Source organism: Pseudomonas sp. P1_F7, from assembly GCF_056405655.1.
The window spans coordinates 1-111,547 of the sequence record NZ_JBFUBR010000016.1 but is presented as its reverse complement, the minus strand read 5'-3'; the positions used below and the strand labels follow the sequence as shown (position 1 = coordinate 111,547).

The following is a 111,547-nucleotide window of genomic DNA, read 5'->3' as shown; positions in this document are numbered from 1 at the left end:
CTGGGAGCAGTGAAGTAATGATGCACACTCTTTTGATTGTTTTCATTGCTGTGTTGTGGTGAGTATCGAAGAGTCATCGATATGGCTAGAGCGAAAAGTTGTACTTTAAAAACGTTTACTTGTTAATGAGCGCTGCCGAAAAGTGGTGATTTCAGTTTGTCGTATAGTTTAGAGAGTGTGTCGAATATAGTTTTGTGAGGGTAGATTTTGCGAATTGTCTCCTTGTCTTTTTCACTTGGTTTGAAATTTCCAGGGTGTGACCAGTTGTTTAGGGTAAGTTTGCTATCGATGTCGTAATGCATGACTGATAAGGGGTCGTAATCGCCATAGGTGTAGTATGTGGAGCGAGGTAACGGCAGGACCTGTGAATCAACTAGATCACGCTCCCAGTCGAATTCTTCTTTATACCACGCGTAGACTTTTTCCAGATCCCAAGGGATATCTGCATCGGGATGCTGATGTTCATGATGGAGGCCGAGTGCGTGACCAAATTCATGTAATACGGTGGTTTCAAAAACATCATCCTCTAAAGCTGTTCCTATTTTCATAGTGGGTTCGTCAGGGGGGCAGGTCAGTGCATCTGTACCTAAAAAGGAGTAAGAGCCGATGGTTTGGTTTGGCTCGATTTTTATGCGAATGTCACCCACTGCTCCGGAAATCAATTCGAATTTTAAATTGACATGCGCTAACCATTTGTTCGTAATGTTCTTTACTGTGTTTATGGTTTTCTGGTTCTCGTCGTACATGGCTATTTTCAGGGTGCGCCCAGGCTCCCAGAAAGTAGTATGCATGGCAACGCTTCTCTTGGCGCGTCCGGAAGTATTGGATTTGACATTATCACTTCGTTCATTGATCGCGGCCTCGTAAGAGGCGACTGGATCAATGCTTCTAACAATGCTGCAAGCTCCATTTTTCATAGGGGTGGCGTCCATGTCTTTTGTCGGTTGTGGTTTTTTGAAAAGGGGGGTGTTGGTTTTATTTGTTTGCGCATTATTGGAGTAGTAAAGATTTTGGATATATTTTTCGCATCAGTCGCCGATCATTCTGGCTGAGGCTGGTGTTCTTCTCTACGCTCCAATTGCCCGTGGTCAGTTCATTCGGGATTTGATAGTGCATTATTGATTTTTTGTCATAGGGCGTTGTGCGGGTAGTGAGAGTTTCCAGTGTTTTGAATAAGTTGTGATCGACTTCTTCTTTCGACCAGTTATATCTTGTGAGGTAATAGTGGTAGACGAACGGCCTGTTCCATGGAATGTCGGCTTTGGGGTGCTGGTGTTCATGTTCCATTCCCAATGCATGGCCAAACTCATGCAAAACGGTGCTTTCGAACGCCGGGTGTGTTAGCTCCGTGCCGATGTTCATTGTGTTCTCGCCTGGACCTCGCAGTGTTGCATCGGTACCGATTGCTGAATAGTTCAAGGGGGCTTCCATGCTGATTCTGATATCCCCCACGGCATCGTCTGCGAACTCCAGCGTCAAATTGATAGAGGGTTGCCATTGTTTGATGGCTGCTATGGCCGCCTGACGGTGTGCGTTGGAAGGGTGGGGCAAGAAAAGCAATCTTGAGCGTTCGATGACTTGCCCAGAATTTACTGTGAGATACGACGCCGCGTTTTTTTCTGTTTCCTATAGAGTCGGTATTGTCGTTGCCAGGGTTTTCACTGATGGCCGCTTCGTAAGAGGCGTGTATATCAAAACTATTGATAACTTTGCATGGTTCTGAATATGGCATTATCGCTCTCCTTCTCGATGTTTTAATCTGGTCAATAGATTGGTTTCGAGTTGGAGATTATTTAAATTAAAGTTGCACTGTAAAGTTGCTGGTTGTTAGATGTTGTTGCCGATGGGCGGCCTGTACTGCGTTGCACGGTACAGGCCTTGTCAGTGTCAGTTGCGGCGAGTTATGAAGTTGCGAATACGTTCTGCCGCTTCAAGACATTCGGATAGTGGGGCAACCAGTGCCATGCGTACTCGACCCGCGCCTGGATTTAAACCATCAACATCGCGGGACAGGTAAGAGCCCGGTACCACGGTCACGTGCTCCTGTTCGAACAGGTCGCGGCAGAACGCTGCGTCGTCACCGGCCACATTCGGCCACAGGTAGAAGCTGCCATCCGGCCGCTGTACGTCCATGACCGGGCTGAGGATTTCCAGCACCGCGTCAAATTTCTCGCGATATAGCGCACGGTTGGCGCGAACGTGCACTTCGTCATTCCACGCAGCAACGCTGGCCAGCTGGGTTTGAACCGGCATTGCGCAGCCGTGGTAGGTACGGTAGAGCAGGAAGCCCTTGAGGATGTCGGCGTCACCGGCGACAAAACCTGAACGCAGGCCTGGCAGGTTCGAACGCTTGGACAGGCTGTGGAACACCACGCAACGCTTGAAGTCCTTGCGACCCAGTTCCGCGCAAGCGCTGAGCAGGCCAGGCGGCGGGGTTTGCTCGTCGAAGTACAGCTCGCTGTAGCACTCATCGGCGGCAATCACGAAGTCGTATTCATCGGCCAGGGCGATCAGCTTCTTCAGGGTTTCCACCGGAATCAATGCACCGGTCGGGTTGCCTGGCGAGCACAGGAACAGGATCTGGCAGCGCGTCCAGATTTCCGGCGACACGGCGTCGAAATCCGGGTTGAAGCCGTTTTCGTCCAGGCACGGTAGGTAATGCGGCTTGGCCCCGGCGAGGAACGCCGCGCCTTCGTATATCTGATAGAACGGGTTCGGGCTGACCACCAGCGCGTCATCGCCACGGTTGACCACGGTCTGGGTGAAGGCGAACAGCGCCTCGCGGGTACCGTTGACCGGCAGCACGTTGCGCGCCGGGTCGATCCAGCCCTTGGGGACATCGAAGCGCCGCTCGCACCATGCCGCGATGGCTTCGCGCAGCTCCGGGATGCCGAGGGTGGTCGGGTATACGGCCATTTTTTCCAGATTGCTGGCCAGGGCCTCGGCGACGAAGCTAGGCGAACGGTGTTTCGGCTCGCCGATGGACAGCGCGATCGGACGCTTGTCCGGGTTCGGCGTCACGCTGCCGAGCAGGGCGCGGAGTTTCTCGAACGGGTAGGGCTGGAGCTGGGACAGAGCGTTGTTCATCGGGGGCCTCTTTCAATGTGGAAGCGAGCCTGCTCGCTCCCACAGGGGGAAATGTGTGATTCAGATGCTGATGCGCGACAGTTTGATATCGGGTTCCTGGTTGACGCTCAGTTGTTCGACGATCGCATCCTGCAGGCGGCTGCACAGTAGTGGGTCGGACAGCGGCTGATTGTTGGCGTCGGTGATGAAGAACACGTCTTCCACGCGCTCGCCGAGGGTGGCGATCTTGGCGTTCTGCAGTGACAGGTCGAACTCCAGGAAAATCGTGCCAATCCGCGCCAGCAGGCCCGGGCGGTCGGGCGCCGTGAGTTCCAGCACCGTCACTTGACGCTGGGCATCGTTGTGGATCGTCACCTGTGGCGCAAAGGCGAAATGCTTGAGTTGACGCGGCACCCGGCGCTGGATGATGGTCGGGTAGTCATCCGGGTTGCGCAGGGCTTCGGTCAGGCCGTCGCGGATTTGCTTGATCCGCGCCGGGTTGTCGCCAATCGAGTCGCCGTCGGTATCGAGCACGATATAGGTGTCGAGGGTGAACTGGCTGCTGGAGGTAATGACCCGGGCGTCGTGAATGTTCAGGTTGAGCTGGTCCATCGCAGCCACGGTCACGGCAAAGAAGTCATGCTGGTCGGGGGCGTAGATGAAGATCTGTGTACCGCCTTCGAACTCGCGCTGGGTGGTTTCCTTGATCAGCACCAGTGGCCCGCCATCAGTCGGTTGCTGGAGGATCGCGTCGCTATGCCAGGCCACATCGCCGGCGGTGTGACGCAGGAAATAGTCATCACCCAACTGCGCCCACAGTTGCTCGACGTCGTCCGGGTCGGTGCCGCCGCGCACCAGGATATCCAGGGCGGCGCTCTGGGTCTGGCGGATCTGCTCTTCGCGGTCCACCGGGTTCTCAAGGCCACGACGCAGGGCGCGCTTGGTCTCGGTGTAGAGCTGGCGCAGCAGGCTGGCGCGCCAGGAGTTCCACAGGGTCGGGTTGGTGGCGTTGATGTCGGCGACGGTCAGCACATACAGATAGTTGAGGCGGGTTTCGTCGCCGACGATCTGTGCGAAATCGTGGATCACCTGCGGGTCGGACAGGTCCTTGCGCTGGGCTGTGGTCGACATCACCAGGTGGTTTTGCACCAGCCACACGATCAAGCGGCTGTCCCACACTGGCAGCTGATGGCGCTGGCAAAACGCCTCGGCGTCGACCGCGCCGATGTCTGAGTGGTCGCCATGCCGGCCTTTGCCGATGTCGTGGTACAGGCCGGCCATGTAAATCAGCTCGGGTTTGGGCAGCTTGCCCATGAGCTTGCTGGCCAGCGGGAATTTTTCCGACACCTGGGTGTACTGCAACTTACGCAGGTGCTTGATCAGGTTCAGGGTATGGGCATCGACCGTATAGATGTGAAAAAGGTCATGTTGCATCTGCCCGACGATAAAACCGAATTCGGGCAGATAACGCCCAAGGATGCCATAACGGTTCATTCGCCGCAGATTGCGGTGGATGCCGATCTTGCACTTGAACAGCTCGATAAACAGGCTGGTGTTACGAATATCGTTGCGGAAGTCGTCGTCGATCAGGTGACGGTTTTCCCGCAGCAGACGAATGGTGTCGGCGCGCACGCCCTTGATTTCCGGCTGCTGGGCCATCAGCACGAAGATTTCCAGCATGGCGAACGGTGTGCGCCGGAACACGTTGTCGTTGCGTGCTTCGATGTAGCCGTCATGCAACTGGAAGCGCGAGTTGATCGGCTGCGGTGGGGCTTCGTCTTCCGGTGCGAGGATCACTTCCTCGAAGTGCTGGATGATCAGGTCGCTGAGCTGGGCGATGCTCATCACCACCCGGTAATACTGCTGCATGAAATTTTCGATGGCTTGCTTGGCGTCGTCGCCTTTGAAGCCCAGCAGCCCGGCAATGGTGCGCTGGTGATCGAACAGCAGGCGGTCTTCGGAGCGGCCAGCCAGCATGTGCAGGGCATAGCGAACCTTCCACAGGAACTCCTGGGAGGAGGCGAGCAGGGCGTTTTCGCTCTCGACCAGAAAGCCTTCGCCAGCCAGTGCCCGCAGGTTCAGGGTGCCGTACTCGCGACGGGCCACCCACAGAATCGTCTGGATATCCCGCAGGCCGCCGGGTGAGCCTTTGACGTTGGGTTCCAGGTTGTATTCGGTGTCGTTGTACTTGTGGTGGCGGGCCTTTTGTTCGGCGCGCTTGGCCAGGAAGAAGTCCTTGCTCGGCCACATGTGCCCGGTGCTGGTGACGTCCAGCATGCGCTGGCGCAGATGCTCGGGGCCGGCGATGGTACGGCTTTCCATCAGGTTGGTGACGACCGTCAGGTCGGCGCGGGCCTCGACGGCGCATTCGTCGACCGAGCGAACGCTCTGACCGACCTCCAGGCCGATGTCCCACAACAGCGTCAGAAAACGCTCGATGGAGTCGCGGAAAACCTCGTGGTCGGCACTGTCCAGCAGGATCAGCAAGTCGATATCGGAATAAGGGTGCAATTCACCGCGGCCGTAGCCACCGACCGCGACCAGCGCAATGTCGGCGTCCTCGCTCCAGCTGAACTGCTCCCAGGCCTTTTGCAGGATGTTGTCGACGAACCAGGCGCGGTCCTCGATCAGCCGGCGAATGTCGCGGCCGCTGCGAAAGCGTGCATCGAGCACTTCGCGGGCCTGGCGGATCGCCTTCTTGAAGGCCGCGATCGGGCTTGCCTTCAGGGCCAGTTCAGCCTGGAACTGGCCACGGTCGAAGAGTTCGGGATCCACCTGCGGCATCGATTGGCTTTCCATTCTATAAGCGATGTACGGTAACGGGATCAGGCCGAAGCGCGAGGGATGGTGTCATCGCTGCGCAGGGTGAAGATCTCGTAACCGGTTTCGGTCACCAAAAGGGTGTGTTCCCACTGTGCCGAGAGCTTGCGGTCCTTGGTGATCGCGGTCCAGCCATCGCCCAGTACCTTGGTGTCGGCACGGCCCTGGTTGATCATCGGCTCGATGGTGAAGGTCATGCCGGCCTTGAGCTCCATGCCGGTGCCAGCGCGGCCGTAGTGCAGGATCTGCGGCTCTTCGTGGAACACCTTGCCGATACCGTGGCCGCAGAACTCGCGTACCACCGAGAATCCATTCTTTTCAGCGTGCTTCTGGATGATTTCGCCGATGTCGCCCAGGCGGCAGCCGGGTTTGACGATTTCAATCGCCTTGTACATGCATTCCTGGGTCACCTGGGACAGGCGCTCGGCCCAGACCGGCACGCTGCCGACGTGGAACATGCGGCTGGTGTCGCCGTGGTAGCCGTCCTTGATGACGGTGACGTCGATGTTCAGGGTGTCGCCATCTTTCAGCGGCTTGTCGTTCGGGATGCCGTGGCAGACCACGTGATTGATCGACGTGCAGATCGACTTCGGATAGCCCTTGTAGTTGAGCGGGGCAGGGATGGCTTTCTGCTCGTTGACGATGTAGTCATGGCAGATCTGGTTCAGTTGATCGGTGGTAACGCCCGGCTTGACATATTCGGCAATCATTTCCAGCACATCAGCGGCCAGTTTGCCGGCGATACGCATTTTGGCGATATCCTCGGGGGTTTTGAGGGTGACGGTCATACAGGCTCTCTTTGCGCCAGGCGGCGCTTTCTAAACGGAAAGGGCATTGCGCGATCGAACTTCGCGGCCCTGAAAAATGCGATTCTACCAGACGATCAGCGCAAATCTGCGCCTGTGTGCATCGCTTCTCTCTATAGAATGGTGCATTCTTGGCGGATTCCAAGGGATGGAGCAAAGTGCTCGCCAGGATTTCAGAATCCGGGTTCCGTTTTGCCCTGCCTTGTGGTATAAAATGCGCCGCTTTCCGGGGATGTCCCGAAAAGCCTAAATCCACACACGTGTCGACACGATGACCTGGGTGCCTTCAGCTGATGCTGCTGGTTGGTCATTGGGATACGTGGAGGCCAAACCCGACTTATTAAGGAACTATCATGTCCCAAGTCAACATGCGCGATATGCTGAAGGCCGGTGTGCACTTCGGTCACCAGACCCGTTACTGGAACCCGAAAATGGGTAAGTACATTTTCGGCGCGCGTAACAAGATCCACATCATCAACCTTGAAAAAACCCTGCCAATGTTCAACGAAGCTTTGACTTTCGTAGAGCGTCTGGCCCAGGGCAAAAACAAGATTCTGTTCGTCGGCACCAAGCGTTCCGCTGGCAAGATCGTTGCTGAAGAAGCAGCACGTTGCGGTTCGCCGTACGTCGATCACCGCTGGTTGGGCGGCATGCTGACCAACTTCAAAACCATCCGTGCTTCCATCAAGCGTCTGCGTGACCTTGAAGTTCAAGCCGAAGACGGTACTTTCGCCAAGCTGACCAAGAAAGAAGCGCTGATGCGCACTCGTGACCTGGAAAAGCTGGATCGTTCCCTGGGTGGTATCAAGGACATGGGCGGTCTGCCAGACGCTCTGTTCGTTATCGACGTTGATCACGAGCGCATCGCGATCACCGAAGCCAACAAGCTGGGCATCCCGGTTATCGGCGTAGTCGATACCAACAGCAGCCCGGAAGGCGTTGACTACATCATCCCAGGCAACGATGACGCAATCCGCGCTATCCAGCTGTACATGGGTTCGATGGCTGACGCTGTAATCCGCGGTCGCAACAATGTTGCCGGCGGCACCGAAGTGTTCGTTGAAGAAGCTCCGGTAGCAGCAGCTGAGTAATTGACGCCTTGGCGTTGACTCAGTAAGCAAAAAGGGGGCTTGGCCCCCTTTTTGCCACCTCGAAAACCATTTGTCGGCGCCCACCGCTCTAACTGTAACGTGCGGCAGCTAACAAGGGTGGTTCGGGAAGAATTGATCGCCCGTTCGATCGGGTGGAATGGTTGAAAACCTATCCAAGAGGATTTTGAAATGGCAGAGATTACTGCAGCGTTGGTCAAAGAACTGCGCGAGCGTACTGGCGAAGGCATGATGGACTGCAAAAAGGCCTTGACCAAGGCTGGCGGCGACATCGAGAAAGCCATTGATGACATGCGTGCTTCGGGCGCCATCAAGGCTGCCAAGAAAGCCGGCAACGTTGCCGCTGAAGGCGCAATCGCCATCAAGGCTGACGACAAGGCAGCCGTGCTGCTGGAAGTCAACTCGCAGACCGACTTCCTGGCCCTGCAAGATGATTTCAAGAACTTCGTTGCTGCCAGCGTAGAAAAAGCCTTTGACGAAAAACTGACCGACGCAGCTCCGCTGATCGCCGCTCAGGAAACGGCTCGTGAAGCCCTGGTGGCCAAAGTTGGCGAGAACGTCAACATTCGTCGCCTGGTACGCGTAGAGGGTGACGTTGTCGGCACCTACCTGCACGGTAACAAGATCGGTGTTGCTGTTGTCCTCAAGGGCGGCGATGTTCAGCTGGCCAAAGAGATCGCCATGCACGTGGCGGCAAGCAACCCTGAGTTCCTGCTGCCATCGCAGGTTTCGCCAGAAGCCATCGAGCGCGAGAAGGGCGTTTTCCTGACCCTGAACGAAGACAAGATGAAAGGCAAGCCAGCTGAAATCGTCGAGAAGATGATCGCCGGCCGCATCACCAAGTTCCTGGCTGAAGCCAGTCTGGTCGAGCAAGCTTTCGTCATGAATCCGGAAGTCACCGTAGGTGCCCTGGCCAAGAAAGCCGGTGCTGAAATCGTTTCCTTCACTTACTTCAAGGTAGGCGAAGGCATCGAGAAGCCAGTGGACAACTTCGCAGAAGAAGTTGCTGCCCAGCTGGCTGCCGCCAAGCAATAAGACGGTTTTTTAACTGTCGCCCAGAAGAGGCTGCCCGCTCACGCGCGCAGCCTCTTTTCAGATGGGGCACCAATTTTTAATTGGTTTCCTTTTGGAACTGGCTTACAAAGCCATGTTCCGATGGCGCTGAAGCAGCGCCAAGCTAGAGTGAGCGCCAGCTGTAAACAGCTCGCAAAGAATTTTTAAAATACGCCGCAGGAGAGATTCGCAATGGCTCAGCAGGGCAGTGGTTATCAGGCTCGCTATAAACGCATTCTACTCAAGCTTAGCGGCGAGGCCCTGATGGGCTCGGAAGAGTTCGGGATCGACCCGAAAGTTCTGGATCGCATGGCATTGGAAGTTGGCCAGCTGGTCGGCATCGGTGTTCAGGTCGGTCTGGTTATCGGTGGCGGCAACCTGTTCCGCGGTGAAGCGCTGAGCAAGGCTGGCATGGACCGGGTCACCGGCGACCACATGGGCATGCTGGCCACTGTGATGAACGCCCTGGCCATGCGCGACGCCCTTGAGCGCGCCAACATCTCGGCCATCGTGATGTCCGCTATTTCCATGGTTGGCGTGACCGATCACTACGATCGCCGTAAGGCCATGCGTCACTTGAACTCCAAGGACGTGGTGATTTTCGCGGCCGGTACCGGCAACCCGTTCTTTACGACGGATTCGGCTGCCTGCCTGCGTGCAATCGAAATCGATGCCGATGTCGTGCTCAAGGCAACCAAGGTCGATGGCGTCTACACCGCTGACCCGTTCAAAGACCCGCATGCCGAGAAGTTCGATCATCTGACCTACGATGAAGTGCTGGATCGCAAGCTGGGTGTGATGGATCTGACGGCCATTTGCCTGTGCCGCGACCACAAGATGCCGCTACGCGTATTTAACATGAACAAGCCCGGCGCCCTGCTGAACATCGTGCATGGTGGCGCTGAAGGAACCCTGATCGAGGAAGGCGAACAATGATCAACGAAATCAAGAAAGACGCTCAAGAGCGCATGCAGAAGTCCGTGGAATCGCTGGCGCACAACTTTGGCCGCATTCGTACCGGCCAGGCGCACCCGAGCATCCTGGAGGGCGTGATGGTGCCGTACTACGGCTCCGACACCCCGATCAAGCAAGTGGCCAACATCACCGTCAAGGACGCCCGTACCCTGCAAGTCGTTGCTTTCGAGCGCAATATGCTGGGTGCCGTCGACAAGGCGATCGGTAGCGCGGGTCTGAACCTGAACCCGACCAACCTCGGCGAGCTGCTGCTGATCTCCATGCCTGCACTGACCGAAGAAACCCGTAAGGGCTTCACCAAGCAGGCGCGTGACGTCGCTGAAGATGCCCGTGTTGCTGTGCGTAACATCCGTCGTGATGCCAACAGCCAGCTCAAGGATCTGGTCAAGGAAAAAGAGATCAGTGAAGACGAAGAGCGTCGTGCGACTGGCGAGATCGATGATCTGACCAAGAAGTTCGTGGCTAAAATCGACGCGGATCTGGCACAGAAAGAAAAAGACCTGATGGCCGTATAAGGGTCGCGTTTTCATGGAAAAGACCAAGCAGACAGCACCGTTCGCGGTGCCGCGCCATGTCGCGATTATCATGGATGGTAACAATCGTTGGGCGAAAAAACGCTTTATGCCGGGTGTCGCCGGGCATAAAGCGGGCGTGGATGCGGTACGTGCGGTCATTGAGGTTTGTGCCGAGGCCAAGGTCGAAGTGTTGACCTTGTTCGCCTTTTCCAGCGAGAACTGGCAGCGTCCGGCCGATGAGGTCAGCGCCTTGATGGAGCTGTTCTTCAGGGCGTTGCGTCGTGAGGCCAAACGCCTCAACGACAACAACATCAGCCTGCGCATCATTGGTGACCGCTCGCGTTTTCACCCCGAGCTGCAGGCTGCCATGCGTGAAGCCGAAGCCATGACGGCTGGCGCCAATCGTTTTATCCTGCAGATCGCCGCCAATTACGGCGGTCAGTGGGATATCGCGCAAGCTGCGCAACGACTGGCGCGAGAAGTTCAGGCCGGGCACTTGCGTCCGGAAGACATTACGCCTGATCTGCTGCAAACCTGCCTGGTCACGGGCGACCTGCCGTTGCCGGACCTGTGTATCCGTACCGGAGGCGAGCGCCGCATCAGCAACTTCCTGCTCTGGCAACTGGCCTATGCCGAGTTGTATTTTTCCGACCTGTTCTGGCCGGACTTCAAACACGATGCCATGCGCAATGCGCTGGCCGATTTCGCTTCCCGCCAGCGCCGCTTCGGTAAAACGAGCGAGCAGGTCGAGGCTGGAGCCCGGGTTTAATGCTTAAACAACGAATCATCACCGCACTGATCCTGCTGCCGATTGCCCTGTGCGGGTTTTTCCTGCTTGAAGGTTCCGGTTTTGCACTGTTCATCGGTCTGGTCGTAACCCTTGGTGCCTGGGAATGGGCGCGTCTGGCGGGTTTCGCCGGTCAAGCGTTTCGCGTCGGCTATGCCGCTGTGGTCGCTTTGATGCTGTTCGTCATGTACATCCTGCCCGGCCTCGCGCCTTGGGTGTTGGGCGCTTCGGTGCTGTGGTGGGCGGTGGCGACGTATCTGGTGTTGACCTATCCGCGTTCGAGCGAGCATTGGTCCAATGCGGCGACCAAGTTGGTAATCGGCCTGTTGATTCTCCTGCCGGCCTGGCAAGGTCTGGTGCAGATCAAGCAATACCCGCTGGGTAACTGGCTGATCATGGCGGTGATGGTGTTGGTCTGGGGTGCCGATATTGGTGCCTACTTCTCCGGTCGTGCTTTCGGTAAGCGCAAGCTCGCACCGCAGGTCAGTCCGGGCAAAAGCTGGGAAGGCGTGTACGGTGGTCTGGTGCTGAGTCTGGTGATTACCGCAATGGTTGGTCTGGTGCGCGACTGGACGGTGGCCGAGCTGCTCAAAGGGCTGATCGGTGCCGCGCTGATCGTGTTCGTTTCGGTGGTGGGCGATCTCACTGAAAGCATGTTCAAGCGTCAATCCGGAATCAAGGACAGCAGCAATCTGCTTCCGGGTCATGGTGGCGTGCTGGATCGTATCGACAGCCTGACGGCAGCGATTCCGGTGTTTGCCGTGCTGTTGTGGATGGCGGCCCCATGAGCCGCCCGCAACAGATTACCGTTTTGGGTGCGACCGGCTCGATTGGCCTGAGTACGCTCGATGTCATCGCTCGCCATCCTGACCGTTATCAGGTCTTTGCCCTGAGTGGCTTCACCCGCTTGAGTGAATTGCTGGCGCTCTGCGTGCGCCATGTCCCGCGATTTGCTGTGGTGCCCGAGGTCGCTGGTGCTCGCACCCTGCAGGATGAATTGCGCGCGGCAGGTCTTTCGACCCGTGTTCTGGTGGGGGAGGAAGGTTTGTGTCGGGTCGCTTCCGATCCGCAAGTCGATACGGTCATGGCGGCCATCGTCGGTGCAGCGGGATTGCGCCCGACACTGGCGGCGGTCGAGGCTGGCAAGAAGATCCTCTTGGCCAACAAAGAAGCGCTGGTCATGTCCGGCGCGCTGTTCATGCAGGCGGTGCGCAAGAGCGGTTCGGTGTTGCTGCCGATCGATAGCGAGCACAACGCGATTTTTCAGTGCATGCCGCTGGATTATGCCCGTGGCCTTGAGGCGGTCGGTGTACGTCGGATTTTGCTGACGGCTTCCGGCGGTCCGTTCCGGCAGACGCCAATAGCTGAACTGGAGCATGTTTCTCCCGATCAGGCGTGTGCTCACCCGAACTGGTCCATGGGGCGAAAAATCTCTGTTGACTCGGCCAGCATGATGAACAAGGGGCTTGAGTTGATCGAGGCCTGCTGGCTGTTCGATGCCAAGCCGTCCCAGGTCGAGGTGGTGATTCACCCGCAAAGTGTGATCCATTCGCTGGTCGACTATGTCGATGGTTCTGTCCTGGCGCAATTGGGTAATCCGGACATGCGCACGCCCATCGCCAATGCCCTGGCCTGGCCTGAGCGGATTGACTCGGGTGTGGCACCGCTGGATCTGTTTACCATTGCACGGCTGGATTTCCAGGCGCCCGATGAAGAGCGTTTCCCTTGCCTGCGTCTGGCCCGTCAGGCGGCCGAGGCGGGTAATAGCGCGCCGGCAATGCTCAATGCGGCGAATGAAGTGGCAGTGGCGGCATTTCTCGACGAACGGGTTCGTTACCCGGAAATCGCGAGTATCATCGAGGAAGTACTGAATCTGGAGCCCGTAGTGGCAGTGGATGATCTCGATGCAGTGTTCACGGCAGACGCGAAGGCGCGATTGCTGGCCGGACAATGGTTGAGCCGTCACGGGCGGTAAATGCTGCGGATAGTCGACCCAGGCAGCAGCGGATAGGAATGCGGAGAAAGTAGATGAGCGCGCTCTATATGATTGTCGGCACCCTGGTCGCTCTGGGTGTGCTGGTTACCTTCCACGAGTTCGGCCATTTTTGGGTCGCGCGTCGCTGTGGGGTCAAAGTGCTGCGCTTCTCCGTAGGCTTCGGCATGCCTTTGCTGCGCTGGCACGACAAGCAAGGCACCGAATTTGTCGTTGCCGCCATCCCGTTAGGCGGCTACGTGAAAATGCTCGACGAGCGCGAAGGTGAAGTGCCGCTCGATCAGCTTGATCAAACCTTCAATCGCAAATCCGTTCGTCAGCGCATTGCCATCGTAGCGGCGGGGCCGATTGCCAACTTCCTGCTGGCATTGGTGTTCTTCTGGGCATTGGCAATGCTTGGCAGCGAGCAGGTGCGTCCGGTCATTGGGGCGGTCGAGTCCGGCAGTATCGCGGCCAAGGCGGGTTTGAGTCCGGGCCAGGAAATCGTGGCCATTGATGGTGAGGCGACTTCCGGCTGGGCAGAGGTGAATCTGCAATTGGTTCGTCGCCTGGGCGAAAGCGGTTCGTTGCAGATATTGGTTCGCGAGCAAGGCTCCACGACCGATTCTCCTCGTGAACTTGCGCTGGACAAATGGCTCAAAGGGGCTGACGAGCCCGACCCTATCCATTCGTTGGGGATTCGCCCGTGGCGTCCGGCATTGCCGCCGGTCCTGGCTGAGCTCGATCCAAAGGGGCCGGCTCAGGCTGCCGGCCTGAAGACCGGAGACCGGCTGCTGGCACTCGATGGTCGTACGCTGGATGACTGGCAGCAAGTCGTCGATACCGTGCGTATGCATCCTGGTACCAAAATCATGCTGCGGGTTGAGCGTGACGGTGCTCAAATCGACGTTCCGGTGACGCTTGCCGCTCGCGGCGAGAGCAAGTCACCCAGCGGTTACCTGGGGGCAGGGGTGAAGGCTGTCGATTGGCCACCAGAGATGATCCGCGAGGTGAGCTACGGGCCATTGGCAGCGATTGGCGAGGGGGCTCGACGCACCTGGACCATGAGCGTGCTGACCCTCGATTCACTGAAGAAAATGTTGTTCGGTGAGCTCTCGGTAAAAAACTTGAGTGGACCGATAACCATTGCTAAAGTGGCGGGCGCTTCGGCCCAGTCGGGTGTTGCTGATTTCCTGAATTTCCTTGCTTATCTGAGTATTAGCTTGGGCGTTCTGAATTTGTTGCCCATTCCGGTACTGGATGGGGGGCATCTGTTGTTTTATCTGATCGAGTGGGCGCGTGGTCGTCCCTTGTCGGATCGGGTGCAAGGTTGGGGGATACAGATCGGTATCAGTTTGGTGATCGGGGTGATGTTGCTTGCTCTGGTCAATGATCTGGGACGACTGTAACGCTTCGCTGAATTGCGAATCTGCCGCATTTTGCGGCAGTTTGTTTATTGCCAGTTGGAATAAGAAAGGACTTCATGAAACGTCTGCTGCTAACTGCGGTTCTCACCGTATTGATGATCGCCGAAGTTCACGCCGAGTCCTTCACTATCTCTGATATTCGCGTCAATGGCCTCCAGCGGGTCTCCGCGGGTAGCGTCTTTGGTGCTTTGCCGTTGAACGTCGGTGAACAGGCGGATGATCGCCGCCTGGTGGAATCCACTCGTGCGTTGTTCAAAACCGGTTTCTTTCAAGATATCCAGCTGGGCCGTGATGGCAACGTCCTGGTCATCACTGTAGTCGAGCGCCCGTCGGTCGCCAGTATCGAGATCGAAGGTAACAAGGCGATCTCTACCGAAGACCTGATGAAAGGCCTCAAGCAATCCGGTCTGGCCGAAGGCGAGATCTTCCAGCGTGCCACCCTTGAAGGTGTGCGTAACGAGCTGCAACGCCAGTACGTCGCTCAGGGTCGCTACTCGGCTACCGTCGACACCGAAGTGGTGCCGCAGCCGCGTAACCGCGTTGGCCTGAAGGTCAACATCAACGAAGGTACCGTTGCAGCTATCCAGCACATCAACGTGGTGGGCAACACGGTTTTCCCCGATGAAGACCTGATCGACCTGTTCGAACTCAAGACCACCAACTGGTTGTCGTTCTTCAAGAACGACGACAAGTACGCCCGTGAAAAACTGTCCGGTGACCTGGAGCGTCTGCGTTCCTACTACCTGGACCGTGGCTATATCAACATGGATATTGCTTCGACCCAGGTATCCATTACGCCGGACAAGAAACACGTCTACATCACCGTCAACGTCAACGAAGGCGAGAAATACACCGTTCGTGATGTCAAGCTCAGCGGCGACCTGAAAGTCCCTGAAGATCAGGTCAAGTCCCTGCTGCTGGTGCAAAAAGGCCAGGTGTTCTCGCGCAAGCTGATGACCACCACCTCCGAACTGATCACCCGTCGTCTGGGTAACGAAGGTTATACCTTCGCCAACGTCAATGGCGTGCCTCAACCGCACGATGAAGATCACACCGTAGACATCCTGTTCGCGGTCGATCCGGGCAAGCGTGCTTACGTAAACCGCATCAACTTCCGTGGCAACACCAAGTCCGAAGACGAAGTGCTGCGTCGTGAAATGCGTCAGATGGAAGGCGGCTGGGCTTCGACCTACCTGATCGACCAATCCAAGACCCGTCTGGAACGTCTGGGCTTCTTCAAGGAAGTCAACGTTGAGACCCCGGCCGTACCGGGTGTCGATGACCAGGTGGACGTCAACTACAGCGTTGAAGAGCAAGCCTCCGGTTCGATTACCGCCAGCGTCGGTTTCGCCCAGAGTGCCGGTCTGATCCTCGGTGGTTCGATCACCCAGAACAACTTCCTGGGTACCGGTAACAAGGTCAGCATCGGTTTGACCAAAAGCCAATACCAGACGCGTTACAACTTTGGTTTTGTCGACCCCTACTGGACGGCTGATGGGGTGAGCCTGGGTTACAACGCCTTCTACCGCACCACCGACTACAACGACCTCGACGTCGATGTAGCGAGCTATGCCGTGGACAGCATGGGTGCTGGCGTGAGCGTCGGCTACCCGATCAGCGAGACTTCGCGTCTGACCTTCGGCCTGACTGCGCAACAGGACAAGATCAAGACCGGTCAATACACCGTCGACGAGATTTTCGACTTCGTTAACCGTGAAGGCGATCAGTACCTGAACTTCAAGGCTTCGGCCGGCTGGTCCGAATCCACCCTGAACAAGGGCGTATTGGCGACCCGTGGTCATTCTCAAAGCTTGACGGCGGAAGTCACCGTACCGGGTAGCGACCTGTCGTTCTTCAAGCTCGATTACCGTGGCCAGTTGTTCCAGCCACTGAGCGAAAACTACACCATGCGCCTGCACACCGAATTGGGTTATGGCGACGGTTACGGTTCGACCGATGGCTTGCCATTCTATGAAAACTACTATGCTGGTGGTTTCAACTCGGTTCGTGGCTTCAAGGACAGTACATTGGGGCCGCGTAGTACTCCGAGCCGCGGCGCACTCAGTACTGGCAACCCGGGTACTCTTGCTGACCCGGATCAGGATCCACTGCCGTTCGGTGGTAACGTCCTGATTCAAGGTGGTGCAGAGATTCTGTTCCCGCTGCCGTTCGTCAAGGATCAACGATCCCTGCGTACCTCGGTATTCTGGGATGTGGGTAACGTATTCGACTCCAAGTGCGAGCAGACGACCAATACCAACCCTGCGTCGAAGTCCAATACGCAGTGTAACGATGTCAGTCTGAGCAACCTGGCCAGTTCCGTCGGTGTAGGTGTGACATGGGTCACCGCGCTGGGTCCTCTGAGCTTTGCGTTGGCCATGCCAGTAAAAGAGCCGGATAACGCTGAAACCCAGGTGTTCCAATTCTCTCTTGGCCAGACGTTCTAAGCGTCTGTCCCAAAATAACGACAATGGATTTTGTAGGAGTACATCGTGCGTAAGTTGACTCAATTGGTTCTCCTGGCCAGCGTACTGGTCGCTGGTCCGGCATTTGCTGACATGAAAATTGCTGTTCTGAACTATCAGATGGCTCTGCTGGAGTCCGATGCGGCCAAGAAATACGCCGTGGACGCTGAGAAGAAGTTCGGTCCTCAACTGACCAAGCTCAAGACGCTGGAAAGCAGCGCCAAGGGCATTCAGGACCGTCTGATGGCCGGTGGCGACAAAATGCAACAGGGCGAGCGCGAGCGTCTGGAGCTTGAATTCAAGCAAAAGGCCCGTGACTTCCAGTTTCAGTCCAAGGAGCTGAATGAAGCCAAAGCCGTTGCCGACCGTGAAATGCTGAAGCAGCTCAAGCCGAAACTGGACAGCGCTGTGGAAGAAGTCATCAAGAAAGGTGCTTTTGACCTGGTGTTCGAGCGTGGCGCAGTGATTGATGTCAAGCCTCAGTACGACATCACTCGCCAGGTTATCGAGCGCATGAATCAGCTGAAGTAATCCATGACCGTGACCATTAAGCTCGGCCAGCTGGCCGAGTTCCTCGGCGCCACGCTACGTGGCGACCCCGAGAAAGCAATTACTGGGCTAGCCACCTTGCAGGAGGCTGGCCCAGCTCAGTTGAGCTTTCTTGCAAACCCCCAATACCGTAAGTACCTGGCAGGCAGTCAGGCTGCTGCCCTGTTGCTGAAGGCCGCTGACGCAGAAGGTCACTCCGGGGATGTGCTTGTGGTGCCGGATCCGTACGCGGCCTACGCACGTGTTTCCCACCTGTTCGATCCAAAGCCCAAGGCCGCTGCCGGCATACATCCCACTGCGGTGATCGCGGCGGATGCGGTAGTCGATCCTGCGGCGAGTATCGGTGCTTTTGTGGTGATCGAAAGCGGTGCGCAGGTTGCGGCCGGTACGACTGTCGGTGCGCATTGCTTCATCGGCGCTCGCAGCGTGGTGGGTGAGGGTGGCTGGCTTGCACCGCGTGTGACCTTGTATCACGACGTTCGCGTCGGCAAGCGGGTCGTCATTCAGTCCGGAGCGGTGCTCGGTGGCGAAGGCTTCGGTTTTGCCAATGAAAAAGGCATCTGGCAGAAAATCGCCCAGATCGGTGGTGTGCTGATCGGCGATGATGTTGAAGTCGGCGTGAACACGGCTATTGATCGCGGTGCGTTGGCCGATACCATCATCGGCAACGGCGTGAAGCTCGATAACCAGATTCAGATTGCCCACAACGTTCAGGTCGGTGATCACACCGCCATGGCGGCGTGCGTCGGGATCTCCGGCAGCACAAAGATCGGCAAGCACTGCATGCTCGCCGGTGGTGTAGGCCTGGTAGGGCATATCGAAATTTGCGACAACGTTTTCCTCACCGGGATGACCATGGTGACCCACTCGATTACCGAGCCAGGCGCCTATTCTTCCGGTACGGCCATGCAGCCGGCAGCCGAGTGGCGCAAAAGCGCGGCACGCATTCGCCAGCTCGATGACATCGCGCGGCGTCTGCGTCAGCTGGAAAAGCAAGTAGGGGAAGTGACCCCTGACGGTAATGCTTCATCAGATGGCTGATACCATTTCCATATCAAGTGTGCACAGCCGCTAGACTGCCTCCTTGATTTGCTAGCGGAACGTGCGTCAGTCGCGCGCTCCCAATCTTTACATAGGCTTCCCCCCGAAATGATGGACATCAACGAGATTCGCGAATACCTGCCTCACCGTTACCCGTTCCTGCTGGTGGACCGGGTAGTGGAGCTGGATGTTGAAGGCAAGCGCATTCGCGCCTACAAGAATGTCAGCATCAACGAACCGTTCTTCAATGGTCACTTCCCTGCGCATCCAATCATGCCGGGTGTATTGATCATCGAAGCCATGGCTCAGGCTGCCGGGATCCTTGGTTTCAAAATGCTCGACGTGAAACCGGCTGACGGCACTCTTTATTACTTCGTCGGTTCCGACAAGCTGCGCTTCCGCCAGCCCGTTCTGCCAGGCGATCAGTTGATTCTTGAAGCCAAGTTCATCAGCTGCAAGCGTCAGATCTGGAAATTCGAATGCCAGGCTTCGGTCGATGGCAAGCCGGTCTGCTCCGCTGAAATCATCTGTGCGGAACGCAAGCTATGAGTTTGATTGACCCTCGTGCAATCATCGATCCGACAGCCGTTCTGGCTGACGGCGTCGAGGTCGGCCCGTGGTCGATCGTCGGCGCAGGTGTGGAAATCGGCGAGGGGACAGTCATCGGGCCGCACGTGATCCTCAAGGGACCGACCCGTATTGGTAAGCACAATCGCATCTACCAGTTTTCCTCGGTGGGCGAAGACACACCTGATCTGAAGTACAAGGGCGAGGAAACCCGCCTGGTGATTGGTGATCACAACGTCATCCGTGAAGGCGTGACGATTCACCGTGGCACCATCCAGGACCGTTCGGAAACGACCCTGGGCGATCACAACCTGATCATGGCCTATGCCCACATCGGCCACGACAGCGTTATCGGCAACCACTGCATTCTGGTCAACAACACCGCACTGGCGGGCCATGTGCATGTGGAAGACTGGGCGATCCTCTCCGGTTTTACCCTGGTCCACCAGTATTGCCACATTGGCGCCCACAGCTTCTCTGGCATGGGCACGGCAATCGGCAAGGATGTTCCTGCGTATGTCACGGTGTTCGGTAACCCTGCCGAAGCCCGTAGCATGAACTTCGAGGGCATGCGCCGTCGGGGCTTCAGCGAAGATGCGATCCACGCGCTGCGCCGTGCCTACAAGGTGGTTTACCGCCAGGGCCTGACCGTGGAGCAGGCGCTCGCCGAACTGGCCGAGTCGTCGGACCAGTATCCGGAAGTGGCGGTGTTCCGTGACTCCATTCAGTCTTCGACTCGCGGCATCACACGCTAACCATGGCCAATCTGCGTATTGCGCTGGTAGCGGGTGAGGCTTCCGGTGACATTCTGGGTGCGGGCCTCATGCGCGCGCTCAAGGCTCGTCATCCGGCGGTCGAGTTCATCGGTGTCGGTGGTCCGTTGATGCAGGCTGAAGGCCTGACCTCGTATTTCCCGATGGAACGTCTGTCCGTCATGGGCCTGGTGGAAGTGCTGGGCCGGTTACGCGAGCTGCTGGCACGGCGCAAGAAGCTGGTCGCCGACCTGATCGACGCGAAACCCGATGTGTTCATCGGTATTGACGCGCCGGACTTCAACCTCAATATCGAACTCAAGCTGCGTCAAGCCGGGATCAAGACCGTGCATTACGTCAGCCCGTCGGTGTGGGCCTGGCGACAGAAACGCGTGCTGAAGATTCGCGAAGGCTGCGACCTGATGCTCACGCTGTTCCCGTTCGAAGCCAGATTCTACGAAGAGAAGGGCGTGCCGGTGCGGTTCGTCGGCCATACCCTGGCCGATGCCATTCCACTCCAGGCCGATCGCACCGCAGCGCGGGCCGAACTTGGTTTGCCTGACGGGCCGCTGGTGGCGTTGATGCCCGGCAGCCGTGGTGGTGAAGTTGGCCGGCTTGGTGCTTTGTTTCTCGACACAGCGCAGCGCCTACGGGCAATGCGACCGGGTGTGCGATTTGTCATGCCTTGCGCCAGTCCTCAGCGCCGGACCCAGATCGAAGCATTACTGGCCGGTCGCGATTTGCCACTGACCTTGCTCGATGGCAAATCCCATCTGGCCCTGGCAGCGTGCGATGCGGTGTTGATTGCCTCCGGCACTGCAACGCTTGAAGCACTGCTGTACAAACGGCCGATGGTGGTCGCCTATCGCCTGGCGCCGCTGACGTTCTGGATTCTCAAGCGCATGGTGAAAAGCCCCTACATTTCGTTGCCGAACTTGTTGGCCCAGCGTCTGTTGGTGCCCGAGTTGTTGCAGGACGATGCCACGGTCGAAGCGCTGGCCCAGACCTTGTCGCCGCTGATCGAGGGTGGGGAAGAGCAGACCCGCGGTTTTGACGAGATTCACCGGACCCTGCGTCTGGATGCCTCCAACCAGGCTGCGGACGCAGTGCTGAACCTGATCGGCCAAGTAAAGTGAGTAAAACGAACATGCAGATGGGGCTGGATTTCACCTTGGTCGCTGAGATCGAAGAGTTGGTTGCCGGTGTCGATGAAGTCGGTCGTGGCCCGCTCTGTGGCGCGGTGGTGACGGCGGCAGTGATCCTTGATCCGAACCGCCCGATCCTCGGCCTGAACGACTCGAAGAAACTCACCGAAGCCCGCCGCGAAAAGCTCTACGACGAAATCTGCGAAAAAGCCCTGAGCTGGTGCATCGCTCGCGCCGAAGTCGAAGAAATCGACGAGCTGAATATCCTGCACGCCACCATGCTGGCCATGCAGCGCGCGGTCACCGGGCTGCATATCCAGCCGAAGCTGGCGATGATCGACGGTAACCGCTGCCCGAAGCTGCCGATGCGCTCCGAAGCCGTGGTCAAGGGCGATAGCAAGGTTCCAGCCATCGCCGCCGCATCGATTCTGGCCAAAGTGAGCCGTGATCGTGAAATGGCCGCGTTCGAATTGATCTATCCGGGTTACGGCATCGGTGGCCATAAAGGCTACCCGACTCCCGTTCATCTGGAAGCGCTCGCCCGTCTCGGCCCAACCCCGATTCACCGGCGTTCGTTTGCTCCGGTGCGTCTGGCGTATGAGGCGCGGGAAAGCCTGATCGAGAGTTAATCGCAAGGCTGATTTTTTTTGCCAAGGCCCGGTACAATCCGGGCCTTGTTGTTTTCATGACTTAACGCAGGATCACTATGCCGGCTTCATTCGTTCACCTACGCCTGCACACTGAATACTCCCTGGTCGACGGTCTGGTGCGGATCAAGCCGCTGGTCAAGACCCTGGTTGGCATGAACATGCCTGCCGTGGCGGTCACCGACCAGAACAACATGTGTTCCCTGGTCAAATTCTATAAAAACGCCATGGGTGCCGGGATCAAGCCGATCTGCGGCGCCGACCTGTGGCTGTCGAACAAGGATCCGGACAACCCGCTGAGCCGGATCAGCCTGTTGGTGATGAATGCCGAAGGCTATCGCAACCTCACCGAACTGATTTCCCGCGGCTTCATCGACGGTCAGCGCAATGGCGCGATCATCATCGAGCGCGAATGGGTTGCTGAAGCCAACACAGGCTTGATCATGCTGTCGGCTGCCAAAGAAGGCGAGATCGGCCAGGCCATGCTCAGCGGCAACCCCGCCGAGGCCGAAACCCTGGCCCGCGAATGGATGGAAGTGTTTCCGGATCGTTTCTATCTGGAAATCCAGCGCACCAACCGCCCCAACGATGAAGAACAACTGCACGGTGCCGTGGCCCTGGCCGAGAAGCTCGGTGCGCCGCTGGTGGCGACCAACGATGTGCGCTTCATCAAGCAGGAAGACTTCGCCGCCCACGAAACCCGCGTGTGCATCGGTGAGGGCCGCGCCCTCGACGATCCGCGGCGTTCGAAGAATTACAGCGATCAGCAGTACCTCAAAAGCGCCGAGGAAATGGCCGAGCTGTTCAGCGACATTCCCGAGGCGCTGGAAAACACCGTCGAGATCGCCAAGCGCTGCAACATCGAAGTGAAGCTGGGCACGCACTTCCTGCCCAACTTCCCGATTCCCGATGGCATGACCATCGACGAGTACTTCCGCAAGGTGTCCTTCGACGGCCTGGAGGAGCGCCTTTCCGTTCTGCTGCCCAAGGACACTACCGAAGACTACGAGGCCAAGCGTCAGGTCTATGTCGACCGGCTGAATTTCGAGCTGGATATCATCATCCAGATGGGGTTCCCCGGTTACTTCCTGATCGTGATGGACTTTATCCAGTGGGCCAAGAACAACGGCGTACCGGTGGGTCCTGGCCGTGGATCGGGTGCCGGATCGCTGGTGGCCTACGTACAGAAGATCACCGACCTCGACCCGCTGGAATATGACCTGCTGTTCGAACGATTCCTCAACCCGGAACGGGTATCGATGCCCGACTTCGACGTCGACTTCTGCATGGACGGTCGTGACCGGGTAATCGACTATGTGGCCGAGAAGTACGGCCGCAACGCCGTGAGCCAGATCATCACCTTCGGTTCCATGGCGGCAAAGGCTGTGGTCCGCGACGTGGCGCGGGTGCAAGGCAAGTCCTATGGCCTGGCGGATCGTCTGTCGAAGATGATTCCGTTCGAAGTCGGCATGACCCTGGAAAAGGCCTACGAGCAGGAAGAGATCCTGCGCGACTTCATCAAGGTCGATGAAGAGGCCGCGGAAATCTGGGAGATGGCCCGCAAGCTCGAAGGCGTTGTGCGTAACGTCGGCAAGCACGCCGGTGGTGTGGTGATCGCACCGACAAAGCTGACCGACTTCTCGCCGATCTATTGCGACGAGGCCGGTGACGGCCTGGTGACTCAGTTCGACAAGGACGACGTCGAGGCGGCAGGCCTGGTGAAGTTCGACTTCCTCGGCCTGCGTACCCTGACGATCATCGACTGGGCGCTGAAAACCATCAACCGCGATCGCGCCAAGGTCAACGAGCCGCCGCTGGATATCGCGTTCATCCCGCTGGACGACAAGCCGACCTACACGCTGTTGCAGAAAGCTGAGACCACGGCGGTGTTCCAGCTTGAATCCCGGGGCATGAAAGAGCTGATCAAAAAGCTCAAGCCCGACTGCCTGGAAGACTTGATCGCACTGGTGGCACTGTTCCGTCCGGGCCCGCTGCAATCGGGCATGGTGGACGACTTCATCAACCGTAAGCACGGTCGCGCCGAGCTGGCGTATCCGCACTCGGACTACCAGTACGAAGGCCTCAAGCCAGTACTGGCACCGACTTACGGCATCATCCTGTACCAGGAACAGGTGATGCAGATTGCCCAGGTCATGGCCGGTTATACCCTCGGTGGTGCGGACATGCTGCGTCGAGCCATGGGTAAGAAAAAACCCGAGGAAATGGCCAAGCAGCGCGGCGGCTTCATTGAAGGTTGCGCCACCAACAATATCGACGCGGACCTCGCCGGTAACATTTTCGACCTGGTAGAAAAATTCGCCGGTTACGGCTTCAACAAATCCCACTCCGCCGCTTATGGCCTGGTGTCGTACCAGACCGCGTGGCTGAAGGCGCACTACCCGGCGCCATTCATGGCCGCGGTACTTTCGGCGGATATGCACAACACCGACAAGGTCGTGACCTTGATCGAAGAAGTGCGGACCATGAAGCTGCGTCTCGACGCGCCGGACGTGAACACGTCCGAGTTCAAGTTCACGGTGAACGACGAGGGCCGGATCATTTACGGCCTCGGTGCCATCAAGGGCGTGGGCGAAGGCCCGGTCGAGGCCATCACCGAAGCGCGTTTGGCCGGTCCGTTCAAGGATCTGTTCGATTTCTGCGCACGGGTCGACCTCAAGCGCATCAACAAGCGCACCCTCGACGGTTTGATCCGCAGCGGTGCCCTGGATCGCCTCGGGCCGTATTTCCACGACGAGCAGAAAGCCTATCAGGCCAACATCGACCGCAATCGCGCGGTGCTGCTGACGGCCATGGAGGAAGCGATCAAGGCGGCCGAACAGACCGCGCGCACCCAGGACAGCGGTCACTCCGACCTGTTTGGCGGTCTGTTTGTCGAAGAAGACGCTGACGTCTACGCCAATCACCGCAAGGCCAAGGAACTGACCCTCAAGGAGCGCCTGAAAGGGGAGAAAGATACCCTCGGCCTGTATCTGACCGGTCACCCGATCGACGAATACGAAGGTGAAATCCGTCGCTTCGCCCGCCAGCGCATTATCGACCTGAAACCGGCGCGCGATACCCAGACCGTCGCCGGGATGATCATCGCCTTGCGGGTGATGAAGAACAAAAAGGGCGACAAGATGGGGTTCATCACCCTCGATGACCGCTCCGGACGGATCGAGGCCTCGCTGTTTTCCGAGGCGTTCCATTCCGCGCAGTCGCTGTTGCAGACCGACGCGATGGTGGTGGTCGAAGGCGAAGTCAGCAATGACGACTTCTCCGGTGGCTTGAAGTTGCGGGTCAAGCGGGTGATGAGCATGGAGGATGCGCGCACCAATCTGGCCGAAAGCCTGCGCCTGAAGTTGCATGCCAAGGACCTCAAGGGCGATCAGCTACGCTGGCTGGGTGAACTGTTGAAGCGTCACCGCGGCGCGTGCCCGATCACCATGGACTACACCAGCCCCGATGCGAAGGCCTTGTTGCAGTTCGGCGAAGGCTGGCGAATCGATCCGGCGGATACGTTGATTCAAGCCCTGCGTGACCAGTTCGGGCGAGACAACGTCTTCCTCCAATACCGTTGACCGGCAGGTGATATCAGAACGCCTGCCCGCAACCTGAATTTTTAATCTCGACCTCAACGCGCCTGTCCCTTAAGGTAGGGCGCGAATAGACAACCGGCCGGCCCAAGATCCCTTGGGACTCGACCCAAGACGGACGCCTATGAACCCGAATTTTCTAGATTTCGAACAGCCGATCGCCGACCTGCAAGCCAAGATCGAAGAGTTGCGCTTGGTCGGTAATGACAATTCGCTGAATATCGGCGATGAGATCTCCCGCCTGCAGGACAAGAGCAAAACGCTGACCGAAGACATTTTCGGCAAGCTGACCAGCTGGCAGATCGCACGTCTGGCGCGTCACCCGAAACGTCCGTATACCCTGGACTACATCGAACACATCTTCACCGAGTTCGACGAACTGCACGGTGACCGTCACTTCTCCGACGACGCTGCGATCGTTGGTGGTATTGCCCGTCTGGACGACAAGCCGGTGATGGTCATCGGTCACCAGAAAGGCCGTGAAGTGCGCGAGAAAGTTCGCCGCAACTTCGGCATGCCGCGTCCGGAAGGCTACCGCAAGGCTTGCCGCCTGATGGAAATGGCCGAACGTTTCAAAATGCCGATTCTGACCTTCATCGACACCCCGGGCGCTTACCCTGGCATCGACGCTGAAGAGCGCAACCAGAGCGAAGCGATTGCCTGGAACCTGCGTGTCATGGCCCGCCTGAAAACTCCAATCATCGCCACCGTGATCGGTGAGGGTGGTTCCGGTGGTGCACTGGCGATCGGTGTCTGCGACCAGTTGAACATGCTGCAATACTCGACCTACGCGGTTATTTCGCCGGAAGGTTGCGCTTCGATTCTGTGGAAAACCGCCGAGAAAGCGCCGGATGCCGCAGAAGCGATGGGCATCACCGCCGAGCGCCTCAAGGGCCTGGGCATCGTGGACAAGGTGATTGGCGAGCCACTGGGCGGCGCGCACCGTGACCCGGCCGCCGCAGCCGCATCGATCCGCGCCGAGTTGAGCTCGCAACTGGCGATGCTGAAGAAGTTCGATAACGACGCGCTGCTGACCCGTCGTTATGAGCGTCTGATGAGCTACGGTCTCTGATCTGACCTCGCTTCGGCCAATGATGCAAAACACTGTGGGAGCGAGCTTGCTCGCGATGAGGGTATAACAGTCGACGAATATGTTGAGTGTTAGGCCGCTATCGCGAGCAAGCTCGCTCCCACATTTGATTTGTGCAAAGGGAAAGATATGGATCGGCCCGCGATTGATTTGCCTTCCAGGCTGTTGCTGAATCTGAAATCGTCGCGCCATGCTGCGATCTGGCACATCGCCTTCTCCGGCGGCCTGGACTCCACCGTCCTGCTGCACCTCCTTGCACACCTCGCAAAAACCGAATCCCTGCCGGCGCTGAGTGCCATCCACGTTCATCACGGCCTTCAAGTCGTGGCCGATGCGTGGCCGGAACATTGTCGTGCTGTGTGCGCTGCACTGGGCGTGCCGCTGCAAGTGGTTCGCGTGCAGGTGCAACCGGGTGCCAGCCTTGAGCGTGCAGCCCGGGATGCGCGGTATCGCGCCTTCACTGAAACCGTTCAGGCTAACGAGGTGCTGCTGACTGCCCAGCACCGCGACGATCAGGCGGAAACCCTGTTGTTCCGATTGCTGCGTGGGGCCGGTGTGCGCGGACTATCGGGTATGCCGCGTCAACGCCCATTGGGTAGGGGGTATTTGCTGCGGCCATTGCTCGACGTCACGCGGGCTGAACTGGAGGCCTATGCCAACGAGTATGGGTTGAGCTGGATCGAAGATCCTTCAAACGAAGATCGGCAGTACTCGCGCAACTACCTTCGCCATCAAGTCTTGCCCGTGCTGATCCAGCGCTGGCCACAAGCGGTGGCGACCATGGCCCGCAGCGCGGCGCATTTGAGTGAGGCGCAGGGGTTGCTCGAAGAACTGGCAGACATGGATTTGCGTGAAGCCAGCTCTGTCAGTGAGTTCGACTGGCTGGGATTGCGATCCCTTGAGCTGGCGCCGCTTGCGCGACTGTCTGGTGCCCGGCAGCGCAATGCCTTGAGTCGTTGGCTCGAACCGCTGACCCGCCTGCCGGACACCGACCATTGGTCGGGTTGGGAGGATTTGCGCGACGCCACCAGCGATGCCTGTCCAGAGTGGCGGCTGGCCGATGGCGAGTTGCATCGGGCGGGCGGGCGGATCTGGTGGCTGTCCGGCCATTGGCTGCGGCCTCTACCCGTCGCCGGGGCGTGGCAGGATCCGGCGTCACCACTGGCTATCCCGGGCAATGGCGTGCTTTCGCTCACCGGGCAAATCCCCGATGGCCTGCTGCATATCCGCTATCGTGAAGGGGGAGAGGTCATGGCTTTGCCAGGCCGCGGCCATCGGGACCTGAAACGTTTGCTCAATGAAAGCGCTGTACCGTCCTTCGTACGTGGCAGATTGCCGCTGCTCTACAAAGGCGACCAATTGCTGGCAGTGGCGAACCTTAAAGGACTCGACGGTAGTGCAAGCGGAGGCTGGAATTTGCATTGGCAGCCACCAGGCGAGGATCTGGGTTTGAGATGAAAGGGGCTTTCCGGTAGACTACGCTCCCTTCTTGATACAACTTCTGTGGATTCGCCTGAATTGCAGGAGTTGCCGATTACCAAGCAGTCTTTGCTGGGCGATTCCAAAAAATGTGTAGCGAGCAACGAACCGGTGTTTCATTTTCCGGTCTGTCCCAACGCGGCGGTTTTTTTGAAAGGTGCACTGTGATTAATGCAGGTGATCGGGGGCTTCGGCCTTCCTTCGCTTTCCCCGGCGGCTCGGACCGCTTTAACGCAGACTTCTAGGGTTTTTCATGACGCGCTACATATTCGTCACGGGCGGTGTTGTTTCTTCATTGGGGAAAGGCATTGCATCGGCATCATTGGCGGCCATCCTGGAGGCGCGGGGACTTAAGGTCACCATGCTGAAGCTGGACCCGTACATCAACGTCGACCCGGGCACCATGAGCCCGTTCCAGCACGGTGAAGTGTTCGTCACTCACGACGGCGCCGAGACCGACCTGGACCTGGGCCACTACGAGCGGTTCATCCGCACGACCATGACCCAGAACAACAACTTCACCACCGGCCGTGTCTACGAACACGTCCTGCGCAAAGAGCGCCGTGGTGACTACCTGGGTGCAACCATTCAGGTGATCCCGCACATCACCGACGAAATCAAGCGCCGCATCATCAAGGGTGCTGGCGACGCTGACGTGGCAATGGTCGAGATCGGTGGCACCGTGGGTGACATCGAGTCGCAACCGTTCCTCGAGGCGATCCGCCAACTGCGTTTCGAAGTCGGCGCCAAGCGCGCGATGCTGATGCACCTGACACTGGTGCCGTACATCGCCACTGCCGGCGAAACCAAAACCAAGCCAACCCAGCACTCGGTGAAGGAACTGCGTTCCATCGGCCTGCAACCAGACGTGCTGGTCTGCCGCTCCGACCACCCGATCGATATTTCCTCGCGTCGCAAGATCGCGCAGTTCACCAACGTTGAAGAGCGTGCGGTGATCGGCCTGGAAGACGCCGATACCATCTACAAAATCCCGGGCATCCTGCACTCCCAGGGCCTGGACGATTTCGTCGTCGAGCGTTTCGGCCTGCAATGCGGCGGTGCCGATCTGTCCGAGTGGGAAGCCGTGGTCGACGCCAAGCTCAACCCTGAGCACGAAGTCACCATCGCCATGGTCGGCAAGTACATGGAGCTGCTGGATGCCTACAAGTCGCTGATCGAAGCGATGAGTCACGCCGGCATCAGCAACCGTACCAAGGTCAACCTGCGCTACATCGATTCTGAAGACATCGAAAACCAGGGCACCGCGCTGCTGGAAGGCGTCGACGCGATCCTGGTGCCTGGCGGCTTCGGTCTGCGTGGCGTTGAAGGCAAGATCACTGCCGTTCAATACGCTCGCGAAAACAAGGTTCCGTACCTGGGCATCTGCCTGGGCATGCAAGTGGCCGTTATCGAGTTCGCCCGCAACGTGATGGGCTGGAAAGACGCCAACTCCACTGAGTTCGATCGTGCAAGCGGTCACCCGGTCGTGGGTCTGATCACCGAGTGGGAAGATGCCACCGGCGCGGTTGAAACCCGTACCGAAACCTCCGATCTGGGCGGCACCATGCGCCTGGGCGCGCAGGATTGCCTGCTGGAGCCGGGCTCCCTGGTCCACGGCTGCTACGGCAAGGACGTGATCGTCGAGCGTCATCGTCATCGCTACGAAGTGAACAACAACCTGCTCCCGCAAATCATGGAGGCCGGTTTGAAAATCTCCGGTCGTTCCGGTGATGGCGCACTGGTTGAAGTGGTTGAAGCGCCGGATCACCCATGGTTCGTCGCTTGCCAGTTCCACCCTGAGTTCACCTCGACGCCGCGTGACGGTCATCCGCTGTTCAGCGGTTTCGTCAAGGCAGCGTTGACTCAACACCAGAAGAAGGCGTAACCCCGATGGCACAGAAGATCATCCGCGTCGGCGACATCGAGATTGCCAACGACAAGCCCATGGTGCTGTTCGGCGGCATGAACGTGCTGGAAAGCCGTGACATGGCCATGCAGGTTTGCGAAGAGTATGTGAAGGTCACCGAAAAGCTCGGTATCCCTTACGTGTTCAAGGCCAGTTTCGACAAGGCCAACCGGTCTTCTGTGACCTCCTATCGTGGTCCTGGCCTGGAAGAAGGCATGCGCATCTTCCAGGACATCAAGCAAGCTTTCGGCGTGCCGATCATCACCGACGTCCACGAGCCTGATCAGGCCGCGGTCGTCGCTGAAGTCTGCGACATCATCCAGTTGCCGGCCTTCCTGTCGCGCCAGACCGACCTCGTGGTCGCGATGGCCAAAACGGGCGCAGTGATCAACATCAAGAAAGCCCAGTTCCTCGCCCCTCAGGAAATGAAGCACATCCTGAACAAGTGCGTGGAAGCGGGTAACGATCAGTTGATCCTCTGCGAGCGCGGTTCGAGCTTCGGCTACAACAACCTGGTCGTCGACATGCTCGGCTTCGGCATCATGAAGCAGTTCGAATACCCGGTGTTTTTCGACGTGACCCACGCGCTGCAAATGCCTGGTGGTCGCTCCGATTCCGCCGGTGGTCGTCGCGCCCAGGTCCTCGATCTGGCAAAAGCCGGCATGAGCCAGACCCTGGCTGGCTTGTTCCTCGAAGCTCACCCGGATCCGGACAACGCCAAATGCGACGGTCCTTGCGCCTTGCGCCTGGACAAACTGGAGCCATTCCTGGCCCAGCTCAAAGCTTTGGACGAACTGGTGAAGAGTTTTCCGACGGTAGAAACCGCGTAATCCTCAATTCTCCGGTAAAGTACCGCACGATTTAACGCTCAGGCCCTCGGGCCTGAGCCTTGTCGTCTGCAAGACTGCCCGCTGCACCTCACTTGCCGACGATCAAAGATTTCCTACAGCTGCGTCGTTTTCGTCAACTTTGGAGTGTTTACAACAATGGCTAAAATCGTCGACATCAAAGGTCGTGAAGTTCTCGACTCCCGTGGCAATCCCACCGTGGAAGCGGACGTGCTTCTCGACAACGGCATCATCGGCAGTGCCTGCGCGCCGTCCGGTGCTTCCACTGGCTCGCGTGAAGCGCTCGAGCTGCGTGATGGCGACAAGAGCCGTTACCTGGGCAAGGGTGTTCTGAAGGCCGTAGCCAACATCAACGGTCCAATCCGCGACCTGTTGAAAGGCATGGACCCAAGCGACCAGAAAGCGCTGGATCTGGCAATGATCAAGCTCGACGGTACTGAAAACAAAGGCTCCCTGGGCGCCAACGCGATCCTCGCCGTTTCCCTGGCCGCGGCCAAGGCAGCAGCACAGGACCAGGACCTGCCGCTGTACGCTCACATCGCCAACCTGAACGGCACCCCGGGTGTTTACTCGATGCCGGTTCCGATGATGAACATCATCAACGGTGGCGAGCACGCCGATAACAACGTCGACATCCAGGAATTCATGGTTCAGCCGGTTGGTGCCAAGTCTTTCTCGGAAGGTCTGCGCATGGGCACCGAGATTTTCCACCATCTCAAAGCCGTGCTGAAGGCCCGTGGCCTGAGCACTGCCGTCGGTGACGAAGGTGGTTTCGCGCCGAACCTGGCTTCCAACGAAGACGCTTTGAAAGTGATCTCCGAAGCCGTGGCCAACGCCGGTTACAAGCTGGGCACCGACGTGACCTTGGCCCTGGACTGCGCGGCCAGCGAATTCTACGAAGACGGCAAGTACAACCTGTCCGGCGAAGGCCAGGTGTTCACCGCCGAAGGTTTCGCTGACTACCTCAAAGGCCTGACCGAGCGTTACCCGATCATCTCCATCGAAGATGGCCTGGACGAGTCCGACTGGGCTGGCTGGAAGATCCTCACCGACAAGATCGGCGAGAAGACCCAACTGGTAGGCGACGACCTGTTCGTAACCAACACCAAGATCCTGAAAGAAGGCATCGACAAAAAGATCGCCAACTCGATCCTGATCAAGTTCAACCAGATCGGCACCCTGACCGAAACCCTGGAAGCCATCCAGATGGCCAAGGCTGCTGGTTACACTGCCGTGATCTCGCACCGCTCCGGCGAAACCGAAGATTCGACCATTGCCGACCTGGCCGTGGGCACCTCGGCTGGCCAGATCAAGACCGGCTCCCTGTGCCGTTCCGACCGCGTTTCCAAGTACAACCAACTGCTGCGTATCGAAGAGCAGTTGAACGGCAAAGCCAAGTACAACGGTCGCAGCGAGTTCCGCGGTTAAGCGGTAACTGGTAAAAAGACACCGGATTGTGTCGAAAAAATCGCTACAGCGACGTTTTTGCCACTAATCTGATGCCTTATATGCACAAGCCTGGTTCTTCCAGGCTTCGTGCTATCAGAAGCTTCACGTTTTGGCATGGCTGTCTTTTTTCACTGGATACCTGATATTCGATGCGCAGTCCCAATTGGTTGTTCCTCATCCTGCTTTTGTTGCTGGCTGGCCTGCAGTACCGCCTGTGGGTGGGAAACGGCAGTCTGGCGCAAGTGGCCGAGTTGACTCAGCAGATTGCGGATCAGCAGGCTGAGAACCAGGCATTGCTGGAACGCAATCGGGTGATGGACGCCGAAGTCAGTGAGTTGAAAAAGGGCATGGAGACCGTCGAAGAGCGGGCTCGCCATGAGTTGGGCATGGTCAAGGACGGTGAAACCCTTTACCAGTTGGCCCAATGATTAATTCGTTACCGGCCTTCTGGGCCGTGATTCCTGCCGCGGGCGTCGGTGCCCGTATGGCCGCGGACCGTCCCAAGCAGTACCTGCAACTGGGCGGGCGCACTATTCTCGAACACAGCCTTGGCTGTTTCCTCGATCATCCATGCCTCAAAGGTTTGGTGGTCAGTCTTGCTGTTGATGATCCTTATTGGCCGAACCTTGCGTGTGCCAGTGATCCGCGTATTCAGCGGGTTGACGGTGGCGCCGAGCGCTCCGGGTCGGTGCTCAATGCGTTGCTGCATCTGCATGCCCAGGGCGCTGATGATGAGGATTGGGTGTTGGTTCACGATGCTGCGCGGCCGAATCTGGCGCGTGATGATCTCGATAAATTGCTCGGTGAGCTGGCCGACGATCCGGTGGGTGGTCTGTTGGCGGTGCCTGCGCGGGACACGCTCAAACGGGTCGACAAGGATGGCCGTGTGCTGGAGACGGTGGATCGCAGTGTCATCTGGCAGGCTTATACGCCGCAGATGTTTCGTCTCGGAGCGCTGCATCGGGCCCTAGCGGACAGTCTGGTGGCGGATGCCGTGATCACTGACGAGGCGTCGGCGATGGAGTGGGCAGGGATGGCGCCACGTTTGATTGAAGGTCGGTCCGATAACATTAAAGTCACTCGCCCCGAAGACCTTGAGTGGTTGCGGCAGCGCTGGGCTAATCGCCGTTAAAAGATCGTCCGAACGCGGCCCGAGGCTTCGGACGATCTTTTGATCTCAAGCCCGGTACTCTGGCCGTTTGGCCAACCCTTCCTTCAAGTAATCCACCAACTTGCGCACCTTTGGCGACAGATGCCGCTGCTGCGGATAAAGCGCCCAGACCGCTGTGTTTGGTGGCTGATGCGCTTCCAGCAGCGTAATCAGTTCGCCGTTTTTCAGGTGCTCCAGCACGTAGTAATCCGGCAACTGACACAACCCAACCCCTTGCAGCGCCGCGTCCAGCACCGCCTGCCCACTGTTACAGCGCCAGTTTCCCTGCACTCGCTGGGAAAATTCCCGCCCGTTCTGTTCCAGTTGCCAGATGTCCGAGCTTCCGATGAGGCAGTTATGGCGACTCAGTTCCGACAAACTGTGTGGGCGCCCATACCGCTCCAGGTAGGACGGCGAGGCGCACAGGTACATGCGCCGTGGTGCCAGGCGGGTAGCGACCAATCTTGAGTCCTGTAGACGGCCGAGCCGGATTGCCAGGTCCAGCCCTTCATGCACCAGATCGAGGGGGCGGTTACTCAGTTCGATATCGACTCGCAGCTGTGGATACAGCCCCATGAAGCGAGTCACCAGCGGCACGATGAATCGTTCGCCGTAAGCCACGGCACAGGTCATGCGCAGCATACCTTTGGGTTCGCTGGTCAGATCGCCGACGGCACGCAACGCTTCTTCGCGACCGTCTTGCAAACGCTGGCAATGTTGCAGGAAGGTTTGCCCGGCCTCGGTCAGCGTGACCCGGCGGGTACTGCGGTAGAGCAGGCGGGTTTGCAGGCGTTCTTCGAGGCGTACGATTTGTCGACTGATATGGGAGGAAGAAACCCCCAGGCGTTGCGCAGCAGCGGTGAACTGGCTGCATTCGGCAACGGCGACAAACTCGTCGATCCCTTCCCAGCGATTTTCGGACATCGATGATTATCCCTGTATGGCAATAATATTTTGCATTTGCATCGATTATTCATCGTTGAGCCATGTATTACACTCCTTGTCTCGTTTTTATTCACTGGAGAGTCATCATGATCAAGTCGCGCGCCGCCGTTGCCTTCGAGGCCAAGAAACCCCTCGAGATCGTTGAAGTCGATGTCGCCATGCCCAAGGCTGGTGAAGTCCTGCTGCGCGTGGTCGCCTCCGGTGTCTGCCATACCGATGCCTACACCCTCTCGGGCGCGGATCCGGAAGGTATCTTCCCGTCGATCCTGGGTCACGAAGGTGGCGCGGTGGTCGAAGCGATCGGCGAGGGCGTGACCTCGGTTGCCGTCGGTGACCATGTGATCCCGCTGTACACCCCGGAATGTGGCAAGTGCAAATTCTGTCTGTCGGGCAAAACCAACCTCTGTCAGGCGATTCGTGCAACCCAGGGTAAGGGCCTGATGCCGGATGGCACTTCGCGTTTTTCCTACAAGGGCGAAACGATTTTCCATTACATGGGCACCTCGACGTTTTCCGAGTACACCGTGCTGCCGGAAATTTCCGTCGCCAAAATCCAGAAAGAGGCACCACTGGAAAAAGTCTGCCTGCTGGGCTGCGGTGTCACCACCGGCATCGGCGCGGTAATCAACACCGCCAAGGTCAAACCGGGTGACACCGTTGCCATCTTCGGCCTGGGCGGCATCGGTCTGTCGGCGGTGATCGGCGCGGTCAAAGCCAAGGCTGGCCGGATCATCGCCATCGACATCAACCCGGCCAAGTTCGAAATCGCCAGGCAATTGGGCGCCACCGACTGTGTGAACCCGAAAGACTTCGATCGTCCGATCCAGGAAGTGATCGTCGATATGACCGATGGCGGCGTCGACTTTTCCTTCGAATGCATCGGCAATGTCCAATTGATGCGTGCGGCACTTGAGTGCTGCCACAAAGGTTGGGGGGAGTCGGTGATCATCGGTGTGGCCGGCGCCGGTCAGGAAATCTCCACCCGTCCGTTCCAGTTGGTCACCGGCCGCGTCTGGCGCGGTTCGGCGTTCGGTGGTGTGCGCGGGCGTACCGAGTTGCCAAGTTACGTCGAAATGGCCCAGACCGGCGAAATCCCGCTCGATACCTTCATCACCCACACCATGGGCCTGGAAGATATCAACAAGGCGTTTGACCTGATGCATGAAGGAAAAAGCATCCGTTCCGTCATCCATTTCTGAGGTCTGCCATGAGCCTGGAAAATATCTCCTGCCAGAAAAGCTTCGGCGGCTGGCACAAACGCTATCGCCATCGCTCGGAAGTGCTCGGCTGTGACATGGTGTTCGCCGTCTACCTGCCACCGCAGGCGGAGCAGGGTGGCAAGCTGCCGGTGTTGTACTGGTTGTCCGGCCTGACCTGCACCGACGAGAACTTCATGCAAAAGGCCGGCGCCATGCGCATGGCCGCCGAGCTGGGGCTGATCATCGTCGCACCGGACACCAGCCCTCGCGGTCCTGATGTGCCGGGCGATCCGGATGGCGCCTGGGACTTCGGCCTCGGCGCCGGGTTTTACCTGAATGCCACTCAGGAACCGTGGTCGCGACACTATCGGATGCATGACTATGTCGTGCAGGAATTGCCGACATTGGTCGAAGCCCATTTCCCGGCGTCGGACAAGCGCGGTATCAGCGGTCATTCCATGGGCGGCCACGGTGCGCTGGTATGCGCTTTGCGTAATCCGGGGCGTTATCTGTCGGTGTCGGCGTTCTCGCCAATCAACAACCCGATGGATTGCCCGTGGGGGCAGAAAGCCTTCTCCCGCTATCTGGGAGAAGACCGTTCGAAATGGCGCGAATGGGATGCCTGCGCGTTGATTACCGAGGCCGATGAAAAGCTGCCGCTGTTGGTCGACCAAGGCGATCGCGACGATTTCCTCACCAACCAGCTCAAGCCGGAAGCCTTGCAACAGGCGGCCAAACTGGCCGGTCATCCGCTGACGTTGCGTCTGCAACCGGGCTACGATCACAGCTATTTCTTCATCGCCAGTTTCATTGACGACCACTTGCGGCATCACGCGCATGCTCTAGGTGCCTAATGCAGGTAGAATCACGCCCTGACAAAAATCGGGGCGTTTTTTTATGCGTATTGGCCACGGCTATGATGTGCACCGTTTCGCTGAAGGCGATTTCATTACCCTGGGCGGCGTGCGCATTGCACACAGCTTCGGGCTGCTCGCTCACTCTGACGGTGACGTCCTCTTGCACGCCTTGAGCGATGCCTTGCTCGGCGCCGCGGCGCTGGGAGACATCGGCAAGCATTTCCCGGATACCGACCCGCAATTCAAGGGCGCCGACAGCCGTGCGCTGTTGCGTCACGTCGTCGCACTGGTCCATGCCAAAGGCTGGAAAGTCGGCAACGTCGATAACACCATCGTCGCCCAGGCGCCGAAAATGGCCCCGCATATCGAATCGATGCGCGCGCTGATTGCCGCGGATCTTCAAGTAGAGTTGGATCAAGTGAACGTGAAAGCTACCACCACCGAAAAGCTCGGCTTTGTCGGTCGCGAAGAAGGCATTGCCGTGCACTCCGTTGCCTTGTTGCTGCGCGCATGAACGAACTGCAATTGCTCGGCCCGCGTGCCTATGGCGAAGCCCTTGGCACGGCGGTATTGAAGGCGATCGCGGAAGATTTCCAGGTCGATGAAGTCCTTGATATTCCCCTGAGCGGCGACGGCGAGCACCTGTGGATCTGGGTGGAGAAGCGCGGTCTGAATACTGAGGAGGCGGCACGGCGGATCGCTAAAGCTGCCGGCGTGCCACTGCGCACCGTCAGCTATGCCGGGCTCAAGGATCGTCAGGCGCTGACGCGCCAGTGGTTCAGCGTACAACTGCCGGGCAAGGCCGACCCGGATTTGTCCGCGGCAGAAAACGACACGCTGAAAATCCTCAAGACCAGTCGGCACAAGCGCAAGCTGCAACGCGGTGCCCACTCGGCCAACGGCTTCACCTTGCGCCTCACCCAGTTCGCTGGCGACAAGGCCGCTATCGAAGAGCGCCTGCAACTGATCGTCAAACACGGCATCCCCAATTATTTCGGCGCACAGCGCTTCGGGCATGACGGCGGCAACGTGGTCGACGCCCGTGCCTGGGCCGCACGCAAGGCCTTGCCGGAGCAGCGCAATGTGCGTTCGCGTCTGCTCTCGACCGCCCGCAGTTTTCTGTTCAACCAGGTGTTGGCTGCGCGTGTTGCTGATGGCACCTGGCAGCGCGCCCAGGTCGGTGACCTGCTGGCGTTCACCGATAGCCGCAGCTTCTTTCCGGCGGGTGAGGCCGAGTGCAGCGACCCGCGCCTGGCGATTCTCGATCTGCACCCGACCGGTCCGCAGTGGGGCGAAGGTGACTCGCCGGCCACGGGCGTTGTCCATGAACTGGAGCAGGCCATCGCCGCACGCGAAGCGGATTTGCGTGACTGGTTGATCAACGCCGGTATGAGCCACGAACGTCGCATCCTGCGGCTGCCCATTGGCGGGCTGACGTGGCATTATCCCGAGCCTGACATTCTGCAACTGGAATTCATCCTGCCGGCCGGATGCTTCGCCACCGTATTGGTGCGTGAGCTTGTTGATCTGGTGCCGGTGGGGCAGACGGACAGCCCATGCGTATTCTGATTTCTAACGACGATGGAGTAACCGCACCCGGTCTCGCCGCGCTTTATGCTGCGCTGGCAGATTACACCGAATGCGTGGTTATCGCCCCGGACCAGGACAAAAGCGGCGCCAGCAGTTCGCTGACGCTGGACCGTCCGTTGCACCCGCAAACCCTGGCCAACGGCTTTATCAGCCTCAACGGCACGCCAACCGATTGTGTGCACCTGGGCCTCAACGGCCTGCTGGAACGGGAACCGGACATGGTGGTTTCCGGGATCAACCTGGGCGCGAACCTGGGGGACGATGTGCTGTATTCCGGTACGGTGGCGGCAGCACTTGAGGGGCGTTTCCTGAAACACCCTTCGTTTGCCTTTTCGTTGGTCTCACGCCAGGTAGATAACCTTCCCACAGCTGCCTATTTCGCGCGCAAACTGGTCGAAGCCCACGCTGACCTGGATCTGCCACCGCGTACGGTACTGAACGTGAACATTCCCAATTTGCCGCTGGACCGTATCCGCGGTATCCAGTTGACCCGCCTGGGCCATCGCGCCCGCGCCGCGGCACCGATGAAAGTGGTGGATCCGCGGGGCAAGTCCGGTTACTGGATCGCGGCTGCCGGGGATGCCGAGGACGGTGGTCCGGGTACCGATTTCCATGCGGTGATGCAGGGTTATGTTTCGATCACGCCGCTGCAACTGGATCGCACGTTCAATGATGCCTTCAGAAGTCTGGACGGCTGGCTGGAGGGACTGCGCTGATGGGTCGCGAACAAGACGATATGCTGCGTCGCGGCATCGGCATGACCTCCCAGCGAACCCGGGAGCGACTCATCCAGCGCCTGTACGAAGAAGGCATCTCCAATGCCAGGGTGCTGGAGGTCATTCGCCGGACCCCGCGTCACCTGTTCGTCGACGAAGCGCTGGCGCACCGTGCCTATGAAGACACCGCGCTGCCGATTGGTAATAACCAGACCATCTCCCAGCCATATATGGTGGCGCGCATGAGCGAGTTGCTGCTGGAGGCCGGTCCCCTCGACAAGGTGCTGGAGATCGGCACCGGGTCGGGTTATCAGACGGCGGTGCTGTCGCAACTGGTCGAGCGTGTGTTCTCGGTCGAGCGCATCAAGGTTCTGCAGGATCGGGCAAAGGAACGCCTGGTGGAACTGAACCTGCGCAACGTGGTGTTTCGCTGGGGCGATGGCTGGGAGGGCTGGCCGGCACTGGCGCCGTACAACGGGATTATCGTCACCGCGGTGGCGACCGATGTGCCCCAGGCATTGCTTGATCAGTTGGCACCGGGAGGGCGAATGGTGATCCCGGTCGGGTCCGGCGAAGTCCAGCAATTGATGCTGATCATCCGCGAGGAGCAGGGTTTTTCCAGGCATGTTCTGGGGGCTGTACGCTTCGTGCCATTGCTCAATGGGCCACTGGCCTGAGCATTTGTTTCGGCACGCTGAATTCTCTTCGATTGCCTTTGTCTTACAGCGGCGTCGTTCGGTTGAACGGGATTCATCGTCCGGTAGCAAACGTGTGCGCGACACCGATTCGCCACATTAAAGGTAAAGCGTGCACGGCCCGTTATACTTGCGACAGTTCATGCCGGACTCCGGTATTTCACATTTCAGCCACCACAGAGGGAGCGGCGGGTGAGTCTCACAGTCATTGCGCAGCGTATGAGTAAAACGAGCTTTCAGCGCCTGGTGACTGGCCTTGTCTTGAGCACCTTGCTGGTCGGTTGTTCAAGCAACAAATCCAGCGATGTTCGCGTCCTGGACCGCAACAATGCCGCGGCCCAGCGCCCGGCCGTAACCACCGGACAATACGTCGTTCGGCCCAAGGACACCCTGTTCTCCATCGCCTTCCGTTACGGCTGGGACTACAAGGCCCTGGCTGCACGTAACAACATTCCTGCGCCTTACACCATCCATCCGGGTCAGACGATTCGCTTTGATGGTCGTACCGATTCAACGTCGACGGCGGTGGTCAGTTCGTCCAGTTCAACACCTTCGTCGTCGAGTAAAACCACGGTCATCCGTCGTCCGGTAAACGGTGCGACCACCAGCACAACGACGGTTTTACCGTCCGTCGCCAACAAGCCAGCACCCGCTCCGTTGCCTCCTCCCGGGCCAGCCCCGACGGGCTGGGGATGGCCATCTAATGGCATTCTGATCGGGAAATTCTCTTCAAACGGTAGTTTGAATAAAGGAATTGATATCGCCGGAGATTTGGGACAGCCTGTTTTAGCTGCGTCTGATGGGACGGTGGTGTACGCCGGGAGTGGCTTAAGGGGCTACGGCGAATTAGTGATCATCAAACACAGCGAAACTTACGTCAGTGCCTACGGACATAACCGCAGGCTGTTGGTTCGGGAGGGGCAGCAGGTCAAGGTCGGACAGACAATTGCCGAAATGGGGTCAACGGGTACAGACCGGGTGAAACTGCATTTTGAAATTCGCCGCCAGGGTAAACCTGTAGATCCGCTGCAATTCCTGCCACGTCGTTGATCGCTTACCAGCCTGTTCCGTCGCGTAGAGGGGACAGGCTCCAGCGTTGCCAGGGATGAAGGCGCCGCTTGAGCTTGAGGTCGAACTCACCAAAGGACTATAACAATGGCTCTCAGTAAAGAAGTGCCGGAGTTTGACATCGACGATGAGGTTCTCCTGATGGAGAGCGGCATCGATACGGATTCGATGTCGAATGATGAAGGGGCGGCTCCACCTTCCGTTCGTGCCAAATCCAAACACTCCGCATCGTTGAAACAACACAAGTACATTGACTACACGCGGGCACTTGATGCCACGCAGCTGTATCTCAATGAAATTGGTTTCTCTCCCCTGCTGTCGCCCGAAGAAGAAGTTCATTTTGCGCGCCTGTCGCAAAGTGGCGATCCGGCCGGGCGCAAACGCATGATTGAAAGTAACCTGCGGCTGGTGGTGAAAATCGCCCGACGCTACGTCAATCGTGGGCTGTCGCTGCTGGACCTGATCGAAGAGGGCAACCTCGGCTTGATCCGGGCGGTGGAGAAGTTCGATCCGGAACGCGGTTTCCGCTTCTCGACCTACGCGACCTGGTGGATTCGCCAGACCATCGAACGCGCAATCATGAATCAGACCCGGACCATCCGGCTGCCGATCCATGTGGTCAAAGAGCTGAACGTGTACCTGCGGGCCGCGCGGGAACTGACGCAAAAACTCGACCATGAACCCTCACCCGAAGAAATTGCCAACCTGCTGGAAAAACCGGTGGGAGAGGTCAAGCGTATGCTCGGCCTTAACGAGCGGGTTTCTTCGGTCGACGTCTCGCTGGGGCCGGATTCGGATAAAACCCTGCTCGATACCCTGACTGACGACCGTCCAACCGATCCATGCGAATTGTTGCAGGACGACGACCTGTCCCAGAGCATCGATCAATGGCTCTCGGAACTGACCGACAAGCAACGCGAAGTGGTTGTACGCCGCTTCGGCCTGCGTGGTCATGAAAGCAGCACCCTTGAAGACGTAGGCCTGGAAATCGGCCTGACCCGGGAACGGGTCAGACAGATTCAGGTGGAAGGCTTGAAGCGGCTGCGCGAGATCCTGGAAAAAAATGGTCTGTCGAGTGAGTCGCTGTTCCAGTAAGGCACTCACTGCGATGGCATGAAAAACCCCGACTGGCTCGGGGTTTTTTATTGCCTGGCCAGAAGACCGAATCCCCTCGGGATTTTGGTTTCGTGCTGTAAGCCTTGGCTTACTCTTGCGTAAGTGTTCGTTATTTTTACACTCTGGCAGTCGTCCATGTTGAACGCTGATTGTCTCTATCTTTTTGATTTATATAGCTATTTTTTATTATTAATGACGTGTGACAGCTGGATTTCGCGCCAAAGGGCGATTGATCCAGGCGGGGAAAGGTCTAGTATTCAGGTTGTGTCGATGGACAGACACGTCCTTCAAGGATGAGGGAAATGGACATCGCAGGACGCGATTCATCAGGACGATGAAAAGGAACACAGGGAATAGGGAAAAAATGTGGGCGGGTCAAACCGCCCCTTTTTTTGCCTGCAGAAAAGCAAAAAGGCCCTTGTGGGGCCTTTTTCGCGAACGCGGGGGTAATCAGCGTTCGAGGTCTTTGAGCTTGCTGCCTACAGATTTGTTGATGATGCGATCAAAGTCTTCTGCATCAGGCATCGAATCTTTCTTCTCGGTGATGTTTGGCCAGATATCGGCCAACTCAGCGTTCAGCTCGATGAAGTTTTCCATGCCGGCCGGAACCTCATCTTCGGAGAAGATAGCCACGGCAGGGCATTCAGGTTCGCACAGCGCGCAATCGATGCACTCATCCGGGTGAATCACCAGGAAATTCGGGCCTTCGTAAAAGCAGTCCACCGGACAGACTTCTACGCAGTCGGTGTACTTGCACTTGATGCAGTTGTCGGTGACGACGAAGGTCATTTCTAATTTTCTCCTCAGGCGCGGCTTGCTGCGCCCCTTCTCGTAGGGGTCGCCAGGTTCGGGAGCGATAGTCTGCTGGCCAGGCTATTAGCCAGCAGCATCCCAAACCGCGCGAGATTCTAACAGCTTGCAAGCCGCTGCGTTAGATCCGTGTCTTTAGTGTATAGAGCATTTCGAGAGCACGACGTGGCGTCATGTCGTCCAGATCGAGTTTGGCCAGGTCATCCAGCACCGGGTGCGGCAGGCTGGCAAACAGGTCGCTTTGCAGCGGTGCGGCCGGTTTGCCTTTGGCCGGTGCCGGTGTTTCATGGGGCAGGGCGGTGTCTTCCAGGCGGCTCAAATGCTCGCGAGCACGGGTGATGACTTCACTCGGTACGCCCGCCAGTTGCGCAACGGCCAGGCCATAACTTTGGCTGGCCGGCCCGGGCAGCACGTGGTGCAGGAACACGATGCGTTCATTGTGCTCGGTGGCATTGAGGTGCACGTTGGCCACCAGCGGCTGGGCTTCCGGCAGGACGGTCAGTTCAAAGTAGTGGGTGGCGAACAGCGTGTAGGCACGCAGATGCGCCAGGCGCTCGGCCGCCGCCCATGCCAGGGACAGACCGTCGAAGGTGCTGGTGCCGCGCCCGACTTCGTCCATCAGCACCAGGCTGCGCTCGGTGGCGTTGTGCAGGATGTTCGCGGTTTCGCTCATTTCCACCATGAAGGTCGAACGCCCGCCGGCCAGGTCATCGCTGGAGCCGATCCGGGTGAAGATGCGGTCGACCAGCGACAATTCGCAACTGGCTGCCGGCACGAAGCTGCCGATGTGCGCCAGGAGCACGATCAAGGCGGTCTGACGCATGTAGGTGGATTTACCGCCCATGTTCGGACCGGTGATCACCAGCATGCGGGTGTTGTCGTCCAGGCTCAGGTCGTTGGCCACGAACGGCGTGGTCAGCACTTGTTCGACCACCGGGTGGCGACCCTGGGTGATGCGCATGCACGGTTCACTGACGAAGCGTGGGCAGTTCAGGTCGAGGTTCAGCGCGCGTTCGGCCAGGTTGCTCAATACGTCCAGCTCGGCCAGGGCGCCGGCGGTGTCCTGTAGCGGTGGCAGCTGGCTGATCAGGTCTTCGAGCAGCGCTTCGTACAGCATCTTCTCGCGGGCCAGGGCACGGCTCTTGGCTGACAGTGCCTTGTCTTCGAACGCCTTGAGTTCCGGCGTAATGAAACGCTCGGCGCCTTTGAGCGTCTGGCGGCGAATGTAGTCGGCCGGTGCCGATTCCGCCTGCTTGCTTGGCAGCTCGATGAAGTAGCCGTGGATGCGGTTGTAACCGACCTTCAGGTGCGACAGGCCGGTGCGGGCCTTTTCCCGTGCTTCGAGGTCGATCAGGAATTGCCCGGCGTTTTCGCTCAGCGACTGCAGTTCGTCGAGTTCGCTGTCGTAGCCGGTTTTCAGCACGCCGCCGTCACGAATGACTGCGGGCGGATTGTCGATGATGGCTTTTTCCAGCAATGCCGCCAGTTCCGGGTAGGTGCTGGTGATGGTGGCGAGTTGCTGGAGGTGCGGGGCTTCGAGCTCCGTCATTGCCACTTGCAGTTCGGGCAGTGCGCCGAGGGCGTCACGCAAACGGGCGAGGTCGCGCGGGCGGGCATTGCGCAGGCCGATCCGCGCAAGAATCCGCTCGATGTCACCGATTTCCTTGAGCTGCGGTTGCAGTCTTTCGAAGCGGTAACCGTCGAGCAGGCAAGTGATCGAGGTCTGACGCGCCAACAGCACCGTCAAATCGCGCAACGGGCGATTCAGCCAGCGGGTCAGCAGGCGGCTGCCCATGGCGGTCTGGCAGCGGTCCACCACCGATTGCAGGGTGTTGTCGCGGCCGCCGGCCAGGTTGGTGTCGAGCTCCAGGTTACGACGGCTGGCGCCATCGAGCACCACGGTGTCGTCCAGGCGCTCATGACGCAGGCTGCGCAAATGAGGCAGGGCAGTACGCTGGGTTTCCTTGGCGTAGGCCAGCAGGCAACCGGCGGCGCCGATCGCCAGGGTCAGGTTTTCGCAGCCAAAGCCCTTGAGATCCTGGGTCGAGAATTGCTGGCACAGGCTTTTGAGCGCCGAATCGCGCTCGAAATCCCACGGTGCACGGCGACGCACACCGCGGCGTTTTTCCGCCGGCAAGTCCTTGGGCCAGTCATCCGGGATCAGCAGTTCCACCGGGTTGACCCGCTCCAGTTCCGCCAGCAGGTTTTCCCAACCCTTGATTTCCAGCACGCTGAAGTTGCCGCTGGTGATGTCCAGCACCGCCAGGCCGAACAGGCGCTCATCGCCCAGGACGGCGGCGATCAGGTTGTCCCGACGCTCGTCGAGCAGCGCCTCGTCACTCACCGTCCCCGGCGTGATGATGCGCACGACCTGCCGCTCCACCGGCCCTTTGCTGGTGGCCGGGTCGCCGACCTGCTCGCAGATCACCACCGACTCGCCAAGCTTCACCAGTTTTGCCAGGTAACCCTCGGCGGCGTGGTAAGGAATCCCGCACATCGGAATCGCTTGGCCAGCCGACTGCCCGCGGGCGGTCAGGGTGATGTCCAGCAACTTGGCGGCCTTCTTCGCGTCTTCATAGAAGATCTCGTAGAAGTCGCCCATGCGGTAGAACATCAGCTGGTCCGGGTGCTGGTTTTTCAGGCGCCAGTACTGCTGCATCATCGGGGTGTGGGAGGACAGGTCGGAGACGGCTTTATTCATCGGATTGTCAGGAAGCTCGTTGAAAGAGGTGGGGTAAAAGCGGGGCAATGGCCGGGCTTTTCCGCGATGGGCGCAAGGTTACCATGGGCGGTCTGCCCGACGCAGGCGCCACGGCCGGATGACATCTTTTACGATGTAAAAATCATGTTATGCATCGATTATGCAAATCGGCATTGTCTTCTTCGAGAAGAGCAAGCACTATGCGCGTTATGCAAAAACGCAACGTATCAACTGTATTAAGAGCATTGCTCGATCAGCACGGGATCTCCCCTACGGAGCTTCACCGTCGTACCGGCGTGCCTCAATCCACGCTCTCGCGTATTCTCAGCGGGAAGATCGTCGACCCTTCGGACAAACATATTTCGAAGATCGCCGAGTATTTCTCCGTGAGCACCGACCAATTGCGTGGCCGCGAGGACGTCGCGCCTGCCGCTAATGCCGGGCGTGCTCCAGTGCATTTGGAACTCAAGGATATAAGTCTGTGGGACGACGATACCCCTGTCGATGACGACGAGGTGTCGGTTCCCTTTCTTCGCGAGGTTGAATTGGCCGCAGGATCAGGAAGATTCGTTATCGAAGAAAGCGAGCGCTCTAGCCTGCGTTTCGGAAAACGAAGCCTGCGCCATAACGGTGTGCAGTTCGACCAAGCCAAATGTGTGACAGTGCGGGGTAACAGCATGTTGCCGGTACTGCGCGACGGCGCCACGGTCGGGGTCAATGCCGGCAAGTGTGGCATTGGCGATATCGTTGACGGCGATCTTTATGCAATCAATCACAACGGCCAATTGCGGGTGAAGCAGCTGTATCGCCTGCCGTCCGGGATTCGCTTGCGCAGCTTCAACCGCGACGAGCATCCGGACGAAGATTACACCTTTCAGGAAATCCAGGAGGAGCCAATTGTTATCCTCGGACATGTCTTCTGGTGGGGTATGTACGCCCGCTAACACCCATCCGTTCAGATAAAACCCGCTTCCCGAGCGGGTTTTTTTCGTGTGCTGAAAGCATTGGATCGTCTTCTTTTTAATGCGTTAATGCATTGACTCGATATGCATAAATGCATAGTCTTGTCGCCTATCTATTCAAGAGCGCGGCGTGACCGTTCACTCAAGGAGGCATGAAATGACCGCTGAGCAATATGCGTTGCTGGACATGCCGCTTTGGCTGGTCATCATCCTGCCAATACTCGGTGGCGTTACCGGTGAGATGTGGCGTGCCGATAAAGAGGGTGTTCGTGGCTGGCCCCTTGTCCGGCGTCTGAGCCTGCGGTCTGGCTCCAGCATGATCTGCGGCGCCTCGGTCATCATGCTGCTACACGCCGCCAATGTCTCCATTTGGGCTGCCTGTGCGGGTGGTTGTTTAGCGGCGATGGCCGGGACAGACGTGGTTTTAGGGCTGTATGAGCGTTGGGCGGCCAAGCGCATGGGTATCGGTCATGCTCCGTCCGGTGACGTGGAAGATTGATTCCCCGACAGGCCTTTTCCAGAGCCTCTGGTTCTTTACATTTTGATCGGTCCCGTCGCTTGCAAGTGCGGTCTGCTCGTGTACGGTTAACCTCATCCCGCCCGATCAGGAGATGACCGTGAACGAAATCACCCAGCTCGCCGCCGAACTTGGCAGACGCCTGCAGGTTCTCAATGCCCACGTCACCACGGCGGAGTCCTGCACCGGCGGAGGCATCGCCGAGGCAATCACCCGTATCCCCGGGAGTTCGGCCTGGTTCGAGGCCGGTTATGTCACCTACTCCAACCGGCAGAAAACCCTGCAACTGGATGTCCCGGTGGAGTTGTTCACCACCGTGGGCGCGGTCAGTCGCGAGGTGGTCGAGGCCATGGTCCGGGGGGCGCAGAAGAAAAATAGCGCGTATTTCTCCGTGGCGGTCAGTGGCATCGCCGGTCCGGATGGTGGAACGGCGAACAAGCCGGTTGGCACGGTCTGGCTGGCCTGGGGCGTTGGAGACCAGGTGTTCTGTGAGCGGCAGCACTTCCCGGGTAATCGCGACGACGTCCGCCGACAAACGGTGAGGGCCGCGCTAGAGGGGCTGCTGCGGTATGCCGCGGCAGAAATCTCAAATCAGGGGTAGGCGATCCGGAATCGCTGTGGAATAATACTGGCTACTTATACAGGTGTTGGCCGTCAGGCCTTATTGATTACGTGAGGACTTTAATGGACGACAACAAGAAGAAAGCCTTGGCTGCGGCCCTGGGTCAGATCGAACGTCAATTCGGCAAGGGTGCCGTAATGCGTATGGGCGATCAGGACCGTCAGGCGATCCCGGCCATCTCCACTGGCTCTCTGGGTCTGGACATCGCTCTCGGCATCGGCGGCCTGCCAAAAGGCCGTATTGTTGAAATCTACGGTCCTGAATCTTCCGGTAAAACCACGCTGACCTTGTCCGTGATCGCCCAGGCTCAAAAAGCCGGCGCGACCTGCGCATTCGTCGACGCCGAACACGCCCTCGACCCTGAGTACGCCGGCAAGCTGGGCGTCAACGTCGACGACCTGCTGGTTTCCCAGCCGGACACCGGCGAGCAGGCCCTGGAAATCACCGACATGCTGGTGCGTTCCAACGCGGTTGACGTGATCATCGTCGACTCCGTGGCCGCCCTGGTGCCAAAGGCTGAAATCGAAGGCGAAATGGGTGACATGCACGTGGGCCTGCAAGCCCGTCTGATGTCCCAGGCGCTGCGTAAAATCACCGGTAACATCAAGAACGCCAACTGCCTGGTGATCTTCATCAACCAGATCCGTATGAAAATCGGCGTGATGTTCGGTAGCCCGGAAACCACCACCGGTGGTAACGCATTGAAGTTCTACGCTTCGGTTCGTCTGGACATCCGTCGTACGGGCGCGGTGAAAGAAGGTGATGAAGTCGTCGGTAGCGAAACCCGCGTCAAGGTTGTGAAGAACAAAGTGGCTTCGCCGTTCCGTCAGGCCGAGTTCCAGATTCTTTACGGCAAGGGCATCTACCTCAACGGTGAGATGATCGACCTGGGTGTTCTGCACGGTTTCGTTGAGAAGTCCGGCGCCTGGTATGCCTATGAAGGCACCAAGATCGGTCAGGGCAAGGCCAACTCGGCCAAGTTCCTGGCAGACAACCCGGAAGTCGCGGCAAAGCTCGAGAAGCAACTGCGTGACAAGCTGCTGTCGCCTGCATCGGTTGCGGATGCCAAAGCTTCTGTGGTCAAAGAGACCGAAGACGACCTGGCTGACGCTGATATCTGATCGAAGCGATGACCGCCGTACTCGATACACTCGTCGCGGTGCGGCGAACCGCAATGGACCTGCTCGCACGGCGCGAGCACGGTCGTGTCGAGCTGACGCGTAAACTGCGTCAGCGCGGCGCCATTCCCGAAATGATCGAAACAGCACTCGACCGGTTGACGGAAGAGGGGTTGTTGTCCGAAACCCGTTATCTCGAAAGTTTCGTTTCCTACCGCGCCCGTTCCGGTTATGGCCCTTTACGCATTCGTGAGGAGTTGAGCCAGCGCGGTCTGCAGCGCACCGATATTGAACTCGCCCTGCGTGAAAGCGGTATCGATTGGCGCGAGCAACTGGCCGATACCTGGCGGCGCAAGTTCTCCGGGCAATTGCCGACGGACGTCCGGGAGCGAGCCAAGCAAGGCAGGTTCCTGGCGTATCGGGGATACTCCATGGAAATGATCAATCGCCTGTTCAGCGGTCGAGGGATGGACGATTGAACTGAAACGGCCCGCTATTTCGATAGCGGGCCGTTTTTTATGCCTCACGAAACCTTTGACGGCTCCCGGGTGCGTTGTTGTACCTGGGGTTTTGATTGTGCCCAGTTTTCCGGCAGGTTGATGTAGTCCACAAGCTCGCGCAGACGACCATGATTGCGGGCGTTGAAGTTGAAGACCAGCCGAGCCAGATGGCTGAACTCGGCTTCGTCATGTTCCTCACTACTGTAAGCGTGTTGATGGAAATGATCGCTCAGGCACAGGTCGGCGAAAGCCTCCTGCATGTATTCGAGTGCGTGGTCGCTCAGTGTGTGATTCATGCGAATCAGGAACTGATGCTTGAGCCAGCGACTGGACTGGAAGTTGCTGTAGAACTGATTGATGTGCTCTACCGCTTCTTCGACGTTGTAGACCAGTTTCACCAGCTTCATGTCAGTGGGCAGGATGTACTGGTTTTCCTCCAGTTGCTGGTGGATGAAGTCCAGTGCGCCTTGCCAGAATTTGCCGCCCGGCGCGTCGAGCAGCACCACGGGCACCAATGGACTCTTGCCGGTCTGGATCAACGTCAGCACTTCCAGTGCCTCATCCAGCGTACCGAAGCCACCCGGGCACAGCACCAGGGCATCGGCTTCCTTGACGAAGAACAGCTTGCGGGTGAAGAAGAAGTGGAAGGGCAGCAGGTTGGTCGTGCCGTCGACAGTGGGGTTGGCATGCTGCTCGAAGGGCAGGGTGATGTTGAAGCCCAGGCTGTGTGTCAGGCCGGCGCCTTCATGGGCGGCGGCCATGATGCCGCCACCGGCGCCAGTGATCACCATCATGTCCGAGCGCGTCAGAGCGGCGCCGAGTTCCCGGGCCATGCTGTAGAGCGGATGTTCCACGGGGGTACGGGCCGAGCCGAAAACAGTGACCTTGCGCCGCCCTTTGAATTGTTCGAGCACGCGGAAAGCCTGTTCCAGTTCGCGCAGGGCTTGCAGGGTGATTTTGGCATTCCAGCGATTGTGATCTTCCTGGGCCATGCGCAGCACGGTCAGGATCATGTCGCGGTAGATCGGGATGTTCGGGCTGTTGGGTGAAATCAGCTTGAGCTGTTCTTCGACCTTGCTGATGAGGTCGTGGCCGCTTTCTTCAAAATGACGGCTCAGGAGGTCATTCGGTTGGTAAGGCATTCAACTTCTCCTTCTGCACAGAACCCTCGGCCCGACAACGAAAGTCGGTGCCACGACACTTCATGTGTCGCTGTCTGCCCAGGCCCATGCCTGGGCGACCTTACTCGACCCGAAAGGCATCGGATCATCCAAACAGGCTCTGTTTTCCCTAGGATGGAAAAAACGTTCGCACTACACGACAAGCGACGGCCAGCCCCTTTCCAGCCTTGAAGAAGTATAGGTGGATACCCTGAAATCCAGACCTTCAAAGTGATTTGTGCTGCGTTGATCATTGCGCCACAAAGTCTTTCCTGGCAACCGCTTATTGACGATTTGCAAGGTGCTTTCACCGCTCGTCTGAACGCACGTCGCATGTGCTGCACTCTGATTTACTAAGTTACAGGTGCAACACGACAACTTTGCGTCAACGGCAAGGCGCACGGTACAAGCGGTTCAAGGATTTATCACTCAAGCCTGAGTGAAGTGCAGGGAGGCGGGAAACCATGGCCAGAGTCGTTCTGGAGATCGATACGCAACTGTATCGATTGCTGAAGTCATCAGCCGAGACCCATCATTTGAGTCTCGAAGAGGAGTGCTGCCGGCGTTTGCGCGGTGGCGAACGCCGTTCACATTACTTGCAGGCGTTGCTGGCAGAACTGCGCGCCGAAGATGAACAACGGCGCGCCAATTCCAGGTGATTACTTTTTCTTCTTGGCCGGTTGCAGGCAATCCGACTCCTGGAAGCTTGCGGAGCCGACCGGGCGGTTGGTCTTCACTTCGGTGAAGTCGTAACGCATGATTGCGCCCTTGGCCATCAGCTTGCGAAACCCTTCGTTTCGGCAGACAGAGGCTCCCAACTGGAAGTACACGGCTTTCGGGTCTGCACGCATCTTGTCGGCGTGGCTGCTCTGCACGCTCAGGTGGTTGATCAGCTGTTTGCCTTCAACGGTGTAGCCTTGATCGAGAATGTCTTCGTTGATCGCTCGAGGAGTGCCGACGCTGCTCTGGGTGGCGACGTTTTGCAGCATTTTGTTCAGTTCCGTGTCTTTCAAGGACGCAGCCTGGGCGTTGAAGGACGACGCCAGCAAAATGGCCGCAGTAGGAACGATAAGGCGCAGCATGAAACTCTCCTGGTTCAGTGATGCGGGGTTTGACCCGTCACGTGACTGTGCGTTCAGTGGCGGCGAATTATAGGGGAGGCGGGCTGGACGGTACAGGCTTGCGCCGGGCGCTCTGGTAAACTGCTGGCACTTTTTACCCTGTCGAGTGTTTTTCGTGTCGATTTCCCTTCTCTGTGGGCGTTGCCCGCTATGAGTCATACCCCCGCGCGCTTTGCCTTGAATGCTGTAGCCCGCTTGCGCGATCAGCGTGAGGAGGAGGGCATCAAGCCGATTCAGGCCCGTGGCTGGCGCGCGACGCGCTGCCGTGACTGCCGGGTGATCGAGAGCCACTGCCTGTGCGCATGGCGCCCGCAGGTCGCTACCCGCTCCGGCGTGTGCCTGATCATGACCAACAAGGAAGTGTTCAAACCGAGCAACACCGGTTGGCTGATCGCCGACGTGGTGCCTGACAACCATGCCTTCATCTGGTCCCGTACCGAGACCGATCCGAAGTTGCTGGCGCTGTTGTCCGACCCGCAATGGCAGCCTTACCTGGTGTTTCCGGGTGAGTACGTCGAACCTGAGCGTGTGACAAACAGCGTGGACGTCGATGGCACGAAGCGCCCGTTGTTCATTCTGTTGGATGCGACCTGGACCGAAGCACGGAAGATCTTTCGCAAGAGCCCCTATTTCGATCGATTGCCGATCCTCAGCCTGCTGCCGGAGAAACTCTCCCGCTACCGGTTGCGCCGCTCGACCCGCAGCGAGCATCTGTGCACGGCGGAAGTGGCGGCACTGTGCCTCGACCTTGCAGGCGATGTCGCCGCAGCATCGGCGCTGGACGCCTATTTCGATGTGTTCAGCCAGCATTACCTCGACGCCAAACATCAGTTGGACATGAACGTTTCGACCCCGGCGCACGCCGAGTTGATGCCCTATGTCCGGTCGGCAACCCCATTGATGGGCTGATTGTCGCGCATACTGCAATAAAGTGTACTGGCCATGTGGCTTGACCACCCCGGCTTCGCTGGGCATGCTTGGCGCCGATTAGGGTGCGGCCAGAGTTTGCAACGCCGATTTTGGTGTTGAGCGTGCCTTGTCAGTGCAGCTGCGTGGCTGTGTCTTGAGTTGTTTTGGCGAGGTCCGAACGCATCGGGCGTCCCATGAAAAACAGGATCATTTGAAAAATGGCCACATACGAAATCCTGATTGCCGATGACCACCCACTTTTTCGTAGTGCCCTGCATCAAGCGCTGACCCTGGGCCTTGGCCCGGATGTCCGACTGGTGGAAGTGGCGAGCATCGCCGAACTGGAAGTCCGCCTGACAGAAAAGTCCGACTGGGATCTGGTCCTGCTGGACTTGAACATGCCGGGGGCCTACGGTTTTTCCGGGTTGGTCCTGTTGCGCGGCCAGTACCCGCAGATTCCGGTGGTCATGGTCTCGGCCCAGGAAGAGCCAACCATCATGGTCAAGTCTCGTGAATTCGGCGCCAGTGGCTTCATTCCCAAATCCAGCGACTTGAGTGTGATCCAGAAAGCCGTGCGTGCGGTTCTCGATGGCGACGTGTTCTGGCCGCCACAGGCGTTCGAAGCGGTCAGTGTCTCGGATGAGGCCAAGGCGGCCAGCGAAGGTCTTGCCAGCCTCACCCCGCAACAATTCCGCGTGCTGACCATGGTCTGCGAAGGCCTGCTGAACAAGCAGATCGCCTACGAGCTGAGTGTTTCCGAGGCGACTATCAAGGCGCACGTGACCGCGATTTTCCGTAAACTGAATGTACGGACCCGGACTCAGGCCGCGCTGCTCTTGCAACAACTTGAGTCAATTTCCAGCCATTAAAGGCTGGCAAATTCACGCTTTTTTGACTTTGGTTGAACTAGCTTTCCCACTTCTTTTTGCCAGTTGCCCACTCTATGTCACCTTTCAAAGGCCAGACCGGCCTGAAACGTATTCTCAATGCCTCCGGTTATTCGCTGGACGGCCTGCGCGCAGCCTTCACCGGTGAAGCCGCCTTTCGGCAATTGGTATTGCTCAACGTCATCCTGATTCCTTTGTCGTTCTTCCTGAATGTCAGCCGGGTCGAGCGGGCGTTGTTGATCGCTGTATGCCTGTTGGCGTTGATCGTCGAGTTGCTCAACTCGGCCGTGGAAGCTGCCATCGACCGCATTTCCCTTGAGCGGCACCCGCTGTCCAAGAATGCCAAGGACATGGGCAGTGCCGCCCAGGCCGTGGCATTGAGCATGATTGCCCTGGTGTGGGCGGTGATTTTGCTCTAGGCGATCGTCGGCAGCACGATCTCGTCGCTGCGCTGAACCCCGGCGGTGAAAGCGCGGCACAGATCGAGGAACTCGCGCATCGCCGAGGTCTGATATTTTTGCTTATGCCAGATGAAATAAAACTGTCGCGCCAGATCCAGATCCGGCGTCTCGACAGGCACCAGGCTGCCGCGGCGGAATGCGTCGCGCAAAGCCAGCCTGGAAATGCAGCCAATCCCCAAACCTGATTCCACTGCGCGTTTGATCGCTTCGGTGTGCTCAAGCTCGAGGCGGATGTTTAACGAAGTGCGGTGATGGCGCATGGCTTGGTCGAAGGTCAATCGCGTGCCTGAGCCCTGTTCGCGCAAGATCCACGCTTCGTGGCTCAACTCGTCCATGGTGGCCGTGCCGCGCTTGGCCAGCGGATGCTGGGGGGCGCAAAACACCACCAATTCGTCCTCGACCCAGCTTTGCACTTCGATGTCCGGGTGGCTGCAGTCGCCTTCGATTAGACCCAGATCAATTTCATAGTGGGCCACTTGTTGCACGATATTGGCAGTGTTCTGCACATGCAGCTTCACCTGGCTTTCCGGGTGGCGCTGCATGAAGCTGCCGATCAACAATGTGGCCAGGTAATTGCCGATGGTCAGGGTCGCGCCCACGGCCAGTGAGCCGAAACCGGACTTGCCGTTGAGCAGGTCTTCGATTTCCTTGGCCTGGTCCAGCAGGGCGACCGCTTGCGGCAACAGTTGTTTTCCGAGGGCGTTCAGGCTCAACCGTTTGCCGGCACGGTCGAACAACTGGCAGCTGCACTGGCGCTCCAGTTCGGTGATCGAGGTGCTCGCCGCCGATTGCGAGAGGTTGAGCAGACCCGCGGCACGGGACACACTTTCCTGCTGGGCGACGGCGACGAATACTTGAAGTTGACGGAGAGTAAATCGCATATCGATATAACCGATAACCCTTATCTTAATAATCCATTTAACAGATATTGTCTCTGCCTTTAGAATGCGATGCAATTGCGCAGAGCTGGCTTTTTTGCAGAGCAGGCGCCGAACACGCGCAGACAAATCTCCAGGAGTCCCACGTACATGAGCAACATGAACCACGAGCGTGTCCTCAGTGTTCACCACTGGAACGACACTCTGTTCAGCTTCAAGTGCACCCGTGATCCGGGCCTGCGCTTCGAGAACGGTCAGTTCGTGATGATCGGCCTGCAACAGCCCAACGGCCGCCCGCTTATGCGCGCTTACTCGATTGCCAGCCCGAACTGGGAAGAGCATCTCGAGTTCTTCAGCATCAAGGTGCCTGATGGTCCGCTGACTTCGCAGTTGCAGCATCTGAAGGAAGGCGACGAGATCATTATCAGCAAGAAGCCTACCGGCACGCTGGTACTGGATGACTTGAAGCCAGGCAAACATTTGTACCTGCTCAGCACCGGTACCGGTCTGGCGCCGTTCATGAGCGTCATCCAGGACCCGGAAACCTACGAGCGTTTCGAAAAAGTGATCCTGTGCCACGGCGTGCGTTACGTCAACGAAGTCGCTTACCGCGAGTTCATCACCGAGCACCTGCCGCAGAACGAATTCTTCGGCGACGCGCTGCGTGACAAGTTGATCTACTACCCGACCGTGACCCGCGAGCCGTTCGAGAACGAAGGTCGCCTGACCGACCTGATGCGCAGCGGCAAGCTGTTCAGCGACATCGGTCTGCCACCGATCAACCCGCAGGACGACCGCGCCATGCTGTGCGGCAGTCCGAGCATGCTAGACGAGACCAGCGAAGTGCTGAACAGCTTTGGCCTGAAAGTTTCGCCGCGGATGCGCGAGCCGGGTGATTACCTGATCGAGCGTGCGTTCGTCGAGAAGTGACCTCAGGTCACTTGTAGGAGCTAGCTTGCTAGCGATGGTCGTCAACGATAACGCGTGTTCACCGGGTAAACGCGGTGTGTTCGAGTTCATCGCTGGCAAGCCAGCTCCTACAGTTGCTGCGTAGCACAAAGAAAGCCCGCGTGACCTGAGAAGGTGACGCGGGCTTTTTCGTTTCCGGGATTATTTGACAGGAATGACTTCCAGGACGCGGATCAGCTCCGGTGTCGGGTAATGCCAACGCACATCCAGATCCCAGAACTGCGCGCCGTATTCCCGCTCGGGTGCAGGCGTTTGATAGGCCGGGCGTGGATCCTGTGCCAGGCATTGCTCGATCAACTCAATCAAAGGCTCCTCCAGGCGCTGAGCATGCTCGTGAGCCTGTTGCAGCGCTGCATCCGTCCACTGCACGGGGATCAGCTGCGGCGCGGCGCTGGCGATGCTGTTGGTGGCTGTATCGATGATATCGGCGTAGGGCACGTAAGGTTTGATATCGAGAATCGGCGTGCCATCCAGCAGATCGATGCCCGAGATCCACAAGCGGTTGGCTTCGACCTTGTCCAGTTTCACCACTGACTGTCCAATGCCATTGGGGCGGTGGGTTGCGCGAGTGGCAAACACGCCCATGGACTTATTGCCGCCCAGACGCGGCGGGCGGACCTTCAAACGAGGCTTTTCTTCCAGGGCCTGGTGGAACAGGAACAGCAGCCACACGTGGCTGACCTGCTCCAGGCCTTGCACCGCATCCCCTTGATCGAACGGTGCCACCAGTTCCAGCACGCCACGGGCGGCCGGGGCCAGTTGAGGTTGACGCGGAATGGCGAACTTCTCCTTGAAGCAGGAGCGCACGAAGCCGATGGGGGAAACGCTGTAGGTCATGGTTTGGGGTCGAGGCGGGATGAGGTGGGTATGATAACCCGATCGGTCTGTATTCAGTTGTGCCTGTACCGGCCCCATCGCGGGCAAGCCCGCTCCCACAGGGGGCCAGGGTGAACACAGATGTTGTATACGCCAAAGAACCTGTGGGAGCGTGGCTTGCCCGCGATGGCCGCACCGCCGATCTAGAGACTGAACCCGCCATCCAGCGGAATGATGTTCCCGGTCATATACGCTCCGGCGGTGCTTGCCAGGCTGATCGCCAGCGCCGCCATCTCTTCCTCGCGGCCCCAACGCTTCATTGGGATCAACGCCGTATCCTGCGCCAGCGCCTGTTCATCATTGCCAATGTGCTGGGTCATCTTGCTCGGAAAACGCCCCGGGGCGATCACATTGACGTTGATGTGCTGGCTCACCAGTTCGCGCGCCAGAATCCTCGACAGTTGGTGCAACGCAGCCTTGCTCGGCCCGTAGGCATAAGCCTGCTCGCCGAAGGAGGAAATCCCGGCCACCGATCCGATGTTGATGATCCGCGCCGGATTCACTTCGGAGCCGGCCTTGCGCAGCAGTGGCAGGAACTGCTGGATGCAGTTGAACACCGAGGTCACGTTGAGCTGCATGACCTTCTCCCAGCCCTTGATCGGGTAGCTTTCAAGTGGCGCGCCCCAGGTGGTACCGGCGTTGTTCACCAGTATGTCCAGATGGGAGATCTGCTCGCCCAGGCGTGTGGCCAGTTGCAGGACGCCTTCTTCGGTGGCGAGGTTGGCCGCCATGGCGTGGCAGCGTCCAAGTGCACCGAGTTCGTCGACGGTTTGCTGGCAGGCTTCGGCGTCGCGGGCGCAGACGAACACCGTGGCACCCGCCTCGACATAGGCCTTGGCGATCATTTTGCCGATACCGCGGGTGCCGCCGGTCACCAGGGCGGTGCGGCCTTGCAGGGAAAAGTAGGGATGCATGGCGAATCCTGAGAGCTGAGGTCTTTACACCCTAGTCGTCAGCCGCGGTCAGCGGAGCCACTATTTTCGAAGGGAATGAGGGGCCATTCGGCCCGGCCTTGAGCTGCATGCATGCAGCTCAAGGATGGCGGGCGTTTATTGCGGGCGAACGCGCAGGGTCAGGCCCTTGAGGAAGTTACGCAGCAGCTGGTCGCCGCACGGGCGATAGTTGGTGTGGCCGAACTTGCGAAACAGCGCGCTCAACTCAGGCTTGGACACCGGGAACTCGGCGGCCTTGAGGATCGCGTGCATGTCGTCTTCTTTCAGCTCGAACGCCACCCGCAGTTTCTTGAGGATGATGTTGTTGGTCACCGGCACTTCGATCGGCTGCGGCGGACGGCTTTCGTCCTTGCCACGCTTGAAGATCACCAGGCCGTCGAGGAAGTGCGCCATGACTTCGTCCGGGCAGCGGACGAAGCCTTCCTCGTCTTCCTCTTTCTTGTCGAGGTAGGTAAGCAGGTCCGGCAGGGTCACGTCCAGGCCGCCGAGCTTGATGATCTCGATGACTTTCTTGTCGCTGATGTCGAGCATGTAGCGCACGCTGCGCAGTACGTCGTTATGAATCATGTGTGCAGTCCTGATAATTCAGCTATGGGCACCGCCGAAAACAGCAGCGCCGAAAGGTGTGGCGGCGTGGGAAGCCTTAGAACTTCTCTTTGCCGGACAAGTAGCGCCATTGCCCCACGGGCACTTTGCCGATGGACACGCCGCCGATGCGGATGCGGCGGATGGCGACGACCTTCAGGCCGACGGCCTGGCACAGCTGGGCGATGATGCCCGGTTGCGGGTTCTTCATGGCAAAGCGCAGGCGGTTTTCGTTCTGCCAGCTGGCCTTGACCGCCGGCAACTCCTTGCCCTTGTAGGTCAGGCCGTGGTTCAGACGGTTGAGGCCGTGGGCCACCATCTCACCTTCAACCTCGACCACATACTCCTGCTCGATCTTGCTGGAGTCGGCGGTGAGTTTGCGCAGGATTTTCCAGTCCTGGGTGAACACCAGCAGACCGCTGGCGTTGGCCTGCAGGTCGGTGCTGGCGGTCAGGCGCAGGAAGTGCCCGCGCAACGGGCGTTTGCCGTAGCGGTGCTCTTCGCTCAGGGTCTCGGCGCCGAGGGTGGCCATGGCGGTGTCTGCGTCCATGCCGGCGGGCACGTTCAGCAGCAAGGTCACCGGCTCTGGCGCAGTGGCCTTGGCTTCGGGATCGAGTTCGACTTTCTGGGTGTCGACCTTGAATTGCGGCTCGTCGATGACTTCACCGTCGACGGTGACCCAGCCGCCCTCGATGAACAGCTCAGCCTCCCGACGGGAGCAGCCGACGAGTTCGATGAGGCGTTTGGAGAGACGAATCGGGTCAGTCATGTCAGGGCCGTAACAAAAAAGGGGTGGGCATTGTACCTGCCTGGCGCCGGTTAATCCCGGTTCCATTTGTAGGAGCTGCCGAAGGCTGCGATCTTTTGATCTTTAAAAGCAAAGTTCGCAGCCTTCGGCAGCTCCTACACGGGTATCGGTGTTGTGTCAGCCGTGCTGCGAAAGTTTGTGATCCTGGCGCATACGCATGTGCAACAACGGATACGGCTGGCCCATGCCATCGACCTCCGAGCGACCGATGACCTCGAAACCCTGCTTGAAGTAAAAACCGAGGGCTTGCGGGTTCTGTTCGTTGACGTCCAGTTCGTCGGCGTTCAGGTGTTCCAGGGCATAGCGCAACAACTTCTTGCCCAGGCCCTGGCCGCGATGGTCAGGGTCGATGAAGAGCATTTCGATCTTGCCGGCCGCGACGCCGGCGAACCCGGTGATGCGCTGGCTCGAATCCTTGGTGCAGATCAGCATCACCGAGTCGAGGTAGCGGGTCAGCACCAGGTTTTTCAGCAGTTCGATATAGCTGTCTGGCAGAAAGTCGTGGGTGGCGCGTACCGAGGCCTCCCAGACCCGGGTCAATTCTTCGTAGTCGCCAAGTTTCGGCGTGTGGATGACCGAATGCTGACGCATGCCCGTCTGCCCCTGATGCGTGAGTGGTGTAAATCCGTTCAATCTCAAACGATAGCCGTAAAAAAGCCCCGCATCTCGTCAAGAGAGCGGGGCTTTGCGTATTTTTTGCGTTTAGATCTGTTCAGCCCACAGATCGTATTCGTCGGCGTCGGTCACTTTGCACCAGACCTTGTCGCCTGGCTTGAGGTTGCTGCCGTTGTCGATGAATACGTTGCCGTCGATTTCCGGGGCATCGAAGAAGCAGCGGCCCACCGCACCTTGCTCGTCGACTTCATCGACCAGCACTTCGATCTCACGACCGATGCGCATTTGCAGGCGCGCCGAGCTGATGGCCTGCTGGTGCGCCATGAAGCGCTCCCAACGGTCCTGCTTGACGTCGTCCGGGACGACTTCCAGGTCCAGGTCATTGGCCGGTGCGCCTTCTACCGGCGAGTACTGGAAGCAGCCGACGCGGTCGAGCTGGGCTTCGGTCAGCCAGTTTAGCAGGTACTGGAAGTCTTCTTCGGTTTCGCCCGGGAAGCCGACGATGAAGGTCGAACGGATGATCAGGTCCGGGCAGATTTCGCGCCAGTTCTTGATCCGCGCCAGGGTCTTGTCTTCGAAGGCCGGGCGTTTCATCGACTTCAGCACTTTCGGGCTGGCGTGCTGGAACGGGATGTCCAGGTACGGCAGGATCTTGCCGGCGGCCATCAACGGAATCAGCTCGTCAACGTGCGGGTACGGGTAAACGTAGTGCAGACGAATCCAGACGCCGAGGGTGCTCAGGGCTTCGCAGAGTTCGGTCATGCGGGTTTTCACCGGCGCGCCGTTCCAGAAACCGGTGCGGTATTTCACGTCGACGCCGTAGGCGCTGGTGTCCTGGGAGATCACCAGCAGCTCTTTGACGCCGGACTTGACCAGGCGCTGGGCCTCGTCGAGCACGTCACCCACCGGGCGGCTGACCAGTTTGCCGCGCATCGACGGGATGATGCAGAAGCTGCAGCTGTGGTTGCAGCCTTCGGAAATCTTCAGGTAGGCATAGTGGCGCGGGGTCAGTTTGATACCTTGTGGCGGCACCAGGTCGATCAGCGGGTTGTGGTCCTGGCGCGGCGGCACGACGTCGTGCACGGCGTTGACCACTTGCTCGTACTGCTGCGGACCGGTCACGGCCAGCACGCTCGGGTGTACATTGCGAATGTTGCCTTCTTCGACGCCCATGCAGCCGGTCACGATGACCTTGCCGTTTTCCTTGATGGCTTCGCCGATCACTTCCAGGGACTCGGCCTTGGCCGAATCGATGAAGCCGCAGGTGTTGACCACTACAACGTCGGCGTCCTGATAGGTGGACACGACGTCATAGCCTTCCATGCGCAGCTGGGTAAGGATGCGCTCGGAGTCGACCAATGCTTTCGGGCAACCCAGGGATACGAAGCCAACCTTTGGATTGGCCGGCGCAGGAGTGGTGGACATGTCTAACCTCGGTATTTTGTGACGCCGCTTGCCGGGCAGGGCAAAATCGACGGACGGGCGCTTGAACTGCGCCTCTGATCAAAAAGTGCGCAATTCTAGCGATGAGTCGTTCACTTGACCAGCTTTATGCAGGGAAATACGACGAGTGCTGCGCTATGCTTCGCGCCGTTGGGCTTTACCAATTTTTTACAGTCAACAAAACGTCTGTAACTGTAAGTAAAACAGCGCATGCTGCACGACAAAGCATAGTGCTTCTTCAAAGAAGCCGGGTCTGGGAAGTAGGAGTGGTGGATGGGTCAGGCAAGTAGTCAGGCTGCGGGCGCCGAGCATTCGGCGGCGAAGCCGATCGGCATGCTGGTCGCGGCGGTCGGGGTGGTTTATGGCGATATCGGCACCAGTCCGTTGTACACCCTCAAAGAAGTGTTTTCCGGAGGCTATGGCGTACCGGTCAACCATGACGGGGTACTGGGGATCCTGGCGCTGATCTTCTGGTCGCTGATCTGGGTCGTGTCGATCAAGTACATGATGTTCGTGCTGCGCGCCGACAACCAGGGCGAAGGCGGGATCATGGCCTTGACTGCACTGGCCCGGCGGGCGGCGGCGGGGCACGCGAAATTGCGCATGTTGCTGGTGGTCTGCGGGCTGATCGGCGCGGCGTTGTTCTATGGCGACAGCATGATTACCCCGGCGATCTCCGTGCTGTCGGCGATTGAAGGCCTGGGGCTGGCCTTCGAAGGCATCGACCATTGGGTCGTGCCGCTGTCGCTGGTAGTGCTGGTCGCGCTGTTTCTGATCCAGCGTCACGGTACGGCGCGCATCGGCATTCTATTCGGGCCGATCATGGTCACCTGGTTCCTCGTGCTGGGGGCACTCGGCGTCTATGGCATCAGCCAGCATCCGGAAGTTCTGCAAGCGATGAACCCGGTATGGGGCGTACGTTTCTTCGTGGTCCATCCGGGCATGGGCGTGTCAATTCTCGGTGCCGTGGTGCTGGCATTGACCGGTGCCGAAGCGCTGTACGCGGACATGGGCCACTTCGGCCGCAAACCGATCGCTCGTGCCTGGTTCATCCTCGTGCTGCCGGCGTTGGTACTGAACTATTTTGGTCAGGGTGCCTTGCTGCTAGGCGACCCGGAAGCGGCCCGTAACCCGTTCTACCTGCTGGCACCGAGCTGGGCATTGATCCCGCTGGTCGGGCTGTCGACCCTGGCCACGGTGATTGCCTCGCAAGCGGTGATTTCCGGTGCGTTCTCTCTGACACGTCAGGCGATCCAGCTCGGTTATATTCCGCGCATGTACATCCAACACACCTCCAGTGCTGAACAAGGCCAGATCTACATTGGCGCGGTGAATTGGGCGCTGATGGTCGGCGTGGTGCTGCTGGTGCTGGGTTTCGAATCCTCCGGAGCCCTGGCCTCGGCCTATGGTGTGGCGGTGACCGGGACCATGCTGATGACCAGCATTCTGGTGTCCGCGGTGATCCTGCTGTTGTGGAAGTGGCCACCGGTCCTTGTGGTGCCGATCCTGTTGGGTTTCCTGTTGGTAGACGGTGTGTACTTCGCCGCCAACGTGCCGAAAATCGTTCAGGGCGGTGCATTCCCGGTGATCGCCGGTTTCGCGCTGTTTGTGCTGATGACCACCTGGAAGCGCGGCAAGCAGTTGCTGGTCGAGCGTATCGATGAGGGTGGATTGCCGCTGCCGATCTTCATCAGCAGCATTGCCGTACAACCGCCCCATCGCGTTCAGGGCACCGCTGTGTTCCTGACGGCACGGCCGGATGCCGTGCCCCACGCGCTGTTGCACAACCTGCTGCATAACCAGGTACTGCACGAGCAAGTGGTGCTGCTGACGGTGGTGTACGAAGACATCCCGAGGGTACCGCCAGCACGACGGTTCGAGGTCGATGCCTACGGCGAGGGTTTCTTTCGGGTGATCCTGCACTTCGGCTTTACCGACGAGCCGGACGTACCGAAGGCGTTGAAACTGTGTCATCTCGATGAGCTGGACTTCAGTCCGATGCGCACCACGTACTTCCTCAGCCGCGAGACGGTCATTGCCTCCAAGCTCGAAGGCATGCCCCGTTGGCGTGAGGCGCTGTTTGCCTTCATGTTGCAGAACGCCAATGGCAACCTGCGTTTCTTCAATCTGCCGCTGAACCGGGTGATTGAGCTAGGTACTCAGGTCGAGATGTAAGTGACCCACAAAAAAGCCCCCGTTGCCTTGCGGCAGCGGGGGCTTTTTGCTGGCTGTCAGATCACTCTGTAGCAGCCGTTTCCTTCGGCTGACGCTTCTCGATGATATCCACCAGACGCTTGGCCAGCGCCGGGTAGTTCTCGTCGAAGTGGTGGCCGCCAGGCAGCTTGATGGCTTCGCCCACCGCAGTCTTGTCGGTGCAGCCACTCTCGTCGGTTTCTTCTTCACCGTAGATGCACACCACTTTGGCGGCTGGCAGTTTGGCCATTTCCGGGCCGGTGGCGGCTTCTTTGCCGGCGTTGCCGAGCCAGCCTTCGACTTCGATCTCGAAGCTGCCGGTACGGGCGAAGGCCAGCAGGATGATCGCGTCGACGCGTTGCTGCTCCGACTCGGCCAGGCGGTTGTAGATCGCCGGCAGAACATCCGCGCCGAACGAGTAGCCGGTAAGGATGAAGCGCTTGGTGCCCCATTTTTGCCGGTAGTGTTGCATCAGTTCAGCCAGGTCCAGCGCGCTTTGCTCCGGGCTCTTGTGCTGCCAGTAGTAGCGCAGGGTGTCGATGCCAACCACCGGGTAGCCGATCTTGGCCATCTCGCCCGCTACGTCGCGGTCGAGGTCGCGCCAGCCGCCGTCACCGGACAGGAACAGGGTGACGGTGTCCCTGGCCTGGCCTGCCGGCACTTCGACCACCGGGATCTGCAGGCCGCCAGCGGCCTTGTCACCACCGACGAGGATCTTGCGCAGCTCGTTGTTCAGCACTTGTGGAAGGTTGATGTCGTAGTCGCTGATGCTGGTTTCGGCATTGAGCTGGTCGCGCACGAAGCCGGCGCTGGTGTCGTCCGGGTTGTCGTTCCATGCCACCAGCCAGTGGCCGTGGGCCGCGCTTTTCGGCAGCAGGTGCGTGCAGCCGGGCTTTTCCAGGGCCAGGTCCACCGAAACGGCCTGGGCTTTGTCATTTTTCTGCTCGGACAACCAGCGCCAGGCCAGCACGGCACCCGGGCCGATGCCGCTGACCAGGGTCGCCGGGCCTTTCAGCTCTCTCAGGCCCGATTGCAGGGCACGGCTTTGCAGCAGGCAGTCTTTGGGCAGGATCACCTGGACAATTTGCGCCGAGCCACTGCGGCTGAGGGTCATCAATTGCTTGTCGCTGAGTTTCTGGTCTTCGCTGACGGCCACCAGCACCTGGGCGCGTGGCGTGTTGCCGGGGATGACACGGGTCATCGCCGCACCATCGGCCGGGGTCAGCAATTCGAGGGTCGGTTCCGGTGCCGGGCGTTTCAGGTACCAGTAACCGCCACCGAGAACCAGGGCCACTATCACCAGTGTGCCCAATACGTACCGCAAGGAGCGTTGAATCATCAGCGTTTCACCAATCCGGTCAAGCCGCCCGCGATCAGGGCGGCAGTGTCGGCCAGCGCAACCAGCGGATCGAGTCCGGCGGGCACGGCCATATAACGGGGTTCCCAATCAGGCTGGAACTTGTCTTTGAAGCGGCGCAAGCCCTGGAAGTTGTACAGCTGCTCACCACGGCGGAATACCATCGAGCCCAGGCGCTGGGTCAATGGCGCACCACGACGGGGTTGCAACCCCGACAACGGCACCATGCCCAGGCTGAAACGCGCGTACCCATGGTTTTTATAATGTTGAATCAGGCCGACCATCATGAACTCCATGGTCAGCTTCGGGGCATCCGGGTGCGCGCGCATCAGGTCGAGGCTGGCCAGGTCATGACCGTAGGTCTCGAGCAGGTTGGCGAACGCCACTGGACGTCCTTCGAAACGAATCACCGCGATGCGGAAATACTTGAGGTAGTCATCGCTGAAGCGGCCGAGAGAGAAGCCTTTCTCGCGCACGTTCTTGCCGGTGAGCCAGGCATCTGAAATCACCTTGAGCTCATCCATCGGCGCCTGGCCCGGCTCGAAAATCTCCAGCGACAGACCATCGCGTGTGCCTCGGTTCCAGGTGTAGCGCAGGTCCTTCATCTCTTTGCCCTTGGCTTCGAGATCAAAACGCTTGAGGTCGACCCGGGCTTCTTCGCCGAGCTTGATCGCGGTCAGGCCGATGTCCATGTAGTACGGCAGGTTCTCTGCGCGCACTTGATAGAACACGGGGCGGGCGTGGTGGATGTCGCACAGGTCGCGGAACTGCCAGATCATTTCCGCCCGTTGCTGGCCCGGGCCGATCGGGTCGTACAACGCCACCAGGCTGCGGCCGCGACGGGCGTACATCAGGAACGCTTCGTCATTGGGGTGAAACAGCAGCGCCTTGTCACCGGTCAGGGCCAGGCCGCCATCCGGTTGGGCCGATGCCATGAGGATCTTGCTGGCGCGCTCCAGTTCGTCGGGCGTTGGCAGGTGAATGACCGGACGCGCGGTGCGCAGTAGCCAGGTCAGGGACACCACCACCAGCAGCACCGCGGCACCGAGCAGTGAACGCAGGCCGCGAGGGGCATCGGCGTCGAGGGTGAACTGCCACCAGAGTTGGTGGCTGTACGGAACGTCCTGATAGGCGAACAGCAGCAACCAGATCGATGCACCGAGCACGCACAGGCTGGCCACCAGGTACAGCGGCGAGAACGGTACTTCGGTCAGGCGGCTGGGGCGATAGAACGAGCGGCGGAATACCCCGAGCAGGCTCGCCGTCAGCACCATCAGGCTGGCTTCTTCCCAGTCGAAGCCTTTGAGCAGTGAGAGCAGGGCACCGACCAGCAACAGAATGGTGGTCAGCATCCACGCGGCCGACAGCCGGCGACGCAGCCCCTGGGCCAGCAACAGGCAAAGAACGCCGACCAGGCTGGCGCCAAAGTGCGAAGCATCGACCAGTCGATGGGGGATCAGAAAACCGATGTGTTCCAGGCGGGTGTCAATTTCCGGGGTGGCGCCGGAGAACAGCAGGACAACACCGGACAGGAATACCAGCACCGCCAGTATCGGAGCCGCCAGGCCTGAGGCCGCGCGCAACGTCTGGCGTGTCTGGAACAGGCGCTGACCTTCGTTGATCAGCAGCAGCAGGCAGGCCACCAGCAAGGGCAGGACCACGTAGATCAAGCGATAGAGCAGCAGGGCGGCCGCCAGTGGCGCAGCGCCAAGGGTGTCGGAAAACGCCGCCAGCAAAATCGCCTCGAACACTCCGACACCGCCCGGCACATGGCTGAGCACACCGGCGGCCAGAGCCAGCAGGTAAACCAGAAGGAACGCACCGAAGGGCGGCGTTTCCGGCAGCAGCAGATAGAGCACGGTCGCGGCGGCCGCTACGTCCAGGGCGGTGATGATCAATTGCAGGAACGTCAGGCGACGCCCGGGCAGGCGCAAGGTGCGACGCCCGACCTTGACCAGCAGGTTGTCCGGGTAAGGCTGTTCCGGCAGCCGACGACGGTAGATCCCGATGGCCAGCACCGAAAACAGTACGAGCACGGCGCTCGCCACCACGCCCAGCAAAGTCTCGGAGAGACCCAGGGCGGTGGACGCGGCTGGCAGGTCGCTGAGCGTCGCCAGGGCGGCTAGCGGCGGCAGGGCGCAACCCAGTGAGAGGCTGGCGAACAGCGTCATGTGGGCGACTTCAGCCGCTCCCAGGCCATGACGGGCGTAGAGGCGATAGCGCACCGAACCGCCCGACAACATTGACAGACCGATGGCATTGCCGATGGCAAAGGCCGTGAAACCGCCCAGTGCCAGCGTGCGCGGTGCCAGGCTCACTCCGGCATAGCGGCTGGCCGACCATTCGTAGCCGAGCAGAATGATGAAACCGACCACAGTTGCAGCCAGTGCGCCCATCAAGGCAGGTTTCGGCACTTCGAGGATCGAGTCGTGCAACGCGTAAAGGTCGAGTTCGCTCAACAGGTGGCGACAGGCAATCAGCGCGATCGCGAACAACAGCAGGGTGACCGCCAGGCCAATGGGTTGACGGTATTTGCTCAATCGATCAAGCAGGCGCAGACGCTCAGCCTTGATCGGTTGTGTCGCTGTGACAGTGTCCTGTGAATCAGACGAGTTGGCGCGCATCAATCACCTCTTGGATTGTGCGCGACAGGATGGGGGTATCCAGCCAAGTTACCAATCCCTGCAGAAAAAAATAATCACAAATATTAACGCCTATCACCGGGCGGTGGGGATGGCGCGACATCAGTCGTGAAGGCTTCAGCCTGCGATAGAGCATAGTCTGAACCCGGCGCATGGGTGACCCCAAACGGCTTGCTACACAGTGACAGATCATTGTTGCGAAAGGACTTTTTCAACAGATACAAAAAAGGCCACTCTTTCGAGTAGCCTTTTTTGATGTTTGGTTGCGGGAGCCGGATTTGAACCGACGACCTTCGGGTTATGAGCCCGACGAGCTACCAGACTGCTCCATCCCGCGTCTGTGTGGCGGCATTCTATAGAGTAATGCCGGGGTGTCAACCGTTAATCCTGAATCAGGTCAAATAAACGTTGAATCGCGGCAAGCGGTCGCAGCGATGGCCTAAGTTTCGGAATCAGAAAGATTTCTGCTTTCTGCTTGATCCGGTTGGGAAGGCTGGTTTCGGTGCTCGGCGCTACAAAACAAGCGCACACAAAAAAGGCCACTCTTTCGAGTAGCCTTTTTTGATGTTTGGTTGCGGGAGCCGGATTTGAACCGACGACCTTCGGGTTATGAGCCCGACGAGCTACCAGACTGCTCCATCCCGCGTCTGTGTGGCTCATTCTATAGAGATGCGCTCGGGTGTCAACCTCCAATTCCGATAAAACCTCTTCCCGTTCAATCGGTTAGCGTTCAAAAGGGGAGGTCGACCGGTCTGCGAGGCAGGCAGGACAAGGCCTGCGCGTCTATTGAAAGTAATTTTTCGATTGAAAAAATAAATTCACAATCGACTCTTCCTACGATTGGAAAAGAACATTCAGACTACTGGTGCTATATACAGGTGTCGGTGAGATACTGTTTGTCCGGCACGCCATGACGCCTTTTCTTTGCCATGAACACGGCTTTGCTATGACTCAACGCAAGATCATCCACGTCGATTGTGACTGCTTCTATGCAGCCATCGAAATGCGCGACGACCCACGCCTCGCCGGTAAACCACTGGCGGTAGGCGGCTCGGCGGATCGGCGTGGGGTGATCGCGACCTGCAATTATGAGGCGCGAGCGTACGGGGTGCGTTCGGCGATGTCCTCCGGGCATGCCTTGAAGCTGTGCCCGGACCTGACCATCGTCAAGCCACGCATGGATGCCTATAGAGAAGCGTCCAGGGAAATCCACACGATTTTTCGCGATTACACCGAGATCATCGAGCCGCTCTCGCTCGATGAGGCGTACCTCGATGTGTCGGACAGTGCGCATTTCGGTGGTAGCGCAACGCGCATCGCCCAGGACATCCGGCGCCGGGTCTCCAACCAGTTGCATATCACCGTGTCGGCGGGCGTGGCGCCGAACAAATTTCTGGCCAAGATCGCCAGTGACTGGAAAAAGCCTAACGGCCTGTTTGTCATCACTCCGGACCAGGTCGAGGACTTTGTCAGTGGCTTGCCGGTGAGCAAATTGCACGGGGTCGGCAAAGTCACCGCCGACAAGCTCGGCAAGCTGGGTATCACCGATTGCCTGCAATTGCGCGAGTGGGACAAGTTGGCGCTGGTGCGTGAGTTCGGCAGCTTTGGCGAGCGACTCTGGAGCCTGGCCCGTGGGATCGATGACCGTGTTGTGCACAACGACAGTCGTCGTCAGTCGATCAGTGTTGAAAATACCTACGACGTTGACCTGCCGGACCTGAAGAGTTGCCTGGATAAGTTACCCGAGCTGCTGGAGACCCTGGCTGGCCGCATGGCGCGAATCGACAGCAGCTATCGTCCGGGCAAGCCATTCGTCAAAGTGAAGTTTCACGACTTCACCCAGACTACATTGGAGCAGGCCGGGGCAGGGCGGGATCTGGGGAGTTATCAGTTGATGTTGACCCAGGCTTTCAATCGCGGCGGTAAACCGGTGCGGTTGTTGGGCGTCGGCGTGCGGCTGGAGGACTTGCGGGGCGGGTTTGAGCAGATGGAGTTGTTTGAACGGTAGTCGGGTGGTGAGTTTGAGGGCACCATCGCGAGCAGGCTCGCGATGCCTTCAACTTTTAATTCAGTCCCGGATTCGCCACCAGTCGCTCGCCGTTCCGGGCTAGCGACTTCAGGAACTCGCTCTGTAATTCGGGATCGTTGCGCGTCAGTTCGATCAGACTCTGTTCCAGTTCGCTGGCTTCTTCTTCAAGACCCAGCTCCGACAGGCGTTTGACCCGGTGGACCCATTGATTGACTTCGTCACCTTCGAGGTCGTCATAAATCAGCCCGTGGGCCTCATAGAGCTTGCTGCGCAAGTTGCTGCTGATGGTCAGGGTGGAATCGTTGTGCACGTTACCCTGGGCATCCTCAACACGGATCAGCAACCGGCTCAGATGATTGATGTCATGTTCGGCGAACGGGCTGTCCAACAGATTCAGGCGTAGCACGCCGTTTTTGTCGGTGGTCAGTTCGAAGGTTTCGTTGCCGGCCTTGACCTCGACCGGACGCTCGCTCCAGGGCAGGCTTGAGTATTCCGTGCGTTTGTCGCGCTGGACTTCACCAATACCGGCCAGGTTTTGCTGCGCGCGGCCGTGGGACTGCACGTTCATGAACGGGTTGAGCCCGGCGAAACCGTAGCTCAGCCAGTCCTTGGTCACGCTGTCCGGCAGATTGCCAAGGGCGAACACATTGACCACGTTGGCACCGATACCCGCCACCACGGCCACCGCGCCCAGCGGGATTTCGTAAATCTCCCGCCAGGGTTGGTACGGCGTATAGCGGTCGTAGTGACGCGTGACTTCGTACTCGGTGACTTCGAAAGTCTTCTGCTCGTGGATTTTCACCCGCCGTTGCGGCAGCTCAAGCACCTTGGGCTCACCGACATCGATCTGCAGGCTGTGATCGAGCAATTTGCGCTCGACACGTTCCTCTTGCTCGCTGCGTTGTGACATGTGATTGGCACAGCCGCTGACCAGCAGGGCGCCGCACAAGGCGGCGCCACCGAGGCCTAAGGTGTTTCGCTTGAACATGACGTCTCTATATCTGGTATCAGCGGCGGATGCGGGCCTGAAGGAAGGGCAGCACGTCGGCGACCGGTAGCGCTTGTGCGTCGGCCTCGGTGCGGCTCTTGTATTCCAGGTTGCCTTCGGCCAGGCCGCGGTCGCTGACCACGATCCGGTGTGGAATGCCGATCAGCTCCATGTCCGCGAACTTGATGCCCGGGCTGGTTTTCTTGTCGCGGTCATCGAGCAGCACTTCGAAGCCGGCAGCGGTGAGTTCCGCGTACAGCTTGTCGGTGGCTTCGCGAACCTGTTCGGTTTCGTAGCGCAGCGGCACCAGGGCAATCTGGAACGGCGCGAGAGTGTCGCTCCAGATGATCCCGTTTTCGTCGTTGTTCTGCTCGATGGCAGCCGCCACCACGCGAGACACACCGATGCCGTAGCAGCCCATTTCCAGGGTGACCGGCTTGCCGTTCTCGCCCAGCACTTCGCACTTCATCGCTTTGCTGTACTTGTTGCCCAGCTGGAAGATGTGCCCGACTTCGATGCCACGCTTGATTTCCAGGGTGCCTTTACCGTCCGGGCTCGGGTCGCCGGCCACGACGTTGCGCAGGTCGGCAACGGTCGGAACAGGCAAGTCGCGCTCCCAGTTCACGCCGAAGTAGTGTTTGTCGTCGATGTTGGCACCGATGCCGAAGTCGCTCATCAGTTCGACCGAACGGTCGATGATGATCGGCAGCGGCAGGTTCAACGGGCCGAGGGAACCGGCGCCGGCGCCGATGGCGTCGCGCAGTTCGCTTTCCGAGGCCATGACCAGAGGGCTGGCAACGCCTGGCTGGTTGGCGGCCTTGATTTCGTTCAGCTCATGGTCGCCACGGATGATCAGGGCAATCAGCTTGCCTTTCTCTTCAGCGTGCACCACGAGGGTCTTGATGGTTTTCTCGATCGGCAGGTTGAAGCCTTCGACCAGTTGCGCAATGGTCTTGGCATTCGGCGTGTCGACCAGGCGCAGTTCTTCAGTCGCAGCGGCGCGCGAGGTTTCCCGTGGCACGGCCTCGGCTTTCTCGATGTTCGCCGCGTAGTCGGAACCGTTACTGAAGACGATGTCGTCTTCGCCCGATTCGGCCAGAACGTGGAACTCGTGGGAGCCGGCGCCGCCGATGGAGCCGTTGTCGGCTTCAACAGGGCGGAACCTCAGGCCCAGACGGGTGAATACGTTGCAGTAGGCCTGGTGCATGCGGTCGTAGGTGACCTGCAGCGAAGGCTGGTCGGCGTGGAACGAGTAGGCATCCTTCATGATGAATTCGCGGCCGCGCATCAAGCCGAAGCGTGGGCGGATTTCGTCACGGAATTTGGTCTGGATCTGGTACAGGTTGATCGGCAGCTGCTTGTAGCTGCTCAACTCGTTGCGCATCAGATCGGTGATGACTTCTTCGTGGGTCGGGCCGGCGCAGAAGTCGCGACCGTGGCGATCCTTGAAGCGCAGCAATTCAGGGCCGTACTCTTCCCAGCGCCCGGATTCCTGCCACAGCTCAGCCGGTTGCGTGCTCGGCATCAACACTTCGAGAGAGCCGGCGGCGTTCATTTCTTCACGAACGACAGCTTCGACCTTGCGCATTACCCGCAAGCCCATCGGCAGCCAGGTGTACAGGCCCGAGGCGAGTTTGCGGATCATGCCGGCGCGTAGCATCAGCTGGTGGCTGATCACGACCGCGTCGGAAGGCGTTTCTTTTTGTGTGGCGAGCAAAAATTGACTGGTGCGCATGGTTGGCCGTTATCGATTGCTGATGACGAGAAATGACGGAGCATTGTACGGGCGAGATCCGCTGGCGTACAGGCGTGCGGTCGGTGGTGTGGCAGGAGGGCGTGATTCACACGGCCCTCCGCGATTCTTCCTGCGTAATGAACCTACGATTCTTCTGCGACGGGGGTCTGCACCGGTTCCGGTGTCGGTGTCGGACCTGCGCGGCGGTTCTCCTGGAACCAGTGCAAGGCGATCAACAGCAGGGTCGGGACGCCCAGCAAGGCGGTGATCAGGAAGAAGTTGTGGTAACCGAATTTTTCCACCATAACCCCGGAGTAGCCGCCGATCAGGCGCGGCAGCAACAGCATGATCGAGCTGAGCAGGGCGTATTGGGTGGCGGAGAACTTGAGGTTGGTCAGGCTCGACAGGTAGGCGACGAACGCCGAAGTCGCCAGGCCTGAACTGAAGTTGTCCAGGGAAATGGTCAGCACCAGCATGTTCAGGTTGGGGCCCATGTCGGCGAGCATCAGGAACAGGATGTTGGTCGCCGCGGATGCGACGCCGCCGATGAACAGGATCGGCAGAATGCCGAAACGCACGATCAGCAGGCCGCCCATGCCGGCGCCGACCAGGGTCATGATCAGGCCGAAAATCTTGCTGACACTGGCGATCTGGTCCTTGGTGAAGCCCTGGTCGATGTAGAACACGTTGGCCATCACCCCCATGACCGTATCGGACATCCGATAGGTGGCGATCAAGCCGAGCAGCAGCAGCGCTTGCCAGCGGTATCGCAGGATGAAGTCGTTGATAGGCGTGAGCACCGGTGCCAGGCCGCGACGGCCCATGGCCGAGAGGCACAGGGCGGTGAGCGTGATATAGAGGATGGCCCGCAGGAACGCGCGGTCTTCGAGCAGCAGGTCGAGCACGCTCACGCCTTCGAACAGTACGCTGGCGAAGTCGGTGTTGTAGAGCTGGGTGAACATGGCCGGCACGGACACCAGCAATATGATCAGCACGAACACCGAGGCCAGTTGATGCACGAAACTGTAGCGCCCGGCCTGCAGTTGCGTGCGTAACGGCACGGGTGGTTCGCGCATGAACAGGGAGGTCAGCAGTGCCGGGACCATTAGCGCCCCGAACAGGATGTAAGTGCCGGCCCAGGCCGAATGCTTGTAGTTGAAGCCGGTAGAACCAAAGCCTTCGGCGAAGTACAGCGCGCCTGCAGTAGCCAGCAGCGCAGCGACCCGGTAACCGGACATGTAGCTGGCGGCCAGGGCGGCCTGACGATTGTCTTCGGCGATTTCCAGGCGATAGGCGTCTACCGCAATATCCTGCGTCGCTGATGCGAAAGCGACGACCACGGCAATGGCGATCAGCCAGGACAAGTGCTTTTGCGGGTCGCAGAAACCCATCCCGATCAGGCCAAGGATGACCAGTGCCTGGGACAGCACGAGCCAGGATCGTCGTCGACCGAGTTTGCCGAGCAATGGCAGTCGCCATTGGTCGAGCAAGGGTGACCAGACCCATTTGAAGGCATATGCCAGGCCAATCAGGCTTGCATAACCAATGGTTTCACGCGCCACGCCGGCTTCACGCAGCCAGACCGAAAGCGTCGAAAACACCAGCATGTAGGGCAGGCCGGCGGCGAAACCAAGCAGCAACAGCACGAGTGTCGAAGGGCTGGCATAAGCGGCGAGCGCGGCGCGCCAGGTTTTACGGGGCATGGGCTGGAGTCTGCCTCAAGAAATACGGAAACAAAGCGCGCACTCTAACCGCTGTGCTCTACCGGACGCCAGCCATGGCGCTGAATATCAACACGATTATTCAGGATACTGATGCCCTCCATGCGTAATCGTGCGCGCTGCTCATCGCCCGAAGGGCTGCCGACCGGCAGGCTGATACGCCCGTTTGCGCCCAGAACGCGATGCCAGGGCAATTTGCTGTCGCTCGGCAATTGGCTGAGGGTGCGGCCGACCCAGCGCGCGGCGCGACCCAGTCCTGCAAGCTCGGCCAATTGACCGTAGCTGACGACTTTGCCCTCGGGAACTTGCGCCAGTGTCAGGTACAGCGCCGTGCGTCGGATTTGCGCCGCACTCTCGGGTTCATCGGTTGGATCGGTCACGTCCGTCAGTCCTGAAGAAGTTTGCTTTACCGTCTGTAGAGTAATTCTTGCACAGGAAGTTGAGAAATGAGCTCAACAGAAATAGTCGGGTAAGTCCTTGTCAGGGCCTTGTTCCTGCGGATAATGCCGACTTTTCTCGCAAGCCTGAGCCTGTATTTTGTTTATGTTGTCCAGATCTCTGCTGTGTCTCGCCGTCCTTGGTGCTTCCACTCCCTTGCTAGCCGATACCGTGTGGTTGAAGAACGGTGACAAGTTGAGCGGCAAGATCACGCTGTTCGATGGCGGCAAGCTGCTGATCCAGACCGAGTACGCCGGTGCGGTGACGATCGACTGGAAGCAGGTCAAGACCCTGGACAGCGATCAGGAGTTACTGGTCAAGCAGGATGCCTACAGTGGCGAGAAAGCCAAGTCGCTGAAAGCGGCGGACGCCGGCAAGGTCACGCTGGCCAACGGCGATGCACCGAAGACGGTCGAACTGGCGAGCATCCAGCAGATTCTCAAGCCAAAACCGGTGGTCGAGGATCTGGTGTGGAAAGGCAACGTCGATATCGCGCTGGATTATCAGCGGGCGGAAAACGACACTGATGACTACGACATCGATTTCAAGACGAGTGCGCGACACGGTCGCTGGCGGCATACCGCTGAAGGTGAATACAACCGTGAATTCCAGGACGACGTGGTGACCACGGACAACTGGCGGGCGGAGTACTCCATCGATCGATTCTTGACCGAGCAATGGTTCTGGCAGGGGCGCCTGGTCTACAAGCGCGACAAGGTCGAAGACCTTTCCCGGCAGCGCACCGTCGGTACCGGTCCCGGCTATCAGTTCTGGGATAACGAGCTCGGGGCGTTCTCCCTGGGCTCGCTGGTCAACCGTACGGACTTTGAGTTCTCCGATGGCAGCAAGGCCAATTTCTACGCACTGGCCATGACGTGGGATTACAACCGCTACCTGATCGGTAAGCGTGTCGAGTTCTTCACCAGTGGTGAGGTCGGCAAGCCGCTGTCGGGTGTGGCCGACTACGCACTCGATGCCGAGATGGGGTTGCGCTACAAGGTGACTGACTGGGCTTCGCTGAACCTGAAGGCGGAGCGGGACATCATCAGCGGCACCGACGATGCGGATCTGGACAAGACACGCTACACCGCAGGATTTGGCGTGACCTGGTAAGACGCTTTTTTACCTGTGAAAAACACACAGGCACAAAAAAGCCCCGCTGTTGAGGGCGGGGCTTTTTTACTAAAGCAAGTACAAGTTAGATAACTTGAACTTCTTCAGCTTGCATGCCTTTCTGACCGCGGGTAGCGATGAAAGAAACCTGTTGGCCTTCTTTCAGGCTTTTGAAGCCGTCGGACTGGATAGCTTTGAAGTGAACGAACAGGTCGTCACCGGATTGTGGAGTGATGAAGCCGAAGCCTTTTTCATCGTTGAACCACTTAACGGTACCGGTTTGGCGATTAGACATGGTGTAACTCCTTGAACAAAGATAACTGCGACTCAGGAAGAACCCTGGCCGAGACTGAGTGCAAAGAGCAGGAAAAATTCTTGTAGATGGTTGGATCGAAATTCAACATATCGTGTAGAGATTCTCAGTGACACAAGCAGCACAGTGACGCCACCTTAACCCTTTTTCCTGAACGTGCCAATGCTTCTTGCGCAGGTTTCTCTGTTTTAAGGATCGGCGGTGTGACGGTTCGTCGCCAGCGCCCGTAATTCCTGCCTGTTCGGCGAGAATTGCACCGCGGACTTTGAACCCGGCGGCGCGCCCGGTAAGATGCCGGACAGAATTTTTCGACCTCGCTATTCAGGACACCCGCCATGAGCATCAAATCGGACAAGTGGATTCGCCGCATGGCGCAGGAACACGGCATGATCGAGCCTTTCGTCGAGCGCCAGGTGCGCGGCAGCGACGATAGCCGTGTGATCTCCTACGGCGTGTCGAGCTACGGCTACGATGTGCGTTGCACCAATCATTTCAAGGTGTTCACCAACATCAATTCGGCCATCGTCGACCCGAAGAACTTCGACGCCGGCAGCTTCGTCGACATCCACAGCGACGTGTGCATCATTCCGCCGAACTCCTTCGCCCTGGCCAGCACCGTCGAATATTTCCGCATTCCGCGTAACGTTTTGACCATTTGCCTGGGTAAAAGCACCTATGCGCGCTGCGGCATCATCGTCAACGTCACGCCGCTCGAGCCTGAGTGGGAAGGTCACGTGACCCTGGAGTTCTCCAACACCACCAATCTGCCGGCGAAAATCTACGCCAACGAAGGTGTGGCGCAGATGCTGTTCCTTGAGTCTGACGAAGAATGTGAAGTGTCCTACAAGGACCGTGGCGGCAAGTATCAGGGCCAGCGTGGCGTGACCCTGCCTCGCACCTGAGTCAACCGTCTGACAAATGCCGTGAATTCCTGAGCGGGCGTACACTCTATGGGGTGTACTGTTCCGATCCGCGCAAGGTGGGTCGGGCCATCGCTCAGGAGTGCCGAATGAAGATCGATCCGCGAATCAGTGCCGAACTGGCAAGGCTTGAACCCAATCAGGTTGGCGTTCTGGCCTGGTCCCTGTTGGCACATCCGCCCGTCAGTATGGCGGGGGGCATCCCCGGTCAGCCTGACCCCGATACCCCGAACGAACAGCCTAACGAGCCAGGTGAGCCGAACCTTCCGGATGAACCACCGCCTGCGCCTGTCGCCTGATTTTCGATTTCCGCCATTCATGGCCGGTGAACTGTGCTTGTTGTCTTCAGCAAGCAGGCCTGTGCTTGTTGTTGCTATTGACGAACTTAGCGTCTGAATCGGCCTGCACATATTCGGAAGTAACTGTGTCTGTCGGGGAAACCAATCGACGGGCACGGTCGTGGTTCTATCCGCGAACTGCGCGCCCTGGGGCCGATGGCAGAGGGCGTCAGACAGTTAACTACGAATATGAAAAGGAACATTCAGATGAGTGCAAATCGATCGGGACATTTGAGTGCCGATGTAATCACGGCAGACGGCTCCATGCAGTTTCGCGTAACGGATGGGCTCGATTTCTATCAGCGGTCAGACATTCATTGCATTGACGCGGATAACGGTCAGGGGACAGCGTTTTACGTGTACTTGCCGATGGGCATCCAGAGTGGCAGCTTCAGCCTGGGGCTCAACGAGGGATCTCCCATGGTCATTCACGTGATCGGCAACTCGGAGGCAGAGCTTTATCCAGGAACGCTCGAGTTGACGGTGGGAGGTGACGCGCAGTTTGTCGGACGCTTCAGTGGGACGGACGCTAATGGTCTGCAAGTGAAAAATGGCAGTTTCAGGCTGGAAAACGAAGCGGCGGCATAACGGTTGATTGATAGTGGAAGCCGGGCACCCCGGCTTCCACTTCACCTCAGTGCGGCTATTTCAGGTTGCCGCTTAGGAACTGCTTCAACCGCTCGCTTTTCGGGTTGCCCAGCACGTCTTCCGGCGCGCCTTCTTCCTCAACCAGGCCCTGGTGCAGAAACAGCACCTGGCTCGACACTTTGCGGGCGAAGCTCATTTCGTGGGTCACCATGATCATGGTCCGGCCTTCTTCGGCCAGGCCCTGGATCACCTTGAGCACTTCACCCACCAGTTCCGGGTCCAGCGCCGAGGTCGGTTCGTCAAACAGCATAACTTCCGGCTCCATCGCCAACGCGCGAGCAATGGCGACACGCTGTTGCTGACCGCCGGACAGGAATGCCGGGTATTGGTCCGCCACGCGGGACGCCAGACCCACCTTGTCGAGGTAGCGCCGGGCGCGGTCCTCGGCTTCTTTCCTGTCGCACCCCAGCACCCGGCGCGGGGCCATGGTGATGTTTTCCAGCACCGTCATGTGGCTCCACAGGTTGAAGTGCTGGAACACCATGGCCAGGCGGGTGCGAATCCGCTGCAGTTCATCGGCGTCGGCCACGTGCATGCCGTGGCGGTCCTTGATCATGCGGATGTTCTGCCCGTCGAGGCTCATGGCGCCGTCGTTGGGTTGTTCCAGGAAGTTGATGCAACGCAGAAAGGTACTTTTACCCGAGCCGCTGGCGCCGATCAGGCTGATGACGTCGCCGGTCTTGGCCTTGAGCGAAACACCTTTGAGGACTTCATGGTCGCCATAGCTTTTATGCAGGCCTTCGATGGTCAATTTGTACATGGGGCATGCATCCTCAAGGCGAAAGTAGATAGCCGCTGCGATAGGCTTCGGTGCCCGCGACGTGGGCGATTACCATGCCGGCAGTGGCCATGCGGCGCAGCGAGCGGGCGTACATCAACCCGGCGGCGGAGCAATGAACAGGGGTGACGCGATCGCTGATCGGGTCAATGATTTCGGCGATCAGTTGCCCGGCTTCCAGGTACTGGCCGGGCAGCGCGGTGAACACCAGCAGCCCGCCGACGGGCGTGGCCACCGGTTCTACACCGGCCAGCGGTGTCGCCGGATAGGGCAGGTCGGGCAGGGGGGCGGGTTCGCCGGCGATCGCACCGAAATGGATCAGGTAATTGATCAGTGCCTGGCAATCGAGGCTCGCCAGCGGGTGATTGACGTCGCCCTGACCGCGCAATTCGACGGTCACCGAAAAACTGCCCGGCGGAATGTCGAAGTGCTCGCCGAAGCGCTCCTTCAGCTGCCACCAGAGCAGGGTGAAGCATTCGTCGAACGACTGGCCACCGGAATCGGTTGCCAGCAGGCTGGCTTCGGCGCCGATGTAGCGGGCCAGCGGCTCGACCTGCGGCCAGGCATCCGGCGTGGTGTAGAGGTGAGCGACCGCTTCGAAGTCGCAATGCAGGTCGAGCACCATATCGGCATCGCAGGCCAGCCGTTGCAGGGTCAGGCGCTGGGATTGCAATTGGGTGTCGGCGGTCTGCCGGGCCAGCGCATCGCGCAGGCTGCTGCGGATCAATTGCTGATTGTGCTGCGGATCGTCACCGAGCTTGCCTTCAATCGCGTTGCCGACTTCTTCACTGAGGTCGACGAACCAGCGGTTGAAGTTCTGGCCGCTTTCCAGCTCGTAGCGGCCCAGCGGCACATCCATCAGCACCTGTTCCAGGCCCACCGGATTGGCGATGGGCACCAGCACGATTTCGCTGCGCAGGCGACCGGCGGCTTCCAGCTCCGCCAGGCGTTGCTTGAGGTGCCAGGCCACCAGCATGCCGGGCATTTCGTCGGCGTGCAGGGAGGCCTGGATGTAGATCTTGCCGTTGGCCGGTTGTGGGCCGAAGTGAAAACTGTGGATCTGTCGCGCGGTCCCCGGCAGCGGGGCCAGGAGGTCATGTTTCTGGTGGCGCATCTGTTGTTTCCTGAAGCTGGTTGAGTCCTAGTGGGTCGGCCCGAGGAAGGCCAGCCATCGGCGTTCGGCAAGGCGAAACAGGCCGACCAGCGCAAAAGTGACGGTCAGGTAGATCAGCGCGGCGATGCCGAACGACTGGAAGGTCAGGAATGTCGCCGAGTTGGCGTCCCGCGCGACTTTCAGAATGTCCGGGATGGTCGCGGTGAAGGCCACGGTGGTCGAGTGCAGCATCAGAATCACTTCGTTGCTGTAATACGGCAACGAACGACGCAGGGCCGATGGCATGATCACGTAGGCGTACAGCTTCCAGCCTGTCAGGCCGTAAGCCTTGGCCGCTTCCACTTCACCGTGGGCCATGCTGCGGATTGCCCCGGCGAAAATCTCCGTGGTGTAGGCGCAGGTGTTCAGGGCGAAGGCCAGGATCGTGCAGTTCATCGCATCGCGAAAGAATGCGTCCAGTACTGGCTGAGCTCGAATGGCGGCCAGGCTGTAGATCCCGGTGTAGCAGATCAGCAGCTGGATATACAACGGCGTGCCACGGAACAGGTAGGTGTAGAACTGCACCGGCAAGCGAATGTAGAAGCGCGGTGAAACCCGGGCGATAGACAGCGGAATCGAGACGATGAAACCGAAGAATATCGATGCACTGAGCAACCACATGGTCATGGCCAGACCGGTGATGTTGTTGCCGTCGCTGTAAAGGAAGGGTTTCCAGTATTCCTGCAGGAGTTCGATCATCGTACGGCCTCCCGGGTACCGGCGGAGTAACGACGTTCGAGCCAGCGCAGAATGAAGTTGGACGCGCTGGTGATCACCAGATAGATCAGCGCTGCAAGTACCAGGAAGTAAAACAGCTGATAGCTGCTTTTGCCGGCGTCCTGGGCAGCCTTGACCAGATCGGCGAGGCCGATGATCGACACAAGCGCAGTGGCCTTGAGCATCACCATCCAGTTGTTACCGATACCCGGCAGGGCATAACGCATCATCTGCGGGAACACCACGATCCAGAAACGCTGGCCGCGCTTGAGGCCATAGGCGGTGGCCGCTTCGACCTGACCCCGTGGGACGGCGAGAATCGCGCCACGGAAGGTTTCGGTGAAATACGCACCGTAGATGAAGCCAAGGGTGATGACCCCGGCGCTGAACGGGTTGATCTCGATGTATTCCCATTCCATGTAATCGGTAAACGAGGTCAGCCAGGTTTGCAGGCTGTAGAAAATCAGCAGCATCAGGACCAGGTCCGGAACGCCGCGAATGAGTGTGGTGTAAAACTGGGCAGGCACGCGCATCAGTTTGACTTTTGACAGCTTGGCACTGGCGCCGAGCAGCCCGAGCAACACGGCTACCAACAGCGACAACGCCGACAACTTGATCGTCATCCAGGTGCCTTGCATCAGCAGCGGACCGAAGCCCTTGAGGCTGAAGGCAGAGAGCCCCAGATTTTCTAGTAGGTTTTCGAACATAAATCAGCAACCTGATCGGATGAAAAAAGCGCCCATCGAGAGATGGGCGCCGGGCATTATTTGCCGCTGTACAGATTCAGATCGCCAAAGTGTTTCTTCTGAATGGTGGCGTAGGTGCCATCATCGTGTAACGCTTTGATACCTTTATCCAAAAGTGCTTTCAGCTCGGTGTTACCTTTCTTAATACCGACCGCTGTTTTGGCCGGCAGCAGTTCATTGTCGACCGGCTTGCTGACTTCGTAGTCGGCACCCTGTGGCGACTTCAGGAAGCCCAGTTCGGCTTGCAGCATGTCCTGGATCCCTGCATCGAGACGACCGGAAGTCAAGTCGGCGTAGACCTGATCCTGGTTGGCGTAGGCCTGGGTTTTTACGCCGGCCTTGTCCAGAATGGCTTTGGCATAGGCTTCCTGAATGGTGCCTTGTTCGTAGCCGACGGTTTTGCCCTTGAGGGACGCGACGTCTGCGGTCACGCCGGAACCTTTCTTGGACACGTAAGCGGTTGGGCCGGAAAACAGCTCGCTGGAGAAGTCGATGACTTTTTCACGGGCCGGGGTCACGGTCATCGACGAGATCACACCGTCGAATTTATTGGCTTTGAGGCTCGGAATCATGCCATCGAAGTCACTTTCGACCCACTTGCACTTGACCTTCAGTTCGGCGCAGATCGCGTTGCCCAGATCGATGTCAAAGCCTACCAGGCTGCCATCGGCCGCTTTCGATTCGAACGGTGCGTAGGAAGGGTCAACGCCGAAACGCAGTTCTTTGTATTCCTTCGCCATGGCGGAGCCAGCAGCCATGCACAACGCCAGTGCAGAAAGGGTCAGCAATGCTTTTTTCATTATTCAATCCCTAAAAACCAATATGAGCGCTTGTGGCGCAGAATTATTGTTACTGGAAAGCGTAAGACCTGTTGAAAGTAGCAATTTCCGAACCAGAGTGCCGAACAAGCGTTTTAAAAGGTGCTTGGAAATGGCCGGAGACAGATTTATGCACGAAAACGGGCGCAGGGAAATGGGTGCACCAAATCATCTCGCCACAAAAAACGGTTTGACTGAGCCGGGTCACCAGGCTCTCTACCTCGTCGACACGACTTGTCCTTGCGTCAGCGCAACGGCGATAGCGATGGCGATTCAACATTCAACCTCTATTTTGAATGTTGAATCGCTATCGTCGGAACGCCGCCCGGAGCCGGCTCGCTCCCACAGGTAAAGATCTGGGTTACTTTCCTGGCGTCAGCGTCAACCGCGCCTTGCCATAGGCGTTGTCGAAGTTCTGCGGCTGCATTGGCAGGCTCATGTACTGGCCCTTGAGCCACGGTTCGATGCTGTTGAGGTAGTTCGGGCTGGCCGGGTTGCCGGACTGACCGGTGCCGTTCTGCGCCATCAGCGGCTCGGACTGGCCGAAGTCGACGATAAAGCGCATGGCTGGCGCCAGCGTGGTGTTGAAGTCCTGGCCCCAGGCGAAGGCAGCGGTATTGAGCGTAGTGTGATCGCCACCGGCCGGCAGCGGTCCGCGTACGGTCTGGCCGCTGCTGTTCTTCCATTCATAGCGATGCAGTTTGCCCCACTGCCAGGCTTTGTGATCGCTACCCAACTGGCTGTCGCCTGCGCTGATCGCTGCGGCGAGGCTGCGGGCGAGGATCGCCGGTTTGTCTTCTTTCTGCGCGGTGCGCACGTCATCCCAGAACGGGCTGTCTTCACGCCCCAGCAAGTGATCGGCCTGGGCTGCGTAGGACAATTTGCCGTCGGCGACAAAGGCCTTCCACGCCGGGCTGCTTTCCGGACCCAGTTCATCGAGGAAGATCTGCCGGGTGCTTTCCTGCAGGAACAGTTCGTAGATTGCCGCGTCGGTGGAGGTCGGGCTGAGCTTGCCGTCGAACGCCATCAAACGGCTGTAGGCTTCGTGTGCCTTGGCGCGATCGGCCGCGGGCAAGGCGTCGATAGCTTGTTTGAGCGGCTGGGCCATGCCCGGCGCTTCAAACATTCTCTTCAGCTTGGTAGCGAAGGTAGTGGTCTGGTCGTATTGCATGGCGATCAGGCTGCGGCTGTCGTGTTTGCCTGCGCCGGCCAGTTCGGCCAGACGCTCGCCACGCTCCGGAGCGGCCCAGGAATTGGACAATTGCATGCCGTAGCCATGGGGAATGACCCGCTGGTTGGCAGTGCCGAGCCAGCCTTGGGCCGGGTCCTGATCGTACGGGTGCAGCATCGGGTCGGCGTAACCGTCCCAATCGTAACGACCTTCCCAACCCGGCGAAGGCAGCAGACCTTCGCCTTCGCGGCGGTTGGGGTAACGACCGGTGACTTGCCAGCCGATGTGACTGGCATCGGCGAACACAAGGTTCAGCGCGATGGCGCGGATTTCGCGGCTGGCATCCGAGGCCTTCTCGACGCTCTGGGCGCGGGACAGGTCGAAGAACGCGTCCAGGCTCTTGTCGTCGGTGAAGCTCGGTGTTTGCAAGGCCAGGCCGAACCCATTGGCCAGCGTGGTGCCCTGGGCGCTGTTGAGCAGCGGGCCATGGCGGGTTTCGTATACCGCTTCGCGAATCGGCCGCTGGCCTTTGACGAAATAGGTTTCGTTGCGCACGATCGCCGGCTGCCACTTCCCGGCGTTTTCGTAGGTGAGCCCGTTGCCCTGGCGTTTGATCTTCTCCAGGAACAGGTCCTGGTTGTCGCCCATCACGGACGTCATACTCCACGCCACCTTGCCGTTGAAACCACCCAGCACCATCGGCAGGCCCGCGATGGTCACGCCGGACGCCTGATACTTCGGCGTGCGAATCTGCACATAACTGAACAGCGAAGGCACGCCCAGCGGGCCGTGACTGTCACTGGCCAACAGGCTCTTGCCGCTGCGGCTGCGTTGCGGGGCGATGGCCCAGTTGTTCGACGAGGTGGCGCCCAGCAGGTTGAGGTCCGACAGTTGCCCGGTGGCTTTGCTGAGTTCGACCAGCCCCGGCACTTGCCCGTTGAGCTTGATGCCTTGCAGTTTTTCGCTTTCGGCGGCCGGCAGTTTTTCGTCGGGAGCCGACGGCGTCAGCCACGCCAGTTTGTCGGTGGTGACGGTCTGGGCCAGTACCAGCGAGGAAATTTCTTCGGGCAGGTTGGTCGACTGGCTGAAGTTCAACAGGCAGAAAATCAGCGCCGAATCTTCCGGCTGCCAGTACTCAGGCTTGTAGCCGCTGCCCGCCAGATCCGCCGGCAGTTTGTCGCGGTAGCGGAACAGGTAGGCGTTGACGCCCCGCGCATATACCTCGAAGAAACGCTTGAGGCGCGGCGAAGAAGCCTTGTACAACTCGCCAGCACTTTTCTTCAGGTTGATCGCCCGCATGTAGCGGTCGGCATCCAGCAGGTCGGCACCGTGCATCTCGGCCAAACGGCCCTGGGCCAGCAGGCGCAGGGTGACCATCTGCGTGATGCGGTCGCTGGCATGCACGTATCCGAGGGTGAACAGCGCGTCGTGGAAGCTGTTGCTTTCGATCAGCGGCATGCCCATGGCATTGCGGCGCACCGAAACGCTCTGCGCCAGGCCCTTGAGTGGTTGTACGCCAGAGGTCGGCGGGAGGGTGTCCTGGGCGTTGAAGCTCTGACAACCGGTCAGGCTCAAGACACCGGTCACTGCTGCGGCAACGCCGAACCGGGGTAGAAAATGAGTAAGGGCTGGCGAGGCCATGGCAAAGCTCCTGCGGGGGTGGTGGCGCAATAAAGGCGCTACGTTAGTGAGCAGGCGATGGCCGCGCAAGCGGGGTAAGAGGTTATTTCAGGATTTGTCAAAGATCGCAGCCTTCGGCAGCTCCTGCAGAGAAACGCCGACCTCGCGTAGGAGCTGCCGAAGGCTGCGATCTTTTGATCCTCAACAGTGGCTTGCCAGCCGTAACTGGTGATATTGAAGTGCGACACGCTCAACAATCCAGGAGAACAGTCGGCATGGAGCTCAAGACAAACGCGGCACTGATCATCATCGATCAACAAAAAGGCATCCTGCATCCCAGACTCGGCCGCCGGAATAATCCTCGGGCTGAAGAGTGCATGCTGGAATTGCTCGGCCATTGGCGGCACACCGCTCGGCCGGTGATCCATGTGCAGCACCTGTCTCGCTCGGAGGACTCAGTGTTCTGGCCGCAGCAGCCGGGGGTGGAGTTTCAGGAACGGTTTCAGCCAATGGCCGGTGAACGCTTGATCCAGAAGCAGGTGCCTGATGCATTTTGCTCAACAGGACTGGAGACTGCCTTGCGCGAGGCGGGGATCGGGCAGTTGATCATCGTCGGTGTCGCGACCCACAACTCGGTGGAATCCACGGCGCGTACCGCAGGCAACCTGGGGTTTGATACGTGGGTGGCCGAGGATGCTTGCTTTACCTTCGACAAGGCTGATTTTTTCGGCCATGCCCATAGTGCCGAAGAGGTGCATGCGATGTCGCTGGGGAATTTGCATGGCGAGTATGCGACGGTGGTCAGCACTGCATGTGTATTAAAGGCTGACTGAAATACCTGTAGGAACGAGCTTGCTCCGGGCGGCGTTCCGACGATAGCGGTCTGACTGACACATTGATAGTTAATGTGCTGCCGTCATCGCGAGCAAGCTCGCTCCCACAGGAGGCGCGGTGATTCAACAGGCGAAGCGAGCCTTCGCCCGAAGCATCAAGCGCCGTGGCACTTCTTGAATTTCTTGCCGTTGCCGCATGGGCACGGATCGTTGCGGCCGACGTCTTTCAGGGCATTGCGCACCGGTTCCTGGTGAGCATGGCCGCAGTTCGGGCCGTGGACATGGCCGTGGTCGTGAACATGGTGGTGATGGTCATGATCATGATCATGATCATGATCGTGGTTGCAGTCAGGGCCGTGGACATGGGGTTGCTGGGTCATCGGTGTTGCTCCGGAATTAAATCGGCGGCGATTATCACGCCATTGCGCGCCAGGTGCACGTAGTGGGCGATGAATATACCGGTTTCCAGTTCACCTTCCAGACGATAGGGAACGGGTTGATCGGATTTTTTCAGCAGTTTGGCCAGATCACGGACCTTGGACCACAGGTTGGTGCGGATCGGCACCTTGAAGTAAGCGCTGTGCCTGGGGCCGATGGTGAACCAGTGTTCGTACTCGCCGTCGGCCAGCAGTATGTCACCCAGGTGAACGCGATACTCCAGACTGCGCACCGTCAGGTCGCTGTCGTTGGGGTTGTCGATGCGAAAGTGCAGGAGGAATTTCTGTTCCAGCAGTTTGGCGCTGACCACCTCGATCTTCACCAGATGGACCTCGGGGTCCGGCAAATCGTCGCCGAACCACGATGCACAGCCACCGAGTCCCAGTGTCAGGAACAACGTGAGCAGATAGAGTGCGCCGCGGCGGATGATCATCGTGGTGTTTCTCCCTTGAGCCCCAGTCTAGACCCAAAAGATCGCAGCCTTCGGCAGATCCTGCGTGGTGGACAGGCAATCCATGTCCTAACTGCTGAAATACCCTGCACAACACTTCTTGAACTTCTGCCCACTCGCGCACGGGCAGGCGTCATTGCGCCCGGGCTTGAGTTGCACGGTGGGGTCGATGAAATACCAGCGACCGGTGTTTTGCACAAATGACGAACGCTCGCGGTGGCTGTGCTCGCCATTGCTGTCGTGCCAGCGCGCGGTGAAGGTCACGAAAGCGTGTTCAGGTTGGCCGCCCAGCACTTCGGAGCTTTCCACCTCAAGGCCCAGCCACGTACTTTGCGCGCTCCAGTCGCAGATCGATTGACGGTCCAGACCGGCCTGCTGGGCGGGCAGGGTGGTGGCCACCAGATAGTCGACCAACCCCAGCACGTAGGCGCTGTAGCGCGAGCGCATCAAGGCTTCGGCACACGGCGCCGGGTGTCCGGCATGGTAGTGACCGCAGCAGGCGTCGAGCAGGGTGCCGCTGCCGCAAGGGCAAATGGATGTACTCAAATTACCACCAGTATTTCCCGAAGTTTTCCGGATTGGCCCAGAAGCGCGAATTGAGCCAGTCGGGGACTTGTTTGTATTCAAGCAGATCGTAGGTAAACAGGGTCAGGACCTGTTCGTCCCGTTGAAAGCGTTCGCTGGCTTGCAGGGCCAGGGAGAAAAAGTCGGTTTCCTGCCAGTCACAGGCCGGCAGGTCTGCCAGCACTGCGATGCGGCTGGCGTTGAGGTTGCGAATGCCGCCCAGCAGGTTCAGGCCGTCGCGCTTGGGCAAATGCTCCAGGCAATCGACCACCAGGGCCAGGTCGAAACGGCGGGCCGCCAACTCGGCGGTCAACGGCCCGGGGGCCGCGAATGCGACGCTGCTGTCCGGGTGAGCGAGTTTGAACGCTTCCAGTGCCGGGAACTCGCTGGCGCCGATCAACAACAGGCGGGCGGGGGCATATCGGTCAAGTAAAGCGGCCAGTGCCTGCTGCGGCGTGCGTGAAGAAATACCTGCAATCATCGAAGATCCTCAATCAGATCTGCCAAGACTAGCCTGCCCGAACGTTCGGGCCTAGAGCAGCCTGGCGACAAAAGCGCCAGCCTGTCGTTAATACACGAATAAACAGCATGGCCTATTGCTGGCGGAGTTTAAAACTCGGGTCTTTACTACCTGAATCGGTTCTAAGCCGATCCTTCAGGAGAAAACTAGATGAGCATAGTTCGGACAGCATTACCTTTGGTTCTGCTAACCAGTGTCTTGACTGGTTGCGCAGGTTTGCAGAAAACCGACTGGCCGACCTGTGCGGCGGTCGGTGGTGTCGTGGGTGCGGGCCTCGGTGCGACCGAAAGCTCGGCATGGGCAGGGTATGGTGCTCTGCTCGTCGGCGGTACGGCAGCGGCTTATTGCTGGGTGCACGGTGATGGCGACGAAGACGGCGATGGTGTGCTGGATAGTCGCGACAAGTGCCCAGGCACGCCAAAAGGCGTTCAGGTCGATGCCAACGGTTGCCCACCACCGCCACCTGTGGTCGAAGAAGCGGTTGTGGTCAAGGAAGAAACCATCGTCATCCGCGATGTTCACTTCCAGTTTGACAAAGCCACGCTTACTGCGTCCGACAAGCAGGTACTCGACAAGATTGCCACTCGCCTGAAAGCGGAAGCCCCTACTGCTCAACTGACCGTAACCGGCCATACCGACAGCGTGGGCAGCGACACCTACAACCAGAAACTGTCGGATAAACGCGCCCACTCGGTGGTTGAATACCTCATCGAGCAAGGTGTACCTCGCAGCAACTTCGTATCGGTTGTCGGTGCCGGTGAAAGCCAGCCGGTTGCGGACAACAAAACCGCTGACGGCCGTGCACAGAACCGTCGTACGGAAATCAAAATCCAGCGTTAACCCCCTCGCATCCGCGCCTTGTGCAGTCGCGGATGCGGGTCTTTACTCCTGTGTAACCGGTATTGGCCGGTGACACAGGAGCTTTCAATATGATCGTTCTCTCAAGGACCGTCCTGCCGGTTCTGCTACTTGGCAGCCTCTTGACCGGCTGTGCGACCCACAGCGATGGCACTGCCCCCCTCAATCAACGAACCTGGCCAATTTGCAGCCTCATCGGCGGCCTCGTCGGTGGTGGTCTGGGCGCAATCGAGAGTGGCGGTTGGGCCGCGGGTGGGGCGGCGCTGGGTATCTTGTCCGGCGGCTTGATCTGTTATGCCCAGGATGGCGACGAAGACGGCGACGGCGTTTTCGACCGACGTGACCGTTGCCCTGAAACACCTGCCAATACCCCGGTCGACCATCGCGGTTGCCTGGCGCCGCAGTATCCGGCCAGCGTCAAATCCGAGCCTGCGCAATCCGAAGTCATCACTCTGAGCGATGTACTGTTTACCTTCAATCAATCCGACCTGACCCCGACGGCGAAGAGTCAACTGGACGCCTTGATGAGCAAGTTCGAGGATGCCGATGTGGTCAGTATCAAGGTGGTCGGCCATACCGACGGCGTCGGTTCGGATGCCTATAACCAGGCCTTGTCGGAGCGGCGTGCCAGCAGCGTGGCGGAATACCTGTTGAGCCAGGGTGTCGCGCCGAACAAAGTCACCAGCGAAGGCAAGGGCGCGAGCCAACCGATTGCCGATAACGAAACAGAAGAAGGCCGTGCGAAAAACCGTCGCGTGGACCTGCATATAAACCGCTGAGCCAAGAGATAGAGCCGTCGGGCGAAAGGTGTGATCACTGCGACGGCCGTTCGGCGGCCTACATGAAGATTTTTCCGTTGCCCTCTGGCTTATCCCGCGTGGAAGCCGTTACTGTGCGCGCAAACAATAATTCTCATCGGGGGAGCGTATGAAAGTCTTATGGGGGCTGGGGCGGTTATTGACCCTGCTGTTCTGGTCGGTGGTGCTGGTCAATCTGCTCACGCCATTCGTCTTTCCGCTGCACCCGTTGGTCAATCTGGCCGGCAGCCTGTTGGGGTTTATCCATCTGCTGGAAGCGTTGCTGTGCTATCGCAGCCTCCGAGGTCGCGCCCATCCCTGGCTTGACCGTCTGAAGATCGTCATTTTCGGCGTATTCCACCTGCAAACCATTCCAGCCCCCACCGCTTCGAAGGCTTCCCATGCGTAAACTCTGTCTGCTCGCGGCACTCATCAGTCCATTGGCCTGCGCACAGGTGGTGAGTGTCGAACCCAACTCGCTGATGCGCTTGCCCAACACCGCCAGCACCCTGCAACTGGAACGCCTGGAAGTGGCCGATTACGGCACCTTGCTGATTCCCTCGAACGTGACCGAAGTCACTGTGGGTGAGTTGCATCTGGGGCGTGAAGCGCGCATCGCCATCGTGCCGGGGGAGCAGGCGCTGGCGCTGAAGGTCCGTCGGGCCGACTTGTCCGAAGGCAGCCAGATCACCGCCCGTGGCGCCCCCGGGACTTACCAGAAGGCCGCTCGATCCGGGCGCAACCTTGATTTGCAGATCAAGGCACTCAACGCACCACAATTAATCGTTGATGCTCGTGGTGGTGCGGGCGCACCGGGGTTTATTGGTCTCGATGGGGCCAACGGCCAGGAACCGGGCTGCACCTGGGGTCAGGCGGGTCGCGGTGCCGATGGCAGTGATGGCAGCAATGGTCAGCCGGGGGCGCCGGGGGCGCTGGTTAGACTGGCGGTTCCGCACGACTTCCCGGCAGACCGGATCAAGGTTCAGGTGGCTGGCGGTGCCGGTGGCCTGGCCGGCCCTGGCGGCAAACCAGGTGCGGGGGGCAAGGCTAAGGGCTGCCTGATTTACAAGACTGATGGCGGCAAGAGCGGTAAGCCTGGCGCCGACGGGCAGCCGGGGCCTGAAGGTGCGGCGGGTTCGGTGACTGTGCAGCATTTGTAAGCATCACCGGAGTTGTCGGTGAGGTGAATTGTGGCGAGGGGGCTTGCCCCCGTTGGGCCGCGAAGCGGCCCCAATTCCGGCAATCGCAATACTGCTGAAGGTTAGCGGTGTCTGGTTTTACGACTGCTTCGCAGCCGAACGGGGCGATGCGGCGTTCCGACGAGCCCCCTCGCCACAAAAGCCCCTCCGGCTACATTTGCTTTAGAACATCGGCCGAGCCGCCGCTATCGCCACCACAGCCAACCCCACCAGCAGATTGATCCCCACCAACTGGCGAATCCGCCCAAGTACACTGGCTCCCGCGGGCCAATCCTGCTCGGCCACGGCGGTACGCAGTTCCGGCAGCATCAGCGCCTGAATGCGGATAAACAGCGCGGTCATCACCACATACAAACCCATCATCACCTGCACATAACGCGGCGCGGCTTCAAAACCATTGAAATGCATGTGCAGCATACCCACGCCGCTGACTGGCAACAGCACCACCGCCACCCAGACCCAGTGGAAAAAACCTTGAAACACTTCTACCCACAGCTTCAGCCGGGCAGGGCCCTCCAGTGCCGTGATCGCCGCGGGACGCAAGACCATCCAGGCGAAAAACATGCCGCCGACCCAGACCAGGGCGGCCAGTACATGCAGGCTATAAATGAGGCTAAAAGGTGTCATTGGGATACTCCGTTCTGCGCGGGATTAATTAGCGGGGTATGATAGCGGCGATCCGAACCACTGAAAATTTATCCAGCGTTTTTTGCGCCCGACAATCCATGATCAGCACCGAACTCAAAACCACGATCCAGGGCGCCTACTCGCGTTTTCTCGAAGCCAAGAGCCTCAAGCCGCGTTATGGCCAACGCCTGATGATCGCCGAAGTTGCCAAGGTCCTGGGTGACATTGACACCGACGACGAAGGCCGGCGCAGTGGCGACCCCGCGATAGTCGCGGTGGAAGCCGGCACCGGTACCGGCAAGACCGTGGCCTACAGCCTGGCGGCGATTCCCACGGCAAAGGCCGCCGGCAAGCGTCTGGTTATCGCCACGGCTACCGTGGCCCTGCAAGAGCAGATCGTCTACAAGGACCTGCCCGACCTGATGCGCAACAGCGGGCTGAACTTCAGCTTCGCCCTGGCCAAGGGCCGCGGGCGCTACATGTGCCTGTCCAAGCTCGACATGTTGCTCCAGGAAGGTCACGCACAGACCGCCACCGCGCAGTTGTTCGAAGAAGAAGGTTTCAAGATCGAGGTCGACGAGGCCAGCCAGAAGCTGTTCACCAGCATGATCGAGAAGCTCGCCGGCAATAAGTGGGACGGCGACCGCGACAGTTGGTCCACCGCCCTGGAAGACGCCGACTGGGCGCGCCTGACCACCGATCACAGCCAGTGCACCAACCGGCATTGCCCGAACTTCGGCCAGTGCGCCTTCTACAAGGCCCGCGAAGGCATGGGCAAGGTCGATGTGATCGTCACCAACCACGACATGGTCCTGGCCGACCTGGCCCTGGGCGGCGGCGCGGTTCTGCCGGACCCGCGCGACACCATCTACGTGTTCGACGAAGGCCATCACCTGCCAGACAAGGCCATCGGCCACTTCGCCCATTACACGCGCCTGCGCTCCACCGCCGACTGGCTGGAAACCACCGCCAAGAACCTCACCAAGCTTCTGGCCCAGCACCCGCTGCCGGGGGACCTGGGCAAGTTGATCGAGCAGGTGCCGGAGCTGGCGCGGGAGATCAAGACCCAGCAGCAGTTCATGTTTACCGCGTGCGAGCAGATTGCCGATTTCAAACCCGGCGAAGACGTTGAAGGCCGCGAGCGCCCGCGTCACCGATTTGTCGGCGGGGTGATTCCCGAGCACATGCGTGAAATGGGCATCGAACTGAAGAAAGGCTTCGCACGGCTGACCGATCTGTTCACCCGCCTGACCGAGTTGCTCAAGGAAGGCATGGACGGCGAGGTCAACATTGGCATCGCCAGCAACCAGGCCGAAGAGTGGTATCCGCTGTTCGGCAGCCTGCTGTCGCGTTCTTCCGGCAACTGGGAGTTGTGGACCGCCTTCACCGTCGAAGACCCGGAGGACAACCCGCCGATGGCGCGCTGGCTGACCCTGGCCGAAAGCGGTTCGCTGTTCGACATCGAGGTCAACGCAAGCCCCATCCTCGCGGCGGAAATGCTTCGCCGCAACCTGTGGAACGTGGCTTATGGCTGCCTGGTGACCTCGGCGACCCTGACTGCCCTCGGCACCTTCGACCGCTTCCGCATGCGTGCCGGCCTGCCGAAAAAAGCCGTGACGGCGGTGGTGCCAAGCCCGTTCCATCACGCCGACGCCGGTGTGTTGCGGGTGCCGAATCTGAACGCCGACCCCCGTGATGCCGCGGCGCATACTGCTGCGATCATTCGTGATTTGCCTGAGTTGGTCGAAGGCTCGCGGGGCACGCTGGTGCTGTTTTCCTCGCGTAAACAGATGCAGGACGTGTTCGATGGCCTGGACCGCGACTGGCGCAAGCAAGTGTTCATTCAGGGCAACCTGTCGAAGCAGGAAACCCTGAACAAGCACAAGGCGCGGGTCGATGGCGGGGATTCCAGCGTGCTGTTCGGCCTGGCGAGCTTCGCCGAAGGGGTCGACTTGCCCGGTGCCTATTGCGAGCACGTGGTCATTGCCAAGATTCCATTCTCGGTACCTGATGATCCGGTCGAAGCGGCGCTGTCCGAATGGATCGAAGCCCGGGGCGGCAATCCGTTCATGGAAATCTCCGTGCCGGATGCCTCGCTGAAACTGGTCCAGGCATGCGGTCGCTTGCTGCGCACCGAAGAAGACCGCGGCACCATCACCTTGCTCGACCGGCGCCTGGTGACCCAGCGCTATGGCAAAGCCATCCTCAACGCGTTGCCGCCGTTCCGTCGAGAAATTTCCTGAAACACCGGTGGGCAGTTTTGCCCACCGCGTTGTCTATCTCTCTGCCATCGCTTTTCCACTGGCCCATTGAAGGTCGTTAGGGAGAATTTCGTTCTCATGATTTGCCGTTCGTTGCCTGCCGTTTTTGCCCTGATGTTCGCAACACCTCTGCTGGCCGCTCCCGCCAGCCCGCAGACTCTGTTCAACTTTGTGCGCCCCGCCGACGTGGTCCAGGTGGCGACTCAGGACGCCAGCCTGCCGCAATCCAACGCCGAGCAAACCCCCGAGGGCGAAGTGCTGCGCCGGGTGACGTTCAACCCGGTCGCCCGGCCGACGTTGCGTCTGACCCCGCAAACCGGTGCCTGGGACTGGTCGCAGTCGGGCGTCATGAGCCTGCGGATCCAGAGCGCGATGAACTGGGCCTTGACCTTGTACGTGACGATCCAGAGCAACGACGGCAAGACGCTGGTCAGCCGCGTCGATCTGCCGGCGGGGCCTGCGCAAACCCTGTTGGTGCCGCTGCAAGCGACATCACCGCTGAACCAGGGCATGAAGGCCGGCCCGCCGATGCCGATGACCGTCGAGGGGCAGCGTGTGTTGCTGGCCAGTAGCGCTGGGGAACTGGATCGCAGCCAGGTGGTGTCGGTGAGCTTGTCGATGGACCAGCCGAAAGCCGCGCAAAGCATCCTGCTGGAGCGCTTTGGTGTGCAGGACAGCGAGTCGGTCACCCAAGCCGTCTATGGCGGATTGGTGGATGCATATGGCCAGTCGACCCGGGCCAAATGGCCGGAAAAAATCAGCAGCGATGAACAACTGAAAGGCGTTGCCGGCAAGGAGCAGCAGCAACTGAAAACCTGGCTCGCCGAGCGCGACAAGTCTTCCCTGGACAAATTCGGTGGTTTGACCAAAGGCCCGTCATTCAAGGCCAGCGGCTTTTTCCGCACGGAGAAGCGTAACGGTCGCTGGTATCTGGTGACGCCCGAGGGGCATCCGTTCTATTCCCTAGGGGTCAATACCGTGGCCCCGGATGTCAACCAGACCTACGTTGCCGGTCGCGAGTGGATGTTCGAATCCCTGCCCAAGGCTGACGAGGCCCTGGCCAGCCACTACGGCGAGGGTGACAACCGTGGCGGTAACGGTGCCGATCAAGGGCGCGGCTACAATGCCGGGCGCTGGTACGACTTCTACGGTGCCAACCTGCAACGCCTGTATGGCGATCCGTGCGCGAAGGGTAGCGATACCAAGGCCGGTGTCGCCGAAGCGGCCAAGACCGAAGCGACAGAAGCGAAAGTCGCTGAGCAAAAACCTGTCGAACCGTGCAATGCGCTGTTCGACGAACAACGCTGGGCCAGTCACACCCTTGATCGCTTGCAGGCCTGGGGCTTCAACACCATTGGCAATTGGAGCGCCCCCGTACTGGGCAACGCTGATCGCGTGCCGTACACCTTGCCGCTGTCGATCGTCGGTGACTACGCCAGCATCAGCACCGGTACCGACTGGTGGGGCGGCATGCCCGACCCGTTCGACCCGCGTTTCGCCATGGCCACCGAACGTGCCGTGGCCATCGCCGCCCGCGATCATCGTGACGATCCGTGGCTGATTGGTTACTACGCCGACAACGAACTGGCCTGGGCCGGTCCCGGCGATGACCCGAAAGCCCGATATGCCTTGGCCTACGGCACTTTGAAAATGACCACCGACGTGCCGGCCAAGCGCGCGTTCCTCAAGCAACTGCGTGACAAGTACCGTAACCAGGCTGGCTTGTCGAAAGCCTGGGGCATTGATCTGCCGGCCTGGGAGCTGATGGAAGATCCGGGGTTTGTACCGCCGCTCCCGAGCGCCGAGCACCCGGAAATCGAAGCTGACTTCAAATACTTCCAGAAGGTCTTTGCCGACACTTATTTCAAGACCATCTCCGACTCACTTAAATGGCACGCGCCGAACCAGCTGCTGCTCGGCGGCCGTTTCGCCATCAGCACGCCGGAAGCCGTGGAGTCCTGCGCCCAGTATTGCGACGTGTTGAGTTTCAACATGTACACCCTGCAACCCCAGGATGGTTACGACTTCGCCAAACTGCGCAGTCTGGACAAACCGGTGCTGATCACCGAGTTCAATTTCGGCTCGGCTGATCGTGGGCCGTTCTGGGGCGGCGTCACACCGCTGGTGAAGGAGGAGGACCGCGGTCCGGCGTACGCCAACTTCCTCAAGCAGGCCTTGAGCGAGCCATCGATTGTTGGCGTGCATTGGTTCCAGTACCTCGATCAACCGGTTACCGGGCGCTTGCTTGACGGTGAAAACGGTCACTTCGGGTTGGTGGGCATTACTGATCTGCCGTTCCAGGGCTTTGTCGACAGCGTGCGCAAGAGCAACCTGACGACAGTCGAGCAATTGGGCAAAGAGGCCGAGAAGGCTGCGGCCGCCGCCGACAAAGCCAGCCACGACGCCGAGGGCGGTCGCAAGGCCGAGGCCGGCAAGGGGCCGGGGAAGGGCGCTGGTGGGCATTCCGGCAAAGGTCATTAATCGCTGAAACCCTGTGGCGAGGGGGCTTGCCACAACCATCCAGCCCAATCCTGTTCCCAAAACCCTCAAGGGCTGGAACAATGCCCGCCACTTTGTAGAGCGTTAATCCGGGGAGTTGCGGGTGCAGATTCAGGGTCATTACGAGCTTAAGTTCGAAGCGGTGCGAGAGGCGTTCGCGGCGCTGTTCGACGAAACCCAGGAGCGTGGCGCAGCGTTGTGCATTCAGGTCGGTGGCGAAACCGTCGTCGATCTGTGGGCCGGCACTGCCGACAAGGACGGGGCCGAGGCCTGGCACAGCGACACCATCGCCAACCTGTTCTCCTGCACCAAGACCTTTACTGCCGTCACCGCGCTGCAACTGGTGGCCGAAGGCAAGCTGCAACTGGATGCCCCGGTCGCGCGCTACTGGCCCGAATTTGCCGCCGCCGGCAAAGCGTCCGTGACCCTGCGACAATTGCTCTGCCATCAGGCCGGTCTTCCGGCGTTGCGCGAGTTGCTGGCCCCCGAAGCCCTTTACGACTGGCAAACCATGGTCGACGCTCTGGCTGCCGAAGCGCCGTGGTGGACGCCTGGCGAAGGCCACGGTTATGCGGCGATCACTTATGGCTGGCTGGTCGGCGAATTGCTGCGCCGTGCCGACGGTCGTGGACCGGGGGAATCCATTGTCGCGCGGGTCGCCAAACCGTTGGGCCTGGACTTCCATGTCGGCCTGGCCGACGAAGAGTTCCATCGCGTGGCGCACATTGCCCGCGGCAAGGGCAATGTCGGCGATGCCGCCGCCCAGCGCCTGCTGCAAGTGACCATGCGTGAACCAACGGCCATGACGACCCGGGCGTTCACCAACCCGCCGTCGATCATGACCAGCACCAACAAACCCGAGTGGCGACGCATGCAACAGCCGGCCGCCAATGGCCATGGCAATGCCCGCAGTCTGGCCGGGTTCTACGCCGGCCTGCTCGATGGCAGCCTGCTGGAAAGCGAAATGCTCGATGAACTGACTCGCGAGCACAGCCTCGGCGAGGACAAGACTTTACTGACCCGGACCCGTTTCGGTCTGGGTTGCATGCTCGATCAACCGGACGTTGCCAATGCCACCTTCGGCCTTGGCCCGCGGGCGTTTGGTCATCCGGGCGCTGGCGGCTCCATCGGTTTTGCTGACCCGGAGCACGATGTGGCCTTCGGATTTGTGACAAATACCCTGGGACCTTACGTCTTGATGGACCCACGCGCGCAAAAGCTGGTGCGGGTTCTGGCCACTTGTCTGTAAAAGCGGCTATCGGGTTCCAGGGCTGGAACCCGATAACCTTTTCAGTTTCAAACCGTCTGTTTATACCGGCCAATCTGGCCTGATTTTTTTGACTTCATTTTTGTGGAAATCCAATGTCATCCAATAAAACCCTCGCCTTGGCCCTGTGCTTCGCTATTACCGGTTGCGCACAGACTCCACAGAAAGACGCGACGGCACCTGTCACCAAGACTGAAAGCGGCAGCCACTGGTACTGGCCGTTCGGTTCCGACGAGAGCGTCGGCAAGCCCGTGGTCAAGCCGGAGGTGAAGCCTGCAGTCAAACCTGTTGCGGTGGCCAAGGCCGAAACCGATAGCGGCAGCAAGTGGTACTGGCCGTTCGGCGGTAGCGAGCAGAGCGCCGCCAAAGCTGTGCCGATGCCAGATCCAAAAGTCACCCAGGCCTGGCTTGACGACTACGAACCGCGTCTGCGCGAGGCGGTCAAGGGCAGCAACATGCAACTCGAGCGCCGCGAAAACGTGCTGGTGGTGACTGCGCCGGTCGAAGGTTCGTTCAACCCTGATCGTCCGGCCATGCTGCTGCCGGTCACACTCGGTCCGTTTACCCGCGTTGCCAAAATCCTTGAAGCCGATCCAAAGACTGCTGTTTTGATCCTCGGCCACAGCGATACGTCCGGCGCGGCGCCTGCGAACGTCAAACTGAGCCAGGAGCGTGCCCAGGCCGTTGCGGCGATTTTCCGTCTCAGTGGTTTACAGCGTGATCGCCTGATGCTGCGTGGCCTGGGCGGTGATGCGCCGCGCGCCGCCAACGACAGCGTGCAAGGGCGTGCGTTGAACCGCCGCGTGGAGCTGCTGGTGACCCAGCAAAACACCATGGCCGCACTGCTGAGCAAGTACAACATGCCGGCGCCGGCCCCTGTGACCAGGGTCACTGCCGCTGACGTCAAGCCGGTCGCCAAGCCTGTGACACCGGCCCCAGCTGCGAAAAAAGCGACGGTCCCGACCACGAAAAAAGCGCCAGCGAAAAAAGCACCGGCCAAGAAATCACCTGCGAAAACCGCAACGCCGGCGAAAAAGACCACGCCAGCCAAAGCCTCCGCGGCTGACAAGAAAGGCGCCGCCACCGATACTGCAAAGCAGTGATTCGTTAACCAAAAGGAATGCGCCATGACCCAGGGCCTGGCTGATATGCGTCGTGACTACACCCGTGATGGCCTGACCGAGGCGCAAGCCCCGGCCGAGCCGTTTACGCTGTTCCACCAGTGGTTCGCCGACGCGGTGAAAACCGAACAGGCACCGGTGGAAGCCAACGCCATGACCCTGGCCACCGTTGACCGGGACGGTCGACCGCACTGTCGCATTCTGTTGCTCAAGGGCCTGGACGAACAGGGCTTCACCTTTTTCACCAACTACGAAAGCGCCAAGGGTCAGCACCTGGCCGCGAATCCGTTCGCGGCCATGACGTTTTTCTGGCCGGCGCTGGAGCGCCAGGTGCGCATCGAAGGGCGGGTGGTGAAGGTGACGCCTGAAGAGTCCGACGCCTATTATCAAGTCCGTCCGCTGGGCAGTCGCCTGGGGGCCTGGGCATCGCCGCAGAGCCGTGTGATCGCCGGTCGTGGCGAACTCGAAGCGCTGCTCAAGGACACCGAGCAACGTTTCAGCGAGACCCAGCCGCATTGCCCGGAACACTGGGGCGGTTATCGCCTGCTACCGGAGCGCATCGAATTCTGGCAGGGCCGCCCAAGCCGCCTGCACGACCGCCTCAATTACCGCCAGCAGGGCGCCGGCTGGATTCTTGAGCGTCTGGCACCCTGAGCAGTCTACCGACCGGGATAACCTGCCGCAGCGGCCTCCAGCCACTTCGGCAGGTCTCGACGCTTGATCTTCTGCGCCTGAGCGCTCGCCAACCGTTCGAGCATGAAGGCTTTTTTCTGCTCATCCTTGCCCGCCAGCGCTAGCGCCAGGTCGCGGTCCATCCAGCGTTTTATCCGTACGTACAGCCACCAGTGGAAATACAGTCCAGCGATGGTAGTAACGAAAATGATAAAGTAGTCCATGAAAATCCTTGGCCAATGGGGAAGTTTTCCGATTTCGCCGCTACTGTGTGAGTTCGTTGAGGCGCCTTAACGGGGCCTGAATCAAACCAATTTTACCCGGGCGGTGCCGTGACAGGCGTCAAGCTGCGGAGTTTAATGAACATCTGTTTCTTTGGAGTTGATGCTATGCGTAAGTCTGTTCTGCTGGTTGCTTCCTTTTCCACGATGGCGATGTTGCTCACTGGTTGCCAATCGAGCCTGACCGGTGACTCCTACTCCCGTGACGAGGCGCGTCGCGTGCAGACCGTTCGCATGGGCACCATCGAAGCATTGCGTCCGGTGAAAATCGAAGGCACCAAAACCCCGATCGGCGGCGCTGCTGGCGCAGTGGTCGGCGGCGTTGGCGGCAGCTCCATCGGTGGCGGCAAAGGCAGCGTCGTGGCTGCGGTCATCGGCGCAGTCGCCGGCGGCCTGCTCGGTTCGGCTGCTGAAGAAGGCCTGACCCGCACCCAGGGCGTGGAAATCACTGTGCGCGAAGACGATGGCAGCATGCGCGCCTACGTTCAGGAAGTTCAGCCGAACGAGGTGTTCCGTGTTGGCGAGCGTGTGCGCATCGCAAGTGTGAATGGCACCAGCCGCGTTTCGCACTAAGCGCAAACACCGGATAAACAAAAAACCCGATCAGGTGACTGATCGGGTTTTTTGTTTTTCAGCTGCGGTGAGTCTTGATTGGTGCCAGGCGTTATCGCGGTTTATCAGGATGTCAGGCTGGAGCTCTTGCGGCTCGCCATCGCTGTCACCACATAACCGATCAGCGCCGCCAGAATCGAACCGGTCAAGATCCCCATGCGGTCCATCCCGGCGAAATCACTCACGCCCGGCTCAAAGGCCAGCGAGCCGACAAACAGACTCATCGTGAAACCAATGCCGCAGAGAATCGCCACGCCCAGTATCTGGCCCCAATTGGCGCCTTGGGGCAGGGCGGCGATACCGGTTTTCACGGCCAGCCAGGTCAGGCCGAGGACACCGACGGTCTTGCCTAGCAGCAGCCCGATGGCGATGCCCATGGGGACGTGGTGAGTGAAGCTTTCGACGGTGATACCGCTCAGGGACAAGCCGGCATTGGCAAACGCGAACAGCGGCAGAATGCCGTAGGCGACCCACGGGTGCAGGGCGTGTTCCAGGGTCAGCAATGGCGAAGGTTCGGCATTTTTCGTGCGCAGCGGAATGCAGAACGCCAGGGTCACGCCGGCCAGCGTGGCGTGGACACCGCTCTTGAGCACGCAGACCCAGAGGATCAAGCCAATGATCATGTACGGCCCGAGCTTGACCACGCCAAGCCGGTTCATCCCGATCAGTGCCGCAATACAGGCTGCGGCCAGCGCCAGGGACAGGGTCGACAGCGCGCCGGAATAGAAGATCGCAATGATGATGATCGCGCCGAGGTCGTCGATGATCGCCAGGGTCATCAGGAACAGTTTCAGCGAGACCGGAACCCGTTTGCCCAGCAACGCCAGTACGCCAAGGGCGAAGGCGATGTCGGTGGCGGTCGGGATGGCCCAGCCGTTGAGGGCTGGTGGCGTGTCACGATTGAGGTACCAGTAGATCAGCGCCGGCACCACCATGCCACCAATGGCGGCGGCACCGGGCAGGACGATTTGCGACGGTTTGGACAACTGGCCGTCGAGGACTTCGCGCTTCACTTCCAGGCCGATCAGCAGGAAGAACAGCGCCATCAGGCCATCGTTGATCCACAGCAGCAACGGCTTGGCGATTTTCAGCGCGCCGATCTGGGCCACCACGGGGGTGTCCAGCAGGCCGTTGTACAGCCACGACAGCGACGAGTTGTTGATGATTAGAGCCAGAACGGCAGCAGCGATCAGTAACAGACCGCTGGCAGCTTCCAACTGAAAGAAACGCGTGAAAGTGCTACGCAGAGGCAAGGTCGCTCTCCATCTGTGAATTCAAAAGGTGTTACACCCTAACAAGTACTGTTAGTTGTTAAAACAAAAGTTATATTCTTTTTTGTTATATGTCGTTACAGAGTAATCCGCCTGTACCGAGCTGAGCCTAGCAGTTGCAGGGCGTATTGGACTTCAGCTGTACCTGTGCTGGATGTAGGTTTTTTCCTAAGCTTGTTGGATGAGCCTTGTTAAAAGGCCGACTCCTGCCCGATTCAATGAGAAAACCATCATGAGCGACAACCGACAGTGGTCCCGCGAAGCGATCCGGATCATCGAAGCCGATTTCCAGCGCAGCGCCGACACCCACTTGATCCCCTTGCCGCTGCCGGGTTTTCCGGGCATCGAGTTGTACTTCAAGGATGAGTCCAGCCACCCCACGGGCAGCCTCAAGCACCGCCTGGCCCGTTCGTTGTTCCTTTATGCGCTGTGTAACGGCTGGCTCAAGCCCGGCGCGCCCGTCATTGAAGCTTCCAGCGGCTCCACGGCGATTTCCGAAGCGTACTTCGCGCGTATGCTGGGCTTGCCATTCATTGCGGTGATGCCGGCGACCACGTCCAAGGAAAAGATCGCGCAAATTGCCTTCTACGGTGGCCAAAGCCACCTGGTGGACGATCCAACCCAGATCTACGCCGAGTCCGAGCGTCTGGCTCGAGAACATGACGGACACTTCATCGACCAGTTCACCTACGCCGAGCGCGCCACCGACTGGCGGGCAAACAACAACATTGCCGAGTCGATCTTTCAGCAGATGCGTTTCGAGCAGCATCCCGAGCCGAGCTGGCTGATTTCCAGCCCCGGTACCGGCGGCACCACGGCCACCCTGGGCCGATACGTGCGCTATCGCCAACATTGCACCCGCGTGCTGTGTGCCGATGCCGAGCGTTCGGTGTTCTTCGATTACTACCAGACCGGCGATGCCAACCTGCGACTGGACCACGGCTCGCGCATCGAAGGCATTGGTCGGCCGCGTGTGGAAGCGTCGTTTCTGCCCAAGGTGATCGACGCGATGGTCAAGGTGCCGGATGCCTTGTCGCTGGCGGCCATGCACTACCTGGCGGAGCGTCTGGGACGGCATGTGGGCGGGTCGAGCGGGACCAACCTGATCGGCGCACTGATGGCCGCCCAGCACATGAAGGCGGCGGGGGAGACGGGGTCGATGGTGGCGATTCTGTGTGACAGCGGCGAGCGCTACGCCACGACCTATTACGATCAGGACTGGCTCAAGGCTCAGGGGTATGAATTGAGTGGTTTGATGGCTGCGGTAGCGGCGACAGTGGAGCGGGGTGAGCCGTTGCCGGCGTCGGTACTGCGCGCCAATATCTAAGGCGCTGAATACCAATGTGGGAGCGAGCTTGCTCCGGGCGGCGTTCCGACGATGACGGATTAAAATTCAACACTTGTGCTGACTGATTGACCGCTATCGCGAGCAAGCTCGCTCCCACAGGGTTTTGCATTGTTTCCGGGATCGGGTATCAGGCTTCCAGGCCAAGGATATCCCGAGCCACTGCCTCTGCAATGCGAATCCCGTCAACACCCGCCGACAGAATCCCGCCCGCATAACCGGCGCCTTCACCGGCCGGGAACAAGCCCTTCACGTTCAGGCTCTGCAACGACTCGTTACGGGTAATGCGTAGCGGCGAGGAGGTGCGGGTCTCGATGCCGGTCAACACCGCGTCGTGCAGCGAGTAACCACGAATCTGCTTCTCGAATGCGGGCAAGGCTTCGCGAATCGCTTCGATGGCGAACGCCGGCAGCGCCAGCGCCAGATCACCCAGGGCTACGCCCGGCTTATAGGACGGCTCGACGCTGCCCAGTTCGGTGGACGGTTTGCCCGCGATAAAATCGCCGACCAGTTGCGCCGGCGCTTCGTAGTTGCTGCCGCCCAGCACGAATGCATGGGACTCCAGGCGTTCCTGCAACTCGATACCGGCCAGCGGGCCGCCCGGATAGTCGACTTCCGGGGTGATGCCGACGACGATCCCGGAGTTGGCATTGCGCTCGTTACGCGAGTACTGGCTCATGCCGTTGGTGACGACGCGGTTCGGCTCGGAAGTCGCTGCCACCACGGTGCCGCCCGGGCACATGCAGAAGCTGTAGACCGAACGGCCGTTCTTGGCGTGGTGCACCAGTTTGTAGTCGGCTGCGCCCAGTTTCGGGTGGCCGGCGTACTTGCCCAGGCGCGCACGGTCGATCAGCGACTGCGGGTGCTCAATGCGGAAACCCACCGAGAACGGCTTGGCCTCCATGTACACGCCACGGCCGTGGAGCATGCGGAAGGTGTCGCGGGCGCTGTGGCCGAGGGCGAGGATCACATGTTTGGAGTGGATCTGCTCGCCACCGTTGAGCTCGACGCCGACCAGTTGGCCGTTCTCGATCAACACGTCGGTGACACGCTGCTGGAAGCGCACCTCACCGCCGAGGGCGCGAATCTGCTCACGCATGTTTTCCACCACGCCGGTCAGACGGAACGTACCGATGTGCGGCTTGCTGACGTAGAGGATTTCTTCCGGGGCACCGGCCTTGACGAATTCGTGCAGGACTTTGCGACCGAGGAATTTCGGGTCCTTGATCTGGCTGTAGAGCTTGCCGTCGGAGAATGTCCCCGCGCCGCCTTCGCCGAACTGCACGTTGGATTCCGGGTTGAGCACGCTTTTACGCCACAGGCCCCAGGTGTCCTTGGTGCGCTGGCGTACTTCGGTGCCGCGTTCGAGGATGATCGGCTTGAAGCCCATTTGTGCCAGCAGCAGCCCGGCGAAAATCCCGCACGGACCGAAGCCGACGACGATCGGACGCGCACTCAGGTCGATCGGTGCCTGGCCTACCGCTTTGTAGCTGACATCCGGTGCCACGTTGACGTTACGGTCGTCGGCGAACTTGTGCAGCACCGCCGCCTCGTCGCGAACTTCAAGGTCGATGGTGTAGATGAAGCACAGTTCGGAGGACTTTTTGCGCGCATCGTAGCTGCGCTTGAACAAGGTGAAATCGAGCAGGTCATCGCTGGCAAGCCCTAAGCGCTGCACGATGGCAGGGCGCAGGTCTTCTTCGGGATGGTCGATCGGCAACTTGAGTTCGGTGATTCGTAACATGGCGGGATCCGGTTCGCGGGGCGCACAACTGCGCCAGGGCGTTTGAAGCCCGCGATTATAAGCCTCAAAGGCGCAGGCCTGTGAGGCTTAAACGATCAGTCGTCGCGCGATCCGCCGAAATACCCGCAACCGCGCTGCACCTGGCCGTCGATGCGCAGTTCGGCGCTCATGTGCTGGATGCTGCCGGTGCTGCTGTTGACGCAACGTTGTGGTGCAACCCACAGTTCGATGTGCTGGTTGTTGGCTTCGGTGCTGAGGTTGAAACGGCCATCGCCCAGTTGCTCCTCGACGTAAGGCACGGCTAACGGCGGCTGGCCGGCCCGGTCGAGGACCATGCCTTTGCCGCTGACTTTTACGCTCCACTCCGGGGTGTGGCCGGCGGCGCGCAGGATCAGCAGTTTGAAATTCGGATCGTCGCACGCGGTGCCCGAGCGCTCGACGCGGTACAACTGCTCCAGATCGAGCTGGCCGTCACCGCCGCTGCCGGCCACAACCCGCCCGCGCACGTCGGCAAACAGCTTGCCCTGCTTGTCCGCCAGGCTTGCAGCCTGCTGCAGGACGCTGGTGCCGCCCGTGTCGTTGACCACGTAGCGGTTTGTCTGGTTGCACGGTTGGAACAGCAGTTTGCCGTCCGCCGCGGTCAACTGACCTTGCATGCGTGTCTGGCCGACATGGGAGGCGCTCTGCCGTTCGCCCTCGAACAACTGGCAAGCGGCGAACAGCGGAAGCAGGACAACGAGGACTAAGGAACGGGCAACACGCATCTTGGGGTCTCCTGACAAGTGCCGCCACGTTACTTAGCCTGACCGTTCATCACAACCCGTTATTGCCTCCACTTTGTACAGGCACTGGTACAACCTGTGTGCTTTGGTCTTCAGATGTGAAAGGTCTGACCGGTCTGCAACCCTTCCACGCTCTTGGCGTAGGCCAAAGCCACATCCGCCGCAGGAACCGGCTTGAAGCCACGGAAGTACGGCGCGTATTTGCCCATGGCTTCGATCAGGACGTTCGGGCTGATCGAATTCACACGCAGGCCGCGGGGCAGTTCGATGGCGGCAGCGCGGACGAAGCTGTCCAGTGCACCGTTGACCAGTGCTGCCGAGGCACCGCTGTAGATCGGATCGTGGCTGAGTACGCCGGTGGTGAAGGTGAACGATGCGCCGTCATTGGCGAACTCGCGGCCGATCAACAGCAGGTTGACCTGGCCCATGAGCTTGTCTTTCAGGCCCAGGGCAAAGCTCTCTTCGGTCATCTCATTAAGCGGGGCAAAGGTCACGTTGCCCGCGGCGCACACCACTGCGTCGAATTTGCCGGTCTGTTCGAACAGTTTGCGAATCGAGGCGCTGTCGCTGATGTCCACCTGGAGGTCGCCGCTGGTGCGACCGATGCGGATGATTTCGTGACGTGGCGACAGTTCTTTGTCGATAGCCGATCCGATGGTGCCGCCTGCGCCGATCAAAAGAATTTTCATGGAGGCTGATCCTCATTGTGGGTTGAACGAGGTATCAGTTTAGGGTGGATTTTTCTGTAGATAAGCGCACTAATAGGCAACCTTTGGTTTTCAAATGGAAACAATCCATGAGCGAAATGGATGACCTGGCCGCGTTCGCCGTATTGATCGAAGCGGGAAGCTTCACCCTGGCGGCGCAGCAACTGGGTTGCAGCAAAGGCCAGCTGTCCAAGCGCATCAGCCAGTTGGAAGCGCAGTTTTCCGTGGTGTTGTTGCAGCGTACCACCCGCCGTTTGAGCCTGACCGCGGCCGGTGCTGCGTTGTTGCCCCAGGCCCAGGCGCTGGTGGTGCAAGTCGAACGGGCGCGCCAGGCCCTGGCACGTCTGAAGGACGACATGGCCGGCCCGGTGCGGATGACGGTGCCGGTATCGCTCGGGGAAACCTTCTTCGATGGCCTGTTGCTGGAGTTCTCCGCCAAGTATCCCCAGGTGCAGATCGAGCTGGAGCTCAACAACAGCTACCGCGATCTGTCGCGTGACGGCTTCGACCTGGCGATTCGCTCCGACGTGGCCATTGACCAGCGACTGGTGGCGCGTCCGTTGCTGGCGTGGCAAGAACTGACCTGTGCCAGCCCGGCCTATCTGGAGCAATACGGTGAACCGTTGACACCCCAGGAGCTGGCCGAACATCGCTGCCTGCTCAATAGCCATTACAGTGGCCGCGAAGAATGGCTGTATCACCAGCAGCACGAGTTGTTGCGGGTGCGGGTGTCAGGGCCGTTCGCCAGCAACCACTACAACCTCTTGAAGAAAGCCGCACTGGTCGGTGCCGGTATTGCGCGCCTGCCATCCTACTGTTTGCCAACAGAACTGGCCGACGGGCGTTTGCGATGGCTCCTGCGCGATTATCAGACCCGCAGCATGCCGATGTACCTGGTGCATCCGTATCAGGGCGGATTGCCCAAGCGCACGCAGGTACTGGCAGATTATTTGATCGGGTGGTTCAAGCGCAGTGGGGAGGTGCTGGATCGGTTGTAATCCACCACTCGCCCACAGGGATCTCTTTGTTGGTGAGATAGTGGCAGGCATAAAAAAACGGCCCGAAGGCCGTTTTTTGTTTACCGCAATGGCTCAACCGCCGAGGTACGCTTCGCGCACTTTCGGGTCGGTCAGCAGTGCTTCGCCGGTGCCTTGCATCACCACCCGGCCGTTCTCCAGAACGTAGGCGCGGTCAGCGATTTTCAGCGCCTGGTTGGCGTTCTGCTCGACCAGGAACACGGTCACACCATCCTTGCGCAGCTGTTCGATGATGTCGAAGATCTGCTGGATGATGATCGGTGCCAGGCCCAGCGACGGCTCGTCGAGCAGCAACAGCTTGGGCTTGCTCATCAGCGCACGGCCGATGGCGAGCATTTGCTGTTCGCCGCCGGACATGGTGCCGCCACGCTGGGCGAAGCGTTCTTTCAGGCGTGGGAAAAGTCCGAGGACCTTGTCCATCTGTTCCTGATAATCGCCCTTGTCGGTGAAGAAACCACCCATGGAGAGGTTTTCTTCCACGGTCAGGCGGGAAAACACCCGACGACCTTCCGGCACCACGGCAATGCTCTTGCGCATGATCTGCGAGGAGTCCTGGCCGACCAGTTCCTCACCCATGTAGCGGATGCTGCCGCTGTGGGCCTGCGGCGAACCGCAGAGCGTCATCAGCAGGGTCGACTTGCCGGCACCGTTGGCGCCGATCAGGGTCACGATCTCGCCCTGACGGACTTCGACGTTGACGCTGTGCAGGGCCTGGATCTTGCCGTAGAAGGTGGAAACGTTTTCGAACTGCAGCATTTACGCTTCCCCCAGGTAGGCTTTGATCACTTCAGGATTGTCGCGGATCTGTTCCGGCGTACCGTTGGCCAGGGGGGTGCCCTGGTTGATCACGACGATGTGGTCGGAAATGCTCATGACCAGTTTCATGTCGTGCTCGATCAGCAGCACGGTGACGTTGTGCTCTTCACGCAGCAAACTGATCAGCGCCTTGAGGTCTTCGGTTTCCTTCGGGTTCAGGCCGGCGGCCGGTTCGTCGAGCATGAGGATCCGCGGGCGGGTCATCATGCAGCGGGCGATTTCCAGACGACGTTGCTGACCGTAGGCCAGGGTGCCGGCCGGACGGTTGGCGAACTCCTTGAGGTGAACCTTTTCCAGCCAGTACTCGGCGTACTCCATGGCCTCGCGTTCGCTTCTGCGAAATGACGGGGTCTTGAACAGGCCGGACAGGAAGTTGGTGTTCAGGTGACGGTGCTGGGCGATCAAGAGGTTCTCGACCGCGGTCATGTCCTTGAACAGCCGCACGTTCTGGAAAGTACGCACCACGCCTTTGAGGGCGATCTTGTGGCCGGGCAGGCCCTCGATGGCCTCTCCGTCCAGCAGGATGCTGCCGCCGCTCGGCTTGTAGAAGCCGGTCAGGCAGTTGAACACGGTGGTCTTGCCGGCGCCGTTGGGGCCGATCAGTGCCACGACCTGCTTTTCCTTCACGCTCAGGGCTACGCCGTTGACCGCCAGCAAACCGCCGAAGCGCATGCTCAGATTTTCTACTTTAAGGATCTCGCGGCTCATTTACGCAGCTCCATGTGAGGACGTTGCATGGGCAGCAGACCTTGAGGACGCCAGATCATCATCAGCACCATCAAGGCACCGAACATCAACATGCGGTATTCGCTGAAGTCACGCATCAGCTCGGGCAACAGAATCATTACGACGGCCGCGAGGACCACGCCTAATTGCGAGCCCATGCCGCCCAGCACCACGATGGCGAGGATGGTGGCCGATTCGATGAAGGTGAATGACTCCGGTGTCACCAGACCCTGACGTGCGGCGAAGAAGCTACCGGCAAATCCGGCGAAGCAGGCGCCCAGGGTGAAGGCCGACAGCTTGATCACGGTCGGGTTCAGGCCCAAGGCACGGCAGGCGATTTCGTCTTCACGCAAGGCTTCCCAGGCACGGCCGATCGGCATACGCAGCAGACGGTTGATCACGAACAGCGCGAACAGCGCCAGCAACAGCGCCACCAGGTAGAGGAATACCACCTTGCTGACCGGGTTGTAAGTCAGGCCGAAGTACTCGTGGAAGGTCTGCATGCCTTCGGCGGCCGTTCTATCGAAGCTCAGGCCGAACAGCGACGGTTTGGGGATGTTGCTGATGCCGTTCGGTCCGCCCGTGAGGTCTGTCAGGTTACGCAGGAACAGACGGATGATCTCACCGAAGCCCAGGGTCACGATCGCCAGATAGTCACCGCGCAGACGCAGTACCGGGAAGCCCAGCAGGAAGCCGAACGTCGCAGCCATCAGTCCGGCGATGGGCAGGCAGATCCAGAAGCTCAGGCCGTAGTAGTGCGACAGCAGCGCATAGCTGTAGGCACCCACCGCGTAGAAACCGACGTAGCCCAGGTCGAGCAACCCCGCCAGACCGACCACGATGTTCAGACCCAGACCGAGCAGCACATAGATCAGAATCAGCGTGGCGATATCCACCGCACCGCGCGAGCCGAAGAACGGCCACACCAGAGCGACCACAATCAGCCCCATGATGATCCAGCGTTGGGTGCTGGGCAGGGTCATGAAGTGGCTGACCTTCGGCGAAACCAGCGAGCCTTTCGGCGCTGACTTCATCATGGTGCTCCACTGCTTGTCGAACAGCACCCGCAGGAACATCAGCACCGAGCTGGCGGTGATGATGAACAGCGTGGAGGTACTGGCACCCAGTACTTCGAGGTTGATGCCGGCGATGGACAGTTTCAGACCGAGTACCGGATAGGCCACGGCCCAGACCAGCAGGGCGCTGAACAGCGCTTGTTTAAGATTCCTAGTCATACTTTCTCAATCTCCGGACGCCCCAACAGGCCGGTTGGCCGGAATAACAACACCAGAACCAGAAGGCCGAAAGCCACTACGTCCTTGTACTGGTCACCGAATATATCGGCGCCGAATGCTTCCGCCACCCCCAGCACCAGACCACCGAGCATGGCGCCCGGAATGCTGCCGATGCCACCCAGTACCGCCGCGGTAAAGGCCTTGAGGCCCACCAGGAATCCGGCGTTCGGGTTGATCACGCCATACTGCATGCTGAGCAATACAGCCGCCACGGCCGCCAGGGCGGCACCGATAACGAAGGTCAGGGCGATGATGTTGTTGGTGTTGATGCCCAGCAGGTTGGCCATCTTGATGTCTTCGGCACAGGCCCGGCAGGCACGTCCCAAGCGTGAACGCGAGATGAACTGGGTGAGGCAGAGCATCACCACCAGGGTCACAACGAACACCAGGATCTGCATGTAGGAAATCAGCACTTCCTGTGCTCCGCCCGGACCGAAACTGAAGCTGCCCGGAATCAGGTTGGGGATCGATTTGTCCTTGGAGTCCTGCGAGAGCAGTACGGAGTTTTGCAGGAAGATCGACATGCCAATGGCCGAGATCAGCGGGATCAGGCGGTTACTGCCCCGCAGAGGGCGGTAGGCGATCCGTTCGATGCTGTAGCCGTAGGCACTGGTTACAACGATGGTCGCCAGGAATGCGGCGGTCATCAAAAGTGGCAGAGAATGGATACCTAGCATGGCCAGTCCGGCAAGGACGATGAAGGCCACGTAGGAGCCGATCATGTAGACCTCGCCATGGGCGAAGTTGATCATTCCAATAATGCCGTAAACCATTGTGTAGCCAATGGCAATCAGGGCATAGGTGCTGCCAATGGTCAGACCATTAACCAGCTGTTGGAAGAAGTGATAGATCTCAGGCATTACAACGCTCCTAAAAACCTGATACGCATTTCACTGGTGGAGTCATGTTCCGGCCCGGGCTGTGTGGTCTGTAGCCACCTTCGCACGAGCGTTTGCCAGCGAACCGCTGGTGACGGTTTTAAGATTTTCAGGTAAGTCAGCTCCCGGATCGCGGGACTCTGACCCATTAACCTCGTAAAACAAAGCCCACTGCTTGCGCAGTGGGCTCTATTACTTATGGAGCCAGTTTACTGAGGCGAAACTTCGGTCTTTGGTTTACCGAAATGCCACTGATAAACCACGAACTTGAAGTCTTTCAGGTCGCCCTTTTCGTCGAACGACAGGTCGCCGGTCGGAGTCTTGAAGGTGCCTTTGTGAATGGCTTCAGCCACCTTGGCAGTGTCTTCGCTCTTGGCGGTCTTGATACCTTCGGCGATCACTTCGACGGCCGAGTAGGCCGGGAACACGAACGGGCCGGTCGGGTCCTGTTTCTTGGCGGCGAACGCCTCAACCAGCGCCTTGTTGGACGGGTCCTGGTCGAAAGACTTCGGCAGGGTCACCAACAGGCCTTCGGAAGCATCCTGGGCGATTTGCGAGATGGAGTCGTTGCCCACACCTTCAGGCCCCATGAACTTGGCGTTCAGGCCCTTTTCCTTGGATTGACGCAGGATCAGGCCCAGTTCCGGGTGGTAGCCGCCGTAGTAGACGAAGTCGACGTTGGCTTGCTTGAGCTTCTGGATGATCGAGGAGAAGTCCTTGTCACCCGCGTTGAGACCTTCGAACACGGCAACCTTGACGCCTTTGCCTTCGAGGGTTTTCTTCACGGAAGTGGCGATGCCTTCACCGTATTGCTGTTTGTCGTGCAGCACAGCAACGATTTTCGGTTTTACGTGGTTGGCGATGTAGTTACCGGCGGCAGGGCCCTGGGCGCTGTCCAGGCCGATGGTGCGGAACACCATTTTGTAACCACGTGCGGTGATGTCCGGGCTGGTGGCAGCAGGGGTGATCATGATCACGCCTTCGTCTTCGTAGATGTCCGAAGCCGGTTGGGTGGAGCTGGAGCACAGGTGACCGACAACGAATTTCACACCATCGTTGACCACTTTGTTGGCGACGGCCACGGCTTGTTTAGGGTCGCACGCGTCGTCGTATTCCTTGGCTTCGAGCATCTTGCCATCGACGCCGCCCTTGGCGTTGATCTGCTCGATGGCCATCTTGGCACCGATGAACTGCATGTCGCCGTACTGAGTGACCGGGCCGGTTTTAGGGCCGGCGATGCCGATCTTGATGGTGTCAGCTGCGAACGAATGGCTGGCAACCCCGGCCAGAACCATAGCGGCAAACAGTTTGGAAATCTGCTTAGTAGCCTTAGTCATAGTGCTCCACTCTTACTGTTGTAGTTTTTATAGTCCTGGCGCCGTTGGCAGCAGAACCGGGTCAGATATCCACGACATCCCCCGGAAATGCCCCCCGGCAACTGTACCGGTACAGTGTAGAGCGCCGATTGTCAGCCTGGGAAGGCGGCGCCGGGGGACAAAACCTGCAAGTGTCGCTTTATTGAAAGAAAAAGACAGAATTGCGGCGGGGTGTTGAAGGGCTTATAGCYGGATTCAGTGCATTCCCTGGCTTTCCTGCGCTTTTCATTTCGGTCACTCAATTGCATCCGGGTTTTTCTGCCAGACCACCGACGTTATCATTCGCGTCGATTACTTTTCCGGACAGTCCCATGAATCAAGAACCTAGCACCCTCTATGCCAAGCTGCTTGGTGAAACTGCATCTATTACCTGGAAAGAGCTGGAGCCGTTCTTCGCCAAGGGTGCCCTATTGTGGGTCGATCCTGGCCTGGATCTGATCGCCGCCGCTGAGGCAGTGGCTCAGGATGAAGGGGAGAAAGTGGCTGCCTGGCTGGCCGCTGACAAGCTTGCCAAGCTGTCTGAGACGCGGGCGCTGGATCTTTTTGAGCGTGATCCGCAGTTGTGGGCCGTGGTTGTTTCGCCGTGGATTCTGGTCCAGGAAAGGGCGCAGGCTTAAAAGGTTGCACCTGATTGGTGCGGTCCTTTCAAGGGAAAAAGTGTGTAGCCGAGTAGCGTGATGGCATGTTGCCGTAGAGAAAGGCCACAGCTTCACGGTGACGTAAACGTAACGGGAACAGTTGAGAGGGCAACTGAACGGCTGCTCAATTGTTTCTGAATGTTGATTTGCAGTGAATTCAAGGCCGCCATCGCGAGCAAGCTCGCTCCCACAGTTGACC

At 59.3% G+C, this 111,547-nt stretch carries 107 protein-coding genes and 2 tRNA genes (1 of these 109 cut by a window edge); 62 read left to right on the top strand and 47 right to left on the bottom strand.

Annotated features, from left to right (window positions below; genetic code table 11):
- Window positions 1-18, top strand: the 3' end of a protein-coding gene (locus tag AC1D1M_RS23715; RefSeq protein ID WP_477777477.1) for a Na+/H+ antiporter. The gene continues 1,614 nt to the left of window position 1, outside the view; 18 of the gene's 1,632 nt are visible here — the last part of the coding sequence; its start codon lies off the left edge, out of view; its stop codon occupies window positions 16-18.
- Between the two features lie 104 nt (window positions 19-122).
- On the opposite strand, the gene AC1D1M_RS23710 is transcribed toward AC1D1M_RS23715, so the two are convergent.
- The 5 genes from AC1D1M_RS23710 to map form a co-directional block, all read right to left on the bottom strand.
- Complete coding sequence (locus tag AC1D1M_RS23710; RefSeq protein WP_477777476.1) at window positions 123-932, bottom strand: M12 family metallopeptidase; 810 nt, start codon at window positions 930-932, stop codon at window positions 123-125.
- A 58-nt stretch (window positions 933-990) separates the two neighbouring features.
- Window positions 991-1,551, bottom strand: coding sequence for a M12 family metallopeptidase (locus AC1D1M_RS23705; protein WP_477777475.1), 561 nt, complete (start codon window positions 1,549-1,551; stop codon window positions 991-993).
- A 336-nt stretch (window positions 1,552-1,887) separates the two neighbouring features.
- The gene (dapC, locus tag AC1D1M_RS23700) at window positions 1,888-3,087 is read right to left on the bottom strand and encodes a succinyldiaminopimelate transaminase (RefSeq protein ID WP_477777474.1); all 1,200 of its coding nucleotides are present in this window, start codon (window positions 3,085-3,087) and stop codon (window positions 1,888-1,890) included.
- A 60-nt stretch (window positions 3,088-3,147) separates the two neighbouring features.
- Window positions 3,148-5,850 (bottom strand): [protein-PII] uridylyltransferase, encoded by a 2,703-nt coding sequence (locus tag AC1D1M_RS23695; RefSeq protein ID WP_477777473.1) that lies wholly within the window; start codon window positions 5,848-5,850, stop codon window positions 3,148-3,150.
- 41 nt (window positions 5,851-5,891) lie between these two features.
- Window positions 5,892-6,674 (bottom strand): type I methionyl aminopeptidase, encoded by a 783-nt coding sequence (gene map, locus AC1D1M_RS23690; RefSeq protein WP_477777472.1) that lies wholly within the window; start codon window positions 6,672-6,674, stop codon window positions 5,892-5,894.
- 371 nt (window positions 6,675-7,045) lie between these two features.
- On the opposite strand from map, the gene rpsB reads away from it, so the two are divergent.
- From rpsB to ispD, 23 genes are all read left to right on the top strand, one after another.
- Entirely contained in the window at window positions 7,046-7,783 is a 738-nt protein-coding gene (rpsB, locus tag AC1D1M_RS23685) for a 30S ribosomal protein S2 (protein WP_007978390.1), read from the top strand.
- Window positions 7,784-7,972: 189 nt separating this feature from the next.
- Complete coding sequence (tsf, locus tag AC1D1M_RS23680; RefSeq protein ID WP_477777471.1) at window positions 7,973-8,836, top strand: translation elongation factor Ts; 864 nt, start codon at window positions 7,973-7,975, stop codon at window positions 8,834-8,836.
- A gap of 210 nt (window positions 8,837-9,046) precedes the next feature.
- A complete protein-coding gene (gene pyrH / locus AC1D1M_RS23675; protein ID WP_008000043.1) occupies window positions 9,047-9,790 on the top strand; it encodes a UMP kinase in 744 nt (247 codons plus the stop codon).
- On the top strand, window positions 9,787-10,344 hold the full coding sequence (gene frr / locus AC1D1M_RS23670; RefSeq protein WP_008000041.1) for a ribosome recycling factor: 558 nt from the start codon (window positions 9,787-9,789) through the stop codon (window positions 10,342-10,344). Before pyrH ends, frr begins: the two co-directional genes overlap by 4 nt.
- Before the next feature lie 13 nt (window positions 10,345-10,357).
- Window positions 10,358-11,113 carry a polyprenyl diphosphate synthase gene (uppS, locus tag AC1D1M_RS23665; protein ID WP_477777470.1) on the top strand — a complete coding sequence of 252 codons (756 nt, stop codon included), beginning with the start codon at window positions 10,358-10,360 and terminating at the stop codon, window positions 11,111-11,113.
- Entirely contained in the window at window positions 11,113-11,919 is an 807-nt protein-coding gene (locus tag AC1D1M_RS23660; RefSeq protein WP_477777469.1) for a phosphatidate cytidylyltransferase, read from the top strand. The genes uppS and AC1D1M_RS23660 overlap by 1 nt, the downstream gene beginning before the upstream one ends.
- Window positions 11,916-13,106 (top strand): 1-deoxy-D-xylulose-5-phosphate reductoisomerase, encoded by a 1,191-nt coding sequence (ispC, locus tag AC1D1M_RS23655; protein ID WP_477777468.1) that lies wholly within the window; start codon window positions 11,916-11,918, stop codon window positions 13,104-13,106. The genes AC1D1M_RS23660 and ispC overlap by 4 nt, the downstream gene beginning before the upstream one ends.
- 53 nt (window positions 13,107-13,159) lie before the next feature.
- Entirely contained in the window at window positions 13,160-14,512 is a 1,353-nt protein-coding gene (rseP, locus tag AC1D1M_RS23650) for a sigma E protease regulator RseP (RefSeq protein ID WP_477777467.1), read from the top strand.
- A gap of 74 nt (window positions 14,513-14,586) precedes the next feature.
- Window positions 14,587-16,977 carry an outer membrane protein assembly factor BamA gene (gene bamA, locus AC1D1M_RS23645; RefSeq protein WP_477777466.1) on the top strand — a complete coding sequence of 797 codons (2,391 nt, stop codon included), beginning with the start codon at window positions 14,587-14,589 and terminating at the stop codon, window positions 16,975-16,977.
- Window positions 16,978-17,022: 45 nt separating this feature from the next.
- Window positions 17,023-17,526 carry an OmpH/Skp family outer membrane protein gene (locus AC1D1M_RS23640; RefSeq protein ID WP_007990260.1) on the top strand — a complete coding sequence of 168 codons (504 nt, stop codon included), beginning with the start codon at window positions 17,023-17,025 and terminating at the stop codon, window positions 17,524-17,526.
- Window positions 17,527-17,529: 3 nt separating this feature from the next.
- Window positions 17,530-18,585 carry a UDP-3-O-(3-hydroxymyristoyl)glucosamine N-acyltransferase gene (lpxD, locus tag AC1D1M_RS23635; RefSeq protein ID WP_477777465.1) on the top strand — a complete coding sequence of 352 codons (1,056 nt, stop codon included), beginning with the start codon at window positions 17,530-17,532 and terminating at the stop codon, window positions 18,583-18,585.
- Between the two features lie 108 nt (window positions 18,586-18,693).
- Entirely contained in the window at window positions 18,694-19,134 is a 441-nt protein-coding gene (gene fabZ, locus AC1D1M_RS23630; protein ID WP_007978374.1) for a 3-hydroxyacyl-ACP dehydratase FabZ, read from the top strand.
- On the top strand, window positions 19,131-19,907 hold the full coding sequence (lpxA, locus tag AC1D1M_RS23625; protein WP_477777464.1) for an acyl-ACP--UDP-N-acetylglucosamine O-acyltransferase: 777 nt from the start codon (window positions 19,131-19,133) through the stop codon (window positions 19,905-19,907). Before fabZ ends, lpxA begins: the two co-directional genes overlap by 4 nt.
- Window positions 19,908-19,909: 2 nt before the next feature.
- Entirely contained in the window at window positions 19,910-21,040 is a 1,131-nt protein-coding gene (gene lpxB / locus AC1D1M_RS23620) for a lipid-A-disaccharide synthase (RefSeq protein WP_477777463.1), read from the top strand.
- An 11-nt stretch (window positions 21,041-21,051) separates the two neighbouring features.
- Entirely contained in the window at window positions 21,052-21,678 is a 627-nt protein-coding gene (rnhB, locus tag AC1D1M_RS23615) for a ribonuclease HII (RefSeq protein ID WP_477777486.1), read from the top strand.
- A gap of 77 nt (window positions 21,679-21,755) precedes the next feature.
- Window positions 21,756-25,277: a DNA polymerase III subunit alpha gene (dnaE, locus tag AC1D1M_RS23610; RefSeq protein ID WP_477777462.1), complete on the top strand. Its 3,522-nt coding sequence runs from the start codon at window positions 21,756-21,758 to the stop codon at window positions 25,275-25,277.
- A 139-nt stretch (window positions 25,278-25,416) separates the two neighbouring features.
- On the top strand, window positions 25,417-26,364 hold the full coding sequence (locus AC1D1M_RS23605; RefSeq protein WP_477777461.1) for an acetyl-CoA carboxylase carboxyltransferase subunit alpha: 948 nt from the start codon (window positions 25,417-25,419) through the stop codon (window positions 26,362-26,364).
- Between the two features lie 147 nt (window positions 26,365-26,511).
- Window positions 26,512-27,840 (top strand): tRNA lysidine(34) synthetase TilS, encoded by a 1,329-nt coding sequence (tilS, locus tag AC1D1M_RS23600; RefSeq protein WP_477777460.1) that lies wholly within the window; start codon window positions 26,512-26,514, stop codon window positions 27,838-27,840.
- 274 nt (window positions 27,841-28,114) lie between these two features.
- Window positions 28,115-29,746 carry a CTP synthase gene (locus AC1D1M_RS23595; RefSeq protein ID WP_095943886.1) on the top strand — a complete coding sequence of 544 codons (1,632 nt, stop codon included), beginning with the start codon at window positions 28,115-28,117 and terminating at the stop codon, window positions 29,744-29,746.
- A 5-nt stretch (window positions 29,747-29,751) separates the two neighbouring features.
- Window positions 29,752-30,597: a 3-deoxy-8-phosphooctulonate synthase gene (gene kdsA, locus AC1D1M_RS23590; protein WP_477777459.1), complete on the top strand. Its 846-nt coding sequence runs from the start codon at window positions 29,752-29,754 to the stop codon at window positions 30,595-30,597.
- Between the two features lie 156 nt (window positions 30,598-30,753).
- On the top strand, window positions 30,754-32,043 hold the full coding sequence (gene eno / locus AC1D1M_RS23585; protein WP_056720952.1) for a phosphopyruvate hydratase: 1,290 nt from the start codon (window positions 30,754-30,756) through the stop codon (window positions 32,041-32,043).
- Window positions 32,044-32,213: 170 nt separating this feature from the next.
- Window positions 32,214-32,492: a cell division protein FtsB gene (gene ftsB, locus AC1D1M_RS23580; RefSeq protein WP_007970710.1), complete on the top strand. Its 279-nt coding sequence runs from the start codon at window positions 32,214-32,216 to the stop codon at window positions 32,490-32,492.
- Window positions 32,489-33,196 carry a 2-C-methyl-D-erythritol 4-phosphate cytidylyltransferase gene (gene ispD, locus AC1D1M_RS23575; RefSeq protein ID WP_477777458.1) on the top strand — a complete coding sequence of 236 codons (708 nt, stop codon included), beginning with the start codon at window positions 32,489-32,491 and terminating at the stop codon, window positions 33,194-33,196. The genes ftsB and ispD overlap by 4 nt, the downstream gene beginning before the upstream one ends.
- A 45-nt stretch (window positions 33,197-33,241) precedes the next feature.
- Here ispD and AC1D1M_RS23570 read toward each other — a convergent pair whose 3' ends face one another.
- Entirely contained in the window at window positions 33,242-34,138 is an 897-nt protein-coding gene (locus tag AC1D1M_RS23570) for a LysR substrate-binding domain-containing protein (protein ID WP_477777457.1), read from the bottom strand.
- Between the two features lie 107 nt (window positions 34,139-34,245).
- Here AC1D1M_RS23570 and AC1D1M_RS23565 point away from each other — a divergent pair, with 107 nt between their 5' ends.
- From AC1D1M_RS23565 to rpoS, 8 genes are all read left to right on the top strand, one after another.
- A complete protein-coding gene (locus AC1D1M_RS23565) occupies window positions 34,246-35,358 on the top strand; it encodes an S-(hydroxymethyl)glutathione dehydrogenase/class III alcohol dehydrogenase (RefSeq protein WP_305423193.1) in 1,113 nt (370 codons plus the stop codon).
- Between the two features lie 8 nt (window positions 35,359-35,366).
- The gene (gene fghA / locus AC1D1M_RS23560; RefSeq protein WP_477777456.1) at window positions 35,367-36,212 is read left to right on the top strand and encodes an S-formylglutathione hydrolase; all 846 of its coding nucleotides are present in this window, start codon (window positions 35,367-35,369) and stop codon (window positions 36,210-36,212) included.
- Between the two features lie 43 nt (window positions 36,213-36,255).
- On the top strand, window positions 36,256-36,729 hold the full coding sequence (ispF, locus tag AC1D1M_RS23555) for a 2-C-methyl-D-erythritol 2,4-cyclodiphosphate synthase (RefSeq protein ID WP_007970721.1): 474 nt from the start codon (window positions 36,256-36,258) through the stop codon (window positions 36,727-36,729).
- Window positions 36,726-37,784, top strand: coding sequence for a tRNA pseudouridine(13) synthase TruD (gene truD / locus AC1D1M_RS23550; RefSeq protein WP_477777455.1), 1,059 nt, complete (start codon window positions 36,726-36,728; stop codon window positions 37,782-37,784). The genes ispF and truD overlap by 4 nt, the downstream gene beginning before the upstream one ends.
- Window positions 37,772-38,521, top strand: a complete 750-nt coding sequence (gene surE / locus AC1D1M_RS23545; RefSeq protein WP_477777454.1) for a 5'/3'-nucleotidase SurE — start codon at window positions 37,772-37,774, stop codon at window positions 38,519-38,521. Before truD ends, surE begins: the two co-directional genes overlap by 13 nt.
- Before the next feature lie 41 nt (window positions 38,522-38,562).
- A complete protein-coding gene (locus tag AC1D1M_RS23540) occupies window positions 38,563-39,198 on the top strand; it encodes a protein-L-isoaspartate(D-aspartate) O-methyltransferase (RefSeq protein ID WP_177323574.1) in 636 nt (211 codons plus the stop codon).
- 210 nt (window positions 39,199-39,408) lie between these two features.
- On the top strand, window positions 39,409-40,266 hold the full coding sequence (locus AC1D1M_RS23535) for a peptidoglycan DD-metalloendopeptidase family protein (protein ID WP_477777453.1): 858 nt from the start codon (window positions 39,409-39,411) through the stop codon (window positions 40,264-40,266).
- A 105-nt stretch (window positions 40,267-40,371) separates the two neighbouring features.
- Window positions 40,372-41,379, top strand: a complete 1,008-nt coding sequence (rpoS, locus tag AC1D1M_RS23530; protein ID WP_007970728.1) for an RNA polymerase sigma factor RpoS — start codon at window positions 40,372-40,374, stop codon at window positions 41,377-41,379.
- A 471-nt stretch (window positions 41,380-41,850) separates the two neighbouring features.
- On the opposite strand, the gene fdxA is transcribed toward rpoS, so the two are convergent.
- Both fdxA and mutS read right to left on the bottom strand, forming a co-directional pair.
- Window positions 41,851-42,189, bottom strand: a complete 339-nt coding sequence (gene fdxA / locus AC1D1M_RS23525; RefSeq protein WP_477777452.1) for a ferredoxin FdxA — start codon at window positions 42,187-42,189, stop codon at window positions 41,851-41,853.
- A gap of 142 nt (window positions 42,190-42,331) precedes the next feature.
- Entirely contained in the window at window positions 42,332-44,911 is a 2,580-nt protein-coding gene (mutS, locus tag AC1D1M_RS23520; protein ID WP_477777451.1) for a DNA mismatch repair protein MutS, read from the bottom strand.
- Between the two features lie 209 nt (window positions 44,912-45,120).
- Between mutS and AC1D1M_RS23515 the strand changes: the two genes are divergently transcribed.
- The 5 genes from AC1D1M_RS23515 to recX all read left to right on the top strand — a co-directional run bounded on the left by AC1D1M_RS23515 (window position 45,121) and on the right by recX (window position 48,609).
- A complete protein-coding gene (locus tag AC1D1M_RS23515) occupies window positions 45,121-45,855 on the top strand; it encodes a LexA family transcriptional regulator (protein ID WP_477777485.1) in 735 nt (244 codons plus the stop codon).
- 175 nt (window positions 45,856-46,030) lie between these two features.
- Window positions 46,031-46,372 carry a phage holin family protein gene (locus AC1D1M_RS23510; protein WP_477777450.1) on the top strand — a complete coding sequence of 114 codons (342 nt, stop codon included), beginning with the start codon at window positions 46,031-46,033 and terminating at the stop codon, window positions 46,370-46,372.
- A 118-nt stretch (window positions 46,373-46,490) separates the two neighbouring features.
- On the top strand, window positions 46,491-46,991 hold the full coding sequence (locus AC1D1M_RS23505; RefSeq protein WP_046041286.1) for a CinA family protein: 501 nt from the start codon (window positions 46,491-46,493) through the stop codon (window positions 46,989-46,991).
- An 83-nt stretch (window positions 46,992-47,074) separates the two neighbouring features.
- Complete coding sequence (recA, locus tag AC1D1M_RS23500; protein ID WP_477777449.1) at window positions 47,075-48,133, top strand: recombinase RecA; 1,059 nt, start codon at window positions 47,075-47,077, stop codon at window positions 48,131-48,133.
- 8 nt (window positions 48,134-48,141) lie between these two features.
- Complete coding sequence (gene recX / locus AC1D1M_RS23495; protein WP_477777448.1) at window positions 48,142-48,609, top strand: recombination regulator RecX; 468 nt, start codon at window positions 48,142-48,144, stop codon at window positions 48,607-48,609.
- A gap of 44 nt (window positions 48,610-48,653) precedes the next feature.
- On the opposite strand, the gene AC1D1M_RS23490 is transcribed toward recX, so the two are convergent.
- The gene (locus AC1D1M_RS23490) at window positions 48,654-49,772 is read right to left on the bottom strand and encodes an LOG family protein (protein WP_477777447.1); all 1,119 of its coding nucleotides are present in this window, start codon (window positions 49,770-49,772) and stop codon (window positions 48,654-48,656) included.
- 482 nt (window positions 49,773-50,254) lie between these two features.
- Here AC1D1M_RS23490 and AC1D1M_RS23485 point away from each other — a divergent pair, with 482 nt between their 5' ends.
- Window positions 50,255-50,449: a hypothetical protein gene (locus tag AC1D1M_RS23485; protein ID WP_057716151.1), complete on the top strand. Its 195-nt coding sequence runs from the start codon at window positions 50,255-50,257 to the stop codon at window positions 50,447-50,449.
- On the opposite strand, the gene AC1D1M_RS23480 is transcribed toward AC1D1M_RS23485, so the two are convergent.
- Window positions 50,450-50,872, bottom strand: coding sequence for a quorum-sensing-regulated virulence factor family protein (locus AC1D1M_RS23480; protein ID WP_007990204.1), 423 nt, complete (start codon window positions 50,870-50,872; stop codon window positions 50,450-50,452). It abuts the gene before it with no gap.
- Between the two features lie 189 nt (window positions 50,873-51,061).
- Between AC1D1M_RS23480 and AC1D1M_RS23475 the strand changes: the two genes are divergently transcribed.
- From AC1D1M_RS23475 to AC1D1M_RS23465, 3 genes are all read left to right on the top strand, one after another.
- Window positions 51,062-51,820 carry a tRNA-uridine aminocarboxypropyltransferase gene (locus tag AC1D1M_RS23475; protein WP_477777446.1) on the top strand — a complete coding sequence of 253 codons (759 nt, stop codon included), beginning with the start codon at window positions 51,062-51,064 and terminating at the stop codon, window positions 51,818-51,820.
- Window positions 51,821-52,038: 218 nt separating this feature from the next.
- Window positions 52,039-52,689 carry a response regulator transcription factor ErdR gene (gene erdR, locus AC1D1M_RS23470; RefSeq protein WP_008054094.1) on the top strand — a complete coding sequence of 217 codons (651 nt, stop codon included), beginning with the start codon at window positions 52,039-52,041 and terminating at the stop codon, window positions 52,687-52,689.
- A gap of 74 nt (window positions 52,690-52,763) precedes the next feature.
- On the top strand, window positions 52,764-53,126 hold the full coding sequence (locus AC1D1M_RS23465; protein WP_150754183.1) for a diacylglycerol kinase: 363 nt from the start codon (window positions 52,764-52,766) through the stop codon (window positions 53,124-53,126).
- Here the strand turns inward: AC1D1M_RS23465 and AC1D1M_RS23460 are convergent.
- A complete protein-coding gene (locus AC1D1M_RS23460) occupies window positions 53,123-54,049 on the bottom strand; it encodes a LysR family transcriptional regulator (RefSeq protein WP_046041182.1) in 927 nt (308 codons plus the stop codon). The two genes, AC1D1M_RS23465 and AC1D1M_RS23460, sit on opposite strands and share 4 nt — an antisense overlap.
- 147 nt (window positions 54,050-54,196) lie before the next feature.
- Here AC1D1M_RS23460 and fpr point away from each other — a divergent pair, with 147 nt between their 5' ends.
- Window positions 54,197-54,976, top strand: a complete 780-nt coding sequence (fpr, locus tag AC1D1M_RS23455; RefSeq protein ID WP_008054100.1) for a ferredoxin-NADP reductase — start codon at window positions 54,197-54,199, stop codon at window positions 54,974-54,976.
- 180 nt (window positions 54,977-55,156) lie between these two features.
- Here fpr and tsaA read toward each other — a convergent pair whose 3' ends face one another.
- The 6 genes from tsaA to rimO form a co-directional block, all read right to left on the bottom strand.
- Window positions 55,157-55,852 carry a tRNA (N6-threonylcarbamoyladenosine(37)-N6)-methyltransferase TrmO gene (gene tsaA, locus AC1D1M_RS23450; protein WP_477777445.1) on the bottom strand — a complete coding sequence of 232 codons (696 nt, stop codon included), beginning with the start codon at window positions 55,850-55,852 and terminating at the stop codon, window positions 55,157-55,159.
- Between the two features lie 182 nt (window positions 55,853-56,034).
- Window positions 56,035-56,805 (bottom strand): SDR family oxidoreductase, encoded by a 771-nt coding sequence (locus tag AC1D1M_RS23445; protein WP_477777444.1) that lies wholly within the window; start codon window positions 56,803-56,805, stop codon window positions 56,035-56,037.
- A gap of 135 nt (window positions 56,806-56,940) precedes the next feature.
- Window positions 56,941-57,411: a YehS family protein gene (locus AC1D1M_RS23440; protein ID WP_046041186.1), complete on the bottom strand. Its 471-nt coding sequence runs from the start codon at window positions 57,409-57,411 to the stop codon at window positions 56,941-56,943.
- 76 nt (window positions 57,412-57,487) lie between these two features.
- Window positions 57,488-58,198: an rRNA pseudouridine synthase gene (locus tag AC1D1M_RS23435; RefSeq protein ID WP_043302481.1), complete on the bottom strand. Its 711-nt coding sequence runs from the start codon at window positions 58,196-58,198 to the stop codon at window positions 57,488-57,490.
- 156 nt (window positions 58,199-58,354) lie between these two features.
- On the bottom strand, window positions 58,355-58,828 hold the full coding sequence (locus AC1D1M_RS23430) for a GNAT family N-acetyltransferase (RefSeq protein WP_477777443.1): 474 nt from the start codon (window positions 58,826-58,828) through the stop codon (window positions 58,355-58,357).
- A 111-nt stretch (window positions 58,829-58,939) separates the two neighbouring features.
- Window positions 58,940-60,277 carry a 30S ribosomal protein S12 methylthiotransferase RimO gene (rimO, locus tag AC1D1M_RS23425; RefSeq protein WP_477777442.1) on the bottom strand — a complete coding sequence of 446 codons (1,338 nt, stop codon included), beginning with the start codon at window positions 60,275-60,277 and terminating at the stop codon, window positions 58,940-58,942.
- 291 nt (window positions 60,278-60,568) lie between these two features.
- Here rimO and AC1D1M_RS23420 point away from each other — a divergent pair, with 291 nt between their 5' ends.
- The gene (locus tag AC1D1M_RS23420; RefSeq protein ID WP_477777441.1) at window positions 60,569-62,470 is read left to right on the top strand and encodes a potassium transporter Kup; all 1,902 of its coding nucleotides are present in this window, start codon (window positions 60,569-60,571) and stop codon (window positions 62,468-62,470) included.
- Between the two features lie 61 nt (window positions 62,471-62,531).
- Here the strand turns inward: AC1D1M_RS23420 and AC1D1M_RS23415 are convergent, their stop codons facing one another.
- The 4 genes from AC1D1M_RS23415 to AC1D1M_RS23400 form a co-directional block, all read right to left on the bottom strand.
- Window positions 62,532-63,827 carry a virulence factor family protein gene (locus tag AC1D1M_RS23415; protein WP_477777440.1) on the bottom strand — a complete coding sequence of 432 codons (1,296 nt, stop codon included), beginning with the start codon at window positions 63,825-63,827 and terminating at the stop codon, window positions 62,532-62,534.
- On the bottom strand, window positions 63,827-66,469 hold the full coding sequence (gene mprF / locus AC1D1M_RS23410; protein ID WP_477777439.1) for a bifunctional lysylphosphatidylglycerol flippase/synthetase MprF: 2,643 nt from the start codon (window positions 66,467-66,469) through the stop codon (window positions 63,827-63,829). Before mprF ends, AC1D1M_RS23415 begins: the two co-directional genes overlap by 1 nt.
- A gap of 278 nt (window positions 66,470-66,747) precedes the next feature.
- A tRNA-Met gene (locus tag AC1D1M_RS23405) sits at window positions 66,748-66,824 on the bottom strand.
- A 232-nt stretch (window positions 66,825-67,056) separates the two neighbouring features.
- A tRNA-Met gene (locus AC1D1M_RS23400) sits at window positions 67,057-67,133 on the bottom strand.
- A 300-nt stretch (window positions 67,134-67,433) separates the two neighbouring features.
- On the opposite strand from AC1D1M_RS23400, the gene dinB reads away from it, so the two are divergent.
- Window positions 67,434-68,495, top strand: a complete 1,062-nt coding sequence (gene dinB / locus AC1D1M_RS23395) for a DNA polymerase IV (protein ID WP_477777438.1) — start codon at window positions 67,434-67,436, stop codon at window positions 68,493-68,495.
- Between the two features lie 55 nt (window positions 68,496-68,550).
- Here the strand turns inward: dinB and AC1D1M_RS23390 are convergent, their stop codons facing one another.
- The 4 genes from AC1D1M_RS23390 to AC1D1M_RS23375 all read right to left on the bottom strand — a co-directional run bounded on the left by AC1D1M_RS23390 (window position 68,551) and on the right by AC1D1M_RS23375 (window position 73,340).
- Complete coding sequence (locus AC1D1M_RS23390; RefSeq protein ID WP_477777437.1) at window positions 68,551-69,504, bottom strand: hypothetical protein; 954 nt, start codon at window positions 69,502-69,504, stop codon at window positions 68,551-68,553.
- 19 nt (window positions 69,505-69,523) lie between these two features.
- Entirely contained in the window at window positions 69,524-71,239 is a 1,716-nt protein-coding gene (locus AC1D1M_RS23385; protein ID WP_477777436.1) for a proline--tRNA ligase, read from the bottom strand.
- 143 nt (window positions 71,240-71,382) lie between these two features.
- Entirely contained in the window at window positions 71,383-72,942 is a 1,560-nt protein-coding gene (locus AC1D1M_RS23380; protein WP_477777435.1) for an AmpG family muropeptide MFS transporter, read from the bottom strand.
- 44 nt (window positions 72,943-72,986) lie between these two features.
- Window positions 72,987-73,340, bottom strand: coding sequence for an MGMT family protein (locus AC1D1M_RS23375; RefSeq protein WP_223550277.1), 354 nt, complete (start codon window positions 73,338-73,340; stop codon window positions 72,987-72,989).
- 163 nt (window positions 73,341-73,503) lie between these two features.
- Between AC1D1M_RS23375 and AC1D1M_RS23370 the strand changes: the two genes are divergently transcribed.
- Window positions 73,504-74,511 (top strand): DUF481 domain-containing protein, encoded by a 1,008-nt coding sequence (locus AC1D1M_RS23370; protein WP_477777434.1) that lies wholly within the window; start codon window positions 73,504-73,506, stop codon window positions 74,509-74,511.
- Window positions 74,512-74,596: 85 nt separating this feature from the next.
- Here AC1D1M_RS23370 and AC1D1M_RS23365 read toward each other — a convergent pair whose 3' ends face one another.
- Window positions 74,597-74,806, bottom strand: a complete 210-nt coding sequence (locus tag AC1D1M_RS23365; RefSeq protein ID WP_002554837.1) for a cold-shock protein — start codon at window positions 74,804-74,806, stop codon at window positions 74,597-74,599.
- A 353-nt stretch (window positions 74,807-75,159) separates the two neighbouring features.
- Between AC1D1M_RS23365 and dcd the strand changes: the two genes are divergently transcribed.
- The 3 genes from dcd (at window position 75,160) to AC1D1M_RS23350 (ending at window position 76,670) form a co-directional block, all read left to right on the top strand.
- The gene (dcd, locus tag AC1D1M_RS23360; RefSeq protein ID WP_007904652.1) at window positions 75,160-75,726 is read left to right on the top strand and encodes a dCTP deaminase; all 567 of its coding nucleotides are present in this window, start codon (window positions 75,160-75,162) and stop codon (window positions 75,724-75,726) included.
- 107 nt (window positions 75,727-75,833) lie between these two features.
- Complete coding sequence (locus AC1D1M_RS23355) at window positions 75,834-76,043, top strand: hypothetical protein (RefSeq protein WP_477777433.1); 210 nt, start codon at window positions 75,834-75,836, stop codon at window positions 76,041-76,043.
- A 246-nt stretch (window positions 76,044-76,289) separates the two neighbouring features.
- The gene (locus AC1D1M_RS23350; protein WP_477777432.1) at window positions 76,290-76,670 is read left to right on the top strand and encodes a hypothetical protein; all 381 of its coding nucleotides are present in this window, start codon (window positions 76,290-76,292) and stop codon (window positions 76,668-76,670) included.
- Window positions 76,671-76,725: 55 nt separating this feature from the next.
- Here AC1D1M_RS23350 and AC1D1M_RS23345 read toward each other — a convergent pair whose 3' ends face one another.
- From AC1D1M_RS23345 to AC1D1M_RS23320, 6 genes are all read right to left on the bottom strand, one after another.
- Window positions 76,726-77,490 (bottom strand): ABC transporter ATP-binding protein, encoded by a 765-nt coding sequence (locus AC1D1M_RS23345; RefSeq protein WP_095965070.1) that lies wholly within the window; start codon window positions 77,488-77,490, stop codon window positions 76,726-76,728.
- A gap of 13 nt (window positions 77,491-77,503) precedes the next feature.
- Complete coding sequence (locus AC1D1M_RS23340) at window positions 77,504-78,622, bottom strand: succinylglutamate desuccinylase/aspartoacylase family protein (RefSeq protein WP_477777431.1); 1,119 nt, start codon at window positions 78,620-78,622, stop codon at window positions 77,504-77,506.
- Window positions 78,623-78,649: 27 nt separating this feature from the next.
- A complete protein-coding gene (locus tag AC1D1M_RS23335; RefSeq protein ID WP_477777430.1) occupies window positions 78,650-79,360 on the bottom strand; it encodes an ABC transporter permease in 711 nt (236 codons plus the stop codon).
- Entirely contained in the window at window positions 79,357-80,085 is a 729-nt protein-coding gene (locus AC1D1M_RS23330; protein WP_477777429.1) for an ABC transporter permease, read from the bottom strand. Before AC1D1M_RS23330 ends, AC1D1M_RS23335 begins: the two co-directional genes overlap by 4 nt.
- A gap of 56 nt (window positions 80,086-80,141) precedes the next feature.
- Window positions 80,142-80,924 (bottom strand): transporter substrate-binding domain-containing protein, encoded by a 783-nt coding sequence (locus AC1D1M_RS23325; RefSeq protein ID WP_477777428.1) that lies wholly within the window; start codon window positions 80,922-80,924, stop codon window positions 80,142-80,144.
- Window positions 80,925-81,303: 379 nt separating this feature from the next.
- On the bottom strand, window positions 81,304-83,754 hold the full coding sequence (locus AC1D1M_RS23320; protein WP_477777427.1) for a penicillin acylase family protein: 2,451 nt from the start codon (window positions 83,752-83,754) through the stop codon (window positions 81,304-81,306).
- 254 nt (window positions 83,755-84,008) lie between these two features.
- On the opposite strand from AC1D1M_RS23320, the gene AC1D1M_RS23315 reads away from it, so the two are divergent.
- Window positions 84,009-84,566, top strand: a complete 558-nt coding sequence (locus tag AC1D1M_RS23315; RefSeq protein ID WP_477777484.1) for a cysteine hydrolase family protein — start codon at window positions 84,009-84,011, stop codon at window positions 84,564-84,566.
- 155 nt (window positions 84,567-84,721) lie between these two features.
- Here the strand turns inward: AC1D1M_RS23315 and AC1D1M_RS23310 are convergent, their stop codons facing one another.
- The 4 genes from AC1D1M_RS23310 to AC1D1M_RS23295 form a co-directional block, all read right to left on the bottom strand.
- Window positions 84,722-84,946: an SEC-C metal-binding domain-containing protein gene (locus AC1D1M_RS23310; RefSeq protein ID WP_477777426.1), complete on the bottom strand. Its 225-nt coding sequence runs from the start codon at window positions 84,944-84,946 to the stop codon at window positions 84,722-84,724.
- Complete coding sequence (locus AC1D1M_RS23305) at window positions 84,943-85,437, bottom strand: LEA/WHy family protein (RefSeq protein WP_477777425.1); 495 nt, start codon at window positions 85,435-85,437, stop codon at window positions 84,943-84,945. The genes AC1D1M_RS23310 and AC1D1M_RS23305 overlap by 4 nt, the downstream gene beginning before the upstream one ends.
- An 87-nt stretch (window positions 85,438-85,524) precedes the next feature.
- Window positions 85,525-86,001, bottom strand: a complete 477-nt coding sequence (locus AC1D1M_RS23300) for a YchJ family protein (protein WP_477777424.1) — start codon at window positions 85,999-86,001, stop codon at window positions 85,525-85,527.
- Window position 86,002: 1 nt separating this feature from the next.
- A complete protein-coding gene (locus AC1D1M_RS23295) occupies window positions 86,003-86,500 on the bottom strand; it encodes a DUF6231 family protein (RefSeq protein WP_477777423.1) in 498 nt (165 codons plus the stop codon).
- A 189-nt stretch (window positions 86,501-86,689) separates the two neighbouring features.
- On the opposite strand from AC1D1M_RS23295, the gene AC1D1M_RS23290 reads away from it, so the two are divergent.
- The 4 genes from AC1D1M_RS23290 (at window position 86,690) to AC1D1M_RS23275 (ending at window position 89,354) form a co-directional block, all read left to right on the top strand.
- On the top strand, window positions 86,690-87,379 hold the full coding sequence (locus AC1D1M_RS23290) for a PA1041 family peptidoglycan-binding anchor lipoprotein (RefSeq protein WP_477777422.1): 690 nt from the start codon (window positions 86,690-86,692) through the stop codon (window positions 87,377-87,379).
- Between the two features lie 89 nt (window positions 87,380-87,468).
- Window positions 87,469-88,176 carry a PA1041 family peptidoglycan-binding anchor lipoprotein gene (locus tag AC1D1M_RS23285; protein ID WP_477777421.1) on the top strand — a complete coding sequence of 236 codons (708 nt, stop codon included), beginning with the start codon at window positions 87,469-87,471 and terminating at the stop codon, window positions 88,174-88,176.
- 148 nt (window positions 88,177-88,324) lie between these two features.
- Window positions 88,325-88,603, top strand: a complete 279-nt coding sequence (locus tag AC1D1M_RS23280; RefSeq protein WP_477777420.1) for a DUF1145 domain-containing protein — start codon at window positions 88,325-88,327, stop codon at window positions 88,601-88,603.
- Window positions 88,596-89,354, top strand: coding sequence for a collagen-like protein (locus tag AC1D1M_RS23275; RefSeq protein WP_477777419.1), 759 nt, complete (start codon window positions 88,596-88,598; stop codon window positions 89,352-89,354). Before AC1D1M_RS23280 ends, AC1D1M_RS23275 begins: the two co-directional genes overlap by 8 nt.
- Before the next feature lie 201 nt (window positions 89,355-89,555).
- On the opposite strand, the gene AC1D1M_RS23270 is transcribed toward AC1D1M_RS23275, so the two are convergent.
- Window positions 89,556-90,020: a CopD family protein gene (locus tag AC1D1M_RS23270; RefSeq protein ID WP_477777418.1), complete on the bottom strand. Its 465-nt coding sequence runs from the start codon at window positions 90,018-90,020 to the stop codon at window positions 89,556-89,558.
- A gap of 98 nt (window positions 90,021-90,118) precedes the next feature.
- On the opposite strand from AC1D1M_RS23270, the gene dinG reads away from it, so the two are divergent.
- The 5 genes from dinG (at window position 90,119) to pdxH (ending at window position 97,822) form a co-directional block, all read left to right on the top strand.
- The gene (gene dinG / locus AC1D1M_RS23265) at window positions 90,119-92,263 is read left to right on the top strand and encodes an ATP-dependent DNA helicase DinG (protein WP_477777417.1); all 2,145 of its coding nucleotides are present in this window, start codon (window positions 90,119-90,121) and stop codon (window positions 92,261-92,263) included.
- A gap of 96 nt (window positions 92,264-92,359) precedes the next feature.
- The gene (locus AC1D1M_RS23260) at window positions 92,360-94,762 is read left to right on the top strand and encodes a beta-galactosidase (protein WP_477777416.1); all 2,403 of its coding nucleotides are present in this window, start codon (window positions 92,360-92,362) and stop codon (window positions 94,760-94,762) included.
- Window positions 94,763-94,883: 121 nt separating this feature from the next.
- The gene (locus tag AC1D1M_RS23255; RefSeq protein WP_477777415.1) at window positions 94,884-96,029 is read left to right on the top strand and encodes a serine hydrolase domain-containing protein; all 1,146 of its coding nucleotides are present in this window, start codon (window positions 94,884-94,886) and stop codon (window positions 96,027-96,029) included.
- A gap of 113 nt (window positions 96,030-96,142) precedes the next feature.
- Window positions 96,143-97,150: an OmpA family protein gene (locus tag AC1D1M_RS23250; RefSeq protein WP_477777414.1), complete on the top strand. Its 1,008-nt coding sequence runs from the start codon at window positions 96,143-96,145 to the stop codon at window positions 97,148-97,150.
- A gap of 24 nt (window positions 97,151-97,174) precedes the next feature.
- A complete protein-coding gene (gene pdxH, locus AC1D1M_RS23245) occupies window positions 97,175-97,822 on the top strand; it encodes a pyridoxamine 5'-phosphate oxidase (RefSeq protein WP_477777413.1) in 648 nt (215 codons plus the stop codon).
- A gap of 5 nt (window positions 97,823-97,827) precedes the next feature.
- On the opposite strand, the gene AC1D1M_RS23240 is transcribed toward pdxH, so the two are convergent.
- A complete protein-coding gene (locus AC1D1M_RS23240; RefSeq protein WP_477777412.1) occupies window positions 97,828-98,064 on the bottom strand; it encodes a hypothetical protein in 237 nt (78 codons plus the stop codon).
- A gap of 165 nt (window positions 98,065-98,229) precedes the next feature.
- Between AC1D1M_RS23240 and AC1D1M_RS23235 the strand changes: the two genes are divergently transcribed.
- On the top strand, window positions 98,230-98,694 hold the full coding sequence (locus AC1D1M_RS23235; RefSeq protein ID WP_007992400.1) for an outer membrane lipoprotein: 465 nt from the start codon (window positions 98,230-98,232) through the stop codon (window positions 98,692-98,694).
- Window positions 98,695-98,798: 104 nt separating this feature from the next.
- Here AC1D1M_RS23235 and nhaA read toward each other — a convergent pair whose 3' ends face one another.
- Window positions 98,799-99,986: a Na+/H+ antiporter NhaA gene (gene nhaA, locus AC1D1M_RS23230; protein ID WP_477777411.1), complete on the bottom strand. Its 1,188-nt coding sequence runs from the start codon at window positions 99,984-99,986 to the stop codon at window positions 98,799-98,801.
- A 247-nt stretch (window positions 99,987-100,233) separates the two neighbouring features.
- Here nhaA and AC1D1M_RS23225 point away from each other — a divergent pair, with 247 nt between their 5' ends.
- Entirely contained in the window at window positions 100,234-101,331 is a 1,098-nt protein-coding gene (locus AC1D1M_RS23225) for a PLP-dependent cysteine synthase family protein (protein ID WP_477777483.1), read from the top strand.
- 148 nt (window positions 101,332-101,479) lie between these two features.
- On the opposite strand, the gene AC1D1M_RS23220 is transcribed toward AC1D1M_RS23225, so the two are convergent.
- The 3 genes from AC1D1M_RS23220 to AC1D1M_RS23210 all read right to left on the bottom strand — a co-directional run bounded on the left by AC1D1M_RS23220 (window position 101,480) and on the right by AC1D1M_RS23210 (window position 104,564).
- A complete protein-coding gene (locus AC1D1M_RS23220) occupies window positions 101,480-103,093 on the bottom strand; it encodes an NAD(P)/FAD-dependent oxidoreductase (protein WP_477777410.1) in 1,614 nt (537 codons plus the stop codon).
- Between the two features lie 95 nt (window positions 103,094-103,188).
- Complete coding sequence (locus AC1D1M_RS23215) at window positions 103,189-103,857, bottom strand: COG3650 family protein (protein ID WP_477777409.1); 669 nt, start codon at window positions 103,855-103,857, stop codon at window positions 103,189-103,191.
- A 110-nt stretch (window positions 103,858-103,967) separates the two neighbouring features.
- Window positions 103,968-104,564 carry a short chain dehydrogenase gene (locus AC1D1M_RS23210; protein ID WP_477777408.1) on the bottom strand — a complete coding sequence of 199 codons (597 nt, stop codon included), beginning with the start codon at window positions 104,562-104,564 and terminating at the stop codon, window positions 103,968-103,970.
- Between the two features lie 107 nt (window positions 104,565-104,671).
- On the opposite strand from AC1D1M_RS23210, the gene AC1D1M_RS23205 reads away from it, so the two are divergent.
- Window positions 104,672-105,580 carry a LysR family transcriptional regulator gene (locus AC1D1M_RS23205; RefSeq protein WP_477777407.1) on the top strand — a complete coding sequence of 303 codons (909 nt, stop codon included), beginning with the start codon at window positions 104,672-104,674 and terminating at the stop codon, window positions 105,578-105,580.
- Between the two features lie 93 nt (window positions 105,581-105,673).
- Here AC1D1M_RS23205 and AC1D1M_RS23200 read toward each other — a convergent pair whose 3' ends face one another.
- The 5 genes from AC1D1M_RS23200 to AC1D1M_RS23180 all read right to left on the bottom strand — a co-directional run bounded on the left by AC1D1M_RS23200 (window position 105,674) and on the right by AC1D1M_RS23180 (window position 110,671).
- A complete protein-coding gene (locus tag AC1D1M_RS23200; protein WP_046043979.1) occupies window positions 105,674-106,375 on the bottom strand; it encodes an ABC transporter ATP-binding protein in 702 nt (233 codons plus the stop codon).
- Window positions 106,376-107,143, bottom strand: a complete 768-nt coding sequence (gene livG, locus AC1D1M_RS23195) for a high-affinity branched-chain amino acid ABC transporter ATP-binding protein LivG (protein WP_477777406.1) — start codon at window positions 107,141-107,143, stop codon at window positions 106,376-106,378. It abuts the gene before it with no gap.
- Window positions 107,140-108,396, bottom strand: a complete 1,257-nt coding sequence (locus AC1D1M_RS23190) for a high-affinity branched-chain amino acid ABC transporter permease LivM (protein WP_413424486.1) — start codon at window positions 108,394-108,396, stop codon at window positions 107,140-107,142. The genes livG and AC1D1M_RS23190 overlap by 4 nt, the downstream gene beginning before the upstream one ends.
- Window positions 108,393-109,316: a high-affinity branched-chain amino acid ABC transporter permease LivH gene (livH, locus tag AC1D1M_RS23185; RefSeq protein WP_046043982.1), complete on the bottom strand. Its 924-nt coding sequence runs from the start codon at window positions 109,314-109,316 to the stop codon at window positions 108,393-108,395. Before livH ends, AC1D1M_RS23190 begins: the two co-directional genes overlap by 4 nt.
- A 227-nt stretch (window positions 109,317-109,543) precedes the next feature.
- Entirely contained in the window at window positions 109,544-110,671 is a 1,128-nt protein-coding gene (locus tag AC1D1M_RS23180; protein WP_046043983.1) for a branched-chain amino acid ABC transporter substrate-binding protein, read from the bottom strand.
- A gap of 350 nt (window positions 110,672-111,021) precedes the next feature.
- Between AC1D1M_RS23180 and AC1D1M_RS23175 the strand changes: the two genes are divergently transcribed.
- Window positions 111,022-111,327, top strand: a complete 306-nt coding sequence (locus AC1D1M_RS23175; protein ID WP_046043985.1) for a DUF2288 domain-containing protein — start codon at window positions 111,022-111,024, stop codon at window positions 111,325-111,327.
- Window positions 111,328-111,547: the final 220 nt, after the last annotated feature.

What these genes read in the sequence shown, in the direction of transcription:
- lpxA (WP_477777464.1), top strand. Translation starts at nt 19,131, where the DNA reads ATGAGTTTGATTGACCCTCGTGCAATCATCGATCCGACAGCCGTTCTG.
- rpsB (WP_007978390.1), top strand. Translation starts at nt 7,046, where the DNA reads ATGTCCCAAGTCAACATGCGCGATATGCTGAAGGCCGGTGTGCACTTC.
- pyrH (WP_008000043.1), top strand. Translation starts at nt 9,047, where the DNA reads ATGGCTCAGCAGGGCAGTGGTTATCAGGCTCGCTATAAACGCATTCTA.
- AC1D1M_RS23570 (WP_477777457.1), bottom strand. Translation starts at nt 34,138, where the DNA reads ATGTCCGAAAATCGCTGGGAAGGGATCGACGAGTTTGTCGCCGTTGCC.
- truD (WP_477777455.1), top strand. Translation starts at nt 36,726, where the DNA reads ATGAACGAACTGCAATTGCTCGGCCCGCGTGCCTATGGCGAAGCCCTT.
- surE (WP_477777454.1), top strand. Translation starts at nt 37,772, where the DNA reads ATGCGTATTCTGATTTCTAACGACGATGGAGTAACCGCACCCGGTCTC.
- fghA (WP_477777456.1), top strand. Translation starts at nt 35,367, where the DNA reads ATGAGCCTGGAAAATATCTCCTGCCAGAAAAGCTTCGGCGGCTGGCAC.
- AC1D1M_RS23435 (WP_043302481.1), bottom strand. Translation starts at nt 58,198, where the DNA reads ATGACTGACCCGATTCGTCTCTCCAAACGCCTCATCGAACTCGTCGGC.
- dcd (WP_007904652.1), top strand. Translation starts at nt 75,160, where the DNA reads ATGAGCATCAAATCGGACAAGTGGATTCGCCGCATGGCGCAGGAACAC.
- AC1D1M_RS23510 (WP_477777450.1), top strand. Translation starts at nt 46,031, where the DNA reads ATGACCGCTGAGCAATATGCGTTGCTGGACATGCCGCTTTGGCTGGTC.
- dinB (WP_477777438.1), top strand. Translation starts at nt 67,434, where the DNA reads ATGACTCAACGCAAGATCATCCACGTCGATTGTGACTGCTTCTATGCA.
- AC1D1M_RS23465 (WP_150754183.1), top strand. Translation starts at nt 52,764, where the DNA reads ATGTCACCTTTCAAAGGCCAGACCGGCCTGAAACGTATTCTCAATGCC.
- dnaE (WP_477777462.1), top strand. Translation starts at nt 21,756, where the DNA reads ATGCCGGCTTCATTCGTTCACCTACGCCTGCACACTGAATACTCCCTG.
- AC1D1M_RS23485 (WP_057716151.1), top strand. Translation starts at nt 50,255, where the DNA reads ATGGCCAGAGTCGTTCTGGAGATCGATACGCAACTGTATCGATTGCTG.
- recX (WP_477777448.1), top strand. Translation starts at nt 48,142, where the DNA reads ATGACCGCCGTACTCGATACACTCGTCGCGGTGCGGCGAACCGCAATG.
- map (WP_477777472.1), bottom strand. Translation starts at nt 6,674, where the DNA reads ATGACCGTCACCCTCAAAACCCCCGAGGATATCGCCAAAATGCGTATC.
- AC1D1M_RS23285 (WP_477777421.1), top strand. Translation starts at nt 87,469, where the DNA reads ATGATCGTTCTCTCAAGGACCGTCCTGCCGGTTCTGCTACTTGGCAGC.
- AC1D1M_RS23320 (WP_477777427.1), bottom strand. Translation starts at nt 83,754, where the DNA reads ATGGCCTCGCCAGCCCTTACTCATTTTCTACCCCGGTTCGGCGTTGCC.
- livG (WP_477777406.1), bottom strand. Translation starts at nt 107,143, where the DNA reads ATGAGCCGCGAGATCCTTAAAGTAGAAAATCTGAGCATGCGCTTCGGC.
- AC1D1M_RS23420 (WP_477777441.1), top strand. Translation starts at nt 60,569, where the DNA reads ATGGGTCAGGCAAGTAGTCAGGCTGCGGGCGCCGAGCATTCGGCGGCG.
- ispF (WP_007970721.1), top strand. Translation starts at nt 36,256, where the DNA reads ATGCGTATTGGCCACGGCTATGATGTGCACCGTTTCGCTGAAGGCGAT.
- recA (WP_477777449.1), top strand. Translation starts at nt 47,075, where the DNA reads ATGGACGACAACAAGAAGAAAGCCTTGGCTGCGGCCCTGGGTCAGATC.
- AC1D1M_RS23290 (WP_477777422.1), top strand. Translation starts at nt 86,690, where the DNA reads ATGAGCATAGTTCGGACAGCATTACCTTTGGTTCTGCTAACCAGTGTC.
- AC1D1M_RS23480 (WP_007990204.1), bottom strand. Translation starts at nt 50,872, where the DNA reads ATGCTGCGCCTTATCGTTCCTACTGCGGCCATTTTGCTGGCGTCGTCC.
- AC1D1M_RS23175 (WP_046043985.1), top strand. Translation starts at nt 111,022, where the DNA reads ATGAATCAAGAACCTAGCACCCTCTATGCCAAGCTGCTTGGTGAAACT.
- rnhB (WP_477777486.1), top strand. Translation starts at nt 21,052, where the DNA reads ATGCAGATGGGGCTGGATTTCACCTTGGTCGCTGAGATCGAAGAGTTG.
- kdsA (WP_477777459.1), top strand. Translation starts at nt 29,752, where the DNA reads ATGGCACAGAAGATCATCCGCGTCGGCGACATCGAGATTGCCAACGAC.
- AC1D1M_RS23540 (WP_177323574.1), top strand. Translation starts at nt 38,563, where the DNA reads ATGACCTCCCAGCGAACCCGGGAGCGACTCATCCAGCGCCTGTACGAA.
- AC1D1M_RS23605 (WP_477777461.1), top strand. Translation starts at nt 25,417, where the DNA reads ATGAACCCGAATTTTCTAGATTTCGAACAGCCGATCGCCGACCTGCAA.
- AC1D1M_RS23695 (WP_477777473.1), bottom strand. Translation starts at nt 5,850, where the DNA reads ATGCCGCAGGTGGATCCCGAACTCTTCGACCGTGGCCAGTTCCAGGCT.
- AC1D1M_RS23250 (WP_477777414.1), top strand. Translation starts at nt 96,143, where the DNA reads ATGTCATCCAATAAAACCCTCGCCTTGGCCCTGTGCTTCGCTATTACC.
- mutS (WP_477777451.1), bottom strand. Translation starts at nt 44,911, where the DNA reads ATGAATAAAGCCGTCTCCGACCTGTCCTCCCACACCCCGATGATGCAG.
- AC1D1M_RS23325 (WP_477777428.1), bottom strand. Translation starts at nt 80,924, where the DNA reads ATGAAAAAAGCATTGCTGACCCTTTCTGCACTGGCGTTGTGCATGGCT.
- AC1D1M_RS23205 (WP_477777407.1), top strand. Translation starts at nt 104,672, where the DNA reads ATGAGCGAAATGGATGACCTGGCCGCGTTCGCCGTATTGATCGAAGCG.
- dinG (WP_477777417.1), top strand. Translation starts at nt 90,119, where the DNA reads ATGATCAGCACCGAACTCAAAACCACGATCCAGGGCGCCTACTCGCGT.
- tsf (WP_477777471.1), top strand. Translation starts at nt 7,973, where the DNA reads ATGGCAGAGATTACTGCAGCGTTGGTCAAAGAACTGCGCGAGCGTACT.
- ispD (WP_477777458.1), top strand. Translation starts at nt 32,489, where the DNA reads ATGATTAATTCGTTACCGGCCTTCTGGGCCGTGATTCCTGCCGCGGGC.
- AC1D1M_RS23340 (WP_477777431.1), bottom strand. Translation starts at nt 78,622, where the DNA reads ATGCGCCACCAGAAACATGACCTCCTGGCCCCGCTGCCGGGGACCGCG.
- AC1D1M_RS23200 (WP_046043979.1), bottom strand. Translation starts at nt 106,375, where the DNA reads ATGCTGCAGTTCGAAAACGTTTCCACCTTCTACGGCAAGATCCAGGCC.
- AC1D1M_RS23180 (WP_046043983.1), bottom strand. Translation starts at nt 110,671, where the DNA reads ATGACTAAGGCTACTAAGCAGATTTCCAAACTGTTTGCCGCTATGGTT.
- AC1D1M_RS23380 (WP_477777435.1), bottom strand. Translation starts at nt 72,942, where the DNA reads ATGCCCCGTAAAACCTGGCGCGCCGCGCTCGCCGCTTATGCCAGCCCT.
- AC1D1M_RS23190 (WP_413424486.1), bottom strand. Translation starts at nt 108,396, where the DNA reads ATGACTAGGAATCTTAAACAAGCGCTGTTCAGCGCCCTGCTGGTCTGG.
- AC1D1M_RS23270 (WP_477777418.1), bottom strand. Translation starts at nt 90,020, where the DNA reads ATGACACCTTTTAGCCTCATTTATAGCCTGCATGTACTGGCCGCCCTG.
- AC1D1M_RS23220 (WP_477777410.1), bottom strand. Translation starts at nt 103,093, where the DNA reads ATGTTACGAATCACCGAACTCAAGTTGCCGATCGACCATCCCGAAGAA.
- AC1D1M_RS23430 (WP_477777443.1), bottom strand. Translation starts at nt 58,828, where the DNA reads ATGCGTCAGCATTCGGTCATCCACACGCCGAAACTTGGCGACTACGAA.
- livH (WP_046043982.1), bottom strand. Translation starts at nt 109,316, where the DNA reads ATGCCTGAGATCTATCACTTCTTCCAACAGCTGGTTAATGGTCTGACC.
- fdxA (WP_477777452.1), bottom strand. Translation starts at nt 42,189, where the DNA reads ATGACCTTCGTCGTCACCGACAACTGCATCAAGTGCAAGTACACCGAC.
- AC1D1M_RS23295 (WP_477777423.1), bottom strand. Translation starts at nt 86,500, where the DNA reads ATGATTGCAGGTATTTCTTCACGCACGCCGCAGCAGGCACTGGCCGCT.
- bamA (WP_477777466.1), top strand. Translation starts at nt 14,587, where the DNA reads ATGAAACGTCTGCTGCTAACTGCGGTTCTCACCGTATTGATGATCGCC.
- AC1D1M_RS23490 (WP_477777447.1), bottom strand. Translation starts at nt 49,772, where the DNA reads ATGCCTTACCAACCGAATGACCTCCTGAGCCGTCATTTTGAAGAAAGC.
- uppS (WP_477777470.1), top strand. Translation starts at nt 10,358, where the DNA reads ATGGAAAAGACCAAGCAGACAGCACCGTTCGCGGTGCCGCGCCATGTC.
- lpxD (WP_477777465.1), top strand. Translation starts at nt 17,530, where the DNA reads ATGACCGTGACCATTAAGCTCGGCCAGCTGGCCGAGTTCCTCGGCGCC.
- AC1D1M_RS23390 (WP_477777437.1), bottom strand. Translation starts at nt 69,504, where the DNA reads ATGTTCAAGCGAAACACCTTAGGCCTCGGTGGCGCCGCCTTGTGCGGC.
- ftsB (WP_007970710.1), top strand. Translation starts at nt 32,214, where the DNA reads ATGCGCAGTCCCAATTGGTTGTTCCTCATCCTGCTTTTGTTGCTGGCT.
- ispC (WP_477777468.1), top strand. Translation starts at nt 11,916, where the DNA reads ATGAGCCGCCCGCAACAGATTACCGTTTTGGGTGCGACCGGCTCGATT.
- tsaA (WP_477777445.1), bottom strand. Translation starts at nt 55,852, where the DNA reads ATGACCTACAGCGTTTCCCCCATCGGCTTCGTGCGCTCCTGCTTCAAG.
- dapC (WP_477777474.1), bottom strand. Translation starts at nt 3,087, where the DNA reads ATGAACAACGCTCTGTCCCAGCTCCAGCCCTACCCGTTCGAGAAACTC.
- rseP (WP_477777467.1), top strand. Translation starts at nt 13,160, where the DNA reads ATGAGCGCGCTCTATATGATTGTCGGCACCCTGGTCGCTCTGGGTGTG.
- rpoS (WP_007970728.1), top strand. Translation starts at nt 40,372, where the DNA reads ATGGCTCTCAGTAAAGAAGTGCCGGAGTTTGACATCGACGATGAGGTT.
- AC1D1M_RS23440 (WP_046041186.1), bottom strand. Translation starts at nt 57,411, where the DNA reads ATGATTCATAACGACGTACTGCGCAGCGTGCGCTACATGCTCGACATC.
- AC1D1M_RS23710 (WP_477777476.1), bottom strand. Translation starts at nt 932, where the DNA reads ATGGACGCCACCCCTATGAAAAATGGAGCTTGCAGCATTGTTAGAAGC.
- frr (WP_008000041.1), top strand. Translation starts at nt 9,787, where the DNA reads ATGATCAACGAAATCAAGAAAGACGCTCAAGAGCGCATGCAGAAGTCC.
- AC1D1M_RS23345 (WP_095965070.1), bottom strand. Translation starts at nt 77,490, where the DNA reads ATGTACAAATTGACCATCGAAGGCCTGCATAAAAGCTATGGCGACCAT.
- erdR (WP_008054094.1), top strand. Translation starts at nt 52,039, where the DNA reads ATGGCCACATACGAAATCCTGATTGCCGATGACCACCCACTTTTTCGT.
- AC1D1M_RS23445 (WP_477777444.1), bottom strand. Translation starts at nt 56,805, where the DNA reads ATGCATCCCTACTTTTCCCTGCAAGGCCGCACCGCCCTGGTGACCGGC.
- AC1D1M_RS23310 (WP_477777426.1), bottom strand. Translation starts at nt 84,946, where the DNA reads ATGACCCAGCAACCCCATGTCCACGGCCCTGACTGCAACCACGATCAT.
- AC1D1M_RS23305 (WP_477777425.1), bottom strand. Translation starts at nt 85,437, where the DNA reads ATGATCATCCGCCGCGGCGCACTCTATCTGCTCACGTTGTTCCTGACA.
- AC1D1M_RS23515 (WP_477777485.1), top strand. Translation starts at nt 45,121, where the DNA reads ATGCAAAAACGCAACGTATCAACTGTATTAAGAGCATTGCTCGATCAG.
- AC1D1M_RS23415 (WP_477777440.1), bottom strand. Translation starts at nt 63,827, where the DNA reads ATGATTCAACGCTCCTTGCGGTACGTATTGGGCACACTGGTGATAGTG.
- tilS (WP_477777460.1), top strand. Translation starts at nt 26,512, where the DNA reads ATGGATCGGCCCGCGATTGATTTGCCTTCCAGGCTGTTGCTGAATCTG.
- AC1D1M_RS23350 (WP_477777432.1), top strand. Translation starts at nt 76,290, where the DNA reads ATGAGTGCAAATCGATCGGGACATTTGAGTGCCGATGTAATCACGGCA.
- mprF (WP_477777439.1), bottom strand. Translation starts at nt 66,469, where the DNA reads ATGCGCGCCAACTCGTCTGATTCACAGGACACTGTCACAGCGACACAA.
- rimO (WP_477777442.1), bottom strand. Translation starts at nt 60,277, where the DNA reads ATGTCCACCACTCCTGCGCCGGCCAATCCAAAGGTTGGCTTCGTATCC.
- lpxB (WP_477777463.1), top strand. Translation starts at nt 19,910, where the DNA reads ATGGCCAATCTGCGTATTGCGCTGGTAGCGGGTGAGGCTTCCGGTGAC.
- AC1D1M_RS23660 (WP_477777469.1), top strand. Translation starts at nt 11,113, where the DNA reads ATGCTTAAACAACGAATCATCACCGCACTGATCCTGCTGCCGATTGCC.
- fabZ (WP_007978374.1), top strand. Translation starts at nt 18,694, where the DNA reads ATGATGGACATCAACGAGATTCGCGAATACCTGCCTCACCGTTACCCG.
- AC1D1M_RS23240 (WP_477777412.1), bottom strand. Translation starts at nt 98,064, where the DNA reads ATGGACTACTTTATCATTTTCGTTACTACCATCGCTGGACTGTATTTC.
- AC1D1M_RS23475 (WP_477777446.1), top strand. Translation starts at nt 51,062, where the DNA reads ATGAGTCATACCCCCGCGCGCTTTGCCTTGAATGCTGTAGCCCGCTTG.
- AC1D1M_RS23280 (WP_477777420.1), top strand. Translation starts at nt 88,325, where the DNA reads ATGAAAGTCTTATGGGGGCTGGGGCGGTTATTGACCCTGCTGTTCTGG.
- AC1D1M_RS23315 (WP_477777484.1), top strand. Translation starts at nt 84,009, where the DNA reads ATGGAGCTCAAGACAAACGCGGCACTGATCATCATCGATCAACAAAAA.
- AC1D1M_RS23595 (WP_095943886.1), top strand. Translation starts at nt 28,115, where the DNA reads ATGACGCGCTACATATTCGTCACGGGCGGTGTTGTTTCTTCATTGGGG.
- AC1D1M_RS23330 (WP_477777429.1), bottom strand. Translation starts at nt 80,085, where the DNA reads ATGTTCGAAAACCTACTAGAAAATCTGGGGCTCTCTGCCTTCAGCCTC.
- pdxH (WP_477777413.1), top strand. Translation starts at nt 97,175, where the DNA reads ATGACCCAGGGCCTGGCTGATATGCGTCGTGACTACACCCGTGATGGC.
- eno (WP_056720952.1), top strand. Translation starts at nt 30,754, where the DNA reads ATGGCTAAAATCGTCGACATCAAAGGTCGTGAAGTTCTCGACTCCCGT.
- fpr (WP_008054100.1), top strand. Translation starts at nt 54,197, where the DNA reads ATGAGCAACATGAACCACGAGCGTGTCCTCAGTGTTCACCACTGGAAC.
- AC1D1M_RS23215 (WP_477777409.1), bottom strand. Translation starts at nt 103,857, where the DNA reads ATGCGTGTTGCCCGTTCCTTAGTCCTCGTTGTCCTGCTTCCGCTGTTC.
- AC1D1M_RS23370 (WP_477777434.1), top strand. Translation starts at nt 73,504, where the DNA reads ATGTTGTCCAGATCTCTGCTGTGTCTCGCCGTCCTTGGTGCTTCCACT.
- AC1D1M_RS23235 (WP_007992400.1), top strand. Translation starts at nt 98,230, where the DNA reads ATGCGTAAGTCTGTTCTGCTGGTTGCTTCCTTTTCCACGATGGCGATG.
- AC1D1M_RS23365 (WP_002554837.1), bottom strand. Translation starts at nt 74,806, where the DNA reads ATGTCTAATCGCCAAACCGGTACCGTTAAGTGGTTCAACGATGAAAAA.
- AC1D1M_RS23385 (WP_477777436.1), bottom strand. Translation starts at nt 71,239, where the DNA reads ATGCGCACCAGTCAATTTTTGCTCGCCACACAAAAAGAAACGCCTTCC.
- AC1D1M_RS23460 (WP_046041182.1), bottom strand. Translation starts at nt 54,049, where the DNA reads ATGCGATTTACTCTCCGTCAACTTCAAGTATTCGTCGCCGTCGCCCAG.
- AC1D1M_RS23355 (WP_477777433.1), top strand. Translation starts at nt 75,834, where the DNA reads ATGAAGATCGATCCGCGAATCAGTGCCGAACTGGCAAGGCTTGAACCC.
- AC1D1M_RS23565 (WP_305423193.1), top strand. Translation starts at nt 34,246, where the DNA reads ATGATCAAGTCGCGCGCCGCCGTTGCCTTCGAGGCCAAGAAACCCCTC.
- AC1D1M_RS23335 (WP_477777430.1), bottom strand. Translation starts at nt 79,360, where the DNA reads ATGATCGAACTCCTGCAGGAATACTGGAAACCCTTCCTTTACAGCGAC.
- AC1D1M_RS23275 (WP_477777419.1), top strand. Translation starts at nt 88,596, where the DNA reads ATGCGTAAACTCTGTCTGCTCGCGGCACTCATCAGTCCATTGGCCTGC.
- AC1D1M_RS23210 (WP_477777408.1), bottom strand. Translation starts at nt 104,564, where the DNA reads ATGAAAATTCTTTTGATCGGCGCAGGCGGCACCATCGGATCGGCTATC.
- AC1D1M_RS23260 (WP_477777416.1), top strand. Translation starts at nt 92,360, where the DNA reads ATGATTTGCCGTTCGTTGCCTGCCGTTTTTGCCCTGATGTTCGCAACA.